Below are 115343 nucleotides of genomic sequence, written 5' to 3'. Positions count from 1 at the left end.
GATTATAGCACCCATGGCACTAACTGCTATTATTGCAAAATCGCAGGTAATAAAAATTTTAAATAGGTTTGGTTATAGAACAACATTGATGGCCAATACTTTTATAATAGGGAGCCTGATCTGCGCGATGGCTATACCTGCCATCAGTTCTTCTATCTATTATTACGTGCCGATTATTGTGATCATGGGTTTTTTTAACTCCATTCAATTTACGGCCATGAACACCATTTCAATTGCTGATCTGCGTGAGTATCATACCAGTAGTGGCAATTCTTTAATCTCCGTCAATCAGCAACTTGCAATTGGATTTGGCGTTGCTTTCGGATTGATTATCCTGAAGTTATTTCGTGGGGACGTAAAGCTCATACATGATGATATCCATAATGCATTTAGGTACACCTTTCTTGTAGTGGGTATTTTGACCATATTATCTGGTCTTGTATTTAGAAGGTTACATTTTAAGGATGGTGAGAATTTAAAATAATTGCAGTAAGATCATTTAGCCCGATTTTCTCTTTTAAGGTTAACTTTATAATATAGGTTAATTGGTGTTATTTAAGGAATTCTAAAAATTCAGAAAGAAACATTTCAGGGTTTTCTTCCACTACCCAATGTGCCGTATTGGGAATGCGGACAGCGGTAACATTTGTTGCTACCTCGTTCATCATTCCCTCCATTAGTGCGCCACTTGTACTTATTGCACCGCCAACTGCCAATACAGGTATCGAAAGTTTTCCATTTTTAGCCAAACATGTGCGGTTGTCTATAACATCCTGATCAAAGGCTCTGTATACTTCCAATCCTGCTCTGATGGCCCCTGGTGCGGCGTAGGCAGCGGTAAATATATTGATGTCGTTATCATTAATAGCGCCGGTATTATATATCCTGTAATTGAAAAAAGATTGTAGGTATTGCTTTTCACGCCCTGAGATTAGCATTTCCGGCAAATCGCGTACATTGTGAAACGCGAAGTGCCATACCCTGTGATCTGTTCGTATCGCATCAAAAGCCTTTGTGCCTGGCAAGGGCGCATCTATAACTACGAGGTGCGATGTATGTTCCCTGTATTCCTGTGCATAAGCGTAAGCAATCATCAATCCAATGTCGTGCCCCACCAGGATAGCTGGGCCTTCTATTTTAAGATGTTCTTTTAAAAGATAATGAATATCGCTGGCCATTGTCCGTTTATCATAACCAGAAGCAGGCCGCCATGAATCGCCTGCACCGCGATAGTCAACTGCTATTACCCTAAAGCCGGCTGCTGCCAATTTGGGGATAATGAAACGCCATTCCCACCAGGTTTGCGGAAAACCGTGGATGAGAACAATTACATTTTCGCCGTTTCCTGCTTCAACATAATGGATACGCAACGTATTATCAATCACTGCTATTCCGTGCCTTACTTCTAAATTATTCGAATCTTTTTCTGTCATTGCCGATTTATTTATTACAAAGGTCGCAGATCAATTGTCTAAATTTGCTTTACTTTCTAAGGAATAACTTCACTAAACTTTTGAATCGAAGGTTTTAAATTTTTAAATATGCAGGCAGACGAATTACACCATGCAATACTAAATGAATTGCAACTTGATGCAAGAATGAGCAATGCAGAAATTGGTAGGAGGGTTGGTCTTTCGGCTCCGGCAGTGGCAGAAAGAATAAAGCGGATGCAGGAAGAAGGAATAATAAAAGGATTTTTTACAAGCATTGATTTTTCAAAACTGAACTATTTCCAAAAAGTGCTGATTGCAGTAAAATTACCGCCTGTTCAGGTGAACGTTTTTTTAAAGGAAGCTGAAAAAATTGAAGGAATAACCAACATCGTTCATACCACTGGAGAATATTGTTTTTTTGTTAGTATGACCCTCAAATCTACAGAAGCGCTGAATACTGTGTTAGACTGGTTTGGGAAACTTGGGGCAACCACTACGTTTTCTGTTTTATCAACCCCGATTGAGTATAAATCAATTAATTTACCAACCAAAAAATAGGTTTGTAACATCATATTTCAATTTTTAGGAGTAGTCGACGCCTGATTATGGAGTAAAGACGCTTACCTTTCCAAACCTTTTTAGTCCTCAATAGCTACAGCTAAATATCCTGAACCCGTTGGAGGAGAGAGGAGATCTTGTGTTACAAAGCACCGCTGCTAGAAAGCTTAATATATAGTTAACATGGATGCCATATTTTTGCATAAATATTTTTGGTCAATCTAATTCTTCATGGTGAAGCATCAATTTCAAAACGATCCGTTACATAATAAGGATGTTTTCGATCAGATCTACAAGGAGTACCATAAGGCTGTATATGCCAATATTTTTAAGCTGATCAAGGATACGTCTATCGCCGAGGATATTCTTCAGGATGTATTTTTTTCACTGTGGGAAAATAAGACCAGGCTAGATCCTGAACAACCGGTATCGGCATGGTTGTTTGTAGTAAGTTACAACAGATCAATATCTTACCTTAGGAAGAAAATAAAACAAAATATCTGTTATGTAGATAGTTATGATCCTTTTCATACTGTTGCCGAAGAAATATTCCCCGATCAATACCTGATCGAGGCAGAGCTCAATATGCTTGAAGAAGCTATAAATGCACTTTCGCCCCAAAAACAAAAAGTATTCAGGCTCTGCAGATTTGAAGGGAAATCGCAAAAAGAAACTGCCCAGCTCCTTGGATTATCTACCGAATCGGTAAAAGACTACCTCAAACAATCCAAATACTTCATCAAGGATTATATTCTATCCAGAAATCCAACTGCTGGAATAATCAGTGTATCTGTCTTGATGATGTTGGTCAACCTATAGTTTTCTTAACGATAACTTAATGTTTTAATAACGTTATTGGTCACCCCCAATTTCCCCCCTTCAGCGTATTTACTAGCAGATGAACGAAATAAAGCAACTCATAGATAAACTATGGTCTAACGAGATCAGTTTAGAAGAGCAGCATAAACTCCTGGAATCTTTAAGAAAAGATTCAGCTGGGTTAAAATCTGACTTAAAAACTGACTATGACCAAGAGGTATCAGCGTGTGAGAAAGAAATTACGGAAAAGCGGTTCGAGCATATTTTAGCCCGGCTCCATGCCCGCATGGATGATCATGAGGTAAAGCCCGGTACAAAAATATTTTCGCTCTACCATTGGATAAAAATGGTTGCTGCTTTATTGATTGTTGCTTTAATTAGTGTGTTATATTTTAACCGTAATGATGCCCCACAGCAAAAAGAATTGGCCGATAACCATGTGCAGATAAAAAAAGAAATACTCAGGCAGCCATACAATTCTGGCAAAAGTGCCATAATTATAAATCTTTCTGATGGTTCGCAGGTTACCCTTCAGCCCCAAAGCTCATTGAGTTATTATGAACCCTTCGATAGCAAAAGTAGAAATATCAGTATGAAAGGTGAAGCTACTTTCAAAGTTGCTAAAGATAAGCACCACCCTTTCATTGTAAGTGCCAATGGTTTTACCACAACTGCACTAGGTACCGAATTTACCATTAACACCAATAAAAAGGATCGGCTTACGGTAAAGCTGATAGAAGGAAAGGTAGTGGTTAAAGCTGGGGCTGAAAGCAGGATGAAAATGAGCGATGTCTATTTAATTCCTGGAGAGCAGTTATCGATTAATACCAAACTGAAGGTGCATAGCCTAATTAATTTTAAAGATTTGAATAATGCAGTTAAGCCGAAACCTGCATTAAGCATAGCCACTGAGGATGCGCTTCTTTTTAATGAAACGCCTTTGAATGAGGTTTTTAGCAGCTTATCTAAACGCTATGAGATTGATTTTGTTTATGAGAGCGTTGAACAAGCCGAGCTACAGAAATTATACTTTACCGGTAGCGTTGGGGCTGCCGAAAAATTGAACACTATACTGCCTGTTATCTGTAACATGAACGGGTTAACTTTTAAACTTACCGCTAAAAGCATTACCATTAGCAAACAAAAATAATTTTAAACCTTGGTTTTAACCAAAATGAATGTCCCCGAAATGGGATAAAGGGACGCTATTGCTTAATTTTTAATCATATCATGCAAACAAACAAACTTAAAAAGACAATCAGAAAATTCAAATGTTTTGCGGCATTTGTGCTACTGACCATGATTACTCACGCTGTTTATGCGCAGCAGAATACTTCCGTAAAAGGAACCGTAGTTGATGAAAAAGGTGCTACGCTTCCCGGAGTATCTGTAATGATGGTAGATCAGACAACTAAAAAACAGGAAAGTACCGTTACCGACATAAAAGGAATATTTGTTTTTAACAATGTTAAAATTGGAAACAGGTACGATTTTTCTTTTAATTATGTCGGTTACGAAAAGAAGACCTCAGCAGCTTTTCTAATCAATCCGGGTACCAATAACTCTATCCTTATCCGTATGGAAACCAGTTCTTCAGGCCTGAACGATGTGGTGGTGGTAGGTTATGGCAGCCAGCGGAAAACCAAGATTACCGGCGCTATTTCGCAGGTAAAATCAGAAGAACTGAACAAATATGCTGGCAGCAACTTTGCCCAACAACTTGCCGGTAAAGCAGCTGGTGTTGTAATTAATGATGCTTCGGCACAGCCAGGCACCGATCCACAGATCGTAATACGCGGTATCGGTACGCTTACCGCGGGGGTGAGTCCTTTGGTGGTTGTAGATGGTTTTCCGCTTTCTGAAGGAAGCTCGCTCAATACAGTGAATCCCCAGGATATAGAAACCATTGATATCCTAAAAGATCCGGCATCAGCAGCTATTTATGGTTCTAGGGCCGCCAATGGGGTCATTTTGATTACCACTAAAAATGGCCGTTCAGATAAAAATATGGTTTCTTTCGACTTCTATACTGGTGCGCAGGTACGTGCAGATAAAGTTGATCTTGTAGATGGTTATCAGTTTGCTCAGCTGAATACCGAAGCACGTGACTGGGGATACGTATCCAGAAACCCAACAAACAGAAGTATTACCGATGATTATGCCACAAGGGTTGCTAAAGGGGCAAATAAAAGAGATTTAAGGTTAAACTATATTCAACCCTATTTAAATAACCAGCCAGGTTTAACCAATACCGACTGGTTGGATGAAATTTTCCGCACGGCCCCCATCAGCAGTTACAATGTTGCCGTTTCAGGAGGAAACGATAAATCTAAATACTATTTCTCAGGCAATTATTTTGATCAGGACGGGATTGTGGTAGAAACCGGACTGAAGCGTTACAGCATGTCGTTTAAGTTCGATTCCAGACTCTCTAAATCATTTGATGTGGGTCTGAGCATTAATCCAAGCTATAACCGTCAGAATTTTTTCCAGAATGATGCCAGCAGGAGCAGCGATGCCATTGGTGCTGCACTGATTATGTATCCTTTTTTTCCTGCTAGAAACAATGATGGTTCTTTAGCTATAAGCCAGCAGATTACAGCGAATACACCGGAAGACGGCGCCCTTGGTGAAAATCCTGTCGCCATAATGGAAAAAACGAAATACAATAGAAACCTCTTCCGTACCTTTGGTAACGCCTACCTTAATTTTAAACCAATTGCAGGGCTTACCTTTAAATCGCTTTTAGGTGGAGATTACAGCAATAATTTTATCGATTTCTTTACCCCGTCTGACGTGGGTGAATACCGTACTGCAGCTCCAAAACCTGCCCGGGCGAGTGAAACAAAGGGCACAGTGATCAACTACCTCTGGGAGAATACCCTCACTTTTGAGAAGGCCTTTGGAAAACACGATATCAATGTTATGGCCGGAACCACTTTCCAGAAAGAGTCTGGTAACAGTACAGTGGTTTCGGGTACTGGAATTCCTGATAATAATATAGATAATATTGCTGGAGCATCTTCATTTTCTGTGGTTCCGCAAAGGTACATCTGGACACAGCTTTCTTACCTGGCCAGATTACAGTATGCTTATGCAAACAAATACCTGTTTTCTGCTGCCATTAGAAGAGATGGTTCTTCAAGGTTTGGCCATGATGCCAAATGGGGTAATTTTCCATCGGTAACCGGCGGATGGATAGCGAGTAGGGAAGATTTTTTTCCAAAGGCGAACTGGATTGATTTATTAAAGTTTAGGGTTACTTACGGAAAGGCAGGAAATAATCAGATTGGGAACTACAGCTCTTATGCCCTTGCAAATCCAATAAATTATGTAAGTGGATCTACACTTCTGCCTGGCTTTGCTGCCGTTAACCCGGCAAACAGTACACTTTCCTGGGAAACCAAAACATCTTATAATTTTGGAATGGACTTAGGGCTTTTTAAGGTCTTGAATCTTTCTGCCAATTATTATTCGATGGTAACTTCAGATCTTTTATTGCAGGTTCCTGTACCCTCGCAATCAGGTTATGATAGTGCACTGCAAAATGTGGGCAGGGCCAGTAACAAAGGCCTGGAGCTCGAGCTCTCTGGTACAAATATTAAACTCGGTTCTTTAAGCTGGAATTTCGGTGCAAACATTGCCACCAATAGAAATAAGGTATTGGAGCTTGGGCCAGGGCAGAACCAGATTGTTACAGGTACCAATAGCGCATTCAGAACTAAAGTTGGTGGCCCCATTGCCGAGCTTTATGGTTATAATGTAACCGGCGTGTATAAAAAACAAAGTGAAATAGACAATAGCCCCCATGTTGCCGGAACCCTGCTTGGCGATTATATTGTGCAGGACGTAAATGGTGATGGAAAAATAACGCCCGACGACCGGATGGGCTTTGGTACTTACGCCCCAAAAATCACCTATGGTTTTAACAGTAGTTTGGCTTATAAAAGCTTTGAACTGAGTTTCTCCATCAACGGAATATGGGGAAGGAAAATTTATGATAATGGATTAGTTAATATGGAATCCGGAGAAGGTTTTTCGATGGCCGATACTTATTATTACGAGAATAGGTACCATCCTGTTAACAACCCAAATGGTTTTCTGGCACAACCTAACACCAACTACTCGGCCAACAGGTTGAATACCAATGCCTCGAGTGTTTTCTTCCAAAAGGCCGATTATATCCGTCTGCGTAATGTTCAGCTTACTTATAACCTGTCTTCAAAATTACTGTCTAAACTAAAAGTATCCAGGGCAAGTGTGTACGTAACTGGGAATAACCTGTTCACTGTGACCAATTTCCGCGGCTTCAATCCTGATGCTACCAGCGATAATGTACTTACCTCAGGCTATTCTTATTCCAACTATCCGGTGGCCAGATCTTTTGTAGCAGGTTTCAACTTAACCTTTTAATGTCACGTAAAATATTAATTAAATGAAACCATTATTAAGCTTGCGCTTAAAAACCATAATATACTGATGAAAAAAATAATCAATAAAACACTTATTACAGGAGGACTTTTCTGTCTTTTAGGGATAATTTCCTGTACAAAAGAACTCGATCAACAGCCCATTACAGCTAAATCGCTGGCTAATTTTCTCACTACAGAAACCGAAGTTGAAGAGTATGTAAATGCGGTTTACGGCACCTTACAATTAAATGGCTTATATGGCCTTTACCTACCTGCCATAGGTGAAATTCCTTCAGATAATACATTCGATGAGGTACCTGCAAACGATGGTGGGATGTACGGCCAACTCGATCAGTTTACCACCGTTGCCTCCAATGGTATGCTTTCAGATTTATGGAAGAATTCCTATCAGGGCATTCAGCGTGCCAATACCGTGCTGAACAGGATAGATGGTATTTCTTATGCCAGTGCAGCCATAAAGCAGGCCAGAAAAGGTGAAATGCATTTTGTTCGTGCCCTGCTTTACTTTAATATGGTCCGTGTGTTTGGCGATGTGCCCTTAGTGACCAACGAAACCACTAATCCTAACGCGTTTTTCGGGCAGGGGCGTACAAGTAAAAACCTGGTGTATGCGCAGATCATTTCAGATCTGACCAATGCCATACAAGAATTGCCTGCAAGTACTACTACGCCTGGAAAGGCTGTTAAAACAGCTGCTCAATCTTTAATGGGAAAAGTATACTTAACCCTGGGCAAATTTGCAGAAAGTAAAGCCGTACTTACTGATGTTGTTGCCTCCGCGAAACATACGTTATTGGCCGAACCTGCAGATATTTTTGCACTGAACAACAAAAACAACAATGAAATTATTTTTGCAGTGCAGTTTGCATCTGGTATAAATGGAAATAGCGAAGGCAGTTCAGCTTATCAGCAGTTCAGCCCATCGGGTACCATCAGTGGCGCAAAAGGCCATAACCTGCCAACCAAAAGTTTCTATCAATTGTACAGTGCTTCAGATAAACGCAAAACGGCTTATGTGGGTATAACCAGTGCCGGAACCCCTTTCTCTACCAAACTAAAAGCTGCTGCAACAACACCGGCAGATGGAGGCAGTAATTTTGTGGTATTGCGTTATGCGGATGTATTGTTGATGTTAGCTGAAGATGAAAATGAACTGGGAAATGCTGAGACGGCAAAAACTTACCTGAATTTGGTACGAAGGAGGGCTGGCCTGGCAGATGCCACACAGCAAGGTCAGGTGGACGTTAGGGATGCCATTACGCTGGAGAGAAGATTGGAGCTGATAGGGGAAGGCCATCGTTGGTTTGATCTGCTTAGAACAGGTACTGCCATTTCAGTAATGAATGCCTGGTTCGCTTCGCAAAACCTTACTACCAGAATAACAGACCGCGATCTGCTGCAACCCATTCCGCAAGACCAGATTGATACAGATCCAGCAATTAAACAAAATCCATAATTACCCATCAATTTTAAATAAAGAAATGAAAAGAGTTATTCTGCAGTTCTCCATAGCATTTATTGCTTTTAACAGCTTTGCGCAATTAGTACCAAAAGCTAACTTAAAAGAAGTATTTAATCCTAAAAGCCAAAAGGTATTGGTTACCGCCCATCGCGGCGATTGGCGTAATACGCCTGAAAATTCAATTCAGGCCCTTAAAAACTGTATTGCTATGGGTGTAGACATTATGGAGCTGGATCTGAAGAAAACAAAAGATGGACATCTGGTGATCATGCACGATCAAACCATTGAAAGGACCACAACAGGAAAAGGTAATGTGTCCGATTATACCCTGGCCGAGATAAAAACCTTTTTCTTACGTTCAGGTTCAGGACACCCGACTAAACACCGTGTACCCACCTTTATAGAGATACTGGCCATTGCTAAAGATAAGATTATTATTGATGTAGATAAGGGATATGATTATTATCCTCAGGTAATTAAGGAACTGCGTGAACAGGGAATGATTGGCCAGGCCATTGTGAATGTAAAGGGAAGTACGCCATTATCCCAGATAGAACAGGAGGTAGGTAGAATTGAGGAAGACATTACCATCATGCCAGTAGTGGATATGAAAAGAGCCGATGCTTCAGCAATTATTACAAGTTATAAACCTCATCAAAAAACCATTATCCAGGCTAACTTTAATACCGATACCTTATCGGTGTTAAAAAATATTGCCAGCCTGAGGACGAATTATGGCTTATGGATCAATAGTTTATGGCCTGAACAGAACGGTGGACACGATGATGACCTGGCGGTTGAAGAAAATAAAAAAGACGAAAGCTGGGGCTGGCTGATTAACCATAAGGCTAACCTGATCCAGACCGACCGGCCAAAAGAACTTATTGAATATTTAAAAGCAAAAAAACTTTATCATTAGTTTATCTGGTTTAATGGTTATTGCATTACCCTATTGTACAACAAGAGGCAGAATTTCTGTCTCTTGTTCATCTTTAGCGTTCGATAAGAAGTGCCGTCATATTGACTGGAATGTAGTGGAATGGAGAGATCCATCTCGCACAAAGAAGCCTAAAACGAGTTTAGGGTTTGAATTGAGAATACCATTTGTTTTTACCTATTGAGTGAAATTTGATTCGGAGAGACGCCGTATTTCTTTTTAAATATATATGAAAAATGGGAAAGGTCTTCAAAACCGACTTCGAGGTAAATCTCAGTCGGTTTTTTCTTTTTCTCGGCCAAATGATAGTAGGCCAATTCCAACCTTTTATCTGTTAGCCATTTTTGAGGAGTAGTATCAAACAGCTTTTTAAAATCCCTGTTGAATGTTGATAAACTTCGGCCAGTTAGGTAACCTAGTTTCTCTAAAGGCATATTGAACATAAAATTGCGCTGCATAAAATCGATCAGGTCGATCTTACCTGGGATATCAAAATTGGCCAGGACACCGTCTGTGTTGGGATCAATCAATCGCAGAATATTAATGGCCTCTTCAATTTTAAGGGTAGCCAGACTTTCTGGAAATTCATCCTCCATATCAAAATAAGGAATTAGTGAATTCAGGCAGCTTTCCAGTAGCGGATGGTTGTTAAAACGATAAATTTTCTGCTGCGGCTGTATATTCTTTTTATACTCGGTTTTTTCATAGAACTTTTTCAGTCGCTCGGTCGACAGATGCATCACCACAGTTTTATGCGGCAGGCCATTTTTAGGATAGTTAATAATCGTGGCCAGTTCGTTTCTTGGGATCAGGAAAATATCGCCCGTTTTAAAAATGAAAGTAGACTCTGCCTGAATGATTTTGGTTTCCCCTGAAATGAACCATACCAGCATATGGTCATCAAACATCAGTTCGGATTTAAACAGCTTATCTTCATAGCTGGAAAGTTTGATTTCCTTGGTGAGGTATTTGGATATATGTTCCATTGTGATAAAGTTATTGGTTTTTGTGCTATTTCCATCATATGCACTGGCCGCCATCGATCAGATACTCCGAACCGGTAATGAAGGAGGCTTCATCATTCGCAAGAAAGGCTATCAGTTTGGCCACTTCTTCTGCCTTCCCAAACCTGGCTAGGGGGATAGTGCCCATCATATGGTCTTCCATAGACTGGGTTAACTCAATCTTATTCATGATCTCGGTTGCTACCGGGTCTGGACTAACCGCATTTACCCTGATCTTACGGCCAGAAAGTTCTAACGCTGCAATTTTCATGACTGCATTTAAAGCTGCTTTACTTGCTGCATAAACAGAGGCTTGGGCAGGGGATATATGCGCAGAGGTGGAGGAAAGCAAGATTACAGATGCATTTTCGTTTAAAATTGGGATAAACTTGCTTAAGGTAAAATACGCGCCCTTGAAATTAACGTTCATTACCTCGTCGAAAATAGCTTCTGGCATGTGCTCAATCAGCGAAAATTTGGTGACACCTGCATTTACCACCAAGATATCGATCTTGCTGAATTTTCCGGCAACTGCCGTGGCCAGCGCTTCGATATCTGTTAAACTTGATTGATCTGCAATAAAGCCGGTTACACCAAGGTCTGATGCCGCCTTTTCTACTGCATCTTTTCTTCTTCCACTAATGATCACCTGTGCACCGTTTTCTTTTAACTGTTTGGCTGCGGCATAACCAATACCACTGTTGCCACCTGTAATTAGGGCAACTTTTCTTGTTAAGTTTTTCATGATTTGGTTAATTTAAATTCAATGCCCGTCATTTTTTCTGTTAATTCCCAGAGCCTTTTGGCGCTACTTTCATTCAACGAATAGTCCATTACACCACTTTGATGCGATTTAGCGCTGGTTTGAATGGAAGCATCGTCTGATAACAATTCAGCGATATCAGCATCTTCACAGTAAACACCGCCAATGTGATTAAGCAATGGGCTCGTAGCTACCCATACCGATGTTGCAGCGCCCTGCTGAATAGTTTTCAGGCTGGCCAATATTTCTGGGCGTATGTTTCCGTTTTCATCAAAAAAGCCCATCTGTTTAAATAATTCCATATCAGCATCTCTGGCCAGTTCTGTTCCGGCAATTGATCCTGGGTGTAGCGAGTAGGCCCTTACCTGATGTGCTTTTGCCCGGTTATCCAATTCCAGGGCGAACAGGTTGCTGGCTGTTTTTGACTGGCCATATCCAAGCAGTGTTTGATATTCCCTATGCTCAAAATTAGGGTCATCGAAATTAAAAGCTGACATATGATGCCCCAGTGAGGAAACATTAACTACGCGAGCGCCCTGAGCATTCTTAAGTGCTGGCCATAGTCTTGCTACCAGTTGAAACTGTCCAAAATAATTTGTCGATAGTTGAGATTCAAATCCGCGGCTATCCCGCTGCAAAGGCACCCACATGATTCCGGCATTGTTGATTAAAATGTGGAGTGGTCTGCCTGTTGCCAAGAATTTTTCAGCAAATGCATTAATGGTTTCAGGCTTTGCAAGATTCATTGCCTCAATTTCTACGTTTGCAATACCTTTAAGGTTTTTCTTTGCTTTATCAATATCTCTGGCTGGTACAATTACTGTTGCTCCTGCCGCCGCCAGTGTTTTTGTAGTTTCCAGACCAATACCGGTGTTGCCTCCGGTTACTATGGCAATTTTTCCTTTAAGATCAATGCCTTTGATGACTTCTGTTGCTGTAGATGTTGCGCTAAAACCCGAACCCAGTGGGTGTTGTAATGCGCCTTGATAATTGTTTGTTTCCATTATTAATTTAATTAAATGTATAGGACAAATTTAGGCGGTTATCCAAAGGCCGATTTTGTTTAGCTTGTCAATTTACTTTGTTTAGAGCGTCAGTTTTTGTTTAGCATGTCAGGTCTAGGATGATTGATGACCGAACTGCTTTCTGCTTCCAAGATTCGAAAAACTGTCTATTTCAATCAATTCACCTGCAAAGTGATTTTAATTACGCATAACAAAACGCTCGGATGACCCTTGGCAGGAGATTTGGTAAAACTCAGTGTTTCAGTTGTGTAGTGCATTGTGACGCTGTTTTTGGATAAGCTATAATAGCTCAATACGTTTGAAGGGCGGATAAAATAATAACCTTTTTTATGTACTTTATTCTAGCTAAAATTTAACTGCTTTCCTTTATCTTTGCCGCTAATTTAATATTCCCTTTTTGTGATTAATGTAAATAATATCTCCGTTTCATTCGGTGGAACTACCCTTTTTAGCGATGTAACCTTTTCGATAAACGAGAACGATAAAATCGCTCTTATGGGTAAAAATGGTGCAGGCAAGTCTACCATATTAAAAATAATTGCTGATGTAGCTAAACCTACTTCTGGTAGCGTAACAGGCCCGAAAGAAGCAGTGATTGCCTATTTGCCACAACATTTGCTCACTCAAGATCATGTTACTGTTTTTGAGGAAACCATGAAAGCTTTTGCAGAAGTAAACCAGATGCAAAAAGAGCTTGATGAGCTGAATGAGCAGCTTACTATCCGTACCGATTACGAAAGCGACGATTATATGAAGCTTATTGAGCGCGTATCGGAACTAAGCGAGAAATTTTATTCTATTGAAGAAACCAATTATGATGCTGAAGTAGAGAAAGTATTAAAAGGTTTGGGTTTCGAGCGCAAAGACTTTACCCGCCAGACGTCTGAGTTTTCGGGCGGGTGGCGTATGCGTATTGAGTTGGCCAAGATTTTATTAAAGAAACCGGATCTCATCTTGCTGGATGAGCCTACCAACCACATGGATATCGAAAGTATTCAATGGTTGGAAGATTTCCTGATCAATTCGGCAAAGGCCGTAATGGTCATTTCTCACGATCGTACATTTGTAGATAATATTACTAATCGTACCATCGAGGTAACCATGGGCAGGATATACGATTATAAAGCCAAGTATACCCATTATCTTCAACTGCGTGCCGAGCGCCGTATACACCAATTAAAGGCTTACGAAGAACAACAACGTTTTATTGCCGATAACCAGGAATTTATCGATCGCTTTAGAGGAACATATTCTAAAACTTTACAGGTGCAATCGCGCGTAAAAATGCTCGAGAAACTCGAAGTAATCGAAATTGATGAAGTGGATACATCTGCATTAAGATTAAAGTTTCCGCCATCACCGCGTTCGGGGCAGTATCCGGTAATGGTAGAGGAGCTTACCAAAACTTATGGCGATCATGTTGTTTTTGAAAAAGCATCTATGGTGATCGAACGGGGAGAAAAAGTGGCTTTCGTTGGTAAAAATGGCGAAGGTAAATCGACCATGATTAAAGCCATTATGGATGAGATTGATTTTGAAGGCAGTTTAAAGGTTGGACATAATGCTAAAATTGGCTATTTTGCACAAAACCAGGCTGCATTGCTTGATGAAAACCTAACGGTATTCGAAACCATTGATCAAATTCCATTAAGCGACGGCTCAATAAAAATCAAAGACCTTTTAGGTGCCTTCATGTTCAGTGGTGATGATACTACAAAAAAGGTAAAGGTACTTTCTGGTGGCGAGAAAACCCGTTTGGCCATGATCAAATTGTTGTTAGAGCCTGTAAATGTATTGATCCTGGATGAGCCAACCAACCATTTGGATATGAAAACCAAAGACATTATTAAAGATGCATTAAAAGATTTTGATGGTACTTTGATTTTGGTATCGCATGACAGGGATTTCTTAGATGGACTGGTACAAAAAGTATTTGAATTTGGTAATAAGCGTGTGCGTGAACACTTTGAAGATATAAAAGGATTCCTAGCCTATAAAAAAATGAATAGTCTGAAGGAAATTGAGCAAAGTTAAATAGCGTTTCTAATATTGAAATTTGAAAGCAGTTCTGAAAAGAGCTGCTTTTTGTTTTCAGGCAGAGGGGCTACAGCACCGTAAAAAGTAAAACCCATTAAAGTAATAATAAACCTTATGGAAAACCGAATTGATGAGATGCTAAAGAAATATAATTTGAGTAAAGAAAATAGTATTTTACCTCTTTTGGATGATATTGTGGATGAGAATGAGGTTAGGGGATATTGTATGAGGGTTTTACAGGCTTATCCTGATCTGAAAAAAGAAGACTGGCTGATCGGAATAGAAGGAGGAGACTACATTTACAGTTTTGATGGCCATTTTATTTATCTTACTGATGATATCTGGAGTTTTAATTTAGTGGCATCACAGTCAGTACTGGAATTGTTGGCGGGAAAAGTGAGGGTACTGAAACAATCAGGGCTTTGGAAAGGGTAGTATAAGGCTAAGGGAAAAGAATCGTTTTAAAACCTTTCCCCTTTTTTGTCATTTTTAAGCAAATGGCACATTTGGGGCCAATAATTTTCCAATTCATACTCTCAGTTAAGATATCCGAGCACTTTGTTCAGAAATAAGGTTACTGTTTAACATTAATCGAAGCTTTTAGTGGAATTTCTAAATTTTTTATGGCACCAATTGGTGCAACTTTAATTGATCTGTTCCCCTTGGATAGGTAGAAATAATAAATACTATTTGTGCCAATCAAATAAATGTCTTCAGATTCGCCATTCGAATAATTCAACTTACGGTCGTACGTGAGTTCGTTATTGCTAATGTGTTCTGATAATTTTTTCCCTTCTCCAAGTCCGATTCCCAAAAAGAGGGATAGCAGTCCAATGGCAAAAACAATAATGAAAAGTTTCGAAAAATGGCTTTCTACTTCCGCTTCACTAAGTGTTTCGGGGTTTTTTAGTCCAGAAAGATTTTGAGCCCACTTTTTATTCCTACGCTTTGCCAGGTAACTTGGGTAAGCAAAGGAGAGGAGAATAAAAATTGTTGTAGCAATCAATACCACCCGATTAGATGTTAGTGTAGCCACCGGACTAATCAATACATCCATAATAGTGGTATACTTTAAAATGTTTATACCAATCTGATAGTAAAAAATGCTTTCTTTTAATATTCCCATCACCACCAGGAACAGGTAACCATATGGCAATAGTTTTTGTAAGTTTTCTGAGAGTTTCATTTTTTAATGAGATTATTTAATCTAGCGCTAAACTATGTTTTGGCTGCAAAATAGGAAAAATAACCGTTCTCATTGGTTGTTTTGTGTGATAAACAAAATTATTGGTCTTGATGATTTACTTTAAAAACCGCTAATCATTTATTGAACTGAGGATGGAACAAGGGCGGCAATTTCTTCTGCTATGGTTTCTACCCGCTTAACGTCTGTCTGGGCAGCAACAAAACGATCAATAGTTAAATTTGTTGCTATGCCCATAACCAATGTATGGCGATTGGTATTCCCTTTGAGTTTTAATGTACTATTGTCGAGAATTTCGGTGTATAAGCCCTCACTACTGGTGTCGATGTCGGCAAAGGCATTTCCCTTAAGAATGATCTGGAGAAATTTGGTGCTGAGTTTAACTTCTGTTTTCACTACTGCATTTTGATCAGCCTCAATGCGATAGATATCATTTACATAAACAACAAGTTTACACTTTTCATTATTGAGGTTGGTAATACGTAATACCTCGCCCTGTTGAAAAACTTTCACATTTCCAATGTTATCATCTGCATAAGATATTCCGATGGTGGGTTGCTGCACCAACGTCACTTCTACATTACCTTTTATTACAATCTTTCTAAAGTTTTGAATCTTGTAAAGGATCGTTGTGTTTTTTTCTGTAGCCCTTAAGTTGTTTGGAAGCATAGCCGTTAAGGTTATTACGGCAGATAGGATGGTGATTAGTGTTTTAATTGAGGTTTTCATTGTGTTTTTAATTAAATGTTAAATTTGTTATGCTCATGGTGGTGTGTTTATGCGAATTAGTTTGCACCAATATGATTCAGTTTCGTGGTTAACCAAGCTGGTGCCAAAAAGCAAATGCCCCTTTAATCGCTTTCTAAGGGTTGTTTTTGCTTATTCATGTTCATGGTGTGTTCGTTTCCGAACAGTTGATGTGCGTCAGCGAACAGTTTTATGTGTAGCGAAACGGAATGAAAGGAGGTTTTACTGAAAATCCTTTATAAGCCTATCTGGAATTACTATTTTAGTTGTTAAGCACAGTATATATAGGATTATATTTATTGTTTTTATGAAATTTAGGGTATATTAAGTGAGTTGTTTTGAATAAAAATCACGATGTCGATAAAAATTAATCGCCAAACACAGCAGAAATTTCAACAATTGCTGGTTATTATTCTTTCCTGGATGATGACCGGAGTTGTAATTGCTGTTTTTGAGGATCTTGTACTGCATACCCGAAATTCTTTAGGGCCGGTACCGGGCTATACATTAATTTCCTCAATTGTACTAAACGCAGTTATTGGTCTTTTTGGGGCACTGTTAGGGGGGAGCTTGCTCGTATTCTTTGTAAATGTAAAATACAACGATAAGCCTTATGGTTATACACTTTTAATTGTGGCCGGATCTTTTTTAGGTGTTATTTTAATCGTAAACGAAATACTGAGTCTTTATGAACTAGGTGATTCGAAAAGATTTTTGAAAAACGGATTGGTATGGGCAATTGTAGTTTCCATTACACAGTTGCTGCTACAGATAAACAGTAAGTTTGGACAAGGGATTTTCTGGGACATTATTAGGGGAAAGTATAATACCCCTAAAGAAGAATCACGGATTTTTATGTTTCTCGATTTAAACTCATCAACCGCAATTGCCGAAAGTCTTGGTGATAAAAAATACCATGAATTGCTAAAAGATATATTTATAGATATTACCAATCCTATTTTAGAAAACAGAGGAGAAATATACCAATACGTAGGTGACGAAGTGGTAATTGCGTGGCGCTACGATGAAGGGTTAAGGAACAATAAATGCATCAATTGTTTTTTCGATATTAAAGCACATCTAATTTTTTTGAAGGATAAATACAGCGAAAAATATGGTTTACTACCTGCTTTTAAAGCAGGTATTCATTGTGGGAAAATTATAGCAGGCGAAGTTGGGATTATAAAACGGGATATTATCTATTCTGGTGATGTACTGAATACTGCTTCAAGAATCCAGAATATGTGTAAGGAGTTTAATCAAGAGATACTGGTATCAATAGCACTGATTGAAGAGCTTCAGTTAACAGATCATTATACCACTCAAATGTTAGGCGCAATTAAACTCCGCGGAAAGGAAAAAGAAATGCAACTGGTAGCAGTAAAGCCTGTTTAATATACTTATATTTTAAATGAAATTCCTCCAAAGTATATTGTTTTTGGTGACTACTTTAAACAAAGGAAAGGATTTTTACTGATGAATATAACCTTAATATTCTGTCTTATTTCTTGTACTGTTAATATTTTTTTTGATTAAAAATACCGGGATTATTTTTTTTTAAAGGGTACTCTTGTGCTATTAAAACGATTTATGTGTACTGTAGGCGAATATTATCTTTTTATGATAATATTTTGTAGTAAGAAGACAGGATAGTACAGGATGGGAATTTTATTCCACCTTTATATATTTAAGAAATAATTTACTAACCAGATAACTTTTTAACCAACTATTTAATTAACGAACGTTAATACGATTTTATGCAATAAAAATCTACTCACTCCTTTAAGTCAGTTTACGCATTTTTTAAATTTCTAATTGATTTAGATCCATAGCTTTTTATTGCCCAGTATTTTAATGGCCGTTCATCCAATGAAATTGCTATGAGTAAAATTTTACAAAAATTTTTAATCGTTAATTTGACGATTATATTCATTCTCAGCGCTTGCCGGAAAAAAGAATTTGATGAGTTCTATGGCCGTCCTGAAACATTAGCCGATCCCATTTATCAGCAACTTCAGGCCAGAGGGAACTTTACCAGATTTTTAGATTGTATCGATAAATCGGGCTATAAAGAAACCCTAAGCAAGGCAGGTTCCTGGACGGTTTTTGCACCAACAGATGCGGCTTTTACCACCTACATGTCTGAAAATAACTTAACCGAGATAAATGCTACGCTGGCTTCGGCAATCGTGCGCTATTCAATGACCTATGATGGGGAGAAAGTAGAACGTTTAAGCGATAATTTAACGGCAAAAGGTTTTGTTAAAAATGTTGGTTTTAGGCGACGCACCGTTTATTATGATTTTGTTTATGATGGCGTAGACAATGATGGTAAAGCGATAAAGGTAATTGCGGGTAACCGTAACGGAACTTATTTGCCAACTGATTTTAATAATAAAAACCTGCCCTTTTTCCTTACACCCTTCATCACTTTTGCAGGCATCGGTGCTTTGGATTATAATTATTTTTACCCAAATACCGAGTTTACCGGAAAAAATGTTGGTCCTGGAAAAATTATCGAGCAGGATATTGTAGCCGAAAACGGCGTAATCCATATTGTAGATAAGGTACTTACCCCACCTCAAAGCATCGATCAATATATCAGCACTAAAACACAGTACGGCGCCTTCAAATCCCTATTAGACAAATATGTAAGCTATAATTTAAATACTGATATTACCCATCGTTACCAGGTATTAACAGGTAAAAGTGATAACGTTTATGCGAAAAACTATAGCGCATTGCTTGGTTTTTCGCCCAACAACGAGAATTACCTAAAAGATGATGCCAACGATGCACAGATTGGGATGTACACCATTTTTGCACCAACTGATAATGCCGTTGAGGCTTATGCAAAGGTGCTGCTAAAATATTATGCAAAAGACAGGTTACAGCCCGGAAACTATAAGGCGCAGCTGAACGAACTGTTTTCTTTAAGGTCAGATATCATCAGGGATTTTATCAACTCCCATTTATATAGAACTACGGTATGGCCAAGCAAGTTTAATACGGTTAACAGCTTTTTGGGCGAAGCCACTAAACTTACGCCTGCCAATGTGGTGGATAAACAATTTTTAAGTAATGGATTGTTTTATGGTGTAAATGCTGCTCAAAATGCCAATGTATTTTCAACTGTTTATGGTAAGGTAAATTTAGATCCTACCTATTACATTATGAAACAGGCGCTTGATGTATTGGGCTATACCATTCCAATTAAAACGGCATCATTAAAATACATTGTTATTCCCATTCCCGATGCCACACTGGTAAGTTTAGGGTTTTCATACGACCCCTTTTATCCTTCAGCGCCTGTTAGGGGCGACCTTAATATTTTAAGGAGATTGTTGCAAACGCATATTATCCCACTGGGCGATCGTGCTGTGCCAAATTTTGCCACATCATCTGGTATCTTAGAAACTTCGGGTGGCGAATACATTAAGTACAATAACGGTTTTTTCTCTTCAGCAGGTACCGAAGATTTATCGGCAGTTGCCGATAAAAGCATTAAGATCGATTCTGTTACCACCGCTGTTAATGGTGCTGATGCCTATGCAGCCAAAGTACTCATGTATACGGTACTTCCGGTAAGCAAGCATATCGAGAAATATGGCACGCTAACCACCGATCCTTATTATTCTTTCTTTCAATATCTTAAAAATAATGTAACCCTTTATACAGCTGCTACGGGCGCTATTCAGGGGGTTACTGATGGAACTCCTTATACCGTGTTTATCCCTACAAATGCGGCAGTACAAGCTGCGGTAACTGCCGGACTATTACCAAAATTGGCCAATGGAACGCCTAATTATGTACCAACAGATCCTGTAGAGATTAGTAAGGTGTCGAAATTTATCCAATACCACATTATTAAGAATACAGTAGTTAGCGATGGGCAGAAGACAGGTTCTTTTGAGAGTTTACTTAAAAACGATTCGGGAGATGCAGTAAAGGTTACTGTATTTACCAATACCACAAACACACTCACGCTAAGAGATGTAACCAATACTTCTGTAAATGTTTTGCTGGGTACAACCGATAGAAGCAACGTGTTATCTAACAGAACGGTGATCCACCAAATCAATTCTTATTTAAAATATCAATTCTAAACCGAGATGACTAAAAGATATAATTATAGTTTTTTTATTTTACTATGCTGTTTGTTGGTATCGTCGTTAACCTACGCACAACAAATTAACTATGTAAAAGGTAAGGTTATTGATAAAAAAGATAAACAGCCTATTATTGGTGCATCTGTTGTAATTGTTGATAAAGATAAGAGGGTAATTAAAGGTGTTTCGACAGATATTGATGGAAATTACACTTTACCGGTAGCAGATAAGACCTATAGAATATCGGTCTCCTATATCGGTTACAGGTCTTCAGCCCCAATTAATATCGATAAGGCTATTATTAATTTTCAACTGGAACCTTCAGAAAACCAGATGGATGAGGTTCAGATTGTTTCGAGGGCAAAAACGAACAACGGAAGTGGAATGACGATTGATAAACGCGATCAGACCTCGGCAACGGTTACCATTGATGCTAAAGAACTCGAAGATCTCCAGTCGGCATCAATCGATCAGGCTCTGCAAGGCCGTATGGCAGGGGTTGATATTACCGCTAGTACTGGTGATCCTGGTGCGCCAATGCAGATCCGTATTCGCGGTACATCTTCTATCAATGGTGCTACCGATCCATTAATTGTATTGGATGGTATGCCTTACGATATTACCATTCCTTCTGATTTTAATTTTGCCACCTCTGATGAGAACAATTATGGTCAGTTATTAAATATTGCCCCTTCTGATATTAAAGAAATTAGTGTGCTTAAAGATGCTGCGGCGACAGCTGTTTGGGGATCGAGGGCAGCCAACGGGGTATTAATTATTACCACAAAAAGAGGTTCAATTGGTCCGCCGGCTATATCTTACAACTTCAAAGGTTCGTATTCTAAACAGCCAAGTCCCATCCCGATGTTGGATGGTAACCAGTATTCATCGCTCGTTTTAGAAGAATATTATAATGCAGGCCGCCAGTTTTCTACTTCAGAATTTGCAAAGCAATTCCAATATGATCCGAATGATCCTTATAATTATTATAACTACAGCAACAATACCGATTGGTTATCGGCCATTACCAGGGTAGGTTATCTGCAAGATCATAACCTGTCTATTTCCGGTGGTGGCGAAAAAGCCAGGTATCGTGCTTCGGTGAATTATTTTAACCAAACAGGTACTACCATTGGCACCGATTTAAACCGTGTTTCGGCAAGGGTTAACTTAGATTATATGGTGTCGAACAGAATCAGGTTCAGTTCTGATATTTCTTATACGCATATCGATCAGAATGGGCTTTTTACGCAGAATGTAAGGGATGTAGCCTATACTAAAATGCCTAACCAGAGTATTTATGAATACGATGAGTATGGAAATTTAACTTCAAACTTTTTCAGCCCCGCTGCAACAGCACAAGGTTCATTCTTCTATAATTTCGATAATAAAAGAGTAACCGGAACTTTTAACCCTTTGGCGATGGCATCGGCAGGTAGTAACCATCAATTGGGCGAGCGTATTACACCAAAATTTAGTTTACAATACGAAATTTTGCCAAGTGTGTTACGCCTGAACGGAAGTTTTATGGTAAATATTAATAATACTAAGGTAAAAACCTTCCTTCCTCAAATTGCAACGGGCCGTCCTTATACCGAATCGGTGGTTAATACGGCCTCAGATGCTGATGGCGATTCTTTTACCATGAACACCAGTATGACATTGGCCTATACACCGAAATTGAACGATAAACATGATATCATAGGTTTTTTACGCTTTGATAGTGAAGATAGCCGTCGCACAGGTCAATATCTGTTTTCAACAAATACGGCATCATCGTATTTATCCGACCCATCTGTTGATAGCCGGACCAATTATACAGGTTCTGCAACCTCGTCTTTAGGTCAAACCAGGTCGGTTGGTTTATTGGCTAACGTTCAATATAAATTTTTAGACCGTTATATTATTAATGGTAGTATCAGGGGTGATGGTAACTCCAGGTTCGGTGCTGCTAACCGTTATGGCATTTTTCCTTCGGTTTCTGGCCGTTGGCGCATATCTGGCGAACCTTTTATGAAAAAGGCAAATAAATATGTAGACGATTTTAGTTTAAGAGCCAGTTACGGTAAAAGTGGTAACGTTCCGCGTAATGATTATTCTTACTTCAATATTTATCAGAATTACGGTTTCAGCTACCTGGATAATGCTGGCGTGTACTCTACCAATATGGAATTAACCGATTTAAGATGGGAAACCGTTACCCAATCCAATCTTGGTATTACCTTAAACCTATTTAAAAACTTAAATATCGACTTCGATTTATACCGTAAACGTACTACCGATCTGTTTTATCCAGGTTTACAGGTAGCGAGTTATAATGGCTATGGCGGCGTTGATATGAATGTGGGTACTATGGATAACCAGGGTTGGGAAGTAAACCTGAATGCTACTGTTATCAAAAAGAAAAAAATAAGATTAGATCTCTCTTTCAATCTTGCACATAACGAAAATGTAATTCGTGAGGTTTCGCCTTTATACCCAAGAGAAAACAAGGCTAAGGTAACCAGCAACAACGTTTACAAAGTATTTGTACAGGAAAATAATCCTTTCGGCTCGTTTTACGGTTTCAAGTTTAAAGGTGTATATCCTGATAAAAACTCAACAGTTGCATTGGATGAGAATGGAAATCAGATCGTTGGGCCGAACGGCGATAAAATTTATATGCGTTTTGCTTATCCATCTATCGATTATGTTTTTCAACCAGGCGATGCCATGTATGAAGACATTAACCATGATGGGAACATCGATTATAAAGATATTGTATACCTGGGTAATGGTAATCCAAAATTAACCGGGGGATTTGGATCTAACCTCACCATCAACGGAAACCTTCGTTTAGGCTTTAACTTCACTTTCCGTACTGGTTATGATATTATTAATGGTACTAAAATTAACACCACCAATATGTACGGTTTTAATAACCAAAGTACAGCGGTATTGCGCCGATGGAAAAAAGAAGGAGATGTTACCGATATGCCCAGAGCCATGTACGGTGCGGGGTATAACTTTTTAGGTTCTGACCGCTACATTGAAGATGGTTCGTTTTTAAGATTGAGCTCTGTGGTGTTAAGGTACGATTTTGCCAAAACCTTTATGAAACGGTTAGGGATGAAATCGCTTACTACCAACCTTACCGTTCAGAATATTTTAACATTTACCAAATATACTGGTCAGGACCCTGAGGTGCCCATTAAGTTAAATGGGTCTAACACGGTGATAGATAATTCTACCACGCCGCCAATTAAGACAATCACTTTCGGTTTAACTGCTAATTTTTAATTCAAAACTGATGAAAAATATTTTATATAGCACTTGTTTATTGATGATGTTGGTGATGAGCAGCGCTTGCAACAAATGGCTCGATCTTCAACCTAGAGATGGGATTACCAGGCAGGAATTCTGGAAAACGAAAGAAGATGTTTTAGCCGCAGTTTCTGGTTGTTATACTTCTTTACTGGCTCCTCCTCCGGGTATTTCCGATAAATCTTTATTGGAATACATGTTTATGTATGGTGAGCTTAGGGCAGATATGATAGCAGCTGGCCCTAGTATTACAACAGAAGAAACAGATATTATCAATGTAAATATTACCCAGGATAATACAACGGCAAAATGGGCAGCATTTTACCGTACCATTAACTATTGTAATACAGTACTCGATTTTGCACCTGGCGTTAAAGCTACCGATCCTACTTTTACCGATGCGGCATTGAATGGTTACGTGGCAGAGGCACTTACATTAAGAAGCCTTATGTATTTTTACCTGTTGCGTACTTTTAGAGATGTTCCGTTAAAATTAACTGCCACCGTAAAAGATACCGATTTACAGGATCTGCCAAAAACTAAACAGGCCGATATTTTAAAACAGATTGTAGCCGACTTAAAAAAAGCAGAACAGGGAGCGGTTACCACTTATGGTAGCACCAGGTTTGATAAGGCTAGGGTAACTAAATTTACCGTAAATGCTTTGTTAGCTGATGTGTACCTGTGGATGGAAGATTATCCGAACTGTATTGCCGAGTGTAATAAAATAATCAGTTCGCAAAGGTTTGCCCTGGTTGGTGCAGGTTCTGGCTGGTACAATAATGTGTTTTTTAAAGGTTCATCCATAGAAACCATATTTGAATTTGACCAATCGATAGAAAACCCGTTTTATAATTTATTGGTAAATACCAGACGGCGTTTTATCGGCTCTCCGTTTTTAAGCACCGAAATCTTTATTCCTGATGATGTTGATCCGGATAATAATTATGATATCAGACCGGGCTCTTATTATAATTCGGCTTTTACCATTCAAAAATACGGCACAGAAAACCCTTCTTATGTAAAATGGCAGGCATACCGTTATTCCGATATCATGATGATGAAAGCCGAAGCTTTGGCCTTAACCGGTGGCGGTGCAGAAGCCTTGGCCTTGGTTGATGAATTGCGGTTAAGACGTAACGCTGTAAACGCTACAAAGGCAACGGTAGATCCTTCAGAAACTGAAGCTTTGTGCGATTATATTTTAGCGGAACGTGCCAGAGAATTTGCTTTTGAGGGCAAAAGATGGTTCGATCTTTTACGGCATGCCAAACGTAATAACTATAGCCGCATTGATATTTTGTTAGATCTTGCTGCCAAAACAGTATCACCTACACTTCAACAATCAGCCATTACAAAATTTAGAGATCCCAATAGCCATTACTTGCCGATTTATCAAAGTGAGTTGTTTACAGATCCTAATCTGGTACAAAATCCATTTTATACTAAATAGCATAAGTGATATGAAAATGAAATTAGACATCCGCAACATTACCTATTTGGTTATACTCAGTGCATTTACAATCTTCGCAATTAATGCCTGTAAAAGAGAAAGTTTAACATTAAATACCACCGATGATGTAAATATTACCGGATTTTTGGAGAAAAATCCCGATAAGTTTTCTTTGTTTACCCAAATCTTAGAAAGATCGGGTACAAAAGGTTATTTGGCTGCTTATGGTAAGTATACCATATTTACTCCAGATAATAATGCAGTTAACGATTGGTTGAAAAGTTTAAATAAAACAGCAGTCGACCAATTATCAGCTGCAGAACTGAAAGACGTTGTTCGTTTTCATGTTTTGCCTGATACCGTTGCTACGGGAAAATTTACCGATGGCAAGTTAACACAGATTACCCTTTATGGTCAGTATCTGCAAACAGGTGTTACCTTTAAAGATGGTGTAAGTAGTTTTATCATCAACAAACAAGCTCTCATTACCCAGTCGAATGTTAGGGTTGGGAATGGAATTATCCACGTTATCGATCATGTATTAATCCCTTCAACTAAAACGTTGGCTTCCACCATCGAAGGCAATAACAGGTATGGCATATTTACCCAGGCCTTAAAAGAAACCGGTTTTTACGACTCGTTAAACTATGTACAATCTGCAATTCCTGATACTACACGTCGTTTTCAGACGGTAATTCTCGAATCCGATTCGGCATTACAGGCTGCAGGTTTTAACAATTATGCTGCTCTAAAAGCTAAACTTTCAAAAACAGGCAATCCGAAAAACCATACCGATAGTTTGTGGATGTATGTAGCTTACCATATTTCAACCGGAGCAAGTTATACACCTGATATTGTTTCTTCGCCTTCATTGGCAACATTGGTGCCAAGCGAAATTATAACCACTAAATTAGTGGGAACGAAGATTTTATTAAATGATGATGAGTTTAATGGAGTGATAGAACCAGGTGTAGAAGTAAACAGGACTTTTAGCAATGTTACCACTTCAAATGGGGTATTACACGAATCTAAAGGTTTTTATAAAATTAAACCAAGGGTACCTACAGGTGTTTTCTTCGATATTGGCGATCAGCCGGAATTAAAATTATTGGCTGCCTGGCGGGTACCTGGGCAAAGCATTCCGCTTTTACAAAATGGAAAGTTAATTACTGCAGGCATCAGGCTCGATGCCTACAGATCAAACACCATTGGTCCTGTTTATGCCGTGTCGTCAACGCCAATCGGTGCATCTGACGGTAGGAGTTATGCCAATAGGGATGTCATTCAATTTAACCCAACTACCAGCAATACAGCACGTTCTATCTGGATGGAAATCAGAACACCTATGCTGGTAAAAGGTAAATACAAAGTTTGGATCTGTTATACCTATAATGGCTCCGGACCACTTACGCAAGTTGGGGTAGATGTAGGAACAACACAAGAACAATTATTGCCAAACTTAGTCGATTTCGCCCAAACATTGGTCAGTTCGGGTGTACCTACCGCCAATGCTGCTTTGGCCTCTGCAGATGGATTAATGTTAACCAACGGTTTTAAACGCTATATGGCTACAACTGCCGAAGTAAGTAACGGTGTAAATGGTTTACAGCCCATTTCACAGAATAATTTATGGTCGGTTATGGTTGGTAAATTGGCCGGTGTAGTAGATATTAAAACAACAGATAAACATTGGGTTAGGTTTACTACACTTCGTGGTAATGGAACCGGGGTTATGAATATGGATATGATTCACTTTATTCCTGTTGATGATGATCAGAACTATCCAAGATTTAGCCCTTCGGGCCTTATTTATAAACGTCCATAATCAATTGAGCCATAGAACTAATAATATAAATAATGACTAGAAAATATATAATATATGTTGCCCTGCTCAGTATCTGCACAGTTTTATATTCCTGTAAAGATAACCTGGAACTGCATAACGAGCTTACCAATGTAGATAACAGCTTAGATCTTGCGCAAAAGCTTGATGCTCAGGCCAACGTAAGCATTTTTAACGGTTATGTTAAAACAACCGGTTATGATAAGGTGCTTGCAGGTGCGCAAAATTATACGGTTTGGGCCCCAACCAATCAGGCTTTAGCCAATTTAGATGCTGCAATTGTTTCTGATCCCGCAAAATTGAAAGATTTTGTTGCCAACCACATTGCATTATCTACTTATCCCTTAAACAAAATAGGCGATACCACCAGGTTAAAATTGCTTAATAATAAGTTTGGTGTTTTTACCAGCACTAAATTTGAAGAAGGTAGTGTAACCGACGCTGGCCAGTTTGTGAAAAATGGGGTATTGTATACCGTAGATCAGGCAGTTCCAACCAAACAGAATATTTGGGATTATATGCTCTCCAGCACGGATGGCGCGTTGCAAAAGAACTACATTAATAATCTATCGATTACCGTTATCGATACTGCAAACGCCACTATTATTGGTTATAACAATTTAGGTAATCCCATTTTTGCACCTAACCCACCCATGGTATCCAGAAATACTTATTGGGTAAATGTAGCCGATCTGAGAGACGAAAGTCAGCAATACACTTATTTTATATTGCAAGATGCCGCTTTTACAGCAGAATCGTCAAAACTTTCAACCTATTACCCAAGTATAAACCCGAATTTAAATGCTTCCTTCTTTCTGGTTAAAGATTTAACCGTAAAAGGAGTTTATCCGGTTGAAAAGTTGCCAGATACCCTCATTTCTTTAAAAGGGGTGAAAGTACCGATCAATAAGGCCAATATTATCCGTTCTTACCGGGCCAGTAATGGGATGGTACATGTGGTAAATGCGTTACCTTTCCGTTTAAAAGATAAAGTACCAGAATTTAAAATTGAGGGCGAAAAACCACAATCCTTTAGTGCTGCACGAACAATTTTATACCGTACCAAACTTGATAATTTAGGAAAAACCTTTAACGATATTGAAGTTTACGACCATAAGTATGCTGAATTTGGTGTGTTCTATATCAAAGCCAATTTACCCGTGGTAAAATACAAAGTGTATGCAAGGGCCATTTCTGGTTTACCCGGCGATCCACAGGTGGCGGCATTTACGCAGCGTTACTTCTTTTTTAATCCTACTACAGCAAGTTATACTTTGTTTTATACCCATTTGGTAAATCCCTTAACCTATAACGAAGTCTACCTGGGCGAATATACACCAACAGACTTTGGCAATTTTCTGGTGAGGTTAACCGCTGCAAACAGTACGAGTGTAAATGTAAGCACACTCATATTGGATTATCTCCGCTTCGAACCAGTTTTACCTTAATTATGAATCTTGCTTTCAAAAAAAATACTATGTATAATTTTACAACGATAAAAAAAGTTTGGGGCACAATACTTTGCTTACTGGTGTTTGGCTTAGCGGCACAGGCACAGGAAGTAGATTCGATGAAAACCGAAACAGATACCACTACCATAAAAGTAAAAGCCCGTGCAGTTAAGGGCGAAAAGATAAAGGGAGTTGTGCTCGATGGGAATACCAATAAGCCTTTAGTGGGCATTAACATTACAGTTACAGGATTTAACGCCGCCATTACCGACGAAAAGGGAAGGTTTACTGTGGTGGTACCCGATTACAAGGCCAGCATTATTATTTCTGGTAATGGTTTCCAAACTAAGGTGCTGCCCGTTTATAAAGACAAAGAAATCAGAACCAAACTTTACCCCTTATCATTTACCTCGGTTTATAACGAGGTGGTTACTCCAACAGGTAATATTTCCCAGGCACGGGCAATACCTGCCATTAGTAATGTTGGTTTACAGGGCAACTGGGCAAACAACTCCGAAAGCGTAATGAGTTACATACAAGGCAGGGCTGCAGGGGTTAAAGTTACCAGGCGCTCCGGAACACCCGGAATAGGGGCTGATGTGCTTATCAGGGGATTTAACTCTTTGTATGCTACAAAACAACCTTTATATGTGGTTGATGGAATGATTTTCGATGCCAATAATTATGGTACTTCGCTCATTAAAGGTCATGTTAACAATCCACTTCAATTTATCGATGTTAGAGATATTGAAAATATCAGTATCATTAAAGATGCAGCTTCGGCAGCAACTTACGGCGTAAAAGCGGCAAACGGAGTGGTATTAATTACCACCAACCGTGCGCACGATCTGGCCACCAATATCGATTTTTCTGGTTATGCAGGTTTCAATTTTAAGCCTAAAAACTTACCGGTAATGTTGGCTTCAGATTACAGGTTATATCTTTCTGATATCTTAAAAAGTCAGGGATTAAGCAATAGCGCTATTGCTGCAAAACCTTATATGAACGATAATTCAACTAATCCCGATTATTTCAAATACCATAACGAAACCAATTGGCAGAAAGAGGTATTAAAAAGCAGTTTCGATCAGAACTATTTTTTAAAGGTTACCGGAGGTGATAACATTGCCAAATATGCACTTTCTGCTGCTTATGCCAGAGATAGGGGCGTAATTGATAGTACTGATAATTTAAAATACAGCACACGCTTTAACAGCGATTTAAATCTGACCAAAAAACTACAGGGAAGCACCAGTTTATCGTTTACCTACACCGAGCAGCGTTTAAAAGACCAAGGAGTTGCACCGGTAACCAATCCGCTGTTTTTAGCTTTGGTTAAATCGCCTTTTATGGCCAGGAATGAAATAAATTCGGCAGGGGCCGTTTCGCCAAATTTAGCCGATTATGATACCTTACAGGTGAGTAATCCAAGGGCTTTAATAGAGAAGGGGCAAAATTTGAAAAAGGCTTATCGGTTTTACGGTAACATCAACTTCGATTTTACTTTCAATAAAAACTTTAAACTATCTAACTTAAGCGGTGTAACTTACGATAAAACACAAGAAACACTTTTTATTCCGAGAAAAGGAGTAACCAATGATACGCTTTCTAATTATGTAGGCGATAGCCGTTTAGGTACGCAGGTAGGAAGATTTTTTAATGTGTTTAACGATCTGCGCTTAACTTACGATCAATCTTTTGGTTTATACAACAAACTGCATGCAATTGTAGGTACACGTTATTCGCAGAGCGAAAGCGAGCAGGACTATGCTTTGGGTTTTAACTCTGCAACAGATGAGTTGATCAGTATTGGGAACAGTAATGCGGCTTTTAGAACATTTGGTGGCGATATAGGGAAATGGCGTACCCTAAACAATTACCTGTCTGCCAATTATAGTTACGCCGATAAGTACCTCGCTAACTTCTCAATGGCTATTGATGGTTCTTCGCGCTTTGGTACAAAAGCCGGTCAGGGTTTCTTAAACTTTGATGATGGTTTAAGGATTAATGGAAGCCGTTATGCCGTTTTACCTGCAGTTGGTGCAGCCTGGATAATCTCTTCAGAGAAATTTATGCGGAATTTACACCGCGTTGACCTTCTGAAATTAAGAATGAGCTATGGTTTGGTTGGAAATGATGATGTAGGGAATTATACAGCAAGAAAATATTACACCTCTCAAAACGTACTCGGTATTAGGGGCATAGTAACAGGCAATTTTGCTAACCCTAATCTACAATGGGAAACCGTACGCAAGTTTAATACCGGTATTGATGGTTCCTTTTTTAACGAGCGTTTAAGCATCAGTTTAGATTACTGGAGAAACAGCACTAAAAATATGTTAAGCTATCAATTGCTGAGTGTAGTTACAGGTACAGCTTCTTTTATCAATAATAATGGTGGCATGCAGACAAATGGTTTAGATTTAGCCTTAAATGGCCGGATTCTAAACAAAAAATTAAAATGGGATGCAGGTTTAACCATTGGTACATCAACCAATAAAATTACCAGTTTACCTGATGGAAATTCGGTGATAACCAGTTATGCAGGTGGTGCCTATATCAGTCAGGTTGGTCAGTCGGCCAATCAGTTTTACGGTTATAAAACCAATGGTGTTTTTGCTACCAATGCAGAGGCCGTAGCCTCAGGATTATCTAGCCGCAACAGTTCTGGGGCACTGGTACCATTTACAGGAGGTGATGTTAGATTTATTGATAATAATGGCGATAAAATCATCGATGATGCCGACCGCACCGTTATTGGCAATCCCAATCCTAATTTATTTGGAAGCCTAAATAATACCTTCACTTACAAAAACTGGAGCTTAGATGCTTTAATCACTTTTGTTAGCGGTAACGACATTTATAATTATACCAGGGCACAGCTAGAATCTGGAAGTACTTATTACAACCAAACACCAAATATTAGTAATAGATGGAAAGGTGATGGACAAGTGACGTCGGTGCCAAAAGCTACTTATGGTGATCCGGTAGGCAATGCCCGTTTTTCTGACCGCTGGATAGAGGATGGTTCTTATTTACGTCTAAGAACCGTTAACGTAACCTATAATGTACCCTTAAAGCTTAAAGCCATTAAGTACGCAAAAATTTATGCTACGGCTAATAACCTGTTTACTGTAACCAATTATTTAGGCTATGATCCAGAATTTAGTAACTCTGGTAGTTTATTTAGCCAGGGGGTAGATACCACACTTGAGCCACAGTTCAGGTCGTTTCAACTGGGTGTTAGAGTTGGATTATAATTAAGAAAGATATACTCATGAAAATGAACATAAATAAAAAAATTGCTTCCCTTTTATTGTTGGGTATTTTATCGGCAGGTTCGTGGTCTTGCAAAAAGATGCTTGATGTACCAACCGAAGATAAGTTAGATAGTGTAAATGCTTTTAAAACTGTGTCTGATGCAGATGCAGCAGTGATTGGTATTTACGGTCAGTTTTTAGGACTGGAAAAACTGTATATCCTGCAGAATGAGCTGCGTGGCGATTTAATGGATGTAACCGCTAAATCAAGTACCGACCTGCAGGAACTTTCATCACATACTGAAACGAAAAACAACCAATACGTAGATCCAAGGCCATATTACCAGGTAATTGTGAATTGTAACGATGTACTCAAAAACTTTAAAATGATGGTCGATGACCGTCGGATGAGTGTTGATGATTACAACAAACGCTACTCAGATATTGCCACATTAAGGAGCTGGATTTATCTGCATTTAGGCATTCAATATGGCAGCATACCTTATATCACCGATGCGATAGAAACAGTAGATGATTTAAAAAACCTGGCCAATTACCCAAAAACACCATTTGACCAGCTCTTGGATAAATTAATTGCTTTTAACGAGAGTCTGCCATATAAGGAGGCTTATGCATACCCAACAGGAACATCCCTGCTGGTTACCATTGATGCTAATAGTACCCAAAAATTGTTTGCTTCTAAAGCCTTTCTGTTAGGCGATCTTTATTTGTGGAAAGGAAATTACATTAAAGCGGCAGAAAATTATGCCAAGCTGATGAATGCCGAAAACAATAACGCGAATGATAACTTTAGGTTTAATTTTTACAAGATCAATAACTCCGGAGATCCAGCCTATGCGAATTTAGCTATCTTATTTAGCAGAAGCGGGCAAGATCCTACCAGTTTAATCAATAGTTTAGATGCTGGCTGGAGGGCTATTTTTGGCTTGCCAACAACATCAAGTGCATGGAGTTCGGAATGGTTTTGGGCTATGCCTTACAATACTGCATTTAAGCCTGTAAATCCAATGATTGATTTATGTTCGCCGTTAAAAAGTTATCAGATTAAACCCTCGCAGGCCGTAAAAGATCTCTGGAACAGCCAGATTACTTACGGAGGCGTTCCATTCGATCCAAGAAGCAAATTATCATTCAATACTTCTGCAATGGGCGATGAAATTACCAAACTAACCGATAATGGCGGTAAATGGGGGATTTATAGAGCACCTTTATTACACCTCCGTTTTTCTGAAGCAGCTAATAGAGATGGACAGACCAAATTAGGTTGGGCGTTACTAAACACAGGTATCAGAAATACTTATTATGTAGGCACGTTTACGGCTGGCGTACAGGCACCTGTTTCGATAGCGGAATTAAATACCATGATTACGCCTTATCCGCAAACTTCACCTTACTATTTTGATGCGAGAAAAAATAACGACGTTTCGGGTACCTGGTACCGTAACTGCGGCATTAGAGGTAGGGCTGTAGTAAATGCGATCGATGTGAGTTACCAGACAGACATGATTGGTTTAGAAGGTAAATTAATTGATGAAGCTGCATTAGAACTCGCTTTTGAAGGTAACCGTTGGCCAGATTTGGTACGTATTGCCCGCAGGCAGAACAATCCTGCCTTTTTAGCCGATCGCATTTATCAAAAACTGTTAAAAGCAGGCAATCCTAATGCAAGCCTTGCCCGACAAAAATTAATGGATCCAGCCAATTGGTATTTGCCATTTGACTGGAAATAGAAAGTTGTAGTCGTCATTGCGAGAAGGCTTTTTCAGCCAACGAAGCAATCTTACAACGATCGCTACTAGCGTGCGCTTTAAGATTGCTTCGTTTCCCGCAATAACGACCTTTCTATAGTAGTCTGTCGAAAGACTAAATTAAAGTCTTGGTAGAGCGTTTAGACAAGCTCAATGTGACAATTCGAATGATACAGCCTCGTTATACTTAAACAGCTTCGAGGTCTAAAATCTGCACCTTATATGCTGCGGGAAGAATCAAGTTTCTTAGCGGTTTGTTCAACTTGAACTTTCTGCTTATTTTATATAAAGTAAGTATTGGTTTAATTGGTTTTCCTTCCCCTAGTTTAAGCAATTCATTCACTTTTAGTGGAACAATGAGTGCTTGTATTTTTCGCATTAATGAATATCTCAGAGCACCCAGGTGTTTTTTATACTGATCAAAAAGATCATGGGAAAAACAGCTATAAATTAAATTTTCCTGTAGCTGTTGCTCATGCATCACTCGCCAGGCCACAAAATTAATTGGAAGTCCATTTATTCCCATGCGATACCCAACTTGATAGAAAGTGGTAAATATTTCCTCTTTTTCTGTTAAAGTGAGTTTTCTTTCCAGCACTTCGAAAGCACGGATAGAATAGTCAATCAGCATAAATAATACATCTCTATAGGCCCAGTCTGGAATTTTAGTACTTCTGCCAGCTTCAACATGCTGATGGATCATCATAATCTGGTCTATCGCTGCATTGGCTTCAGTTAAAGTAGAAAATACGATTTTTTGTGCATAGGCAACAGTAGAAAACAATCTTCCCAGTGGATCTTTAGGTAATTTACCAGTAAAATACAACCAATCAACAGCTTTATTCAGGCTAAATTCTGCTGCGGCGCCAGCAAAAATAAAAAGAATAACGTCTGTATTACCCCATATTTTCCTTACAATGGAATGTTTATCTACAAAGTCCATAATGCTCTTCTAATATTTCAATTTTTTTAATGTTAATGCGGCATAGTATCAGTGGGATAATTCCGATAATACCAAAAGAACAGTCTATCATTTGCCAAAATACCGGAATATGGCGGATGTTTCCGGCAATTAGGGCCAATGGAATAATCGAGATACAACAGATGATGCCAAATTCGATTACCCATTTGTTTTTGACAGGATCTTTTAATGGGCCGATAAAAAGTACGGCCAACATGATATGTGCAAAAGCCAGCCAATCGGTACCATAACTTAAAAATGGATAATGTAGATTGGTGATTTTAAGTGCCTGGTAAATCGCTCCAATCCAGATTTGAAGACTACTTGGTAAAATTGTACCGTATTTAACCAGATAAGACATCTCTGTTTCTAATGGGAAAGCAGTTAATCCGCTTATGGCCAGCCCTATAATGATCGTATAGACATATATTTTGGAACGTACTCTTAATTTTAGTTCTTCGGTGCCCATGTATCTGTTAATTAGGGAGTGTAATTGAAGTTTTTTTTTGTTTTATAAAGTGCTTTGTGTTTCAAAGTAAAAGCTAAAAATTGAATATTCCAAAAAAAGTTAAGATTTTCGGCCTGATGAGTTTTTGATCTCCTGCTATTGAAATTGGAAAATAGAAGATTTGCTGAGCTTAAAGATTGTGCTGTAAGGAGTCTATTTACCTCGAGTTTACATTAGTTAATATATAATTACAAAAAGCAAAAGCGCTAGCATCGCGCTTGCGCTCTTGTTATCATTAACTAAACTAAATTAACACACTGCTTCTAGCAATTGTTTCATTCGTTAAACAAATATCTGTCACGTTGACAATTAAAACGAAGGTAGCTGGTAAATACGGAAAATGTCCTGTTGGATAAGGTTTTGCAGAATTTAATTTTGTTTGTAGTTTTAATTATACTTATTATCGAAATTTTGTTCTTTTTTTTGTGCTCCGATTTAAGGTTTAATCGAGAGTATTTATATATTTGGATATTCATTATAAACTAAGCCTACAAAAGAATAAATAGACTAACCACTATAATGGAATTATACACCCCTGACCAAACAGATAGAGAGATTTTAACACTATTACAAAAAGATGCAAGGCTAACCTATAAGGAACTGGCAGCTATATTGCATTTGTCAAAATCGCCCATTCAGGAACGTGTAAAACGCTTAGAACGCTTAGGCTTCATTTCTTCGGTAGTGGCATTAATTGATCCCAATAAATTCGAGAACTGTATGATCTGCTATTTACAAGTTCAGCTTACCAACCATTCTGTTGATACCTTCAGGTTATTTCAACAGGAGGTAAGCAAACTCGATGAAGTACTGGAATGTTACCATACTACAGGAGGCTTTGATTTTATGCTAAAGGTTGTTGCCAGGAATATGATCGCTTATAACGATTTTCTAACTAATAAATTCGGCCGTTTGGATAATATAGGTACCCTTAACAGCTCGCTTGTAATTACGCAGGCCAAACGCGAAACTGCTTTACCTGTATAATAAAATCATTTTAATTTAATTCTTAAGATGAGTTGTTTTGGCTTTTATGCTAGAAGGGCATTTATTTGCAATTTATCAACCTCAAGAAATCTTCGGCTACGTTAGGGGTGAAGACCGCCGTACTTCACTTAATAACTATATTAATGATTCCCCGTCAGATATTTGTTACGGATAAAATCATCCCGAATATTTATTTTAGTTTGGATATTAGGCAGTTATTTATCGTGTAAGTGATTTATCCACCAATATTTTTAGAATTGAAATCAAATTAATACCAACCATAATTAATCAACTATGTCGAATCGAAACAACGCAGCCGATACTACTGGAGCCTTAACAGATGCTGGGATAAGCCCAGACAAGAAAACATTTTTACAATCGCTCACCGAAGATTGGTGGGCAGTTATATTGGGAACAATTATTATTGCTTCCGTACTTTATTTAACCAGCAACGGCACTGTAATCAGTTTACCTGCATTTAAATGGGCAAACGGTGAAGATCTTTTGGGTAAGGTATTATCAGTAGCTAACTTATTGTTGATTGTTGAAATGGGCGCGGTTTTTCTGGTCTTAGCTTCAATAGCCATAGGCTTATCAGGAGGCAATGTTGCAAGGTTTGCTGGCGGTTTTGCAGTCATTTATTTTTTTGCTATCGTTTCCTTTATTATAGGGGGTAATAAAAGTGTATCTTATTTTGGATTGGAATATGTGGTATTTGCATTAATTATCGGTATCCTATTAGGTAATCTAATTAAGTTGCCATATTGGCTAAAAGAAGCGGTGCGGTCTGAGTTTTATATTAAAACAGGTTTAGTCATATTGGGTACAACCATTTTGTCGGCCGATTTGATCAAAGCTGGTTTACCTGGTATAATACAGGCGGTTATTGTCGTTACCGTAGTTTGGTTTTTTTCGATGTGGTTAAGCCGCAAGTTAAAAGTTGATGATGAGTTTGGTGTGATATTAGCCTCAGCAGTATCTATTTGCGGTGTTTCTGCGGCTATTGTAGCCGCTGGAGCTATTAATGGTGATAAACGTAAATTATCTTACGTAACCACTTTAGTATTGATCATGGCTATCCCGATGATGATTATTTTGCCTTGGGCAGTGAAGTATTTTCATATACCAGAGGTGATAGGTGGGGCCTGGTTAGGTGGTACTTTAGATACAACGGCAACAGTAACTGCTGCAGGCGATTTGGTTGGGCCAATTGCCGTTAAGGCAGGTGTTATTGCCAAGTTTTCGCAAAATGTTTTTATTGGTGTTGCTGCTTTTTTTATCGCAATATGGTGGGCCTATAAAAAACCTAAAGATGAGAATGGTGTACCCTTCAAAGCAGCGCGACCGGGATTGAAAATTGTATGGGAGCGATTCCCGAAATTTGTATTGGGTTTTGTTGCGGCATCTTTAGTGTTTTCTTTTCTGTTATCTCCCACTACTGCAAAAAGTGTTGGGCCAACGTTAAATAGCTTACGTACAGTGTGGTTCGCGATCGCATTTATTTCGATTGGTATGGAAGCTAAATTTTCATCGCTGGTAAAACTTCAGGGAGGGAAACCTGCATTTACATTTGTTACTGCACAAATATTCAACATATTTTGGACACTCTTTTGGTCGTATATTTTATTTGGCGGGTATCTATTCCCAGTGCCTGATTTTAAATAGACGATGGACTTTTTCCTGCAAAAAAAAGCGACAGAGATGTCGCTTTTTTTATTCTTTTCGTTTCATTATTTTGCCAAAGCAATAGCCTGCGGTGCATTTGTATCCGGATTACTTATTTCTGTTGTTAGTGCAGCAAATCTATCTAGGTTTAATTTTGGTGTTCTGCCCATTACCAAGGTATGTTTTTCAGTTGCTCCACTCAATTTTAAATCAGCATTGTTTTCAATTACGGTATATAAACTTTTTGTATCAGAATTGATTTCGGCAACGGCATTTCCTTTTAAAAATACCTGAAGATATTTAACATCCAATTTGCCTTGTGTTTTTACCACAGCTTGGTCAGATGCCTTAACCCTATAGATATTATTAACATAAAGGGTAATTTTGGCTACTTCTTTGTCTTCTGAGCTAATTTTTAATGCATACCCATCTTGCATTACTTTTACTTTGCCCGTATTGTCATTGTTGTAGCTAATGCCTTCTTTCTCTCTTTGAATTAAGGTAACTTCTACATTTCCACTTACGATAACCTGGTTAACGTTTTTAGGCGCAGAAACTTTAGTTGGTTGTTTCTCGCCGGCCATTGCGCCTGTAGAGAAAATTGAAGTGCTTAAAACGATAGCTGCTAGAAGCGATTTTGCGAAGGTTTTGATTGAGTTTTTCATAATGCTGTTGTTTATATTTTTGATTAATATTTTGTGATTGTTTTGTATATAAGACGCCTACACTCTAAAAACGTTGCAGTAGAAAAGTCGCTATTATACCAACACAGCTAAATTGTCGACGAACTGGATTTAAAAACTGCCCAATGGTCTAAGTTATTTTGGTGCTCTATTGATATGAGCTTTTGTTTTTTTAGTTTTCCTCCCAACTGCTTATGCTGTTAAAACAAAATTTAATGGTCAGATTATATTATCTTTAAATAAAAATTCTCAAATGCTTATCAGTAAGTTATCTGGTTCGTTAGGAGAATCCTGAGATCTAATTTTTTTAACCAAATCATTTTAATAATAATATGAGAAGTATGAAATCTAGCTATACAGCTTTTTTTATTTGCCTGGTTTATATCAGTTTTTGTGGCTTTATTTCTAATAAACAAGAATATCCGCGTTTAGGTATTGTATCTGGTTTAACACAAGACAGTTTAGCGTATGCTGCAGGTTTTAAAATAATAGGCGAATCGGTTCCGAAGATACTTTCACCTACATTAACAGATGATCAGTTTAATGCCAATTTGAAAAAGATTAAAGCAGCAAAATGTAAAGTGTTAAGCTGTAATCTTTTTTATCCGGCGAGCATAAAAATAGCTGGACCTGAGGTAGATGAGGCGAAGGTTTTAACTTATACCGAAACTGTTCTTTCAAGAGCTGAGCAAGCAGGGGTTAAGTTTATTGTGTTGGGCAGCTCGGGTGCAAGGAGCATTCCTGCAGATTATGATATCGTTAAGGCAAAAACTGATTTTGTTAGTTTATGCAAAAAACTGGCACAAATTGCCGGGAAATATAAGGTTACAATTTTGTTAGAAAACCTCGAAACCACCGAAACAAACTTCATCACTTCACTAAAGTCGGCAGCAGAGATCGTAAGGAAGGTTAATCATCAAAATTTCAGACTTAATGCCGATATATTTCATATGATGCGTGAAGGAGAATCTCCAAGTGAAATTATTGAAGCCGGTACATTGATTGGATTTTCGGAGATTGCCGAAAAACAAAACAGGTCATTACCGGGCGTTATGGGCGATGATTTTAAACCTTATTTAAAAGCTTTGCATAAAATAAATTATAGGGGCTTCATCTTTATAGAGGGAAGCATCAAAAATGCGGCTACCGAAATACCATTGGCTTTCAAATATCTTTCTGCTCAGATTGCAGAAGTGTATTCAGAAAAGAAAGTGGATTGATTCAATTCCCCATCTCTCTTGAAAAAAAACGTTATTTAGCTAATAATACCAATGATTGGATGTTTGATTTTTCTGTAGCTTTATCCACATTTGGTAAACGCATTTTTGCAACATTGGTCTCAACAGTTAAAGATGGGTTTTCATTTTTAGCCAATGCAGCTATATCTCTCACCGTACTCGATAACATTTTAAGCGTAAGCATAAATTGACGGTCGATATTCCTGATTTTTTGAAAATCAACGTTTGGACTAACGTGTTCTATATTTGAACGCTCACTTTGGTTGTATTGGATGCTATCTAAAAGAAGCAGTTTATCTGTAATTTGGTTCAATACTTTATCCGAAAGGTTTAAGCCCTGAATGCCTATTACCCTGTTATTTTTTACATAATAATCTAAGCCATTAAAACTAATGAGGGTTAAGTTATTTCTATTGATGATATACTCTGGCTTCGGAAGGTTATTTTTTAAATGGGTTTTATTAAATGCACTGCGCTGAGCCGCTAGTCGCTCAATCATATCGTTTCCGTTCAGTTTGTCTATATACTCGAAAATATCAGCTTGTTTTGTTTGCTTATTTTGAGCAAAAACACAAACAGATAAGCAAGAAAATGAGGTGATTAAAAGAAATACTGTGGCGATTGATTTGGCACTTTTCATGTAACAAAGATACAAGTGTGTTTGCTAAAATTGAATTTTTTGTAGGTTTAATATTACTGATTTTCTGTATTTTTGAAATTTACTTGATGATAAAAATCAATTTTTTCTTTAACAGTTATTTAATATTTAAAAAATATACAAAATCTTGTTGTTTGATAGTTTGAAATTTTACAGAGCCAAACTTGTAATTAAGCTTTTAATCTTGAGTTTTTGTGTTCTGGAAATAGTTCAATACTTTTGGCTTCGCGATATCTGGTATCGCCCCATTATTGATGATCGAGCTCGACTTTTTCTTTAATCTGCCTAATAGCGATATCATGCATTTTCAGCTTATCCAGCTTTCGAGAGAGGAGCCATGGATGGTGTTCTACTGTGATCAGGTACTGGCAGGGATAATAAAAGAAAGGGAGGAATGGAAGCAATTATCAGGTGAGATTTTACCTGAAGGGCTATTATAAAATATAGGCCTGTTTATTGATCGGCAGCAGTATCAAAAATTGCCGGATGAACTTAAATCGAGGTGGCCCAAGCTTATAGAAGAAGTTATTGTGAATTCAGATTCTGAATATATGGTAATCTGCAAAACCTTCGTGAATTTTAGATCATTTGAAAAAATGTTTGAAAAATTTGTACCAGCCATGATAAAAGATGAGTGGCCAATCAATTTTAAAGTTTATAGTCATGATTTTGAAGAGGATTTTATAAAGCGACTTAGCCGTAAGGATGAAAAATCCAGTTATCAACCTATTCAGAAATGGTAATCTTTATCCGAATTAAAGATTTTACCCCATGTTAAATATCAGGTATTTAACGCAATCTTAATATTGGGTTTATGTGGTATATATACTTTTGCGGTGTAAATATTTGGTTAGTATTATACAAGTTTAGTTAGTTGATAAGGAAAGGCCATCAATGGATATTGTGGCCTTTTTGATTTTAATACTTCACTATCTGAACCGCTCACGAGTACTAAACGTGATATTGCCATTAAAGCTTTGTTATGCTCTTAAAAAACTTAATTACAACCGGGTTTGCTTCCTGCGGATAAACATGCCCCCCGGGGTGTTTGTATAATACTACTGGTGTTTTTATATCTGAAGGATAAAATGTGGTGTAAGTTGCATAAGGTTCTCCGGGTTTACTACATCCATTAATTTTTAAAATCTTATTGCACATTGCTCTTTGCCATTCTGGTTTTACCAATGGATCTTGTTCGCCCATAATATGCATCGCGGGCTTAGGTTTAAGCATATTAACTATTTGGCCTCCTACAGCCGCTGATGGTGCAACAGCAGCAAATACATCACCTCGTGTTGCCCAAAGTAAATACGTAAAGCCGCCGCCATTGGAGTGGCCGGTTGCGTAAATACGCTCATTATCTATGCGGTAATCTTGTTGGAGTGTTTTTAGCATGGCATCGAAAAAATGGAGATCACGATTATTCATATCGCCCGGTGCTTTCTGCCAGCCCGGTAGCTGGCCAAGCGGGTCTGTTAATTGCCCAGGGGTATTCAATCCCTGTGGGCATATTATAATGGCCTCTGGCCAGAGTTTTTCAAAGCCCCTGCTTCTAAACATATTTCCCATGGTACCGCCATGTCCGTGAAAAACAAAAACGATTGGTGTGGCTTTTACTTTTGCGCTGTTTGGGATGTAAACCATTGCTTCACGAGGTGTGCCGTCCACATTCCATTGCATTATTTTTACATCCTGATACGTTGAATTGGGCGACGTATAGGAGAGGAGTAGAAATATCACAGATAAACTCCCTAGTAAACCTATTTTGCTACAGAATCTTTTCAATTTATTGAACATATCATTCACTAGGACAAATGATTGTGCATTAGGTTTAAATCAGTGTTAGTTTTATGGTTATTGAGTTTTAATGGGCTATTGAGGCGTTAATTCTATAGTGCTAACAACGTGTATTTTTGTTGCGGCAAGTCCTTTTGCTGTAAGCTCAATTTCAAATGAAATTTTATCATTGAGCCTAATTTCTTCCTGAAGATCCATTAAAAAGAATTGAATTTTCTGCTCATTTTCATCTTTAATAACACCATGTACACCATTTTGATCTACATAACATATTGTACCCTTTCTCATTTCTAATCTGTTTAGTAAAGATTTATACTTAATTCATAAATGAATTATCTAAATGCTAGAACGTCAATTAGATGGTTTAATATAGTAGTAATTTTGTTACATTAAATTAAAGAAAGTGATAATGTTTTTCCTGGATGTGAAAATGCCTTAAAGGAAATTTTTTCTCAGAAAAATTTAAATGTTAAACAGCGATAGTTTGTTCAGTTTTTTTATCCTCAGATTCTATTGTTAGCGCATTTAAAGAAATACTTATGTTTAAAGTATAGAAGCCCTCTTCGTCAATTCCTGCAGTTATTTCGGCATTTTGATGGTAAGCATATTTTAGTCGGTTACTTATATTGTCCATTCCTGAGCCAAAGCCTACTTTACTTTTTACTAATCTGGGTAAATTACGGCTTTCGATACGCAGTTTGCCATCAAAGGTGTAAACATCTATAGTGGCCTTGTTTTCTATGTCATTAAGGTTTCCATGCTTAAACATGTTTTCCAGAATAGTAAGCAAAACAAGTGGAATTAATTTAATTTCACCAAGATCAGGACCGCTGGCAAGCTCAATATAAATTGCACCTTGGGTAATGCGGTGCAAACCAATCAGGTTTTCGCATTGTGCAATTTCTTCACTTAAATATACATAGCCTTCATTGTGCTGGGTATTGGCGGCAAAACGCATCATATCAGAAAGATAAAGCATTACTTTTGCATCTTCCGGAGAGTAGGTGCTTAGTTTTTGGTGTACAAACTCAAAGGTATTAAAAAGCAGATGAGGGTTAATCTGCGCTTTCATAAAAGCATTCTTAGACATGGCAAGCTCCTTATCCATTTTTTCCTGATCAATAAGCATTTGAAAACGCTGCTTTTCGATACGGGATTTTTCTGCTTTTTCTCTAATGAACCGCTTTAAGAAATAATAACCTGTAGAAAAAAGAAGGAAAAACGAGCCTCTATAAAGGACCCGTGATATTCTAATTCTGAGACTTGGCATTTCCCCGGGTAAAATATTGGTATAAGTATTTAGTAGAATATCAACGCCAGTAACCACAGCTAAATAAATCAAGATTGTCGAGATAACAACCAAAGGAACTTTCCATATCGCTCTGTTAGGAAATACTGTTGCTTTTTCAATTAGTAAAGCATAAGTATAAAATAAAGTAATGTTAATAGTATAATGGATAGCATAGTTGCCGAATGTGCCTAACAGGCCAAGGAAGTAGATAACCATCACAGTCTCCCAAACGATAAATGCTGTCCAGGCAATGATGTGTATCCTATAAGTGTACAACCAGTTTTGCAACATGCCGTTGCCCCATTTCGACCTATTCATAAAGACTTATTTACTATTTGTGTAACACTTAAAGTTATAGGGTGCTATCGGTGCTAGTTTTCGAGAAAAAACAATTATGAAAACTCAAAAATTAGCTAAAAAAACACTTTTTGTATTTAAAAAAAAATATAGTGCAAAGTTAGATAAAGCAACCACCACTTCTGAACCAACCACTACAACATTTACTACAGTTTCAGGTATAATTTCAAATTATTGAATGTTTTTATCAGTAGCCGTTATTTTTTGCGGCTACTGATGATTAACCTTTCTGAAATAAAATTTTTAAACTCATTGTAATAAATATCTCCAACGGTAAAGCTAATGTGGTTGTTCATGGTAATCCTGTTGCCATCCACATACAAAATCTTATCAATAGCAACAATATAACCACGGTGCAACTGTATAAAACCTTTTTTAATACTAAGCTGTTCCCGGACATCTTTTAAACTTAAGTAGGCAATAATTACTTTTCCTACAGTATGTATTTTAATGTAATTGTGAAAACTTTCAAAAGCGATAATATCCTCATATTTAACCATTACCGCACGGTGTTCCTCTTCTTTGTTTTTAACTAAAAAATAATCTTCGTTGGCACCACCTGTCATTTCTAGCCCGAAAAGCCGGGTAATAGTAGTCGCAAATTTGGCATAACTATATGGCTTAAGCAAATAAGCATCTCCTGCGGCTTCAAAAGCATCAAAAGCGTACTCCTGGTGAGAAGTAGTGAAAATAAGCTTTCTGGTTCTGGAGCGGATGGCCTTAGCCAATTCCAAACCGGAAATCTGAGGCATTTCCACGTCCATAAAAATTACATCAACCGTTTCTGAGCCAGCTAGCTCCCTTAAAGCGGTAATAGGATCGGTATACTGCTGCACAAGTCGCATGTTTGGAGTATCCTCAATATATTTTTGTAGCCCCGCTAAGGAACTGAACTGGTCGTCTATGGCTATGCACTTAATCATCTTCAAAAAATCTGTTTCTCTTATAACGAAATTACGCCTTTTCGTACCGAAAAGGGTACTATCTGTACGGATTAATTTTAAGTCTTTTCCTTATTTACTAATTTAACGCAAAAATGTGTCAATTAAGTTTACAAGATGCTGGCAATAGCTACAATCCATAAAATATTCTAGAATACCTATAAAAAAATGTACCTCGCCTTTAATGGACTTGTTAATCGAATTATAAGCTTTAATTAAGATAAGATCACAGGCCAGTCCATTATGTTACAAGAATATACATACTCCTACATCTCTGTAATCGGAACTATCTAATTTAGCGCTTTTATTTTTGTATGGCTACCTTGCGCTCTCCATATCGATTATGTTGGCTAAACGTCATATATATTCATTTAAACAAGACTTAGTGTTATTAAGGATATTTTTGCGGTATAGATTTTATCCTTTATAATTTATGGCTGATCACTTTTTGAAAGATGTACTTTATTCCGTTCTCGATCTTGCAACTGTTTTAGACGGCTTTACTGCTGCAGATAGTTTTAAAACAAGCCTTGATTTAGCTAAACAGTCTGAAACTTTAGGTTATACACGGTATTGGTTTGCCGAACACCATAATATGGCAAGTGTTGCCAGTTCGGCTACGGCCGTGCTTATTGGTTACATTGCTGGCGGTACCAATAGTATTCGTGTAGGTTCTGGAGGTATTATGCTGCCCAACCATGCACCATTAATTGTGGCCGAACAATTTGGTACTTTGGCTTCGCTTTACCCTAATCGTATTGATTTGGGCTTGGGCAGGGCGCCAGGAACCGATCAGGTTACAGCAATGGCTATCCGTGGAGAAAACTTTAATGCTGTTCATAGTTTTCCCAGGGATATTGAGAAATTACAACAGTTTTTCTCTGCCAGTAATAACCGGGCAAGTGTAAGGGCCTTTCCAGGAGAGGGCTTGGATATCCCGATCTGGATTTTAGGTTCGAGTACCGACAGCGCACGCTTGGCAGCAGAAAAAGGACTTCCTTATGCTTTTGCAAGTCATTTTGCACCGACCTACTTCGAACAGGCAATTTCCATTTATAGAAATAACTTTAAACCATCTGAATTTTTACAGGAACCCTATGTAATGGCCTGTGTAAATGTGGTTGCTGCCGATACTGATGCAGAAGCAGAACGTTTATCAAGCTCGGTAAAACGTATATTTTTAGGTGCTATAACGGGTAAAAGGGGGCTACTGAAGCCGGCCGTTGACAATATGGATGCTTATTGGGATCAACTGGAAAAAGAAGCTGTAGAACAAATGCTGTACTATTCTTTTATTGGCAGTGCAGAAACCATTAAAGAAAATTTAGAAGCTTTTGTTGCCAAACACGGTGTAAATGAGATAATGAGTACCTCGCATATTTACGATCATCAGGCAAAATTGTATTCGAATAAAATTTTTGCAGGGCTGTTTAGGTAAAAGATAACGCATCATTTCGAATAGAATTTCCTTATCGGCATCGTCATTTCTCGACTACCTTGCTTTTCAGTCGAGGTGACGAAAGTTCACCCTGCCTTTTATAGTAACGATTTAAAAATAAACTTTAGTTTTAAATCCTTTGATTAACCAAAGGAGATGATGCTCTTTCATAAAAGATATTACTGATGGGCGTAGCGATTGATTCCATTTTCCATCGTCTATCCTTTTCTTTCTTTTTCTCTTTAAGATTTATTAATACTAAGGGAATATTGGACTACTAGCTTTGCTGCGAAAAAAAAAGCAGCATCCCTTGAGCGAAACTTTACTTTCATCTTTACAATGTGGAAGCCATCGGGCCATGGAAGAAATCTACCGGATTTATTGGGAAGATATATTTGATGCTGCGCTAAAAAAAACGGGTGATGAAGCACTTGCACAAGATATTACCCAGGAGATTTTTATTTCACTTTGGGAAAATCATAAAACGATTAACCTGTCTGGGAGCCTCGGTGCTTATCTACACGGAGCTGTAAAATATAAAGTGATTAATTACTTCAGATCGGGCAGTATTAAAGAACAGCACCAAACTGCGCTCACAGCCCTAATGGATGAGCAGCATACTTCCGCCGCCGACGATAAACTAATTTTAAAAGAGTTCCATCTAGAGGTAGATGCAGCCATTGCACTTTTACCAGAAAAAATGCAATTGGTATTCTCAATGAGCCGAAAACAGGAAAAATCCATCAAAGAAATCGCTGCTGAACTTGATGTTTCTGTACAGACGGTAAAAAACCAGATCTCTGCAGCGCTAAAACTTCTTAAAAAAAGCCTCTCCTATATACTGATAATTGCTGTATTGATCGGCTTAACATAAAGTTAATCTATAGATAACATTTTTGGTTAGTACCGATCTTCTTTTCGACTGACATGTATTTAAATGACAGAAGAACAGGCAAAAGAACTGCTACAGAAATATCTCGATCAGCAGGCAAGTCCGCAAGAGCAAAAAACAGTTGAAGAGTGGTATGCCACACTTCATGCAAAAGATACGGTATTACCGACCGATAGGAAGGCAGCGATAGGGGAGCAAATGTTTGTTCACCTTCAGTTCGCTATGCAACAGAAGCCAAAATTTGGCAAGGTATTCAAACTCCAATCTTTTATCAGAATTGCTGCCGCCGTACTCATCATCATTACACTAGGAATAAGTATTTGGAAACTCAATCTCAATACTAAAGCGAAGCTTGAAAATCTGGTCACTGTCGTTACCGGAAGTACACAACACAAGCGGATTACTTTATCAGATGGTTCGATGGTTTTGTTAGGTCCGTCTGCCAAACTCTGTTACCCTAAAGCATTTGCCTCAAACAATCGCCAGATTGCATTGAAAGAAGGTGAAGCTTTTTTTGAGATTACCCATCAGGAAAAAAGACCATTTACGGTACACACCACATCTGGAGTCGACATTCGGGTATTGGGTACTTCTTTTAAGGTTAAGTCGTACCGGGCGAGTAAACACATCGAAGTTGCCGTAGTTACCGGAAAAGTTGCCGTAAGCAACAGAAAAGGAAATCTGGCCACATTGATTAAAGATGAATATTTAACCTATGATAAAAGTGCCGGCCAGGCTGCTATTGGCAAAACTAAAGCTACCGCCTATGTCGAACTTGCTTTTGACGGTGCAAGTCTCGATCAGGTTGTCCATAAACTGGAATATATTTACAGTATTAAAATTTTGCTGAACGATAGCACCTTAGGTAGACTTAAAACTACTGCTTCTTTCAGTAGCAAACAATCGGCTGAAGAGATTTTGGATATTATTTGCAGTCTGCATCACCTTAAGTTCAATGCATCAAAAAATCATAAAACATTTAATATATACAGATGAGATAGGGATATGATATAGAAATTATCTACGGTACCGATCAGATCGGTTGCCGCAATCTTTCTTCCTGGCAACAAAAGCCAGTATAATTAAAGCTTTACAAAAATAAAATCAAACAAATTAAGCAATGAAAACAACCTCCGCTAAGAGGACACAAGCTCTACATAAGATCATGAAATACTCATGTTTAACATTCACAATCCTTTGCATTTTTTGCAGCTCTATCCTTGCTTCGTCAGGAATGGCGCAAAAATTAGAGAAAACCACGGTTAACATTACCATTAATAAAGGCCGTAAAATGACCGAGATCATCAAAGAAATCGAATCACGTACCGGGCTTAGTTTTGTGTACAACCCAGATCAGTTACAACAAAAAAACATGTTTGTAAGCGGCGATTTCACTACAGAGCCGGTAAGATCGCTTTTAGACAGGCTGGGCTTACAGGTATTGGAAAAAGGCGAATACGTGATTTTAAATAACGCCGTGATCAACAAGCCAGACCGGATCATCACCGGGGTAGTAAGAGATACTACAGGTTTGGCGCTCCCAGGTGTTTCGGTAAAGGTATTGGGCACGCAAAGTGGCACCATTACCGACGGAAATGGTACTTATCGCATTGAAGTTGGTGCCGATGCCGTGCTTTCATTCTCCATGATCGGTTACCGTACCAAAGAGGCGAAAATTGGCGATAGCCAAGTAATCAACATGGTTTTGAGTGAAGAACGTTCTACGCTTGCTGATGTAGTGGTGGTGGGTTATGGAACCCAGAAAAAAGAAACACTTACCGGTGCAATCAGTATTGCATCATTGGATAAACTTTCTTCCAGGTCGCTCAATAGTGTGGGCGAAGTTTTGGCAGGAAAAACACCTGGTGTAATTGTAACCAACGAAGGTGGCGATCCGACTTCTACACCACGCATCAACATCAGGGGGTCGGGTGGTCTTAATGGCGAAAGTGTACTTTACGTAATAGACGGTTCTATCTTTTTGGGTGTACCTCAGCTTAACCCTAACGATATCGAATCTATTTCTGTGTTAAAAGATGGATCTGCAGCTATTTATGGTGCGAGAGCATCGGGTGGAGTAGTATTAATTACCACGAAGAAAGGCAAAAACGGTAAAATGCAAATCAGTTTTGATGCCAAATTAGGGCAACAGAGCGCCTGGAGAAAACTACAGCCATTAAATGCTCAACAACGTGCACAGGTTGCGGCAACTGCAGCTAAAAATGGTGGTAACGCTGTATTACCTGCTTTTGACCCATCTAAATATCCTGACGGACAGATTACCCGTACCAATTGGATGGACGAAGTGTTTAGAGACGGTTTATTACAGGATTACAACGCCGCTATTAATGGGGGTTCTGAAAAGTCGAACTATTATTTAAGTTTCAATTACCGCAATGCCGAAGGGATTGTATTAAATACCAATACCAAGCGTTACAACTTCCGCATCAACATAGAACATGAGGTAAGCAATTGGCTAAAAGTTGGCGAAAACTTTTCGTACAGCAGCACAAATGGAAATGGTGCCAACACCAGCAGCGATTATACCGGTGCTTTACTTTCTGCAATTTACTATCCTACCAACGGAACACCTTACAACCCTGACGGAAGTTTTGCCGGTTTGCCAGGTGGACAATTCGCCGGTGATTATGGCGATATTGTTAACCCAGTGGCAGAATTGATGCGTATAGACATTAATAACCCTTCAAACATTATGGTCATAAATCCATATGTAACCTTAAAACTTGCTAAAGGCTTAACCTTTAAATCTAATTTAAGCATTACAAAAAGAGATACACAGTTTAAGGGGTTCACGCCAAAAAGGCCTGAAGTTGGGAAACCGGTATTAAGCAATAGCTTGCAGCAAAACAGTTTCCAAACAAACGATTTTCTCGCTGAACAGATATTAAGCTACAAACAATCGTTTGGTAACCATAACTTAGATATTACTGGAGGTTATACTTTCCAGAAAACAAAGAATTACAGCTTATATACATCTGGTGCCGGATTTGATGATGAATCTCCACAATATAGATATCTTACTAATGCCACAATTGTACAGCCATCAACCAGTTATTTCAATGCAAATGCCTTATCATCTTTGCTTTTTAGAGCCAATTATAACTACAAAGAGAAATACCTGCTGTCGTTAATTGGACGCAGAGATGGCACATCGATATTGATGCAAGACAACAGGACAAGGAATTATGCTTCTGCTTCTGCAGGGTGGCTGTTAACCAAAGAAGATTTTCTTAAAGATATTACCTGGTTAAATGAATTGAAATTGCGAGGAAGTTATGGTGTTTTAGGTAACCTGGCCAGTTTGAGACAAGAAGACGTAAACCCACTCTTAGTAGCAACGCAAAGTTATTTTGGTCAAACACCAACTTTACAAACAGGTTATGCTTCAACAGTATTACCTAATCCAAATATCAGATGGGCAAAAAGTAAGCAAACAAACATAGGTTTGGATGTAACAGTATTGGGTAGATTAAGCTTAAATGCAGATTATTTCATTAAAGATATCAATGATATGATCTTAACCCGTCCACTTCCTGGTACGGCAGGTTTAAATTCGCAAACAATTAATGCCGGTAAAGTTAGAGACAAGGGTGTGGAGTTGGGTTTAACTTATAGCAGTAATAAAAACGCAGAATTTACCTATTCGGTTAACGCAACGCTTACAAAAGTAAACAACATGGTACTAAGCTTGGGCGAAGGATTGGAAAATATGCCATTATCAACCAATTTCCGTAACGAACTTGCTCCGTTAGTAAATAGGGTTGGCCAACCTTTGTACAGTTACTATGTATTAAAAACAGACGGGATTTTTCAGAGTCAGGCAGAAGCCGACAACTATAAAAATGCTAAGGGAACCAAGATTCAGCCGAACGCAAAAGCAGGTGATTTTAAATTTGTAGATATCAATGGTGATGGATCAATTGATAGCAAAGACCGTTATTTTGCGGGCAGTGCTTATCCTGATTTCTCATATGGATTAAGCTTTAATGCAAGTTATAAAAATTTCGACTTTAATATTTTTGCACAGGGTGTACAGGGCAATAAATTATTCAATGCCGTAAAACGTACTACTTACAGTGCAAGTGGTCCTTCTTATAATAAACTGGTAGGCATTCTTGATGCCTGGTCGCCAGAGAATCCAGGTGGCAAAGTGCCGATTATTTCGACCAGTGATGCCAACGGAAATTTTGCAGCATCTGATTTTTATGTAGAAAACGGTTCTTACCTGCGTATCCGTAATGTAACCCTAGGTTATAGCTTGCCAAATAAATTAACCAATAAGTTAAAAACAGGTGCAGTAAGGATTTATGCTTCTGCTAATAATTTATTTACCATCACTAAATATTCAGGCTTTGATCCGGAAATCGGAATGGATAACTATGGATTGGATGTTGGTCGTTATCCACAAGCCAGAAGCTTTATCCTGGGTTTAAATATAAATCTGTAATCACAAAATAACAATGAAAACAAATTTAAAATATATCGCAATTTCTGCACTTGCTGTTCTTTCTTCATGTACTAAAGAACTCAATATCACTCCTGAAGGTGCTCCATCGGCTCAAAATTTCTGGAAAACAAAAGAAGATGCCATCAAGGCTGAAGCAGGAATGTATGAAAACTATAATGCTGAAGACTTTTATGGGCGTGGGATGTTCTGGTTTATCAATGCCAGTGATGATATGGTTACCGGCCGTAACAAGCCAGAGGCCGATAACATTAAAAACTTTAACCGTACGTATGTAGGCGGTGGTTATACCGAGTCGCAGTGGAGTATGCGTTATGCTATTATCAAACGTGCCAACGATATCGTTAATAATGTGCCTAAAATTGCTATGGATGAAAGTTTAAAAAAGCAGATTATTGGTGATGCTTATTTCAATGCAGGTTTAGTTTATTTTCAGCTGGCTGCAAATTATGGTAACGATAAAGCTGGCGTGCCGATTGTAACACCCGATGCCAATCCTGCCATTGCCGTTCCACGCGCTAAAAACGTAAACGAAAATTACGACTACATTATTTCGCTTCTGTTAAAGGCTGCAGATAATCTTCCGTTCTTTTCGGCAATGAAGCCTACTGATTATGGTAAAGCACATAAAACTGCTGCATGGGCCTATCTCTCAAAAGTTTATCTTTATAAAAAAGATTATGCAAATGCTGCAAAATATGCTGATATGGTCATCACTTCAGGTCAGCACGATTTAATTAGTACTGGTTTTGCAGATGTTTTTAAGGCTTCAAATAACTGGTCTAAAGAGTATATCTGGTCGGTAGTTTGTACGCCAAACGGTGGCGGAACAGGCTGGGGCAGCAAACTCCCAGGCGTAATGTTAACCAACAAAGCATGGGGGATTTACAATGGATGGGGTTATTACTTGCCAACTAAAGAACTTTACGATTCTTATGAAGCTGGCGATCAACGCCGTGAAGCTACCATTTTGAAACCTGGCGATAAATTTATGTTCTTTGGTGCTGAGCGTAGTTTTACTAAAGATGGAGGAGCAACTTCAAATTACCAGTTTAAAAAATATATGGAGCCTTTTTCTTATGCTAACCCAATTCCGACACACGTTAATCCTAATGGCGATAATGGAACAACAGATCTAAATGTACCCTTAATGCGTTACGCGGAAGTATTGCTGATCAAGGCAGAAGCTGCAATTAATCTTAGCGGCGCAGGGGCAGGTGATACCGAGCTGAACAAAATCAGACTACGTGCAGGTTTAGGTGCTAAAACAGGAATGACTATCGATGACCTTAAGCGCGAGCGCCGCAACGAGCTTGCTGGAGAATGGGCTGATCGTCACCGAGATTTAGTGAGATGGGGTGATGCACAGGCCGCTTATGCAAAACCTTTACACGATTTTGATGGCACTGTAATCTGGCCTGCCAGAGCCTTCAATCCACAGGTACACAACGTATGGGCGGTACCACAAAGAGAAATCGATAACAGTGGGGGGGTAATTAAACAGAACGAAGGATGGTAAAATCGAATAAACTGATCCTGTTTTTATTATTGGGTCTAGGCGTACATTCAGTTTCTGCTCAGCAGAAACTGAATGCCGGTAATGGGCACAGCCATAATGATTATAAGCAGCAGATCCCTTTATTGGAGGCTTACTATGCTGGTATGGGATCAATCGAGGCAGATGTGTTTTACCGTAACGGAGAATTGTTTGTTGCCCACGAAAGCAACGAAATTACCCCGGGCAAAACATTGAAAAAACTATATATTGATCCACTGGTGGCATTTTTTAAAGATCATGCCAACCATCCCTATCCCGATCCGAAACAAAAACTTCAACTGGTAATTGATATAAAGGAGGATTATGAACACGTAATCCCGAAATTACTGGCCGATTTAAAAGGTAATGAAGCTGTTTTCGATCAACAGATCAATCCTTCAGCCATTAAAATTGTAATGAGTGGGGCTGTTCCACCTGCCGAAAAGTTTAAGGATTATCCATCACTCATCAGTTTTGATGGGCGTCCAGCAAATCAGTACACAAGTGATCAGTTAAAGCACATTGCAATGATTAGCGATGATATTTCTCATTATTCGGTATGGAACGGAAAAGGTACCCCAACGCCAACCGATTTAGAAAAAATGAAAGCAGTGATTGCCAAAGTACACGCATTAGGTAAACCCTTTCGTTTTTGGGCAACCAAAGATAGTCCGAACAGTTGGAAAGAATTGGAACATATGGGGGTTGATTGGATCGGAACTGACCATCCGGTGGTGTTAAAAGATTTTTATCAGAACCGGGCTAAGCTAGAGTACAGCAATCCGATAGGATATAAGCCCTATCAGCCAACTTACAAAAGCGATGGATTAAAAACCAAAGCCAAAAATGTTATTCTTCTAATCGGAGATGGAATGGGACTCGCACAGATTCAGGCAGGGTTGAGTGCTAATTTTGGTCAATCCAACATCATCACGATAAAACATCTGGGGCTTTCACGTACAGAAGCTTCGAATTCAGATTTTACCGATTCTGCAGCAGGTGCAACAGCTATGGCTACAGGGCATAAAACCAATAATCGCTATATCAGCATCGATTCTACGGGCAAAGTGCTTCAATCTATTCCCGATATTTTGGCTCCTTATGGGCTTACAAGTGGAATCATCAGTAGTGGCGATATTACCGACGCCACACCTGCAGCATTTTATGCTCATCAGCTTGAACGATCTATGACGAAGGAAATTGCAGCCGATTTCCAGAACAGCCATGTTGATATTCTGGTTGGCTCGAAACGCAAAAGTTTTACCGAAAACCCGGATCAAAAACTGATGGATAAAATCTTGGCTAAAGGTTATGTATTACAGAAAAACCTAAAAAGTTTTGTTGCCTCAAATGCGGATAAACAAGTGGTACTTTTAGACGATTCTGCCACGCGAAAAATATTGGATGGCCGTGGAGAAATGCTGAAGACTTCGTTTTTAAAAACGGTTGAGTTGCTCTCAAAAAATAAAAATGGATTTTTCATCATGGCAGAAGGGGCACAGATTGATCATGGCGGACATGCAAACGATTTGCCTTTTGCGGTAACCGAACAACAAGATTTCGATCGTCTGGTAGGTGAAGCCTTAAAGTTTGCCGATCAGGATGGCGAAACTTTGGTAATCGTAACTGCCGATCATGAAATCGGAGGACTGTCGCTACTGGATGCCTCTTATAGAAAAGGAACCATTCGTGGCAATTTCAGTACAGACGATCATACTAATATCATGGTGCCTGTATTTGCCTACGGCCCTGGTTCGGAAGCTTTTATGGGGGTATATCCTAACCATCAGATTTTTTATAAAATCATCGAAGCTTATCGTTTAACGAAAACTCAATAAAAATAAGATAAGCGATACACTAATTAGCAGGAAACACTAGGCAATTGGTTTCCTGCTAATTTAATAAGATAGCCACAGGTGATATATTACTGTTTTATAACGAAACAAGGTATAAGATAATTTGCTGTCTCATTAGTACGCCCATTACTACCGTACTTTTACCCTTTTTGTGCCTGCCTATAGGAATTAAGGTTAACATTGTTAAGCTTTGTACAGCCTATCTTAATTTGCCTATGTATTACAGCTGCGCAATTGTTGATGATGAACAGCACGCGATTGATGTACTTCATGATTATATTGAAGACATCCGTTTTTTAAAACTGTTTAGTACCTTTAATAATCCCATTGATGCATTAGAAACAATTAGTGGTGGCGATAGAATCGATTTTCTTTTTTTAGATATAGATATGGATGGAATGAAGGGAACTGAATTGTCTCAGCATCTTCGCGCCAAAGCCAGGTTTGTGATCTACGCATCCTCTCACCTTGAAAATGAGGTGAGAGAAATAGATTCCCACTTTGAATGTTATCTTGGCAAACCGATCTCAATGAAACGTTTTACCGGCACTATTCATAAACTGATGCAACTTAATAATCTGCCGATAAATAATTGAAAATAGCTTATGATCGAACTTACGTACACTTTTGAACAGGAATTTTTAGAAGATATATCCTACCAGTTAATGAGGGCCAGTATGGAAGACCCATGGTTGGTGCTGTCTGGGTGTAAAGTGATGGGGATTATTGATGAAGTTGAAGGCAGCTGGACCCAGATAGTAGGTGGAGATATTCCTCCAATGGCAATTGAAGGGATGGGGGATTTGATTAATACGCAGCAGTTTAGCTGGTTACCAAATTTGATTAAAAAACAATGGCCTAAATATGTGCTTGATGTGGTAGTGGAAGATGTAGGCTGTTACGAAATAATTTGCCATAAAGAGGCTTGTCTTAAACGTTTCCAACAGCGCTTTACACTAGGCATTCATGCGCTGGCTCAAAGAGAATCTGCTCTTGTTTTTAAAGTACGGTGTTTCCGGAAATCATCTGGTTACGAGGTGGTTAAAGCGCCGGTAATTGATCGGTACGTTTAGTATTCATTCTGCTTTTTTCAAGGTAAACACAGATTCTGGCGAAATCATAACCAGCCATGTCTCCAAAGTTTGCATTAATTCTTGTTGTTTTAAGCACTAATGCCAATGTAATATTTAAATTTGGCCCGACAAAATCTCTTCTTCAACATGACCTTTGTAGAAAAATTGCAGGCCCTGCGCCAGTTAATGGCTGCTCAAAAAATAGATGCTTATATTATTACTGCTGCAGATCCGCACATCAGTGAGTATTTACCTGCACATTATAAAGCCATTCCTTTTGCTTGCGGGTTTACAGGATCTGCGGGCACGCTAGTCATTACTCAGGGTTTTGCGGGGCTGTGGACTGATTCGCGGTATTTTACGCAAGCAGAAACACAATTAAGTGGTTCTGGTTACGAATTGGTAAAGTTGAAGGTGCCGCATACACCCGAATATATCGATTGGTTGCTCCAGGTTTTGCCAAAGGGCGCAAAAGTAGGTTTTAACCACCAGCTAATTACTGTAGGTTTAGCCCTCGAGATGAAGAACAGTTTAACGCAGCGAGAAATAGCGATAATTGATGTTGATTTTATCAGCACTATCTGGCTGGATAGGGTAGGGCTACCTAAAGAAAATGCCTTTTTAATTGGCGAAGAAGCTGCGGGACTTACCATTTCGGCTAAAATAAAAGAGGTAAGAGCTGCTTTAAAAATAAACGGGGCAGATTATCATTTCATTTCATCGCTTGATGATATTGCCTGGCTATTTAATCTAAGGGGAAAAGATGTAGATTATAATCCTGTAGTTTTAAGTTTTGCTTTAATCACACCTGTAGAAGTAAAACTCTTTATTGATGCACAAAAGTTAACGCAAACTGATATTGAAACTTTAAATCAGCAAGGTGTAACTTTATATCCCTATGCAGAAGTGGCCGAAGCACTAAAAAAATTACCAAAAGCGACACAGATTTTTATCGATCCAAAACGTACCTGTTTCGGCTTGTATGAATGTTTGCCAAGTGGTTCCAAAATAATTTCAGGCATTAATCCAAGTACACATTTAAAGAGCTTAAAGAATAGTGCCGAAATTAGTCATATCCGCCGGGCAATGTTAAACGATGGAATAGCTTTAACCAGGTTTTTTAAGTGGATGGAAGATCGTTTTGGGAAAGAAAAGATTACAGAATGGTCTGCAGCAGAGAAATTAGCTGCGTTTAGGGCAGAACAAACATCTTTCGTAGGGTTGAGTTTTAATACCATAGCTGGTTATAATGCAAATGGTGCATTACCACATTATAGCGTAACGGCAGAAAGCAATCTGGAAATTTTAGGTGATGGTTTATTTCTTGTCGATTCCGGAGGTCAGTATTTGTATGGTACAACCGATATTACCAGGGTAATGCCTATTGGTAATTGCTCATCAACCCAGGCGGATGATTATACCTTGGTGTTAAAAGGCCTGATTGAAGGTTCTAAACTAATCTTTCCGGAAGGTACCAAAGGTTATCAAATCGATTCTATCTGTAGAAAACCACTGTGGGAAAAGGCTATAAATTTTGGCCATGGAACTGGGCATGGTATTGGTTTTTTCCTGAATGTACATGAAGGACCTCAGAATATTAGTCCTGCTAATGTAGATGTTGTCTTTAAACCAGGAATGATAACTTCCATAGAGCCTGGAATTTATCGGCCAGGAAAACATGGCGTGCGTATCGAAAACCTGGTTTTATGTGTACCTAAGGGAAATAGTGAATTTGGCGATTTTCTCACTTTTGAAACCTTAACTTTATGTTTTATCGATACCACTATCATCAATAAAACACTTTTAGCAGTAGATCAAATCGCCTGGTTAAATCAATACAATCAGCGAGTGTTCGATCAACTTCAGCCACATCTTTCAACAGAAGAAGCCACTTGGTTAAAAGAGAAATGTAGGCCTGTTTAATAATTGTGATTTTAAACCACCTGGAGTCACCATTGTAAAGCAAGCCAAAGCGCAGCAAGTTAAATAGACTGGTATTCCGTATAATCATTGTAAGTCTGAGCCTGTCGAAGACCCTTATGCTATTTAATATAAACACTAAAATGATTTTATACTCCTTATATGGTTAATAATTTAATATAGGAAAGCAATTCCCGTATTTCAATTAATGTCAGTAGCGCTTTCTGCTATAGCCCTCATTTCATTCTAGGCTGCCGCTGCAATCGCGTTTAAGTACGCCAATCGTGCTAATAGGTCGGTTTTCCCCTCATGCGTTATTAATCTGCGTGTTCTGTGTAATCTGCGGGAAATTAAATAGACTGGTATTCCGTATAATCATTGTAAGTCTGAGCCTGTCGAAGACCCTTATGCTATTAATATAAACACTAAAATGATCTTATCCCCCCCTATATGGTTAATAATTAATGGTAGAATTAGGCCCCGAACTTCCCATAAATACACCAATTCTTTACGGATTTTGCGCTATTTTTAACTTAGGTACCCGCTTTACTTTTTAAATTTTATTTTTGATTTTAACTACATTCCTAAATCCCATTTGTCATCATGATTGTTAAATCACAAAAGAGGCGTGCTTTATCTATAATAACTTTTAAAGCAATATTTTGCTGTATTTTATCTTTTCTAAATATTGAGGTAATTCAAGCCCAATCGCCATGGATTGCTTTGGGTAAAAAGCCATCCACTTTGGGCTTGGAAAATGGCTTTTCAACCTACAATGCTGGGGCATTTAATCTAAAGCTTGTTAAGTCGTCGCAAACAGTGGCAGGTCTTCAGCCTAAAATGGTTAAGGATTTCGATTTTGTACCTAGCGATAGTTTAAAAGTACGTAGTTCTGATGGTTTATACCATTTGGGCGATATCAATTTAAGGTTGCGCTACGTTGGCGAAGAAGCCTGGAAAAGCTATAGCACTGCAGCAAAACGAAACCCGGTGAAAAATATTCCGATAAATAAAAATGTACTTGCCGCCGCCGATCTTGCTGCAACACTTCCAGCTGATATTCCATTGGAGGTTAAACGGATCTGGGAAATGTTGAACGGGAAGCTAGTTTTGCGCTTCGAACTGAAAAACAAGACCGATAAGAATGTAGAAATTGGTGCGCTGGGTATACCGATGATTTTTGATAATATTCTGGAAGGCCGCACATTAGAGCAAACCCATGCCAAAAATGTATTTTATGATCCGTACATCGGAAAAGACGCTGGTTATTTGCAGGTTACGCGCTTAAGTGGGCACGCACCTTCTTTGCTCGTTGCTCCATTGGGGCATACACCATTTGAGGCTTACAACCCGCTTAATGACGACCGGACACCAAGAGGGATTGCTTTTGAAGGCTTTTACGAATGGATGGTATACAGTAAAGCTTATGCCGAAAACGAATGGAAAAATGCTGAGCAATGGAATACGCCAACTTCGACCTTTTTAAAGCCTGGTGAAAGCCGGAGTTATGCTTTCCAGTTTATCCTCTCGGGAGCAGCAAAAGATATTGAAAGCAAACTGATTGAAAATAAAAGACCAGTAGCGATATCCGTTCCGGGTTATGTACTGCCTAAAGATGTGGAAGGGAAATTGTTTGTGAACTACCCTAAAAAGATTAAAAACATTCAGGTTCAACCCGAAAATGCCCTGATAATAAATGCATCAGGTTTAACAAAAGATGGTTGGAAAAGTTATTCAGTAAAAGGAAATACATGGGGAAGAGCAAGGTTGTCAATTACTTATGAAGATGGTTTGGAGCAAAGTATAAATTATAAAGTAATTGAAGCCGAAAGTGATGTGATTGCGAGTTATGGCAATTTTTTAACAACCAAACAATGGTTTAACCAGGCCGATCCTATTTTTAAAAGAAATCCTTCCGTTATTACCTACGACAATGAAAAACAACAGCAGGTAACACAGGATAACCGGGCCTGGATTTCGGGTTTAAGCGATGAAGGCGGTGCAGGCTCATGGTTGGGGGCAATAATGAAGCAGTTGGTGCAGCCAAAAAAAGAAGAAGTTGATAAATTAAAACAATTTGTGGATAGCGTAATGTTTAGTAGGATACAGCTTAAAAACGGCCCTCAGAAATATGGTGTAAAAAAGAGCTTGTTTTATTATGCACCAGACTCACTTCCTAAAGATACGTACGCCACAAATATCAATTTTAAAACGTGGTCTGCATGGCCGAAAAAAGAAGCTGATAACCTGGGCAGGTCTTATAACTATCCGCACGTTGCAGCAGCCCATTGGGTAATGTACCGATTGGCCCGTAATTATAGCGGCCTTGTAGAGGAGCAGAGCTGGAAACAACACCTTATCGATGCGGCTGAGACAGGAATGGCGATGGTTAATATTGCGCCTTATTACGCACAGTTCGGCCAGATGGAAGGTACAGTTTTCTATCTCATCTTAAACGACCTTAAAAATGAGGGGTTAACAGCAGAAGCAACCAGGTTAGAAAATGAGATGAAAAAGCGGGCCAACCACTGGCGTTCTTTACAATATCCCTTTGGTAGTGAAATGCCTTGGGACTCTACAGGTCAAGAAGAAGTTTATGTATGGTCGAGCTATTTTGACTACCAGGATAAAGCAAATGTAACGCTCGATGCCATATTGGCCTATATGCCTGTGGTGCCGCATTGGGCTTATAATGGTAATGCCCGTCGGTACTGGGATTTTCTTTATGGCGGTAAACTTTCGCGTATAGAGCGGATGATCCATCATTACGGTTCAGCACTTAATGCCATTCCTGTTTTAATGGATTACCGTAAAAATCCCAATGATTTTTATCTTTTGCGTGCCGGGTACGGTGGGTTATTGGGTGCGATCTCCAATATCACGCAAGAAGGTTTTGCACCTGCAGCATTTCATGCTTATCCATCAACCTTGAAAAATGATGGTATTTCCGGCGATTACGGATCTGGTTTTTTTGGCTATGCAGTTAATACTTCATCTTACATTTTACAGCATCCTGAGTTTGGTTGGTTAGCTTTTGGCGGAAATGTGAATAAAACAGGCAGTATCATCAATGTTAAATTAACAACAGCCGCAAAATCGTCAGTTTACGTTGCGCCTGCGGGGCTTTGGATTAGCCTTGATGCCGGAACCATTGATGAAGTAAATTACAATACCGTAAATGGAGAAATTCGCTTAAAACTGAGCAAAGCAAATGAATATTCGCCTAATGCCATGTTGAGGTTGTCGCAGCCAGCAAAGCTTAATGGAATTGGTGTATATGCTATAAAAGGCAATGCGATGGAGAAGAGGGGAGGATATGAATTTCCACTTGCTAAAGAGAACACTACAGAAGTCGTTCTTCAAAGATAATATCAAATCATCCCTGTCTGGGCCCCGTGAAATAAAAATTACGGGGCTTTTTTGTGGTAAATTATTTTGATATTCAGTAGTATATGAACTTTATTTAGATATATTATTAAATTGTATTATTATAATTATTAGTAATTAAGTTGTTTAAGATTTTTATTGTTGTTTTTGACTATATCAATAAAAAAAATATATGGTCAAAATGAGTTTAATCATAGCTGTATTTTCACTTTAAATCAAATACTTTAATTTTTTGATTAATAAATTATTATGCTTTATTAAAGTAATATTGTCCATTTAATTTAAGGTAGGTTCTTCGCTGCGCTCATAATTACAGATTTCTTTGAAAATATCGTCGCTGCTTCATGGGCTAAAAAGGCTTTCTCGCAACAACGATATTTTGCAGATTGTCATCTTTCTAAAAAGTTTTTCCAACCGAGTTCTTTTGCAACTAGGAAGAACGGGAATGGCGATTTTATTCCCCTAACGGGTAACTGTTATTGCCACATTATAAATGTCGATTTCAATAGTCCGTGTTATAAACGCGGACTATTGAAATCGCCGTGTTTTCGTGGCTAAAAATTACTAGTACTATTTACAAACTTTCTTTAATTATCCTTACCCCATAAATAGGGCCAGCGCTGTTTTTTGCTTTAGGGAATAATTTTACGGTTACCTTATTTTTGCCTTTGGTTAATTCAACAGGGATTTTATAGGAAATATCGTAAAAGCGACTTTCTTTATATTTGTTCAGATCTTCGGTGGCAATGTTTACACCATCAACCAGCACATCGAAATTCCGGCCACGGTTATCCATGCCCCAGTAAGAAGCAATGATTGTATTCTGCAAAGCAGGATCTACTTTCACCTCAAATTGTAAGAAACCATTTTCACCCGCAACACGCCACTTACTGCCATGGTCTTCGCCCATATATTCTTTGGCTGCGGTAAAGTTATGATCACGCTCTGGCTGCATTTCGCCAAACCTGAATACATCAGTCGTTTTATCTTCCAATTCTTTTCTTTTGCGCTTTTGCTCATCGTATATTTTTTGTTGTACTGTCCATTTTTCTGGTGTAAATACATCCCAGTAAACACTGTAGTATTGGTTTTTGGTTTGGTAAAACGGAACCAATGTAACATCTTGAGGTTGAGCAATATTATTGGTTTTGAACTGAAGGTCTTGTTTATTCACTACACTTAACCAATCTTTCGGGTCGTTGTTGGCACTTACAAATACCGGAACGCCTTTAACAGGGTCGGGTTCTGTTGTGCCCAAAATACCAGCCAATAGCACCGGACCATAAAAAACAGCCCTACGGTCTGCATTATCTGGCATGGCTTCCGTGTACAGTTTCTCTGGAGTTACATAAGTTATTTTGTCATTATTTTTCCAGCTGCGGGTAATCACATAATAACCGGTTTCATCTGGCACGATTTTTTGCAACTGCCCATTCACCGCAATGGTGGTTTCGACAGACCATTTTGGTTTTCTTACCCGGATAGAGAATTTTGAAGGTTTGGCTAAGTTAACAGTTAAACTCGTTTGGTCTCCTTCTGGTAGAGCCGTTTGTTGGGTAATTTTTATTCCTTTTTCTTTCCAATCTAAAACCGAAGGAATAAAAAGATTCACGTATAAACTCCCATCACTTCCTCTCGAATAAATGCTTTCATTATATTTAACGTGATTTTCCATACCGGTTCCTACACAGCAGGTAAAGGTGTTAAATTTATCGCTGTATTCTTTTTTTCCGCCCATGCGTAGCGGTACAAAATAACAGGTCATACCATCGTCGTGGTTCTGCGAAGCCAGTATATGATTGTATAGTGCCTTTTCATAATAATCAAACAGTTCGGCCGATGGGTTTTCTGCAAACAGGTGCCCGGTAAGTTTGAGCATATTGTAGGTATTACAGGTTTCGGTGGTGTTTTCAGTCAGTTTATCATTCAGTTTATCCGGCTCGCTCAGGTATTCGTAGTTACTGTTTCCACCAGTTACATAAGAGTGGTGATAAACAATGGTTTTCCAAAAGAAATCGGCAATGGTTTTATCCCTTTGGTCGCCTGTAATTTCGTGGCGCCTGGCACTGGCAATAATTTTAGGGATCTGTGTATTAGAATGTTTTCCCGGAAGAATATCTGTTTGTTGCGCCAATGGATCAAGTATACGTTTATCGTAGAATTTGTAAGATAAATCGAGGTATTTCTTTTCTCCGGTAATAGAATATAGGTTAACCAGTGTCTCGGCCATGCCGCCGTATTCGCAAAACAGCATTTTTTGTAAAAGTTCTTCATTTAAACCGCCAATGGTGGTGCCCGTCCAATCGGCCAATGCCACGCAGGCACCCAATGCTTTTTTATTGTTGGTGTATAGATAGGCATCTAGCAAACCTGCCATAATTTTATGTACAGTGTACCATGGTGCCCAGCCGCCGTTCAGGTCGAATCCGCCGGTTTTAACATGGCCTTTTGCCAGTTCGCCCCAAATTTTATCTTCATTGGTGAAAGCACCTAAATAGCCGCTTTTTCTGGCTTTCTGGCACTCAGCCAGTTCATCTACAATATAATTTGCTTTTTTTAGAAAAGCAGGGTTTCTGCCCGATGCATATTGCATAGATATTGCCGAAAGGTAATGCCCCAGCGAATGCCCGGCCAAACCATCTCCTTCCCATCCGCCATAAATTTTAGCCTTTGGTGTTAAGCCTGCGTTCTTTCTAAAGCCTGAAAGTAAACGGTCAGCATCGATAACAGATAGATAAGCTTCATCGGCTTTCATAGCTTTCTTGAAGGTACTTTCCAGGAGGCTTACCTGCGAGAGATCGAAAGCATAGGCTTTAATGGGGGTGGTATTTTTAACCTTTATGCGGCTATCGTTAAAATGAGGAACGTAGTTTTGGGCATTAGCACTAAGCGCAAAAAAGAGCGCACAGCTGAGCAAGCTTTTACCAAGGTAATAATTCATAATTGTTAGGTTGTTTTTTTGATGTTTTAACCGTTTAAAATTATGCAATTGCCAAGAAGATAAAGGCCCCATAATTTGCCGTTATTGTGCAGATTTTACCTTTCTTTTTCGTTAAGATGAAATTTATTGTGATTTTTATGCCATATCCATAGCTTATAATTTGCAGATACTCCTCATATTTTAGCCATTGCGCTTAATTGTTATTGAATGAAATAAGCTTTTGGGATATTTGCCTAACAAAAAAAATATGTTTGAAAAGAAAGTATACCTCCAAAGAAGAGCAGCATTAAAATCAAAGATAAATTCTGGAATATTACTCTTTTTGGGTAATGAAGAGAGCCCGATGAATTATAAGGACAATGCCTACCATTTTAGGCAGGATAGTACCTTTTTATATTATTTCGGGATTAGTGAGCCATCATTGGGCGCTATTGTAGACCTGGATGAAGATCAGGTAATTCTTTTCGGTGACGAAATGGGGATTGATGACATCGTATGGATGGGCAGGCAGAAAACCCTAGAAGAAAAAAGTTTGGATGCTGGCTTGACCAGAGTGCTGCCCTTAGCGCAGCTGGATACTTATCTTAAGCAATACCAGGACAAAAAGCGCCAGGTTCATTTCTTACCCCCTTACCGCTCAGAGAATAAAATTAAATTGGCCAATTGGCTTAATTTGCCTATCCATCTGCTTAAAGAAAAAGCATCGCTAAGCTTTATTAAAGCCGTTGTGGCACAACGATCAATTAAAGCTGTCGAAGAAATTGAAGAGTTGGATCGTGCAGCAGCAATATCGGCCGATATTCATTTAATGGTAATGCAACAGGCAAAACCTGGAATGTACGAACGCGAACTTGCGGCTAAAATTCAGGGCGCTGCATTGGCTTCTGGCGGTAACCTGGCCTATCCGGTTATTTTGACCGTTCGTGGCGAAATTTTGCATAACCATTACCATGGTAATCAGCTTCAGAACGGGCAGCTGGTTTTAAACGACTCTGGTGTAGAAACCACTTTAGGCTATGCTGGCGATCTTACGCGTACTTTTCCTGTAGGCAAGAAATTTAGTGCCGAGCAAAAAGATGTTTATGATATTGTATTAAACGCTTATACCCATGCTAAAAACCTGTTGGCACCGGGTGTAAGGTATTTAGATGTGCATTTGGCTTCGTGTAAAATGTTGGCACAGGGTTTAAAAGATATTGGCCTGATGAAAGGTAATATAGACGATGCCGTGCAGGCCGGTGCACATGCCATGTTCTTTCAATGTGGAACAGGGCACATGATGGGGCTGGATGTACACGATATGGAAGATCTAGGTGAGCAGTACGTAGGTTATACTGATGAATTGACTAAAAACACCACCCAGTTCGGGTTAAAATCGTTAAGGTTGGGCAAAGCACTAGAGGCAGGTTATGTATTAACCGTTGAGCCGGGTGTTTATATTATCCCTGAACTAATAGACCGTTGGAAAGCGGCGAACCAGTTTGCCGAATATATTAACTACGATAAATTGGAGCAGTTCAGAAACTTTAGCGGTATTAGGGTGGAAGACGATTTCTTGGTTACCGAAAATGGAAACCGGATGTTAGGAAAGCATTTAGCCTTAACTACGGATGAAATTGAATCGATTAGAAGCGATGCTTATTAGTAATTTATCAGAAAGGTTTTACTGTTTTTGGTTTTGGAGCGCAGGGTTTTTCGCTTTTTTTAAAGGATAGTCCTGCCACTCGCTTTATTCCGATGCTAATTCAGTGCCGATTTATCGGTAAAGGATCGGAATGATCGCTGCTGTCGTGGCTAAAAACTCTGGCCTCAAGCGCGGAACAGGAAGCTGGGTGTTTAGCACAAACTGATGTTAAATAAACCTGATAGAACGGATGCTCCCGATTTTTCATCGGAGCAGGAGGGATAGCAGGACTACCATAACCGATGAAAAGCTGAAACTGCTTTTCAAATGAATATTTTGCTAAATAACCAAATAGTAAAGAGCCATTAAAGTGAACATAGATCTTTTAAAATAACAAATGTTTTTTGTTTTGGAGCGCAGGGTTTTTCGATTTTTTTAAAGGATAGTCCTGCCATCCGCTTTATTCCGATGCTAATTCAGTGCCGATTTATCGGTAAAGGATCAGAATGCCCGCTGCTGTCAGGGCTAGATACCTCGGCAGAAGCACAGAACCCCGGTTAAATAAACCTGATAGAACGGATGCTCCCGATTCTTCATCGGAGCAGGAGGGATAGCAGGACTGCGATAACCGATGAAAAACTGGAACTGCTTTTCAAATGAATAATACGCTATTGTAACATGATAACCAGCAAAAAGATATGAAAAAAATAACCTCCTTAACCCTGCTTTTCTTAACGTTTAGTACCCTGCTTTTTGCACAGTCACCAAAAAAGGTTTACACTTTGGCCGATACCTTAAGGGGAAGCTTAAATGCCGAAAGGACCTGGTGGGATGTACAACGTTACGAACTTTCGGTTAAGCCCGATTATAATGATAAGAGTATTACAGGCTCAAATAAAATCGTATACAAAGTAATGCAGCATAATAATGGTAATACCCGGATGCAGATCGATTTGCAGGAGCCGTTAATTATTGATAGCGTTTTATATAACGGAGGTAACAAATTAAAATTTGAACATGTTGGCAGTGTTTGGTATGTGCATGTCCCGGCGCAAAAATTATCTGCACTGAATAACGTCCATATTTTTTACCACGGAAAGGTACATCAGGCCAAGAGGGCACCTTGGGATGGCGGTTTTATCTTTACTACCGATTCGCTTTCACGTCCGTGGATGACGGTGGCCTGCCAGGGCTTGGGCGCTTCAGTCTGGTATCCAAATAAAGATCATCAAAGCGACGAACCTGATTTGGGGGCTTCCTTAACGATGACAGTTCCTGATACATTGGTAGCGGTGGGTAATGGGCGCCTGGTATTTAAAAAGGATAATCATGATGGCACAACAACCTACCAGTACAATGTTAAAAATCCCATCAGTAATTATTGTATTATCCCTTACATTGGCAAGTACGTTAATTTTAAGGAGAAATATGCGGGCGAAAAAGGTGCATTAGACGTTAATTATTGGGTGCTTGATTACAATTATGCTAAAGCTAAAACCTATATGCCCGATCAGGTGCATAAAATGATGAAAAGTATGGAGTATTGGTTTGGCCCGTATCCTTTTTATGAAGATGGATACCAATTGATAGATGCTTCGCACACTGGCATGGAGCATCAATCGGCAGTGTCTTATGGCAATGGTTATAAGTTTGGCTATAGAGGTAGAGACATGTCTGGCGATGGTTGGGGCTTAAAGTGGGATTTTATTATTATTCACGAAAGCGGGCACGAATGGTTTGGCAATAATATTACCACTAACGATCTGGCCGATATGTGGGTGCACGAAGGATTTACCAATTATAGCGAAACACTTTTTGTAGATTATATTTTTGGCAATAAAGCCGGTAATGAATACAATTTTGGAATTAGAAAAGGCATCAAAAATGATAGCCCTATTATTCCGCCTTATGGTGTAAATGCGCAGGGCAGTGGCGATATGTATCCAAAAGGCGGAAACATGCTCCATGCTATCAGGCATAGTTTAAATAACGACGAACTTTTTAGAGCGATATTGCGCGGGCTTAACCAAACCTTTTACCATAAAACGGTAAGCACGGGTCAGATCGAAAACTATATTTCTAAAAAAGCAGGATACAATTTTTCAAAGGTTTTTGATCAATATTTGCGTACGGTGCAGGTTCCAACATTTGAATACTACCTGAAAGATGGCAAGGCCTTTTATCGTTACAGCAATTGTGTTAAAGGTTTCAATCTGCCTTTAACCCTAAAAAAAGTAGGTATTAAAACGCTTAAGGTTATTCCTTCCCAAAACTGGCAGCAGATTGTGTTGGGCAAAGGGCAGAATGCTCTTTTTACAAAATCGGGTATCGAATTTATGTACTACCTACAGGTGAAAAATACAAAATAATAGTGAAATAGACAGCGCAAGAGGAGGTTATTTATCCTGTAGATTCTATTAAGGTGTTCTTTTTCGGAAGGATACCTTTTTTTGTTATATCTCATTTCCTTTACAATGCTCCCTGGCTTTTCTTAATCAATTATGTCTGATTCAAATGGCGTATTTATGGCCAATATCGGTTAAAATCCAATAATATTACTGCTTAGCAATCATCTAACTTTGAATATCGTTTATATGACGTTATCGCCGATAATTAGATTAAATGATGCTTGCCAATTACACCCGGTTTTGGATTAAAGGCCAGGATTAATTTTTTGAACATATTTATTAAAACATAACATTACAATGAGTATTAAATGGACTGGGGTTTTCCCTGCTGTAACTACAAAATTTACGGCAAATGATGAGTTAGATTTTCCGGCTTTCGATTTAAATATCGAAGCGCAATTAGAAGCAGGTGCTGAAGGGATAATTTTAGGTGGGTCACTTGGCGAAGCCAGTGTACTAAGCGATGAAGAAAAGTTTGGTCTGTTATCGCACACTTTAACCGTGGTAAATGGCCGCGTACCGGTTTTATTGAACATTGCAGAGTCGACTACAAAAAAAGCAATCGAAGTAGCTAAAAAAGCCGAATCGCTTGGTGCACAAGGTTTAATGTTGTTGCCACCAATGCGTTATAACGCTGCTCCAGACGAAACTTTGGCTTTTTTTGGTGCCATTGCAGAAAGTACCAACCTGCCAATTATGATTTATAACAATCCTGTTGATTATAAAATCGAAGTAACCTTGGATATGTTTGAGGTGTTAACCAAATACGATAATATCCAGGCCATTAAAGAATCAACCAGGGATGTATCAAATGTGACCCGATTGATTAACCGTTTTGGCGATCGTTTCAAAATCTTTACTGGAGTAGATCCATTAGCGATGGAAAGTATTGTGATGGGTGCGCATGGATGGGTTGCAGGTTTGGTTGATGCTTTCCCGAGAGAAACAGTGGCTATTTTCAGGCTGATTAAAGAAAACCGCATTGCTGAGGCGCTAACCATTTACCGTTGGTTTTTACCAGTACTTGAGTTGGATATTCATGCAAAATTGGTACAATATATTAAATTGGCAGAGGTAGCAACCGGATTAGGAACCGAAGCTGTTCGTGCACCGCGTTTACCAATAAGTGGCGCAGAAAGAGAAAAAGTATTGAAAATTATTAACGATGCATTAGCTGTTCGTCCGGAATTACCTGCAGGTAGCTGGGGGAAATAGTTTAAAAATCAAATATGAACGGAAAAAATATTGTAGCCAGCACCTATATAGAAGTTAATGAAAGAAGCCTTAAAGCTGTTAATCCCGCAACGGGATTAACGCTTGATGGCGAATTTTTTAAAGCGAACGATAATCTTGTTAATGATGCCTTAACATCGGCAACATCGGCTTTCCAAAGCTATAGAAGCCTAAACAAAGATCTTAAAGCTGCTTTTTTAAATGCCATTGCCGATGAAATCACCAATATTGGCGAAGAGCTGGTAAACAGGGCCACAGCAGAAAGCGGTTTACCTTTAGGTCGCTTACAGGGCGAACTCGGCAGAACAACAGGGCAGTTAAGGTTATTTGCCAATCTGGTTGCCGAAGGCTCCTGGGTTGATGCAATTATCGATACTGCACTACCTGAAAGACAGCCTTTACCACGGCCTGATATTAGACGGATGCTGATCCCAATCGGGCCGGTAGTCGTTTTCGGTGCAAGTAACTTTCCACTTGCTTTTTCTGTTGCAGGTGGCGATACAGCTTCGGCACTAGCTTCTGGTTGCCCGGTGGTAGTTAAAGCACATCCCGCGCATTACGGAACCAGTGCTTTGGTAGGTGGTGCCATTATCAAAGCTGCCGAGAAAACGGGAATGCCTAAAGGTGTTTTCTCTTTGTTGTATGATGATGGTTATACAATCGGTGCTGGCTTGGTTCAGCATCCATTAACCAAAGCAGTAACGTTTACAGGTTCGTTTAAAGGCGGGATGGCCTTAATTAATCTTGCACAACAGCGTGAGCAACCTATCCCGGTGTTTGCCGAAATGGGAAGTATTAATCCGGTAATCTTTCTTCCAAAGGCGATAGAAAATCAGTCAGAAGAACTGGCTAAAAAATATGCTGCATCAATTACTTTGGGCGCCGGTCAGTTTTGTACCAACCCGGGTTTATTGTTGGCGGTTCACTCACCAGCACTAGAAAATTTTAAAGCCGTTTTAAATGAAGCAATTGCAGCCGTTCCTTCAGCAACCATGCTAACCGAAGGTATTGCAGGTAATTATGGTAAACTTTCTACGGAAATTATAAATGAAGAAGGAGTTGAGATAATAGCTATATCTGATTTGAATAATAATGAATTAAAAAATCAATCTAAAGCCAAAATTGCTCAGGTAAGTGTAGCTGACTTTATCAGGAACCCAAAACTCCGCGAAGAAATTTTTGGGCCATATTCATTGTTAGTGGTAGCTAACGATATCGCTGAACTTGAAAAAGCAATTGATGTACTGGAAGGACAACTTACCGTAACCTTAATGGCCGAAAAACAGGAACTTCAGCACTACCAGACTTTGGTAAATAAGTTGACTGATAAAACCGGAAGGATTATTTTGAACGGTGTGCCTACGGGCGTAGAGGTTTGTGCTGCTATGCAACATGGCGGGCCATTTCCTGCTACTAACGATAGCCGTTTTACTTCTGTTGGTTCTACTGCAATCAATCGTTTTGTAAGACCGCTGGCTTATCAGGATTGGGAGCAGGAATTGTTGCCAGATGAATTGAAAGATGGAAATCCTCTGGGCATTTTCAGAACGGTAAATCAAAAATTAACGAAATCTCATGAGTAAAACTTTTTTTTGTGTAGATGCACATACTTGCGGAAATCCGGTTAGGTTAGTTGCGGGCGGCGGCCCTCAGCTTATTGGCTCGAATATGAGCGAAAAACGTCAGCATTTTTTGAAAGAATTCGATTGGATTAGAACAGGTTTAATGTTCGAGCCACGCGGGCATGATATGATGTCGGGCAGTATTCTTTATCCGCCTCATGATCCCGCTAATGATGTAGCTGTGCTTTTTATCGAAACCAGTGGCTGTCTTCCCATGTGTGGCCATGGCACTATAGGTACTATTACCATTGCTATAGAAGAAGGATTGATTCAGCCCAAAATACCAGGTGTAATCAGAATGGAGGCCCCGGCCGGATTGGTTTTAATTGAATATAAACAGGAAGGTAAAAAGGTTAAATCGGTTAAGTTGAAAAACGTAGCTTCTTATCTGGCCGCCGAAAATTTAGAAGTAGAATGCCCGGATTTAGGCTTACTTACTTTTGATGTAGCTTATGGTGGTAACTTTTATGCTATTATAGATCCGCAGGAAAATTTTCCTGGGCTGGAAAACTATACCGCTGCACAACTGATTACCTGGAGCCAGACCATTAGAAAACGCATTAACGAACAATACACTTTTGTGCACCCGTTAGACCCAACGATAAATGGTTGTAGCCATGTATTGTGGACCGGTAAAACAATCGACCCCACATCAACCGCCAGGAATGCAGTTTTTTATGGCGATAAGGCTATTGATCGGTCGCCATGTGGAACAGGTACCTCAGCACGTTTGGCACAGTGGTTTGCTAAAGGAAAACTAAAACAGGGAGAAGATTTTATCCACGAAAGTTTTATTGGCAGCAAGTTTATTGGAAGAGTAGAAGAAGTTGTAGATCTGAATGGAATTAATGCCATTATACCAAGTGTAGAAGGTTGGGCAAAAATTTATGGCTATAATACCATTAAAATAGATGCCGAAGATGATCCGTATGCATATGGATTTCAAGTGATTTAGTGAGTTTTTAAAAGAATATCAGCAGTATAAATTAAAAGAATGTCGAAAGTATTAATTATAGGCGGTGGAATAGTAGGTTTAACTTCAGCATATTATTTGCAGAAAAAAGGCTACGAAGTAACAGTTTTGGATAAAGGAGATATTACCGACAACTGTTCATTTGGCAATGCAGGGATGATTGTACCAAGCCATTTTGTACCCTTAGCGGCACCGGGTATGATAAAGCAAGGTATCCGTTGGATGTTTGATAGCAAAAGCCCTTTTTATGTTCGTCCGTCTTTAAATGGAAGCCTCATTAATTGGGGTTTGAAATTTATGAAACATGCCACTGCAAAACATGTAAATCAATCGGCAGCGCCATTACGCGATTTATCGTTATTAAGCAAAAAACTATATGAAAGCCTGGCAAAAGAGCCTGATTTCGAATTCGAATTAACCAATAATGGTATTCTGGCATTTTATAAAACAGAAAAAGCGGGAGAAGAAGAAGCACATTTAGCTACAAGGGCAATTGAGTTAGGCTTAGACATGGCTGTGTTAACTGCCGACGAATGCCGTGCGTTACAGCCAGATTTAAAGTTAGATGTTTTAGGAGCGGTACATTATCGTTGCGATGCACACCTTTATCCAACAAAATTGATGAATGCTTTGCTTAAGTATTTACTAAACAATGGGGTAAGGATAGAACGTGGCAAAGCGGTTGATAAAATTGAGGTGGCTGGTAATCGTATTACTAAGGTTTTTACGGGTAGTACTGCCTGGGAAGCCGACCAATATGTTCTGGCAACTGGTTCGTGGTCGCCTGCGGTGGCTAAAATGGCCGATGTTAAAATATCTTTAATGCCAGGTAAGGGTTATTCTTTTATGGAACCAGAACCTCAGCAGCGTTTAACTATTCCGGCATTGTTATGTGAAGCCAGGGTGGCTATAACACCAATGAATGGACAGATTAGATACGGCGGTACAATGGAGTTGGATAAAATTAATACCCGGATTAATATGCAAAGGGTTAAAGGGATCGTAGAATCGGTTCCAGCGTATTTTCCAGATTTAAAACCTGCACTTCCTTCAGAAAAAGATATCTGGTATGGTTTCCGTCCTTCATCACCAGATGGTTTGCCATACATTGGCAGAAGCAAAAAAAGAGAAAATCTAATCATCGCTACCGGCCATGGTATGATGGGTTTAAGTTTAGGCCCGGCAACAGGTTTGTTGGTTAGCCAGATTGTTTCGGGCATGACTACTGATCTAAAAATAGAGCCATTTGCAGTAGTTCGATAATACACGCTGTTAGTCGGGATTTGTAATCCCGTCTTCAATGTTTTCGATTCTTTATTAGTGGATTAAAAATCCATAATATATTGGCCCGTATTATAAATCCAGCCAACATATCGGACTATTTAACCTAAAAACCTTTCATGTTTGACTCGGTAATAATTCGGATTAATCGATTTAGATGTTGCTATACAGTAGTTTAACTAAATGTATAGTGGTTTAGGAACTGCCGAATCCCTGCTAAAATCCGTCATATATTATCAAATTATAGCAGAATTTTAACCTTATTTAAGTTTTATTGGTTTGTTTGAGTTAATATTTATACATTCAATTCATAATCAGCAACCAAACCAAACTAACTTAACCATGAAAGTATTACCATTTACCATGCTTGTTCCTGATGATAAAAGTGTGATATCGGAACATATTGAATCGCCTTATTTTTACCAATATCTGCACCGCCACGATGAATGGCAGATTACTTACATTGAAAAAGGAGAGGGGACATTAATTGCAGGGAATGATATGCATGCTTTCCGATCGGGCGATATTTTTGTAATCGGGGCAAAACTTCCGCATTTATTTAAAAGCAACCCCGAATATTTTGCTGCCGATAGTAACAAAACCATCAAAGCCTGTTCTATTTATTTTAATCCGAACGGTATTTTAGCTGCTTTGTTTAATCTTCCTGAAATGAAGATGGCCAGTGCTTTTTTAGCTAAAAACAAACATGGTTTTAAAATTCCGGCTGCTTTTACTAAAAACATGGTAACCAAAATTTTCAATGTTCACCAGGCATCGGGAGTTGATGTGTTATTTAACTTTCTGAAATTGGTTAACAGCCTTCAGGATTTAAATGAGCATGTAGAATCGTTATGTTCGGATATGTATTCTTCTAACGTAACCGAAAACGAAGGTATGCGTTTAAGTAAGATTATTAACTTCATTACCGAAAACTACAACAATCAAATTTCGTTAGAAGATGTAGCCAATGCTGCGTTTATGACTCCACAGGCTTTCTGCAGGTATTTTAAGAAACATACCGGACATACTTTTGTATCATTTTTAAATGAAGTGAGAATTAACGATGCCTGTAAAAGCCTTATATCAGGAGAAAAAGCCGATTGTATTTCAGGGGTAGCCTATAAAGCTGGTTTCAATAGTATTACCAACTTTAATAGGGTATTTAAAAGTATTATCGGTCAATCGCCAAGGGCATATATCGATACTTATAATAGTGTAAGCAGGGTGAGCTATATAGGCGCTTAAGCCAGAAACATTTTTTTTATATTAAATTAAGTTAACCATTTTTTCAAATGGAGGCAAATGTTATTTGCCTGTTTTAACCAATTCCGAATGCAAAACAAATTAAACTTTTTTGCCATTTTGCTAATGGTAAGCCTGTTATCGGGCACTTTTGTATTGGCTCAAACACCAAATGAGAGCCTGTATGAACAGACCAGCGAAATGGGTACGCTGATTGTAGGTTACCAAAGGGATGTTGATGCCATTAACGATTTTTACTATCCTTATTCCGCTGGGGGTACTTATTCTTATCCGATGACTACTTTTAAAAGTCCGGAGCAAAGAAAACGACTGCAGGATATTAATAACGATTACTTAAGCAAGTTAAAATCTGCCAAATTTGAAGGTTTTAGTATTTATGGTAAGGTAGATTATATCCTCCTTAAAAAGCAGATAGAATCTTCGATGTGGCTCTTAGCTAAAGAAGAAACAGATTATAATGCCCTATCGAAGTATTTTACTTTTGCCGATGCGATTTATACCCTCGAAAAATTAAGAAGAAGGGGTACCTATAAAGAAGGGGCTTTATTAGCTGCTCAGATAGATGAAATTGCAAAGCAGGTTGATATCCTAAATCTGAATTTTAAGAAAGGAATATTAAAACCCGACCAGCTTAAAATGGCCACGGCCATAACCTTAAGTTTAAAACACCGTTTAAAGGGCTTTTACCAATTCTATATGGATTATGAGCCTGGTTTTACCTGGTGGGTACCTAAACCTTACGAAAGGTTAGATCTCGCCTTAACTAATTATGCTAAACTTTTTAACGATAAAGAAGATACCGTTCTTTCTATAAAATCAAATAAATCAGAAATTAAGGGAAATCCCATTGGGAGGGAAGAGCTGATCAGGCAGTTAAATGCGGAGCTTATTCCATACACACCAGAAGAACTGATTAAGCTTGCTGAAAAAGAATTTAAGTTTTGCGATGAAGAACTTTTAAAAGCATCAGCAGCAATGGGTTTCGGAAATGACTGGAAAAAGGCTCAGGAAAAAATCAAGAATAGTTATGTACCCCTGGGTAAACAGCCAGAATTGATTGTAAAACTGCAGGATGATGCCTTAAGTTTTATAAAAGCCAACGATCTGATCAGCATTCCGGCATTGGCAGAAGAAACCTGGGGTATGGTCATGATGTCGGCAGAACGCCAATTGGTAAATCCATTTTTTACCGGTGGCCGTGAAATCAGTATTTCCTACCCAACAAATTCCATGGAGGAAGATGATAAGTTAATGAGTATGCGGGGTAATAACCCATATTTTTCAAGGGGAACGGTGCAGCACGAACTCTTACCAGGCCATCATTATCAGTATTTTATCAATAACCGTTATAAAAGCTATCGCGATCCTTTTAAAACACCCTTCAGTGTAGAAGGCTGGCCATTATATTGGGAGCTTTTACTCTACGATAAAGGTTTTGCGAAAACTCCCGAAGAAAAAATGGGAATGCTTTTCTGGCGGATGCACCGTTGCGCCAGGATTCTTTTTTCGTTGAACTTTCACCTGGGTAAATGGACGCCTCAGCAGTGTGTCGATTTCTTGGTCGATCGTGTAGGCCACGAACGTGCCAATGCCGAGGGCGAAGTACGTAGATCTTTTAAAGGCGATTATAGCCCTTTATACCAGGTAGCTTACCTTACTGGTGGTCTACAGCTTTTTGCACTGAAAAAAGAACTGGTTGATAGTGGTAAAATGAGCTTTAAAGCTTTTCACGATGCCGTAATTAAAGAAAACTTAATTCCTGTAGAAATGATCAGGGCTACTTTAACCAACCAGCCCTTAACCCGCGATTTCACAACCTCCTGGCATTTTTACGATAAGCTTAAATAAATAAACCAACCAAACCATTTGAACCACCAAGCAAACAACACATGATTGAAAAAGAAACCACACAATTTAAACCCTCACTTAAACTGATGGATGCAACAATGCTTGTGGCCGGAAGTATGATCGGCTCGGGTATTTTTATTGTAAGTGCCGATATTACCCGGAATGTAGGCAGCGCTGGCTGGCTGTTAGTGGTTTGGCTCATTACAGGCTTCATGACGCTAACTGCTGCATTGAGCTATGGCGAATTAAGTGCCATGTTTCCAAAGGCGGGCGGACAGTATATTTATTTAAAGGAAGCATACAACCCGCTAATTAGTTTTTTATATGGCTGGAGTTTTTTTACGGTAATCCAAACCGCAACTATTGCCGCAGTAGGTGTCGCATTTGCCAAGTTTACCGCGTACCTTGTGCCTGCACTAAGTGAAGATTTAGTTGCTATCGATTTAGGTTTTTTTACCATCTCACCAGCACAGCTATTGGCCATTGGGGTAATTATATTGCTCACCTATATTAACAATAGGGGAGTGAATGGCGGTAAAGTAATCCAAACTACCTTTACGGTGGCTAAATTGTTAAGTTTATTTGGCCTGATTGCTTTCGGGCTTTTCTTTTTAAATAAAGGTATCTGGAAAACCAATTGGGGAAATATGTGGGCTTTGGGACCACTTTCTGCCGATGGCAATATTGGTTCTTATACCACTTTTGCTGCCTTCGGAGCTATTGCTGCCGCGATGGTGGGCTCGATATTTAGTAGCGACTCCTGGCACAACGTTACCTTTATTGCCGGCGAAATTAAAAACCCTGCTCGCAATATTGGTTTGAGTTTAGCCTTAGGAACCATTATCGTAACAGTACTCTATATCCTTACCAATGTAATGTATACCGGTGTACTTTCATTACATGATATCGCCTATGCTGATAAAGACCGGGTAGCGGTTTCTGCTGCCAACCATATTTTTGGTACAGCGGGCACTGTCATTATTGCATTAATGATTATGGTTTCAACTTTCGGTTGTAATAACGGCTTAATTATGGCTGGTGCCAGGGTGTATTACTCAATGGCTAAGAACGGGCTTTTCTTTAAAAAAGTGGGTACACTCAACAAAAATGCAGTTCCTGGGGTTGGATTGTGGATACAGTGTATTTTTGCGTGTTTATGGTGTATTAGTGGGAAATATGGGGATTTGCTGGATATGATCTCTTTTGTAGTGGTGATGTTTTACATGCTCACCATTTTCGGAATTTTTATCCTCCGTAAAAAACGACCTGATGCTGAAAGACCTTATAAAGCCTTTGGTTATCCGGTATTACCTATTATTTACATGGTAATGGGGCTGGCTTTCTGTATCCTCCTGATTATATTTAAACCTAAATTTACATGGCCTGGATTGATCATCACTTTAATTGGTATTCCGGTTTATTACCTGATTAAAGGAAGTATTGCCCGGCATGATCTGAAGATAAAAGATGCAGCCGATGCGAACGGTTAAAATATTGATGTTATTCATCAAAATCTAAAGGAAGTCTGCAAAGCTGTAGCACTATATTTACCACAAAAAATCTGTAATGAGCATTTACGTAACCGCTAAAAAATCAGTAGCCTTCATCTTATTAAGTTTTGTTTCCGCTCAATTGCTGGCACAGCAAGCCAGATTGCAGCCATATGCACCGAGTGCTGCTGAAGTAGCAGATGCTTATCAACTATCTATGAAAATGGATACCGCATTGCGTAATATTCCAACCAATAATGATATTATTCCTTTCTGGAAAAAAGATGGCACTGCATTTTGGTACAAAAAGAATCTTCCAGGTAGAACATGGAAATATTATTATGTAGATGCTGCATCAGGTAAACGTAAAGCTGTATTTGACAATAATAAACTGGCCGAAAATATAGCAAAGATAACGGGTAAAAAACAGGATCCATTAAAACTTCAGTTTGCTGAATTGTATTTCGCTGATCAGGGTAATACGGCAAAACTAAAAATACAAGAGAACTGGTATCAGTTAAACCTGAACGATTATAGTTTAACCAATACAAACGATACCAGTATTTATCGCTACAATGCCAAGAGGCCTTTACAGCAACGGAGATCGCGCTGGCAAGGAAACCGCGAATCAAGAAAATCCCCAGATGGTAAAAGTGAAATCTTAATTCGGGGTGGCAACCTGTTTGTAATTGATTTAGCAACAAAGGCAGAAATCCAATTGAGCACCGATGGCAATACCGAAAAACCTTATGGTGAATTTGCATGGTCTCCTGATGGAAAAAATATTATTGCCTATAAAATCGATCCGAAAGAAATTAAAAAAGTACATTATGTATTAAGTTCTGTTCCTGGTACTACACGCGGCGAGTTAAAATCGAGAGAATATATGCAGCCTGGTGATGACTTTACTGCTTATCAGCCCTATGTTTTTAATATTGCGACAAAAACTGCCATTAAAGTAGATGCAGATCCGATTGATTTCTTTGGCGCACCAGAACTGCATTGGCGTGGCAATAACAGCAGGTATTATACTTATGAGAAAGTAGACCGCGGCCATCAGCGTTTCAGGGTGATTGAAGTGGATGTTTTAACAGGGAAAACTAAAAATATTATTGATGAGAAAACCAAAACCTTCATTTACGAAAATCGCATTTATACCAGGTACTTACCCAAAACAAACGAAATACTATGGACGAGCGAGCAAGATGGCTGGCGACATCTTTATCTGGTGAATGCTTTAACCGGAAAACAGCAGTTAATTACAAAAGGAAATTATGTAGTTCGGGATATTGATAGTGTAGATATCGTAAAACGCCAGGTTTGGTTCAGGGCAAATGGAATGCACGCTGATGAAGATCCTTACTTTATCCATTATTACAGGATTGGGTTTGATGGAAAAGGGCTGGTAAACCTCACACCAGAAAAAGGCAACCATAACCTCAGCTTTTCTCCTGACCGTAAATATTATATAGATACCTATTCGCAGGTAAATGTAGCACCTGTTAGCGAATTAAGGCTAACTGCAAGCACTAAAAAAGTAAGCGAGATAGAACATGGAAAAACAGATGCTTATCTGGCTACAGGTGTTAAACTGCCCGAAGTGTTTGTTGCCAAAGGAAGAGATGGCATAACCGATATTTGGGGTATTGTTTGCTTCCCTTCAAAAATGGATGTGAACAAAACTTATCCTGTTATCGAAAATATTTATGCAGGTCCTCATGATAGTTTTGTGCCTAAAAGTTTCTTACCAGCCAGTGAAATGCAGAGTATTGCCGAATTAGGCTTTATTGTGGTACAGATTGATGGAATGGGAACGGCCAACCGATCTAAAGCTTTTCATGATGTATGTTGGAAAAATATAGCCGATGCCGGATTTCCTGACAGGATATTATGGATGAAGGCCATGGCGGTTAAATATCCAAATGCTGATATTTCTAAAGTAGGTATTTATGGCACTTCGGCAGGTGGGCAAAGCTCAACAGGTGCACTGTTATTTCACCCCGAGTTTTATAAGGCCGCGGTTTCTGCCTGTGGTTGCCACGATAACCGCATCGATAAACAATGGTGGAACGAGCAATGGATGGACTATCCGGTAGGGCCGCATTATGGAGAACAATCTAACATTACAAATGCTGATAAATTGCAGGGCAATCTATTTTTAATTGTTGGCGAAGCAGATGAAAATGTACCGCCAGAATCGACCTATCGACTTGCCGATGCATTGATCAAAGCAAATAAAGATTTCGATATTTTAAGCATTCCAGGTATGGGACACAGTGATGGAGGTATTTATGGACGTAGGCGTAAACGCGATTTCTTTGTGAAACACTTGCTCAACGCTGAGCCACCAAATCCCAATATTCTTGTTACGAAATAAAAGCTGATTTCTTTTTGTATAGATTTACCGTTATTAATTGATCAGCGTAAAATAAGATGTTAAAAAGAATAAGCTACCCATTTATATTATTAGTTTTGATATGCAGCGTGCTACAGGTTAATGCTGCACAAACCGAAATTTATCAGCTTAAAATATACCACTTAAAAACCGATGCTCAAGAAAAAACGGTAGATGATTATTTGCAGAAGGCATATTTACCTGCGTTGCACCGCAATGGAATTGAAAAAGTAGGGGTGTTTAAACCAATTGTAACTGATCAGGCTTTAGTTACAGAAAAACTGATTTATGTATTTATCCCGTTAAAATCATTTAATGGGATTTTGGAACTGGATAAAAAGCTAGCAAAAGACAAACAATATGCAGCTGATGGTAAAATCTATCTGGATGCAGTTTATACAGATGTTCCTTTTGAACGATTAGAAACCATTTTGTTAAAAGCTTTTGAAGATGCACCTCATTTTATGCTGCCTAATCTAAAATCGCCGATGAGAGAACGGGTGTACGAATTAAGAAGCTACGAAGCGCCCACAGAGAAATATTTTCAGAATAAAGTTCAAATGTTTAATAAAGGCGACGAAATCGGTTTATTTAAAAGGTTAAATTTTAATGCCGTATTTTATGGGGAAGTAATCGCCGGTAGTCACATGCCTAACCTGATGTATTTAACTACTTTCGAGAATAAAATAGATAGAGATGCACACTGGAAAGCATTCTCTGCAGATGATTATTGGAAGAAATTATCGGCAATGCCAGAATATCAGCACAATGTTTCTAAAAACGATACTAAATTTGTTTACCCGACAGACTATTCTGATTTTTAAGAAAGGTAAAAGCTGAAAGACCAAAGCTCAAAGCAAAAAAGCTAGATTCAATTCCGTGTAAATCTGTGCTTCCGCGGCAGAAAACTAACTTGAAAGATTCTGAAATAAATTCAGAATGACTACTTTTTAACTCATCCATAAAAACGTATGCTCTTAATTTCTCAATGGTAGAAAGGTAAAGCAGATGTCGTTAGACTCACAAAAGCATTTCTTTGTTTTTATGCTCGGCCAGGATCAACTCATTTACCATGTCTTCAAACTTTTTAAAATCGAAGGGTTTGAATAAAAAATAGTTGTCTTTATCAAAGGCATCTATGGCCTTATTATCATAGGCACTTATAAATACAACAAATTTTACGCTGTTTCGAAGCATTCTGGCTAAATCAATTCCTGATATTTCCATTTGGACATTTAAAAAAAGAAAATCAATTTTTCCGTAAGTCCAAAAGGCTGCCATGGCATCTATTGTATCTGTAAAACTTCCTTTAAGTTGGAGCTTGTCTATTTTGGAAATAAAGTGCTCAAGTGTTTTTATACTCATTTGGCTGTCATCTATAATTACACAGCTATAAGTTTGCAATGTTGGGGAATTCATTTAATCGGCAATTTTACAAACACTTACAAAATGCTTGCCATTCGATTCTTTTTTAAATTTATTATATAGAATACTTCCCCTAGCATCTAAATAATCAATGTTTTATGGTCAAATAGTGTTAAAATAAACGATTTTATGCTTTGTATTTTTTTTGATAGTATAAGATAATCTTGATTCTTTCCTTGCAATAAATAAACCTATGGAAGTTTTCCGTAGCTCCTTTATAAGCGGATTATTGTTTTAATAGCGTACCCTATAGCGCATAACAGTTAATCTGATAAGTCGCTTATATTTGTAAGGAGATATTTATTACCTATAAATTATTTCGCTAACCAAATAATGTTTCTAGCCATGATTGTACCGATACTTATTAATAAAATGCGCAGGATTTTAATGTTGCTTCTATTCGTTTTTTTGTCTTTTAAAGCTGCTGCAACTGCAACCAATCCGTTTAATCTTTTAGTTGCCCCAGGTACCTTATCAGAAAATACTGTAGCCCTATTGTGGGATAAACAATATGGTACACCATATAATATTTATCAAGTTTTTTTAAATGGTAAAGCACAAGGTGCTACGAGAAAAACCAATTATACAATAGAAAATTTAATGCCAGATACCTGGTATATGGTAAGTGTAAATATTAAAGGAAATAAGACTAGTGCTTTGAATTCCATCCGTTTTAAAACAAAGGCAAAAGGAAAAGTATACAATATTTTAGATTTCGGCGCAAAGGGAGATGGCATTGCCAGTAATACGAAGGCAATTCAAGCGGCAATAGATGCCTGTAGTGCAGGTGGTACGGTTTATATCCCCAAAGGAACTTTCATTTCAGGTGCCCTATATCTGAAAAGTAATATGACGCTCCGAATAGAAGAAGGTGGTGTGTTAAAAGGATCAACAGTTGTAGAAGATTATTTGCCAATGATCCTAAACCGTTTTGAAGGCTGGGAGCTTAAAACATACGCCAGTTTACTCAATGCAGGTACCCTTAACCGCAATGGAACTTATAATGTAAAAGATTTAAGAATTACAGGTAAAGGCACCATTAGTGGCGGAGGGAAAAAACTTGGCGATGCGATGATCAAAGCCAGTGGAATAAGAAGTAGGGGACGTTTAATCTGTTTAATGAACTGTCAGAACGTAAGTTTGTCTGATTTAACAATTACTGAACCTCCATGCTGGACCATTCATTATATTTATAGTAATAACATAACCTGTCAAAATTTAAACATCATAACCGTAAACATCCGCAATGGAGATGGCATAGATCCTGATTCTTCTACTGACGCGTATATTTTTAACTGTACTTTCGATACAGGTGATGATTGCATTGCCATTAAATCGGGTAAAAATCCGGAAGGTTTTTTTGTAGCCAAACCAACCAAAAATGTACGGATAACAGATTGCGATTTTAAACGCGGTCATGGTATTTCGATCGGCAGCGAAATGTCTGGTGGGGTAATCAATGTTTTGGTGCAGGATTGTAAAGCTGGGAAACTATTGCATGGCATGCAGATAAAAGGAACAAAAGATAGGGGAGGTTATGTAAAAAATGTAACGGTAACAGATTGTCAACTTTTACAGGTTACCATCTTTTCGGCAGTTAACTACAATAACGATGGCGAAGCCGCACCACAGATACCAACGTTTGAAAATTTCGTGTTCAAAAATATCGATATGTCTATGGCTTCAAATGCAGGCGCAGCTATTGATATCAACGGCTTTAAAGATCCTGCTCACCGCTTAAGAAATGTGATTTTTACGAACATTACACTGCCAGAACAGTCGAAAATTATTGTAAATGATGCCGAGAAGATAAAATTTACCGAAGTGAAATCAGCCACTGGCAATAAACCTCTGTTCATGGTAAACAATAGTTCGGAAGTGATTTATTAGTTCATTGGTTCAATGGGCATTAGTTTATTAACTATGGATCATTAAACATCCTTTACTGCTTAATGAAGAGGATATCATTTTTAGATACTGAAACAAGTTCAGGAGGACGATCGCGGAGCCTATTCCATGAAATCGATCTTTCTACGACCTTAATATCTTTAATTTCTTAATGATAGAAAACATCACTCCATCTCCGGTAAAAAATTAGATAGGCAAACGATTGCGCGGTTTTTGTCTGCAAAAACGTACTGGTTACTTTAATGTGTTTATTAACTTTATCCCACAGCAACTAAACTATTTAACTAGTTCAACATATAAACACATAACCAAATCAAACTTTTAATGACCCCGCATTATTTTTTCAAAAACTTTAAAATAGCCAGTTTCAAAAATCAACCTAAAAGTGTTGTTTTGGCATTTGCATTTTTTGTAATTGCCGCTCCATTTTTTGTTTCAGCCCAATCAGCAGTTCAGAAAGCCGATCAGATAGCACAAAAAATTACCAAAGTGCTTAGCGCAACAAAGATTAATACTACTACAGTAGAATTATTGCTTTCTGATAATCAACGTTTAACCTTAGATTTTTATGGCGATCATATTTTCCGCCTTTTCGAAGATCCTGCGGGAGGTTTTATACGCGATCCGGAAGCTAAACCAGAAGCCAAAATTTTAGTGGAAAATCCACGTAGACCCGTTTCAAAATTAGATATTAAAGATGAGGGTAATCAATTATTCATATCTACGGGTAAAATTACCGTTCTTATTGATAAAAATACTTCACTGATCAAAATTATCAACCTTGCTACACAGGCGGTGGTTGTAGAAGAATTAGCGCCAATTCAATTCGAAAAAGGAAAAGTAACCCTTAGTTTAAAAGAAAATCCACAGGAATATTTTTATGGTGGTGGGGTACAGAATGGCCGTTTCTCGCACAAGGGAAAAAATATTTCCATCGAAAACCAAAACTCTTGGACAGATGGGGGGGTAGCCTCGCCTGCACCTTTTTATTGGTCTACCAATGGTTATGCTGTAATGTGGTATACCTTCAGCAAAGGAAAATACAATTTTGGTGCTAAAGAAAGAGGACTGGTAAAGCTGACACACGAAACTGATTACCTGGATGCCTTTTTTATGGTTAATGATGGGGCAGCACCTTTATTGAACGATTTTTACCAATTAACCGGAAATCCGATTTTATTGCCAAAATTTGGTTTCTATCAAGGGCATTTAAATGCTTACAACCGCGATTTTTGGAAAGAAGACGAAAAAGGAACCTTGTTTGAAGATGGTAAACGTTACAAAGAAAGTCAGAAAGATAATGGCGGTATAAAAGAATCGCTTAACGGTGAAAAAAACAATTATCAATTTTCAGCGCGAGCCGTGATTGATCGTTACAAAAAGCACGATATGCCTTTGGGCTGGGTACTTCCAAATGATGGTTATGGTGCAGGTTATGGCCAAACCGAAACATTAGATGGCAACATTCAAAACCTAAAGAGTTTTGGCGATTACGCCCGTAAAAACGGGGTAGAAATTGGTTTGTGGACACAGTCTGATCTTCATCCTAAACCAGAAGTAAGCCCCTTATTACAACGCGATATTATTAAGGAAGCCCGAGATGCAGGTGTTCGGGTATTAAAAACCGATGTAGCATGGGTTGGTGCAGGTTATTCGTTTGGGTTAAATGGCGTTGCCGATGTAGCACAGATTATGCCTTATTATGGCAATAATAGTCGTCCGTTCATCATCTCATTAGATGGCTGGGCTGGTACACAGCGTTATGCCGGTGTTTGGTCAGGTGATCAAACTGGGGGCGTTTGGGAATATATCCGTTTCCACATTCCTACTTATTTAGGTTCTGGTTTATCAGGTCAACCCAATATTACTTCCGATATGGATGGTATTTTTGGCGGTAAAAATCCAACCGTTAATACACGCGATTTCCAATGGAAAACCTTTACGCCAATGGAGTTAAATATGGACGGTTGGGGAGCTAACGAAAAATATCCGCATGCACTGGGCGAACCTATAGCTTCGATTAACCGCAATTATTTAAAACTGAAATCGGAGTTGATTCCATATACTTATAGTATAGCCAGAGAAGCGGTTACCGGATTGCCCATTATCAGGGCGATGTTTTTAGCATATCCAAATGCTTATACCAAAGGTACTTCAACACAATATCAATATCTGTACGGACCTTCTTTCTTAGTAGCCCCGATTTATCAGGCAACCAAATCAGACGAAAAAGGTAACGATATCCGCAATGGTATTTATTTACCAGAGGGAACATGGATTGATTATTTCACCGGAGAAAAATATACTGGAAACAGCATTCTCAATAGTTTCGACTCACCGTTGTGGAAATTGCCTGTTTTTGTGAAAAATGGTGCGATTATCCCAATGACGAATCCAAATAACAATGTTGCTGAAATCAATAAAGCAAACCGTATTTATGAATGGTATCCTTTTGGAAAAACCTCATTTACTGAATACGATGATGATGGCACAACAGAGGCTTATAAATTAGGAAAAGGCACTTCTACTTTAATCGAATCAGAACTGGATCAAAAAAATAATGCCATTATTACCATTCAACCTGCAAAGGGTGATTTTGATGGCTTTGTGAAAGAAAAAACAACTGAATTTGTGATCAACCTTACCGAAAAACCAAAAAGGTTAACCGCAAAAGTTGGGAGCAATAAAGTGAAATTAACAGAAGTAAACTCAAAAGACGAGTTTTTAAAACAGTCTGATGTTTATTTCTACGATGCCATACCAAATTTAAACCGTTTTGCTACAAAAGGAAGCGAGTTTGAAAAAGTAGCAATGATTAAAAACCCTCAATTGCTGGTTAAACTTCAATCTACCGATATTACCCTCAATCCAATAACACTTAGTGTAGACGGATTTAAATTCGAGCCTGTAGATAAGCAACGTTTATCTACAGGGAAACTGTCGGCGCCAGTTAACGCTCTGGTGAGTGATAAAAACAGAGAAGCCTATACGCTTACTCCAAGCTGGAGCAAAGTGAGCAATGCAGATTTTTATGAGATAGATTTTAACGATATGCATTATACCACCATCCGCGATACAGCTTTATTATTTGATGGCTTATTGGCCGAAACAGCTTACACATTTAAATTGCGTGCTGTAAACAAAGATGGTTTCTCAGATTGGACCGAAATTAAAGCAACAACCAAATCTAATCCGCTTGAATTTGCTATTCAGGGTATAACAGCCGAAACTACTGCCGAAAATCAGGGTGGGTCTGGTATTTCCGATCTATTCGATTTTGATGAAGGCAATATGTGGCATACCAAATGGGGTGCCAAAGCAATTCCGTTTGATATGGTTATAGACCTTAAAACCATTAACCAGCTTGATAAATTCCATTACCTGCCGCGCAATGGAAGGGGAAATGGCAACTTGCTTAAAGGAACTGTATTTTACAGCAACAATAAAGAAAGCTGGACTACAGCAGGCACTTTCGAGTGGGCAAACAATGGTGATGTTAAAATATTCAATTTCAATGGCCACCCAAGTGCCCGTTACATCAAAATTGCTGTAGCCGATGGTGTAGGAGGTTTTGGATCAGGCAGAGAGCTATATGTATTTAAGGTACCTGGAACCGAAAGTTATCTTCCGGGCGATATCAATAATGACCGTTTAATTGATAAGAACGATTTAACCTCATACATCAATTATACCGGTTTAAGAAAAGGTGACGCCGATTTTGAAGGTTATATCAGCAATGGTGATATCAACAAAAATGACCTGATTGATGCTTACGATGTTTCAGTTGTAGCTACACAGCTTGAAGGAGGTGTAAGTGATGCTAAAATTGATAAAATTGCGGGTAAACTAGAAATTAGTACCGCTAAACAAACTTACAACAAAGACGAAATTGTAGAAATTAAAGTAAAGGGAATAAACCTGAAAGCAGTAAATGCTTTAAGTTTTGCACTGCCATACCAGGCACAGGATTATGATTTTATAAGCGTTCAGCCGCTAAACACGAAACAGATGGATAATTTGACCAACGATCGCCTGCACACCAATGGCGCCAAGGTGCTGTATCCAACCTTTGTAAACATAGGTAACAAAGATACTTTAAACGAAACCACGGATCTGTTTATCCTGAAGTTTAAAGCAAAACGTAAAGTACAATTTGGACTTAAGATTAGTGAAGGCCTGTTGGTAGATAAAAATCTTAATTCAGTTAAATTTTAAACAAGTTAATATGAATAACGCGAATGCGGGGCTGATTTTATCAGTCCCGCATTTTTTGTTTCTGATGTACATCTTTTTCGAATAGAGCGCATCGTGGATAGATATGTTTGGATAAAACAATAATTTAACAAATTGTATATTTACACCCGCTAAACTAATTTTTTATTCGGCTATTCCCATCGGTTTGCCCCCTTATTATGCGATTTATTAAAGCATTTGGTTTTATTGTGCAATTCTGGCTGTTCTTTAACAGTGTTAGTGCGCAGGTAGTAGGTAAAACCGCTATTCCAGAACATTATGTGCTTAAAACATATGGCATTAACGATGGCCTCCCGTCTAAAAATACAACCGTTGCTTTAAAAGATAAAAGAGGTTTTGTATGGATAGGTACAGAAAATGGGCTCTGTAAGTTTGATGGTTATTCCTTTAAAGTTTATGTAAATATTGCTGGTGATAGTACCTCTTTAACCAATAATTACATCAATGCGATGGTAGAAGATAGTAATGGGGGTTTTTGGGTGGGTACCATGAATGGTTTAAACAGGTTCGATCCGGTTACTGAAAAATTTGAACGTTTTTACCATAAAGAAAACGACAGAACTTCGCTAAGCAATAATAAAGTATGGTCTGTACTGATTGATAAAACGAATAAGTTGTGGGTAGGTACCGATGATGGATTTAACCTATTTAACAAAAACTCAAAAACTTTTAAGGTTTATCAGCCCGATGCAAAAAATCCGTATGCCATTAAAGGAAAATCGGTTAATGCTATTGCAGAAGATGCATCTGGTAATTTATGGTTGGGTAATTGGAGTAAGGGGCTGAATAAATTTGATCAAAAAACAAAGCGTTTTACCAATTACGTACAAAAGGAAATAGCCAATCAAAAAAATCCAAACGACATCTGGACCCTATGCATTGATCATGATGGCATGATATGGATTGGATGCTATTGGAAAGGCGATCTGTTCCGCTTTGATCCGAAAAATGAAATGTTTACTACCTACGCAAGCGGAAAGACAGGTAACGCTTCAATATTTAATGTTTTAAGCTTAGGTGCCGAAAAACTATTGGTAGGAGGCAGCGCTGGAATATTCTGGGTAAATACAAAACTAAATAAATGGGAAAAAATAGATGAGCTCGAATTTTTTGCCAACGGAGGTCTATATCGCGATAAAACCGGGATGATATGGCTGTGTGGTAAAAATGGCCTCAGCAAAATTGATTTTAACCAATATAAATTTAATTTTATTTCACTTCCTCTGGGGCAGGCAGAAATCAAATCGATGATTAGTGATGGTGACAATTTCTGGCTAGGAACCAACAAGGGCCTTTATAGATATAATACGAATAATCGCTCTATTACCAGGCTTTCGCACTCCAATAACTCAAACAGTTTATCCAGCAACGATATTATTAACTTATCTGCTGATTTAAAGGGCCGCTTATGGGTAATGAGCGAGAATGGATTTGACTGGTATAACGAAAAGGAGAATAAGTTTGTACATCACCACCACCATTCGGCGTTGGGTAGTTTTTTTAACGAAGATGTTTTTAGAGATTTGATAGAGGTAAATGATGGCGAATATTATTTAGCTACAGATGCCGGCTTAAAAATCTATAATGATAAAACCAAGGCTTATACGCATTACTATAATGATCCTAAAAATTTGGGCTCACTAAGTAATAACCATTTATACTGCCTTTTGAAAGATGCGCAGGGCAATATCTGGATAGGAACATACGGTAGCGGCTTAAGCCGTTTTAATCCTAAAACCAAAAAGTTCAGCAATTACATGATCAATAATTCTAGAGCAGGTGGCATTAGCAATAACATTGTAATTAGCCTTTATCTGGATTCGCACCAAAATGTTTGGATCTGCACCCGAGATGGATTGAATAAATACATAGCTAAAACAAACACTTTCGAAATATATTCAAAACAAAATGGTTTTGCGAGCAATGTTTTTACAGATCTGGTGGAAGATAATAGTGGCAAGCTATGGGTAACTACCGAGCAAGGTATTTCACTTTTCGATCCTGTAACCAAAACCGTTAGAAATTACGATGAAAAGGATGGTGTTTATGCCAATGCTGCCATCTGTAAAAATGAAAAAGGAGAAATTTATCTGGCAGGCAATAAAGGTATAGTTTACTTTAATCCACAACAACTTAAATACAATAAAGAAGCGCCTGCAGTTTATTTTTCTGATTTTTCGGTTTTTAATAAACTAATCCTCCCCGGTAAAGATTCTCCTTTAAAATTGCCTATTTATATGACGAAAAGTATCACGCTGCCTTATGATCAGAGTGTGCTTTCTTTTGGTTTTGTTGCCCTGAACTATACACTTTCAGAAAAAAACCAGTATGCTTATTTCCTCGAAGGTTTCGATAAAAAATGGAATTATAGCGGTAGCGAACATAAAGTTACCTATACCAACTTAAACCCTGGTAAATACACCTTAAGGGTAAGGGCATCAAACAACGATGGCGTTTGGAATATGAAAGGAAATGCGCTGCAGATCATCATTACACCGCCTTGGTACCGCACCTGGTGGGCTTTTTGTTTTTATGGTTTGGCTTTCTTTGGCGTTGTGTATGCCTATCTTAAATATCGTGAGCATCAATCTAACCTAAAATTTCAGATTAAACTGGCCCAGGTAGAAAGCGAAAAAGAAAAGGAGCTTAGCGAGAAGAAACTATCGTTTTTTACCAACGTATCGCACGAGTTCCGTACGCCACTTACCTTAATTATCAATCCGGTTAAAGAGCTTTTATATAAGAATGATAATAATGTTGATACTACTGATTTAAATATTGTATACAGGAATGCCAAGCGTCTTTTAAGTTTGGTAGATCAGTTGTTGTTGTTCAGAAAAGCAGATACTTATGGCGAAAAGTTAAAAGTGGCACCAATAAATCTGGTGAGTTTGTGCAAAGAGGTATTTCTTTGCTTTATACACCAGGCCCGTTCAAAAAATGTAACACTCGAATTTAGCTGTACCGATGAGGTGATTGCTTTTTATGCTGATCGGGAAAAAATTGAAATCGTATTTTTTAATCTGCTTTCAAATGCCATAAAATTTACACCAGAGGGTGGCAGTGTTAAGATGTTTGTAGATAACAGTAAGGAGCATGTAATCATTAGTATTGAAGATTCTGGCTGTGGTATCACCGATATGGCAGGAGAAAAATTGTACGAGAAATTTTATCAGGACCCTGGTAACAAATCAGCTAAGGGCGGTTTTGGAATTGGGTTATACCTCGCTAAAAATTTTATCGAAATGCATGGCGGAACCATCAACTATACCAGTATAGAAAATAAGGGTACCACCTTTAATATTGCCTTATTAAGAGGTGTAAGCCATTTTAAAGATGCCATCATATTACAGGAAGAATTAATCGATACCGACTCTTCATTATTTAAAGAATTGATAGAAGATGAGATAAGCGCTAATAAAATTGTAGAGGCAGCTGAAGGGCAAATAGTAGATAACCAGCTAGCCATCGAATTAAAAAGCATGCTTATTATTGATGATAATATCGAAATAAGAGAATACCTTAAACAGGTTTTTAGAATGGATTATCACCTTTACGAAGCCAGCAACGGCGAAAAAGGCTACGAAATGACGAAAGAGTTACTTCCCGATATTGTGATCTGCGACGTGATGATGGACGGTATAACAGGTATAGAGCTATGCAGTAAAATAAAAGAAGATGTTTCCATCTCTCATATCCCGATTATTTTGCTTACTGCCATTTCTGCTCCAGAGGTTAAGCTTAAAGGAATAGAAGGTGGTGCCGACGATTATATTAGTAAACCTTTTGATAAGGATTTTTTAAAGGCAAGGGTAGCCAGTATACTAAAAAGTAAAAATGCCCTGCAAAGGTACTTTTATAATGAAATTACACTCAACTCAAACAACACTAAAATCTCTGCAGAATACAAAGAGTTTTTAGATAACTGTATCCGTATTGTAGAAGAACACCTTACCGATCCTGATTTTAATATCGATACCCTGTCGACCGCCTTGGGTATGTCGAGATCTAATTTATACCGAAAAATAAAATCCATTTCTGGCCAGTCTGCCAATGGATTTATCCGTTTCATCAGGTTAAGGAAAGCGGCCGAAATTTTTATCAATACAGATAAAACCATTCAAGAAACTTCTTATATGGTAGCCATTACCGATCCTAAATATTTTAGAGAGCAGTTTTATAAACTATTTAACATGAATCCATCGCAGTATATTAAAAAATTCAGGAAGCCCTTTTCTAATCATATCCAATTAAATTCAACGGGCAAAAAAGATAAATCATAACCGTATTTATTTGCGCGTTTTTCTTTAATGTGCCTTAAAACCTTATTTAGACTCTAATTAGGTCTGTTTACCCCTCTAATTTGGATTGTTTGTACCCTTTTAATATTGTTTGTTGACGCTAATTTAGACCCCTACAAAGCAGTTCTATAACTATAAAATCTAACAGCAAACTATTGCTATTTCAGATATAGATCTGACCTGCTAACCAAATATTAATGTGCAAACCAAAATGAGAAAAAAAAATCTGAAGGAATTTTCGCCTTTAAAATTCTTTAAAATTAAAGCATTTGCTTTTCTATTTATCCTATCCATTAGTTTACCGGTAACCGCTTCTTCATTTTCCGCATTAACGGGGAAAATGAAACTGGCGCGCGAGATTGTGGTAACAGGTACAGTAACAAACGAAACCGGAGCTACATTTCCGGGGGTAGCGGTTAAGATTAAGGGAACCGAAAAAGCAGTTCAAACCGATGCAAAAGGTAAATTTAGTATCAGTGTTGCAGCCACAACAGACGTACTTGTTTTTTCTTACGTAGGCTACACCATCCAGGAGCAGACGGTAGGAGATAGAACAACCATTAATGTTCAGCTTGGTGCCGATACCAAAACACTAAACGAACTGGTAGTGGTTGGTTACGGAACACAGAAGAAAGCAACACTTACTGGGTCAATATCGCAGGTAAAAGGGGCCGACCTGGTAAAGAGTCCGCAACCGAACTTATCCAATTCGTTGGCTGGCCGGTTTTCTGGGGTAGTTATTAACAATAGGAGCGGCGAGCCTGGTTATGATGGTTCGAACATTACCATCAGGGGTTTGGCTACTACCGGGAGCAATAATGTATTAATCGTTGTAGATGGAATTCCAGGGCAGATCGGCGGATTAGAGCGTTTAGATCCCAACGATATTGAAAGTGTTTCAGTATTAAAAGATGCTTCTGCAGCTATTTACGGTAACAGGGCAGCCAACGGGGTAATTTTAGTGACAACAAAAAAAGGAAAAACGGGTAAACCAACTATCAATTATAGTTTTAACCAAGGTTTTAGCTCGCCAACAAGATTACCAAAAATGGCCGATGCCGCAACCTATGCACAGATTATGAACGAAATTAGTTTCGATTCCAATCCTGCAGGTGGTCTTAACCAGTCTTATACGGCAGATCAGATCGAAAAATTTCGTAATGGTTCCGATCCGCTGTTATACCCTAACACCGATTGGCTAGATCAAACGTTACAAAAAACAGCCCTGCAAAGCCAGCACAGCCTTTCTGTTAATGGTGGTAGCCAAGATATAAAGTATTACCTATCGTTAGGGACTGTTGCTCAGGATGGCTTGTACAAAAATGGAACAACTAAATACAATCAGTATAATTTCCGCACAAATGTAGATGCTAATGTTTCCAAATATCTTAAAGTTGGCTTATCAGTATCTGGCAGACAAGAAAATCGTTTGTTCCCTCAGGTAGCGGCTGGCGATATTTTTAGGTCTATTTACAGAGCAAAACCAATTGTATCTGCTTATTATCCAAATGGTTTGCCTACAACCGGCATAGAAAACGCAAACCCTGCGGTGCAGGTTACCGATATAGGTGGAACCAGTAAATCGCCAACTCAGGTTTTAAATGCTATTTTAAGGGCTACTTTTATTATTCCTGGAGTAGAAGGTCTTTCTGTTGATGGTTTCTTTTCGGCCGATAAATCTAATGTATTTACCAAAAGCTTTAATAAACCATACCTACTGTACCAGTACGATCCAACATCTAAAACCTATAATAGTGTGATTACGGGTGGTAACAATCAAAAAGCTACATTAACCGAAAAACACCAAAACGAATCGTTACTTACTTCAAATATCAAACTAAATTATGCACGCCGTTTTAATTTACATGATATAAACGCTTTTGTAGGGTATGAACAAAGTGAAAATCATTTAGAATATTTCGATGCACAACGCTTTAATTTCCTGTCAACCAATTTGCCCGAACTTTCACAAGGTGGTGCTGCCGCTACCGATTATCTAAACTCGGGATATAGCTCTAATTATAACCGTAAAAGTATAATTAGCCGTTTGGCTTATAGTTATGATGATAAATATCTATTTGAAGGCCAATTGCGTATCGATGGATCATCTATATTTCCGGAGGGCAAGCGATTTGGATATTTCCCTTCTGCCTCTGTTGGATGGGTAATGTCAAAAGAAAAATGGTTCAGTGATCATGTTAAATTTGTTGATAACCTAAAAATCAGGGCCTCATACGGTGCATTAGGTAACGATAATGTAAAAGGATTCCAGTATTTTGATAATTATGTACTGGTTGGGAACGGGTTTGTAGCCCAAAGTCCCGGCGCCACATCATCAACCATACAGCCCGGTGTAAACTTGGTAAAGCTTGCAAACCCGAACATTACCTGGGAGGTAGCAAAGAAACTCGATATTGGTATTAATGCAACTTTGTTTAAGGACTTTAGTCTTGAGGCCATTTATTTCCAGCAAAAAAGATCTGATATTTTAACCATACGTAATGCATCAGTGCCAGGCTCGTCGGGGATTGTAAATCCTTTTGATGATAAGAGTGCGAACTATACGCCGTTAGTGCCTTCAGAAAATATTGGTAAGGTTAATAGTACTGGTTTCGAAGCCACTTTAGGGTATAACCACAACGGCGAAAACTTTAGATGGAATGCATCTGGTAACTTCACTTACGCCAAAAGCAAGGTAATATTTATTGACGAAGCCAGTGGAACACCGGATTATCAACGCAAAACAGGTAGACCATTAAATGTTGATTTACTTTACAATGCCATTGGTATATTTAGAACACAACAGGAGTTAGATGCTTATCCACATGTAAGTGGCGCTAAAGTTGGCGATCTTAAATACCTTGATTACAATAATGATGGCAAAATAACTGCCGATGACCAAACCAGAACGCCATATAGCAATATCCCTCAAATTACTTATGGGTTTACACTTGGCGCTTCTTACAAAAACTTCGATTTATCAATCTTATTGGCTGGACAGGCTCAGGTAAGCCAGTATGTACTACCAGAATCGGGCAGTATAGGTAACTTTTATAGCAGTTGGGCCGATAACAGATTTAGTGCAACAAACCCGAACGGAACATACCCGAGGGTAACCGACCGGGCTTCCAATGCCATTAGCGGTGGGCAGTTTAATAATACTTTTTGGTTAAATGATGCCTCATTTTTAAGGCTTAAAAATGTAGAACTTGCATATAACATCAAAACCAGTTTCTTAGAGCGGATCAATGTTTCGGGGCTAAGGATTTATGCCAGTGCCTTTAACTTATTTACGATTTCTAAGGTTAAAGATTACGATCCTGAAGGAACCAGTGATAGAGGGCAATTTTACCCGCAACAACGCATTATTAACCTGGGCGCCAATATTAAATTTTAAACGTCATGAAAATCAAATCAATATATAAAATATCATTCTTATCCCTATTTCTGGTTGCGATAGGCATTACAGGCTGTAAAAAAGACATTTTAAACGTAGAACCAACCGATATTCTTTCACCTGCTACCATAGAAACCGATACAACGGCATTAGAGGCTTATGTAACCAACCGGTATCTTGGTACACGTTTACAGGATAAAGAAGCTGATGGATCTGTCCCAGGTTTTGGCAGAGGTTTTGAATATAGCATGTGGAGTTCTTTTACCGACGAATCTATTTATAACAATGACGATGCGACCTGGTTGATCCAAAGAGGGCAGCTGGCTCCAGAAAACCTGGGCAGCGCCGGTGTATATTGGGGCAGGAGTTATCGGGGGATCAGAGAGTGTAATTACGCACTAGGTGTGCTGTCTAAGATTGCTATGAGCGAGCCACATAAAAAGAAGTTAATTGCAGAACTTAAATTTATAAGGGCCTTCCGTTATCAGGATTTAATCAGAAACTATGGTGGCATCGTTTTGATGGGAGATAAGATAACCGAACTTTCAGATAATCTGCAGGATCCGGCCTTGTTTCAACGTGCCTCGATTAAAGAATCTATAGATTATGTGGCAGCACAGCTAGACCAGGCTGCGGCAGACTTACCTTTAGATAATAGTAACAACTGGCTAATTGGTAGGGCAACCAAAGGCGCTGCACTGGCACTTAAATCGCGCTTACTGTTATATGCGGCAAGTCCATTGTATAATGCAGGTACCTGGCAGGCAGCTGTTACAGCTGCACAGGCAGTTATTTCTTTAAATAAGTATGGAATATATACCGGTGGGTATGCAAACTTGTTTTTAACTGACCAAAGCAATGAAGTTATTTTTGCAAGATTGTTTACCAAAAATGCCAACCATACCCATTTAGAAATTGCAAACGGACCGAACGGTTATGGCGGTTGGGGCGGAAATTTGCCAATGCAGAACCTGGTAGACGATTACGAAATGGCCAACGGAAAACCGATTACCGATCCTACTTCTGGTTACGATAGTAATGAACCTTACAAAGGACGTGATCCACGTTTTGCAGCAACCATTTTATACAATGGAGCAGCATATCGTGAGCGTAATGTAGAAACCTTTATTCCTGGTGGAAGAGACAGTAAAGATGGAAATGATAACTGGAATACAAGCAAAACCGGATATTACCTTAAAAAATATATGAATGATGCCTACCCATTGCAAAACCCTTGGGGCAATGCAGGTTTTCAGCCATGGATATATTTTAGATATGCAGAAATTTTGCTTAACTATGCCGAAGCTGCCAACGAAGCTTACGGACCTGACGCGGTTCCTGCCGGATCGACAATGTCTGCCAGACAAGCCGTAAATATGGTAAGGGCAAGGCCTAGTGTTAATATGCCTGATTTGGCTGTTGGACTTACACAAGCGCAAATGCGCGATGCGGTGCGCTATGAGCGTAGGGTAGAGCTTGCTTTCGAAGAACATCGCTTTTATGATGTAAGAAGATGGAAAATAGCCGATGTAACCGAAAATAAACCTGCAGGCGGAATAATTATTACCAAAACAGGTACAGGCTTTACCTATGCACCTAAAGTTGCTTTAGATGGACGTAAGTTTGAAACCAAACACTATTGGTTACCTATACCTAGGGCCGAAATTTTAGCTTCAGGCGGTAAATTACAGCAGAACCCTGGTTATTAATAAATAGAATTTAAATATAACATGTTAAAGTCGTATCAACATCTTAACCGTTTTTTTATTTGCCTTGCTGTGTTTTTCTATGGCGAAACAGCCCTTGCACAAGAGGCTGTTGTAAAGATAGAGATCGATCCTGCAATCACATTCCAAACTATAGAAGGCTTTGGCGCTTCTGATGCATGGACTTGTCAATTTGCCGGATTATGGCCGGCAGAGAAAAAGGAGAAGATGGCCGATTTGCTTTTTAGTACCCAAAGTACAAAAACGGGTCAACCTTTGGGTATTGGGCTTAACATGTGGCGTTTCAGTATTGGTGGTGGCAGCGCCGCTCAAGGTAAGGCAAGCGATATTGGCGACGAATGGCGTCGTCAATACGCTTTTCTGCAACCAGATGGTAGTTACAATTGGAGTGCAATGCCCGGACAAACCTGGTTTTTAAAAGCCGCTAAAACCCGTGGCGTAAAACAGTTTATCGGCTTTGTAAACAGTCCGCATGTGCTTTTTACCAAAAACGGGAAAGCCTATTCTACAGATGGTAACTGCAACCTGAATTTTGATAAACTGCCCCAATTTGCAGACTACCTTGTTACTACCATAAAAGGAATAAAAAAAACAACCGGAATAGAACTAAATTATCTCAGCCCTGCAAATGAGCCGCAGTGGAAATGGAATGAACACAACCAGGAAGGCTGCCCATATAACAATACCGAACTGGCTCAACTTTATAAAGGTGTGAATGAGGCTTTGGTTAAAAAACAGCTAAAAACCAAAATACAGATAGGAGAGGCTGGCCAACTCGACTATTTATATGATAATGGAAATGCCGCAAAGGGAAATCAGGTATATCAGTTCTTTAATGCTTCATCTCCGAATTATATTGGTAACCTTTCTAATATAGATCAATCTATTTCTGGTCATAGCTATTTTACAACAAGTCCTGAACAAAAATTTATTAATACCCGTAAAAAAATAGCTGAAGCAGTAGCCCAGATACAAGGTTTAAGGTATTGGATGTCTGAATATTGTGTGCTTGGAGATGAGGTGCTTAAGGGCGAAAAACGTGATTTGGGAATGGTAACAGCCCTTTTTATTGCAAAGTTGATCCACCACGATCTCGTTTTATCAAATGCTACATCATGGCAGTGGTGGTTAGCCGTATCGGCGGCGATTATAAAGATGGCTTGGTTTATATCGATAAAAATAAAACAGATGGGCAGGTGTATGATAGTAAATTGTTATGGGCTTTAGGCAATTATAGCCGTTTTATTGGTGCTGGTAGTAAACGACTTCAGGTTAAAACAATTGAAGAAAAAGTACCACAGGTGTATGTATCATCTTACTTGCAAAATAAAAAGTTCGTAACGGTAGCCGTTAATCCTACAGAAAACGATCTTGATCTGGATATTGATGTAAAAGGGAATAAGCAAAGTTTTGTACAAACCTATGTTACTTCAGACCAATACAGTTTATCGCCCTATAAACAATATCAGGATACGAAACGTGTTCGTGTTCCTGCCAAATCTATAACCACCATACTTAGTAATTAATTTTCTTAGCCTGGAATTATAAAGCGCCTTATTTTTTTATACCAATCATTTTGTTTTATGCTGAAAAGCATTTTGCAAATCGATATGGCAAAACTATGCTTTCGATTTTTTAAATACTTAATACATCTTAAATGAAATCTACCCTTAAACACGTAATGATTAAAGTAATTTTAATTACTTGTTTTGCCAGCTTTGGTGCGTTTGCACAGGTTAAGCATACTTTTAAACTCGCAGACTCCGTTTTTCTGCTTGATAATAAACCCTTTCAGATCATTTCAGGAGAAATGCATTACCCCCGCATACCAAGAGAAGCCTGGCGCGATAGAATGAAAATGGCTAAAGCCATGGGCTTAAATACCATTGGTACCTATGTGTTTTGGAATGTGCACGAGCCACAGAAAGATCAATTCGATTTTTCTGGTAATAATGATATTGCCGAATTTGTACGTATTGCAAAAGAAGAAGGCTTATGGGTATTGCTCCGTCCTAGTCCGTACGTATGTGCCGAATGGGAATTCGGTGGTTATCCATTTTGGTTACAGAACATTAAAGGTTTACAGGTAAGGAGTAAAGAAGCACAATATTTAAAGGAATATAAAGAATACATTACAGAGATTGGTAAACGTTTAGCGCCATTGCAGATTAACCACGGTGGTAACATCTTAATGGTACAGGTAGAAAACGAATATGGTTCTTATGGAAACGACAAAGAATACCTGAAAATTAATGAACAGCTGTTTAAAGATGCCGGTTTTGATGGCGTACTTTCTACCTGCGATCCGGTTCCGGCATTAGAGGGAGGGCATTTAGCGGGTTTGCTTCCTGGCGTTAATGGTATTGATAATCCAACTCAGATCAGAACGCTGATCAATAAATATAACAATGGTACCGGACCGTACTTTGTACCAGAATGGTATCCGGCCTGGTTCGATTGGTGGGGTACGAAACACCACCAGGTAGATCCAAAAACGTATGCCAATAAACTAGATACCGCACTAAAAGGAGGAATTTCTATTAACATGTATATGTTTCATGGCGGTACAACAAGAGGTTTTATGAATGGGGCAAACTATAACGATTCTACAGCTTACGAACCACAGATTAGTAGTTACGATTATGATGCGCCATTAGATGAAGCAGGTAATGCCACAGAAAAATTTATGCTTTTTCGCGAAGTGATCAAAAAGAATTTGCCCACAAACCAGATACTTCCCGAAGTACCGGCTGCTAAACCTGCAGCGGCATTGCCTGCCATTACCTTTACCAAATCGACTGATATCTTTAACCTGGCTGGGAAGCCAAAATTAAGTGAAAAACCATTAACCTTCGAAGCCCTTAACCAACCCTATGGTTTTATGCGCTACAGCAGTACCATAAAAGGTGGACGTAAAGGTGTGATTAAAATAAACGAGTTGCGCGATTACGGATTGGTATATATCAATAAAAAACTTGCAGGTGTTTTAGATAGACGGCTTTATCAGGATAGCTTAATAGTAAACCTTCCTGCTGGCAATGTACAATTGGATATTTTGGTAGAAAACATGGGCAGGATCAATTTTGGCCCTTACCTGCTTAAAAATAATAAAGGGATTACTAAAAATGTAACTTTTAATGGTAAGGAGATTAAGTCGTGGAAAATGTACCCCTTGCCATTTGATAAAATAGACACCCAAAAAATACAGCCTAAGGTAAGTAGCCAATCGGCAGCAGTGCTAAAATCGGCTTCCTTTAATTTAACAAAAGTTGCCGATACCTATTTAGACATGCGCCAGTGGGGGAAAGGACTGGTTTGGGTTAACGGGCATAATTTAGGTAAATACTGGGGTATTGGGCCACAACAAACCATTTACTTGCCGGCAGAATGGCTTAAAAAGGGAAAGAATGAAATTGTAGTTTTTGAATTGTTAAAGCCTGAGCAGAATACATTAACCAGTTTGGATAAGGCCATTTTAAATGAGTTGAAAAATAAATAATATTTCGATTTTCTTCTGGTCAATGCACCAGCAATATCAATTACAGGGCTTAAAAAAAATCAATGGTAACAATGGCCGTTATGTGAAGTATATCCATAATGGCCATTACTGTTTTTAGCTCTAAAGCTAACCACTTGTTCGAGCAGTAAAAAACTAAGGACCTGTTCTACCGGATAATTTTTATTTAGAAACTATTATAAAATAGATTTAGTAGATATTATTTTAAATGGGCGCGCTAACGTTTGTTGCATGATCACATTTGTAATAGTGAGAGATAATATCGTAATGACCACAAAAAGGCTATTTTAACTTTTTCGCAACCAAGCAGACGAAAAGAAAGAAAAAAAAGTGTTTTTTTATGGCACTTAACCATATGAATTATAAATGTTTAACTGTTTTTTATTTCGTTAATGTTAAGTTTTTATTAAATAGATTGCCTTTATTCTTTGCAAGAATGAATTTAATTCCTAACTTCGCAGCCTCGAAAGGGAGAAAATGATTCCGTAGCTCAGCTGGTAGAGCATTACACTTTTAATGTAGTGGTCCTGGGTTCGAATCCCAGCGGGATCACAGAAAACAGTATCAAAACTACGTAAAAGCTTGCAAATCAAACGATTGCAAGCTTTTTTGTTAGGTGGAAAATCCCAAAATATTCAAAAAATCACATAAAAAAAGTGAGTGATTCAGTGAGTAAATTTTGGGAGTTGATTTACTCACTGAAAACAATGTAAGCACCTGATTTACATTGTGTTCATTCATTGAACGACTTGACACTTTTAGACTGCAAGGCTACTTTTGTTAACCTTAAATCAGTTGATTATGAAAACTAATTTCAGTCTGCTCTTCTACCTGAAGAAACCAAAAAACTATCTTAACGGTGCTGTGCCCGTTTACCTAAGGGTTACCGTTAACGGAAAACCTGTAGAAATGTCTACCGGAAAAAAGTGTACACCAACGCTTTGGAACGGTAAAGCAGGCCACATGGAAGGTACTAAAGCAGAGGTAAAAATGTTCAATGCTTATCTTGACAAGATGAAAGCCGACGTATCCGCTGCCCATACCCTGCTGTGTTTAGAAAATGCAGAAATAACAGCGGAAAGGATTAAGTGTAAATACTTCGGTAAATCAGATCATGCGCATACTTTATTAGAAGCCATTAAAATCCATAATAACAACATGGAAGCCTTAGTAGGCAAAGACTACGCGCAAGGAACACTTAAAAGATTCGAAGTACTTGAAAGGCACGTATTGGAATTCCTTTCTTTTCAATACAGCAAAAACGACATCAATATTAAAAGCATAGACCATCAGTTTATAAGCGCTTTCGATTTTTACCTGCGCACCGAAAAAGCGAATACCAATAACACCGCTATCAAACACCTTAAAAATTTAGGCAAGATTGTGCGCATTTGCATGGCCAACAAATGGATCAGTTCAGACCCATTCTTTGGTTATAAACTTAAATCTAAAGAGGTGCAAAGAAATTACCTTACAGCAGCGGAACTTAAATTGATAGTAGAAAAAGACTTTACCACACCAAGACTTTCACAGGTTCGGGACTTTTTTCTTTTTAGTTGCTACACTGGACTATCTTATGCGGATGTACAAAAACTCAAACCATCAGACATTAATACTGGCGGAGATGGAGAGCAATGGATTATTACGTACAGGCAAAAAACAAACACAAGGGCTGCTATTCCTTTGCTGCCTGTGGCAAAAGAAATCCTGGACAGGTACAAGGATCATCCGGTGTGCCTTAATCAGAATAAAGCCTTGCCCGTTTCGAGCAATCAGAAAATGAACGAGTATCTGGTAGAAATTGCTGCCCTTGCAGGTGTAGCTAAAACATTAGGCAACCGGATTGCTAAGCGAACTTTTGCTACAACTGTAACACTGATGAACGGTGTACCGATTGAAAGTGTATCTAAAATGCTTGGACATACCAACATCCGCACCACCCAGCTTTATGCTAAAATATTGGATGAAAAAGTAGGTAATGACATGGCACCACTAAGAGAAATGTTTGCTGTTGTATAGATAAATTGTTATGCACACTCAAAACTTAAGTTGGGTGTGCATTTCTTGGTTCTTAGCAACCCAAAGCGAGGGAAAAGCTTGGGGGCCTGCACAATCGAGACTGAACTGGCAGGAAACCGACGGCCACCACTCCGTAAAGGCTAAGAGCGAGAACAGCGGGCGGATATTGAGCGTAGGGGTTTCGCAGGCCGCACCGAGCGTGGGGACACTGCTCAATAAGCAAATATATGCCGAAGATTACCAGCTCTTTAAATTCAGGTTGTCTATTTCCTTAAAGTGCTTGTCTTTGGTGTGTAATTTTAGGTCAAATTGCTTTGATACTGCGGCTATCCACATGTCATTCTCCGGTATTGGTTTACCTTTTTGCAACAAGGCAGTTTTGATTAAGGCATAGTGATTTGCTGTTTCATCATCAGCAATAAGAACATTACACCTTTCTAGAAAAGAGTTGATCTGTTTAATGTGCTTTTTTGGATTGGCTGATCTGTAAGCACCCAGATATAATTCTCCTAATACAGCAAAAGGAATGTTTATTTCCTCCTCTAAGGTTTCAAGAAACTCTGTAATTGTAGAATTGCCTTTAAATAACTCAATAACGATATTGGTATCTAATAGATTACTTCCAGTCATCTGGGTGGATTGTTTCACAAGATTCTGCAATTATGCGTTCCATTTCTTCCGCCTCGTCCTTAGACCAGATTCCAGAAAAATCTTTTAAGCTTGGTGTTTTCTTAACTGTTTTATTGTTGGTACTTTTTAATAGTTTCTCCAAAGCAGATAAAGTAGCTTCACTCTTTACTTTGAGCATTTCTTCTATCAAATGTAATTTACGTGTTTCTATGTGCATGGATGTGATATTGAGTGTTAACACAAAAATAAAGAATTATTTCTACAATAACCATACCCCTAAATCCTAATGGATATGAGCAAGTACTAGTTAAGTACATGATTTCAAGTTTTTATTTTTTCGTGATCTCTATTTATCAATAAACCTATATGCTATCCTTAACCGATCAATAAATTCTTTAAAATCACCGTCATAGTGTTTCTTTAGTACTAAGAGCTGAAATTGGCTTTGCTGAAAATAACTGATCAGTTGGCTGTCACTAACAGAGTTCAACAGCACATATTTTCTCGGGCTGTAGCTCAGCATAGCAAAGAAAGCGGTATTGAAGTAATATTGTAGCGGATGTATTCTTCCTTGAAGCATTAATCGAAGTTCTAGTTTATAATAATCGCCCATATCTTTCCATAGAAAACAGATTTCTGGTGTTTCATTATTAAAGGCGCATGGCGTCATATACGATCTTCTTGGCTTGCCCTTTACATTACGCATTCCATATGTATAACTGTAGTGTGTGTACAACCTTCCTGAAAGTAAGGGGAGCGCCTTTTGCCAGAGCTCAAAAAGCTGATTGAAATTATTTTGGTTCTGTTCCCGTTTTTCAGCAAGCTTATGAGCGTCTTCTTTATATCCCGGATTAGCAACCAAGGCTATTTTCTTCATGTCGATGCAAATCTCAAGGAGGTTTTGTTGTTCGTCCGAAAGATCGATTTCAGAAAGTTGCATTTCATTAAGCACGTATGTCGTAAAGCTTCTTACCTCGGTTTTAGCCTTGTTCAAAATCCCTATATAAGGAATTAGAAAGGGATAATGATTTGTTCGGAACCTTTCATTGTTGTTATCTGCCAAACAGAAACCCAACACCGTGTGTGTTTCTCTAGGTGGCTGTTCTTGTATTGAATGAACTGCTTTCCGTAGCTCCGCTCTCTTTGCAGATACTGTGGGGAGTTGTTTTCCAGGTTTATATAGGCCTTTGTACCTCACCTTTGACGACACGTGTAAATTATCCTTCGATTTATGGATCATCAGGTATTTAGATCCCCCTGTTTCCTGATCAAAGAATCCTGGCCAATAATAGTCCTCGAAATTATATTCAGCGTAATAGTACATCAGTTGGGTAAGCGAAAAATAAGCGTATCGACTCAAATAGTTTTCATGGGTATCAACGCTACAACTCACCAATAGTTCGGAGGTGGTTACCTTAAGGTAAACCATTTCTTCGGGCTCTTTGTCCAGAATTACACCTATTATAAGCAGCTCATTGCTGAAAGATATTTTCCTGATTTTAATTGGAAAATAACCCCTTTTTGGTTTTCTGATCTCGGAATATTGGTTCAGTGTATTTTCTGTAAGTATTCTTGTATTTGGGGTAAAGGGCAAATGAAAGAAGTTCATTGGTTGAATATTTTTATCCAGCATGATCCACCTCACTTTCTTTTTTTAATTGTGTGTAGGATTCTGCCACTATTGCAAGAGATTTTATCTTTTCACCGCACATAATCTCAGTAAGCTTTAAAAAGGTGGAAACACGGATGAATATTTGTTCCGCATCGGCTTGTTCAACCTTAAAATCATCTTTGTAACGTGCAGCGGAATAACTTTTTACCATAATATCAAAGAGCCGTTTATCATCTTCCCTGCCCGATAAGAAGAGGCTTGATGGTGCCTGAGAAAAGCTATCGCACAACCGAAGCTGTCTATTTAGGTTGTGTATATCAGAACGGTATGCCAGATGAACCCTTATCAAGGCAATACAGCATTGCTCTACAACCTGATGCGCCATGAATGCACTTAGATTGTAATGTTGGTTCGTCAGGCATTCTTTTGCACTTGCCACAAAACCTGTTGCCAACGGAAAGCGGTGATTGTAATGTTTTTGGGCTTTTATTGCTCCCTGGGTGGGTATAAAATTTATGATGTGAGTGCGCTGCAACATACCATCCCGACTATAAAGAATCAGGCCCTCGTTATAAATGGTAATGAAAAACCTGTTATTAGCCTTTATTGCATCTGCGATGGCTTCTTTCCCATGAGCCAATATGGTGATCTTGCCGAAAGGATAATGATTATTGGCAAAGTCCTGCACCTCGTGTTCAATTCTGGTAACGCTTTCGGTCACCATCAACAAAAAATAATGATAGTTTTCTGTACGGTGGTCTTCTATAAAACACCCGACATTGACTTTAAAATCGATGTTTTTACCAAAGCTATAGATTTGCTCGGGCTTGAATTTTTGAACCAGCTCCTTGATAAAGCCGGAAAAGTTTTCTTTCTGGAACTGACCAGATTGCGAGAATTGTGTTTCCATAATCGTGACATTTTTGATTTCTGAGATCAAAAATGCGGTACGGCAATTCCGTAACCTACCAATAAAACTGGTATCTTACCACAATACATTGGTTCATTACTATCTTAGGAATTTATTATATTTGCTTTATGGAAACGCCTACAAAATCTAACAAAGTGCATATCGGCAGAAAGATCAGCCGTATCAGGGAAATACGCGGTATAAAACAAGATTTTCTTGCTATTGAACTTGGCGTAAGCCAGCAAACCATTTCTAAAATCGAACAGAGTGAGGAAGTTGAAGATGTAATGTTGGAAAAAATTGCAGGTGTGCTAGGTGTGAGTGCTGATGCAATAAAGAATTTCAGTGAAGAGGTTCTAATATTCCATATCCAAAATATGCATGATAATGCATCTGCATATCAGTACAATTATCAATGCCACTACAATCCACTTGATAAAGTTGTCGAGCTTTATGAGCGACTACTTGCCAGCGAACGTGAAAAAATAGAAATTCTAAAGGGAAAATAGATTCATATTATTCATGTAAACATATTTAGGTAAATCAGTGGTCAACTAACGGTGGGGATGAAATTTTATAACAATTTAAAATAAGTGCATTAAATATATCTTTCTTTGTTTTCATTGCAATGCATCTCAACAACTTCCACCCACTTTTCGTACCAGTACCACATGTTTTCAACTTGAACTCCAAATCCTTTTCCTTCGCCTTTAGCATTAAGGGATTGCCAGAGTTGTGTATGTTGGTACATTTTAAATTTAGTAAAGCCTTTCGCTTGCATTGATTTACATATTTGCGTTGGAAGATGTTTTTTCAATTCACGATCTTTTATCACAACATATTCTTTATTAATGTGCTGTGCAGCAGGTGAATCAGCTTTCAGAAATTCAATAACCTTATCAGCTTGACCTTTCTTATTAACGATCTTTGGTACATAAAGAACCCTGTAAGCAAAGCGACTGTCATTAAATTCCTGTTCAGTTAAATCATCGTCAAATGCATTAATATAAGCTGATATATTTTGAGGGAGATCCGTAAATTGCCTAAGCTGCGCCGCATGCTCATCTTTGATCGAAGAAAACTGTAGCGAAAATGAAAGATGCTTATCAATACCATACTTTGTATCAAATAACGATTTAATAGCATCATTATAATTCAGGCAACAAGCCTGAAATCTTGCACTTAGGTATTCATCTATTTTATTAGTCATCTGATGTTCAATTTCATGTCTTAAACCAATTAAGAATCGCAGATTTGCCGCCACTATCGATTCTACAGGTGATTCATCGCAATTTAGACATCTTTCCAGCTCATAAAATTTATACGCTTTACGCTTAGTTCTATCGTACCGTTTCCTACCATTCTTAGCTGTATGATACCTATATTCTATACCCTTATCTCTAAAATAAGCGTGCAAAAGATATGTCCAGGAAATGGTTGACAGAACAATATATGTTTCTGATTTAAAGTGAATATTCGGATTATTAAAAATTTGTACAGCACTAAGCATTGCTTCTCGAGATTTAGTTAGAAGCTCCTCTTTTATCGACCAAGTTTTTCTCTTACCCATGATTTAATGTCTCCTTGGTGCTGATCTAGTGTGAGGTCTGACGTAAGTACCGTCTTTGCGAGTGTATCCTTTTACATGAACCGTTCCACCCGAAGAAGTGGAAGATTTTTTGCTACTGATACCACCTCCATATGTTGAATTTGAAACTTGATTGTAAGAATACCCCGCATCATCATTAAAAGTAAGTGCCGTAAGTTGCTTTTTGTTAAGCTTTGCCAACTTACGCCAGCTTGTTAAGTATGCGCTATATCCATTAATCTGACCATATTTTGTTTTTGCTCGCTTACCTTTTCCCCAATAAATAAAAGGCCTATTAGCTGGAATAATGCCTGTATAATTATTTTCGTTGGGCTGCGAATAAACAGGTGTTTCCTCACCAGAACTAACTAAATAGTAATTGGTGGTGCAGCTGGATAAAATAAAAGTGCATGTCAGAATTACGAATGTGAATCGACTTATTAAGCCGAAAAATGTTTTATTAGTTTTAACCATGATTAGTTATTAAATATCTACTAATGTAGATATGATAATAGCCGTATCAAAACGGGAAACCGTAAAGCCTTTATTTTATATCAAATTATAAACTATGTCCATGTGAAATATCCCTACTTGCTTTTTTTCTTCTGCGTTTTTCTGCCTCCTCTACCGGATTTGTCTGAGGTGAATCATAAACTGGTTCCATCAAAATGCTGAATAAATCAGCACCAAATTCACCTATAGAACTTACCATTTGGCCAACATTTTCAAATAAGCCGTCTGCTACTCCGATAGTGAGTTCTTTGAGCGGTTGAGATAAATTAATATTTTGGTGTTGAATGCCATCCAAAATTCTCATCTGCATTTTTTGTTCCGCTGTTCCATTTTTCATCGTATTAGTATAGGCAAGGGTATCTTTTAACCCTCTGTCAAACCCAAAAAACGCATCAAAAAGACTTTCACCAGACTGTTTGAAAGCTGTTCGGTTAAATTCGCCAAGTTTGGCGGAATGCACTTTGTTATTTCCCTTGGAGGTATTCTGCGGGCTAAGCTTAATTCTATTTGTAATATCCTTACGGCTGACAATGATTTGAATATGATCCTGTCTTCCATCTTTGCGCTCGCCCTTTTGCCTTGTTCCATCCTTTACTTCCTTATCTGTGTGTTTGTAATAACGATAGTTTTCGTGCTTGCCATACCAGAGCAAATCTTTATGGCTGTTAACGCCTGTCCTCTTAAAGTTTTTGGCGTATTCGTCCATTACCCTCACAGCAAATTCCTTTAGCTTTTCCTTTGTACCTTCTTTGCCGTACTTCTCGTAAAGGTGCGCCAGTTCCTTTTGGCTGGGGCTGATATTGATCAGAAAGAATTTACTGTCACTGCGTCCAAGTTTTGCAATGTTGCTGTCTATCTTCATCCTGACTTCCTGCCTGCGGATTTCGTTACCAGTACTGTTAAACCAATTTTCCTGCGCAAGGCCTTTGCCTTTTTCAATCTGCATCTGGTTCTCTTTTTCAAGGTAATTGACCAGCGTACCGCTGCTGCCCTTATTGTCTCCGGTTTCTGATGTGGTGATGTTGATGAACATAAGCTATAGATTTTCCAGTGATTGCCTTACATGGGCTTGCAGTTCCTCTTTTTTAACGTTGGCCGTAGTCCAGCCTAGCGATTCTCTTTGGGTGATGTAATATTCGAGTATCTTGCTAAATCGTAATTTTAGCAACGCTTTGTCTTCCAGATGGGTCTGTGTTCTGGCAATACCACGTTGCAGTGCAGTCATACCCTCTGCAAGCTTTTTCGTATTTTCAAGATCCTGCACCATATACTTGCCAACTTCCTTTAAATACAGCGTATGTTGCTTTGCAATGGTAACCAGCGTACCCGAATCGCTGAAGATGGGCAACAGGAAATCTTTTTCCTGCGTCTTAAAAAAGCCAATAATCCGGTTGTTTCCGTTGACCAGCTCTTTTTTAAGCAGTTCGTCATTCAGGTCTAGGGGGTCTTTCTTGCTCCGATAGAAATAGTCTACCATTTGTATGACGGTCGTCTTTTTTGTTCTGCCCAGCTTTAGGGCGATCTTTTCCAGTTTGATATCGGTGGCTACAGGGTAGCGCACCGATTTTGTATTGATATCCTCCATACCCTGAATGTTTAAGGATGGTTTGGTATTTCGATAATAAACCTTATTTGTGTACCTCTTTGCGGGTGCCATGAGGGACTATATTCTATATAGCCAAATTCTACAAGGTCTTTGATGTTCTTATGGTAGGTGGCGATAGATCTGATGCGGGAGAACCGCATCAGCTTTGGCCTGCTGACCTGAAAAGGCTTTTCCGGTGCATCGCTGTCACTGTAGTAGAACAATGCCATCAGCAGGCTGATGTGTGTGGCATAAAATCGGCTTTCCATTGCCACCCGTTCAAAATACCCGCTCATGGCGTGTTGTTGTATATTCAGATAGTTCTTCATGTTATTCTCCTTTCAGCATTTTTTCTATTTGTACCCTGCTGTAGTACATTGTACCCCCAATTTTGCGGTATGGCAATGTCCCGTTGATGCGGAGGTTCTGTAAAGTGCCTGCTGATATGTTCAGCATTTTGCGCACCTGTGCGCTCCTTAACCATTCTCCGTTTTGCTGGTTTTCCGTCCCTTGTCCGATAATGCCTTTCATTTCCTGCAACAATTCTGTTTTGAACTGGCGAAGGTCTTCCATTGTGATGATGTCCATTTTCATAAATTGCGCTCCTCTCTTATGTTTTAATTTGCTGATTAGCTGGCTAATCATATATCTATTTAGTTGGCTAACTGCTTATCTGCTTAGTTAGCTAATTGGTATACCTGAAAGTATACCGTTTATGGTTCCTAAAAGGCTTGCAAAGCCCAAAGTAGCCCCGGAGGCTACTTAAACCCCCTGTAGCGATAGCGTAAGGGCAAGCAAGTAGGGCTCTGCCCAACTTCCGCTTGCTCAGCCCCGAAAAGGGGGCTGACTGCCTGAACCGCCTTTCTACCTCCAATCACAGCACCCCTAAAAGTGTCACAACCTTTGGGCTGCTCCGAATTGGCTGTTGTGCCAGTGATTTTTGTTACACATAAACCGTTATTAAGTGTATATATAGCTATCTTGCTATATGGATACATATCTGCTTGGCTATAGGAATATATAGTTACGTGGGTGGTGGGCCACCGTTCGTTGTGCAATAGATTTCTTCGGTGATTTTGTTTCTTCCCGATCTTACCCATTCCGATAGTTCCACCGTGGAGAAATAAAGTCTTTTGCCACGCTTGTTAACAGGGATTTCCTTCCGGCTCACTTTGGTGTAAAGGGTGGGTACAGACAGGCTGAGAAATTCGGCAGCCTGCCTGATGGTCAATAAATCGTCTCGGGGGCGTTGGGGATTTTGCGACCTGTTTTCCAGCAACAGGTCTTTAATACAATCTACCTTTTCGTGCAGTGTACTAATGGCCTGCGGTAGTTCTTCAAATGTGTACTTCATAAGCGGTATCTTTTGTTTTGATACCGCAATTTTAGTGGCTTGTTTTGTAGGGTTACAACACGTTAAACCGCATCCTTACCATTTCCCTACTAATATTTATTGTTTTTTTTGTTTCGGACTGTTGGAACCAGAAAAGGAACTTTGTCTTTCATCCTTACCTCTAAAATCGGTGATTTGCAAACCTTAGCATCAGAAGATATTATCGCACTGAGCCAGCCCTCCGAATATTCGTTTACTTTATCTCCATTGCTATATAAGAAGTGTTTTAGAATCCATTTTTCAAGTTCCGCTTTATTGCATCCTACAATGAGGTTAGCTTCACAAAGCTGCTTAAAAGCATCGGCAAGCTTATTACTGTTTCCGTTGAAGATCATCTGGCTTGCAGGTTGTTCGTCCGCTTTTATAAGGGCGTCAAGCTGGCTGAAATGTTCTTCTGAAAAATAAGTCCTTATCAGTTGCAAAAAATCATCTATATACTGATGATTGAATTTTGGCCGCCCTGCATCGGGATTATATGGAATTTTTTCGGGCTGCTCAGGCGTGACATTCTCAGTTTGTTGTGAGCTTTTCTGCTTGGCCACCCATTCCTCGAACGTTTCACGGGGATTTAGAATTTCATCTACTTCGCTGATCAGCTCACTTAGGAACTTATCCCTGATCTTTAAAGTATCATGCAGACTTTCCACAAACTCATCACCGATATAAATATCCTTGTAGTCTGACTGTAGGTTGTTAACGATGAACAAGTAATCGAGTTGAATCGAAAATATTAAGTTTGAGGGATATTCCGCTCTAAGCTCACCGTAATGTTGGTGAAAATTTGTCCATATTAATTTGAACCTTTCCTTTAATTTTTTGATCTGTTCAAATTCTCTTTTTAAACTGGTGTCATTAAGTGAGAGCAGGTCAATTAAAGCCATGTCTTTTAATACCCTGATTTCACTTTTATAAGTGAACGAATCATAGTAATGTGTTTCGTGTGCGAGGCTATAGGCTCGCTTCTGTTCGTCCTCTTTTATCGGATTTTTCAATTCCCCTTTAGTAATGATACGCAGGTCAAAAGTTTGTATACGAGTTAAAAAGCTGGAAAGATTCTGCATATGATTGAATTTCTAAATTGACAATTAACCGAACTTATTTTAAATAAATAATTCTTAGTAATTGAGATTTAACTTAAAAAATATTTAGTTTGTATGCTTATGTTTCGGTGTTGTACCACTTATGACAAAATTATAAATCGTGTATTCAGCAACATTTATAGGTTTAAAACTTACATTACACAATCTGTATTATCAACTTTAAAACTGAAAAATGCTTTTTTGATAAAAAAATAATAATGTATTCCCGAAAAATCAAATAAATAAGTTTTAGAACAAAATTTATTTATTTTCTTATAATTAATTATCAAATTGTAAAAAAACACATAGTTTAATTCTATATTTGGTTATTTAAATCAATTTTAACATCTCATTCTTATGAAACAAAAAAAAGTGGTGCGGCTCCACTTCATCAAAGGCCTAATTTTAAATACATTAAAGGTATTTATTCTATTACTTATTTGCTTTGTAATATCTCGGTGCGCGAAAGATAGATTGGTTAGTAATGTTACAGGATTAAAACCTCTTTCAGCAAGTTCTCCCGATTTAGCAAATCGGCTTTTGGCGATGAAAAACTCTTACGATGAGCTGAAACTCCATCAAAAACTTCAACCTAATCTAAGTGACAAGCTTACATGGACGCCAGATTGGGATAATCCAACGATTCAGGTTGTGAATGATACTGTTTCATATGTTTTTTTTCGCTTGATTGCGCAAGTGGAGCAAGGTGGCAAATCGTTTGTTGCAACGGAAATGGGCGCTGCGTCCTATTTGATGGTAAAAAATGAACAAGATTTTTATAAAGCATTCTATTTTCGCCCTAACTTAGGTGTCAATAATGTAGCTTCCTTAAAGAAGTTAGACATTCGTAATTTTAGCGGCAATTTATTGCTTACAAATTTGAAAGATGGAAAAAACTTTTTACTGGATTATTTGAATGGCAAGGTGAGTGAGGCGTATGAAAAGAAAAAAGTCTTATCAATTAATAAATTAGCTTTAAACAGACCACCTACTACGTCATATTGGGAAAGCCAATGCAGATATGAAATGAGGGAGTGCACCTATGTTTCTAGTGGGACAGTTTCATGCGGAGGGACTTACGGATTCGAAATTGTTTACAGTGAAAATTGTAATTTTCCTTCGCCGGTTTGTGGCGTTGATTTCTGGCTTAGTGACTATGCCGATAGAGAAGTTTGTGTAGATGTTTGGTTTCCTGATCCTCCTACTGATCCTGGAAACGGAGGGACGCCAGGTGATACAGGCGGAACAACTGAACCATCTATTGAAGTGAAGCAAGACTCTCTAGCCAAGCATTATCCATGTATGGCCAAAGAAGTCTTAAATAAGTTGGCTGGTAATGATGCATTTGCAAAGTTAGTTCAGCCATTTCAGAAAATCATATTGCCAAATGGCACTACCCTTGCGATGCAAGGATTGCCAAATTTAAAATATGACTTTTCAACCCAAGATTATGGGGTTGGAACCTCAAATTATAGTTTGGGTACAACAGGAGATTATGCGGGAACGAGTTCGACTATTAGGTTTAATACTGAGGCTATGGCCAATGCTTCACAGCTTTTATTGCAGGCAACAGCAATCCATGAAACTGGTCATGCGTATGCTAATTATTATATCAAGGCTGGTCAGTATGGCGTCCCTGTGGATACAACTAGATATTCGACATGGGCGATTAATATTGTCAATTTTGAAAGTGTTGCCAAGAGTTCGGCCCAAGGAGGTGGAAATTTCAACGACCATTCTATATTTTTAGAGGAATATTTTGAGAATTTCTGGGGGATATTGAAAGCTGTCAATGGTACCGCATATACTGATAAAGAATACCAAATGGCTGCATTATTTGGCTTGAATAATCCTGGCCCAGCCCCACAGTCTCCGATTGTAAATGGATTAAATGTATACGAAATTTACAAGGGTATGCTAACCGCGTCCTTTAACAGAATCAAAACAAAGTACGGAATTACGGATGCTGAATTAAATACTTTTAATTTAGCCAATCTAAAAAATGTTCCTGCTAATAAAAAGCTGCCTACCACTTGTCCTTAATACCATGAAAAAGAAATTATTTTTAATCGCCATCTTATCAACTATAATCTTTGAGGCATTTTCCCAAAGCACAAATAGGAAAATTTATTTCTTAGCAGATACAATAAATATATCTCCGCCTAATCGATTTTTAAAAATTGAAACGATAAGTTTTTTCGAACATCATTTTACATTCTTTTGCAAGTGTATGCCTCCATATAAGAGCTACACGACATTTTCATACATTGATAAAAAAGGAGACAAGAAGGCAGAAATTGTATCTAAAAAGCCAGATTATCCTTATATAAGCTTCAAAGAATTAATGGATATTTCATCAGAACAAAATAGTTATGATCTATATATTACAGAAGTATTACCAGGCAACAAATATAGAACTAATAAAGTGCACTTTGTTCCTTATAGAACGCCAATCGATGATGGTGTAGTTGTTAATAAAGAGAACAAATAAGCTATAAAAACATAATACAATAAAGAGGAGTTATCTAATTGATAGACTCCTTTTTATTGTATGCTAATGGTAATTTATCTTATATTTTATACATCAGTTGCGAGATGTTTGGAAAACAATTTAGTTTATGATATTGGATGAATTAATTATTGTCAATATGAAAGTATATTCCTAAATTTAGGAATAGCAATTGCAGCTAAAACGTATTAAAAAAATAGTGAGTAATTCACTGAGTAAAATCACAAAACAGCCTCAAATACTATTTAAACGTTGATTTTTGCACTAGGTGCAAATCCCAGCGGGATCACAAGAAACAATATCAAAGAGAACTAAAACCCTGCAAATCAAATGATTGCAGGGTTTTTGCTTTTACGGGATATGCCAAAATATGCACGAAATCGCATATAAAATGTGCGTCATTCGGTGCGTCGTTCTTTATAATATCAAACTCCCCTAATTCGTATTAAGACATTGATATTCAACTATATTAATAGATGAACATCTTGTGTGAATGGAACTGCAAAGCTATTTTTGTTGGATCAAGCGGAAAAGTTGGGGGGAATAAAATAATTTGTTTCTTTGTGGTATTACAACAATTATAACTTCCCTTGAATCAAGCCGAACAAACCCT

The 115343-nt window shown here is 38.5% G+C and carries 84 protein-coding genes and 1 tRNA gene (1 of these 85 running past the window's edge); 57 read left to right on the top strand and 28 right to left on the bottom strand.

Annotated features, from left to right (window positions below):
- Positions 1-484: the 3' end of an MFS transporter gene (locus tag HDC90_RS14075; protein ID WP_184467377.1), read on the top strand. It extends 917 nt beyond the left edge of the window; 484 of the gene's 1401 nt are visible here — the last part of the coding sequence; the start codon falls outside the window, past its left edge; it ends in the stop codon at positions 482-484.
- A gap of 67 nt (positions 485-551) precedes the next feature.
- On the opposite strand, the gene HDC90_RS14070 is transcribed toward HDC90_RS14075, so the two are convergent.
- The gene (locus HDC90_RS14070) at positions 552-1433 is read right to left on the bottom strand and encodes an alpha/beta fold hydrolase (protein ID WP_184467375.1); all 882 of its coding nucleotides are present in this window, start codon (positions 1431-1433) and stop codon (positions 552-554) included.
- 108 nt (positions 1434-1541) lie between these two features.
- On the opposite strand from HDC90_RS14070, the gene HDC90_RS14065 reads away from it, so the two are divergent.
- The 6 genes from HDC90_RS14065 to HDC90_RS14040 all read left to right on the top strand — a co-directional run bounded on the left by HDC90_RS14065 (position 1542) and on the right by HDC90_RS14040 (position 9624).
- The gene (locus HDC90_RS14065; protein WP_184467373.1) at positions 1542-1991 is read left to right on the top strand and encodes an Lrp/AsnC family transcriptional regulator; all 450 of its coding nucleotides are present in this window, start codon (positions 1542-1544) and stop codon (positions 1989-1991) included.
- 231 nt (positions 1992-2222) lie between these two features.
- Complete coding sequence (locus HDC90_RS14060) at positions 2223-2810, top strand: sigma-70 family RNA polymerase sigma factor (RefSeq protein WP_184467371.1); 588 nt, start codon at positions 2223-2225, stop codon at positions 2808-2810.
- 79 nt (positions 2811-2889) lie between these two features.
- Positions 2890-3960, top strand: a complete 1071-nt coding sequence (locus tag HDC90_RS14055; protein ID WP_184467370.1) for a FecR family protein — start codon at positions 2890-2892, stop codon at positions 3958-3960.
- Positions 3961-4040: 80 nt separating this feature from the next.
- Positions 4041-7223: a TonB-dependent receptor gene (locus HDC90_RS14050; RefSeq protein WP_184467368.1), complete on the top strand. Its 3183-nt coding sequence runs from the start codon at positions 4041-4043 to the stop codon at positions 7221-7223.
- Between the two features lie 66 nt (positions 7224-7289).
- Entirely contained in the window at positions 7290-8699 is a 1410-nt protein-coding gene (locus tag HDC90_RS14045) for a RagB/SusD family nutrient uptake outer membrane protein (RefSeq protein ID WP_184467366.1), read from the top strand.
- A 25-nt stretch (positions 8700-8724) separates the two neighbouring features.
- Positions 8725-9624: a glycerophosphodiester phosphodiesterase family protein gene (locus tag HDC90_RS14040; protein ID WP_184467364.1), complete on the top strand. Its 900-nt coding sequence runs from the start codon at positions 8725-8727 to the stop codon at positions 9622-9624.
- Between the two features lie 191 nt (positions 9625-9815).
- Here the strand turns inward: HDC90_RS14040 and HDC90_RS14035 are convergent, their stop codons facing one another.
- From HDC90_RS14035 to HDC90_RS14025, 3 genes are read right to left on the bottom strand one after another with little or no spacing between them, the layout of a single operon-like run.
- The gene (locus HDC90_RS14035; RefSeq protein ID WP_184467362.1) at positions 9816-10628 is read right to left on the bottom strand and encodes an AraC family transcriptional regulator; all 813 of its coding nucleotides are present in this window, start codon (positions 10626-10628) and stop codon (positions 9816-9818) included.
- 34 nt (positions 10629-10662) lie between these two features.
- On the bottom strand, positions 10663-11391 hold the full coding sequence (locus HDC90_RS14030) for an SDR family oxidoreductase (RefSeq protein ID WP_184467360.1): 729 nt from the start codon (positions 11389-11391) through the stop codon (positions 10663-10665).
- Entirely contained in the window at positions 11388-12413 is a 1026-nt protein-coding gene (locus tag HDC90_RS14025; protein ID WP_184467358.1) for an SDR family NAD(P)-dependent oxidoreductase, read from the bottom strand. The genes HDC90_RS14030 and HDC90_RS14025 overlap by 4 nt, the downstream gene beginning before the upstream one ends.
- Before the next feature lie 420 nt (positions 12414-12833).
- Here HDC90_RS14025 and abc-f point away from each other — a divergent pair, with 420 nt between their 5' ends.
- Together abc-f and HDC90_RS14015 are read left to right on the top strand one after the other, a co-directional pair.
- Positions 12834-14468 carry a ribosomal protection-like ABC-F family protein gene (gene abc-f / locus HDC90_RS14020; protein WP_184467356.1) on the top strand — a complete coding sequence of 545 codons (1635 nt, stop codon included), beginning with the start codon at positions 12834-12836 and terminating at the stop codon, positions 14466-14468.
- Between the two features lie 117 nt (positions 14469-14585).
- Positions 14586-14906 carry a hypothetical protein gene (locus tag HDC90_RS14015; RefSeq protein ID WP_184467354.1) on the top strand — a complete coding sequence of 107 codons (321 nt, stop codon included), beginning with the start codon at positions 14586-14588 and terminating at the stop codon, positions 14904-14906.
- Positions 14907-15045: 139 nt separating this feature from the next.
- On the opposite strand, the gene HDC90_RS14010 is transcribed toward HDC90_RS14015, so the two are convergent.
- A complete protein-coding gene (locus HDC90_RS14010; RefSeq protein WP_184467352.1) occupies positions 15046-15657 on the bottom strand; it encodes a hypothetical protein in 612 nt (203 codons plus the stop codon).
- Positions 15658-15795: 138 nt separating this feature from the next.
- A complete protein-coding gene (locus tag HDC90_RS14005; protein ID WP_184467350.1) occupies positions 15796-16404 on the bottom strand; it encodes a GIN domain-containing protein in 609 nt (202 codons plus the stop codon).
- A gap of 372 nt (positions 16405-16776) precedes the next feature.
- On the opposite strand from HDC90_RS14005, the gene HDC90_RS14000 reads away from it, so the two are divergent.
- The 8 genes from HDC90_RS14000 to HDC90_RS13965 all read left to right on the top strand — a co-directional run bounded on the left by HDC90_RS14000 (position 16777) and on the right by HDC90_RS13965 (position 33592).
- Positions 16777-17817, top strand: a complete 1041-nt coding sequence (locus HDC90_RS14000; RefSeq protein ID WP_221451854.1) for an adenylate/guanylate cyclase domain-containing protein — start codon at positions 16777-16779, stop codon at positions 17815-17817.
- 521 nt (positions 17818-18338) lie between these two features.
- Complete coding sequence (locus HDC90_RS13995; RefSeq protein ID WP_184467348.1) at positions 18339-20528, top strand: fasciclin domain-containing protein; 2190 nt, start codon at positions 18339-18341, stop codon at positions 20526-20528.
- A 6-nt stretch (positions 20529-20534) separates the two neighbouring features.
- Entirely contained in the window at positions 20535-23810 is a 3276-nt protein-coding gene (locus HDC90_RS13990) for a SusC/RagA family TonB-linked outer membrane protein (protein ID WP_184467346.1), read from the top strand.
- A gap of 10 nt (positions 23811-23820) precedes the next feature.
- The gene (locus tag HDC90_RS13985; RefSeq protein ID WP_184467344.1) at positions 23821-25287 is read left to right on the top strand and encodes a RagB/SusD family nutrient uptake outer membrane protein; all 1467 of its coding nucleotides are present in this window, start codon (positions 23821-23823) and stop codon (positions 25285-25287) included.
- A gap of 10 nt (positions 25288-25297) precedes the next feature.
- Positions 25298-27112 (top strand): fasciclin domain-containing protein, encoded by a 1815-nt coding sequence (locus HDC90_RS13980; RefSeq protein WP_184467342.1) that lies wholly within the window; start codon positions 25298-25300, stop codon positions 27110-27112.
- Positions 27113-27144: 32 nt separating this feature from the next.
- Positions 27145-28578 (top strand): fasciclin domain-containing protein, encoded by a 1434-nt coding sequence (locus HDC90_RS13975; RefSeq protein WP_184467340.1) that lies wholly within the window; start codon positions 27145-27147, stop codon positions 28576-28578.
- Positions 28579-28607: 29 nt separating this feature from the next.
- Positions 28608-31841, top strand: coding sequence for a SusC/RagA family TonB-linked outer membrane protein (locus HDC90_RS13970; protein WP_184467338.1), 3234 nt, complete (start codon positions 28608-28610; stop codon positions 31839-31841).
- 23 nt (positions 31842-31864) lie between these two features.
- Positions 31865-33592, top strand: coding sequence for a RagB/SusD family protein (locus HDC90_RS13965; protein ID WP_184467336.1), 1728 nt, complete (start codon positions 31865-31867; stop codon positions 33590-33592).
- 205 nt (positions 33593-33797) lie between these two features.
- On the opposite strand, the gene HDC90_RS13960 is transcribed toward HDC90_RS13965, so the two are convergent.
- A complete protein-coding gene (locus HDC90_RS13960) occupies positions 33798-34553 on the bottom strand; it encodes an oxygenase MpaB family protein (protein ID WP_184467334.1) in 756 nt (251 codons plus the stop codon).
- Positions 34537-35040: a hypothetical protein gene (locus HDC90_RS13955; protein WP_184467332.1), complete on the bottom strand. Its 504-nt coding sequence runs from the start codon at positions 35038-35040 to the stop codon at positions 34537-34539. The genes HDC90_RS13960 and HDC90_RS13955 overlap by 17 nt, the downstream gene beginning before the upstream one ends.
- Before the next feature lie 558 nt (positions 35041-35598).
- On the opposite strand from HDC90_RS13955, the gene HDC90_RS13950 reads away from it, so the two are divergent.
- Positions 35599-36066 (top strand): Lrp/AsnC family transcriptional regulator, encoded by a 468-nt coding sequence (locus tag HDC90_RS13950; RefSeq protein ID WP_184467329.1) that lies wholly within the window; start codon positions 35599-35601, stop codon positions 36064-36066.
- Between the two features lie 294 nt (positions 36067-36360).
- Positions 36361-37731: a YeiH family protein gene (locus HDC90_RS13945; protein WP_184467328.1), complete on the top strand. Its 1371-nt coding sequence runs from the start codon at positions 36361-36363 to the stop codon at positions 37729-37731.
- A gap of 65 nt (positions 37732-37796) precedes the next feature.
- Here the strand turns inward: HDC90_RS13945 and HDC90_RS13940 are convergent, their stop codons facing one another.
- Positions 37797-38396, bottom strand: coding sequence for a GIN domain-containing protein (locus HDC90_RS13940; RefSeq protein WP_184467326.1), 600 nt, complete (start codon positions 38394-38396; stop codon positions 37797-37799).
- Positions 38397-38755: 359 nt separating this feature from the next.
- Here HDC90_RS13940 and HDC90_RS13935 point away from each other — a divergent pair, with 359 nt between their 5' ends.
- Positions 38756-39634, top strand: a complete 879-nt coding sequence (locus tag HDC90_RS13935) for a sugar phosphate isomerase/epimerase (RefSeq protein WP_184467324.1) — start codon at positions 38756-38758, stop codon at positions 39632-39634.
- 31 nt (positions 39635-39665) lie between these two features.
- Here the strand turns inward: HDC90_RS13935 and HDC90_RS13930 are convergent, their stop codons facing one another.
- Positions 39666-40292 carry a hypothetical protein gene (locus HDC90_RS13930; protein WP_184467323.1) on the bottom strand — a complete coding sequence of 209 codons (627 nt, stop codon included), beginning with the start codon at positions 40290-40292 and terminating at the stop codon, positions 39666-39668.
- 317 nt (positions 40293-40609) lie between these two features.
- Between HDC90_RS13930 and HDC90_RS13925 the strand changes: the two genes are divergently transcribed.
- On the top strand, positions 40610-40750 hold the full coding sequence (locus HDC90_RS13925; RefSeq protein ID WP_184467321.1) for a hypothetical protein: 141 nt from the start codon (positions 40610-40612) through the stop codon (positions 40748-40750).
- Positions 40751-40882: 132 nt separating this feature from the next.
- Positions 40883-41053 (top strand): hypothetical protein, encoded by a 171-nt coding sequence (locus HDC90_RS13920; RefSeq protein ID WP_184467319.1) that lies wholly within the window; start codon positions 40883-40885, stop codon positions 41051-41053.
- A 226-nt stretch (positions 41054-41279) separates the two neighbouring features.
- On the opposite strand, the gene HDC90_RS13915 is transcribed toward HDC90_RS13920, so the two are convergent.
- The 3 genes from HDC90_RS13915 to HDC90_RS13905 form a co-directional block, all read right to left on the bottom strand.
- A complete protein-coding gene (locus HDC90_RS13915) occupies positions 41280-41990 on the bottom strand; it encodes a PHB depolymerase family esterase (protein ID WP_255497655.1) in 711 nt (236 codons plus the stop codon).
- Positions 41991-42182: 192 nt separating this feature from the next.
- Positions 42183-42395: a hypothetical protein gene (locus tag HDC90_RS13910; RefSeq protein WP_184467315.1), complete on the bottom strand. Its 213-nt coding sequence runs from the start codon at positions 42393-42395 to the stop codon at positions 42183-42185.
- A gap of 181 nt (positions 42396-42576) precedes the next feature.
- On the bottom strand, positions 42577-43716 hold the full coding sequence (locus HDC90_RS13905) for a sensor histidine kinase (protein ID WP_184467313.1): 1140 nt from the start codon (positions 43714-43716) through the stop codon (positions 42577-42579).
- Positions 43717-43792: 76 nt separating this feature from the next.
- On the opposite strand from HDC90_RS13905, the gene HDC90_RS13900 reads away from it, so the two are divergent.
- On the top strand, positions 43793-43933 hold the full coding sequence (locus HDC90_RS13900) for a hypothetical protein (protein ID WP_184467311.1): 141 nt from the start codon (positions 43793-43795) through the stop codon (positions 43931-43933).
- 19 nt (positions 43934-43952) lie between these two features.
- Here the strand turns inward: HDC90_RS13900 and HDC90_RS13895 are convergent, their stop codons facing one another.
- On the bottom strand, positions 43953-44678 hold the full coding sequence (locus tag HDC90_RS13895; protein WP_184467309.1) for a LytTR family DNA-binding domain-containing protein: 726 nt from the start codon (positions 44676-44678) through the stop codon (positions 43953-43955).
- Positions 44679-45129: 451 nt separating this feature from the next.
- Here HDC90_RS13895 and HDC90_RS13890 point away from each other — a divergent pair, with 451 nt between their 5' ends.
- The 10 genes from HDC90_RS13890 (at position 45130) to HDC90_RS13845 (ending at position 61267) form a co-directional block, all read left to right on the top strand.
- Positions 45130-46134, top strand: coding sequence for an LLM class flavin-dependent oxidoreductase (locus HDC90_RS13890; protein WP_184467307.1), 1005 nt, complete (start codon positions 45130-45132; stop codon positions 46132-46134).
- Positions 46135-46492: 358 nt separating this feature from the next.
- Positions 46493-47008, top strand: coding sequence for an RNA polymerase sigma-70 factor (locus HDC90_RS13885; RefSeq protein WP_184467305.1), 516 nt, complete (start codon positions 46493-46495; stop codon positions 47006-47008).
- 63 nt (positions 47009-47071) lie between these two features.
- Positions 47072-48022, top strand: coding sequence for a FecR family protein (locus HDC90_RS13880; RefSeq protein WP_184467303.1), 951 nt, complete (start codon positions 47072-47074; stop codon positions 48020-48022).
- A gap of 238 nt (positions 48023-48260) precedes the next feature.
- Positions 48261-51494 carry a TonB-dependent receptor gene (locus tag HDC90_RS13875; RefSeq protein WP_255497652.1) on the top strand — a complete coding sequence of 1078 codons (3234 nt, stop codon included), beginning with the start codon at positions 48261-48263 and terminating at the stop codon, positions 51492-51494.
- A gap of 13 nt (positions 51495-51507) precedes the next feature.
- Complete coding sequence (locus HDC90_RS13870) at positions 51508-53031, top strand: RagB/SusD family nutrient uptake outer membrane protein (protein ID WP_184467301.1); 1524 nt, start codon at positions 51508-51510, stop codon at positions 53029-53031.
- On the top strand, positions 53025-54887 hold the full coding sequence (locus HDC90_RS13865) for an alkaline phosphatase (RefSeq protein ID WP_255497651.1): 1863 nt from the start codon (positions 53025-53027) through the stop codon (positions 54885-54887). The genes HDC90_RS13870 and HDC90_RS13865 overlap by 7 nt, the downstream gene beginning before the upstream one ends.
- 233 nt (positions 54888-55120) lie before the next feature.
- Positions 55121-55501: a LytTR family DNA-binding domain-containing protein gene (locus HDC90_RS13860; protein WP_184467299.1), complete on the top strand. Its 381-nt coding sequence runs from the start codon at positions 55121-55123 to the stop codon at positions 55499-55501.
- Positions 55502-55510: 9 nt separating this feature from the next.
- Positions 55511-55978 (top strand): hypothetical protein, encoded by a 468-nt coding sequence (locus HDC90_RS13855; RefSeq protein ID WP_184467297.1) that lies wholly within the window; start codon positions 55511-55513, stop codon positions 55976-55978.
- Between the two features lie 147 nt (positions 55979-56125).
- On the top strand, positions 56126-57901 hold the full coding sequence (locus HDC90_RS13850) for an aminopeptidase P family protein (protein ID WP_184467295.1): 1776 nt from the start codon (positions 56126-56128) through the stop codon (positions 57899-57901).
- A 600-nt stretch (positions 57902-58501) separates the two neighbouring features.
- Entirely contained in the window at positions 58502-61267 is a 2766-nt protein-coding gene (locus tag HDC90_RS13845) for a DUF5695 domain-containing protein (protein WP_221451852.1), read from the top strand.
- Between the two features lie 592 nt (positions 61268-61859).
- On the opposite strand, the gene HDC90_RS13840 is transcribed toward HDC90_RS13845, so the two are convergent.
- A complete protein-coding gene (locus HDC90_RS13840; RefSeq protein ID WP_184467293.1) occupies positions 61860-64226 on the bottom strand; it encodes a glycoside hydrolase family 127 protein in 2367 nt (788 codons plus the stop codon).
- A 247-nt stretch (positions 64227-64473) separates the two neighbouring features.
- Here HDC90_RS13840 and HDC90_RS13835 point away from each other — a divergent pair, with 247 nt between their 5' ends.
- From HDC90_RS13835 to HDC90_RS13785, 11 genes are all read left to right on the top strand, one after another.
- Positions 64474-65871 carry an aminopeptidase P family protein gene (locus HDC90_RS13835; RefSeq protein WP_184467291.1) on the top strand — a complete coding sequence of 466 codons (1398 nt, stop codon included), beginning with the start codon at positions 64474-64476 and terminating at the stop codon, positions 65869-65871.
- 677 nt (positions 65872-66548) lie between these two features.
- A complete protein-coding gene (locus HDC90_RS13830) occupies positions 66549-68219 on the top strand; it encodes a M1 family metallopeptidase (protein ID WP_184467289.1) in 1671 nt (556 codons plus the stop codon).
- 336 nt (positions 68220-68555) lie between these two features.
- Positions 68556-69473 (top strand): dihydrodipicolinate synthase family protein, encoded by a 918-nt coding sequence (locus HDC90_RS13825; protein WP_184467287.1) that lies wholly within the window; start codon positions 68556-68558, stop codon positions 69471-69473.
- Between the two features lie 14 nt (positions 69474-69487).
- Complete coding sequence (locus tag HDC90_RS13820) at positions 69488-71074, top strand: aldehyde dehydrogenase (NADP(+)) (RefSeq protein ID WP_184467286.1); 1587 nt, start codon at positions 69488-69490, stop codon at positions 71072-71074.
- Positions 71067-72068 (top strand): 4-hydroxyproline epimerase, encoded by a 1002-nt coding sequence (locus HDC90_RS13815; RefSeq protein WP_184467284.1) that lies wholly within the window; start codon positions 71067-71069, stop codon positions 72066-72068. Before HDC90_RS13820 ends, HDC90_RS13815 begins: the two co-directional genes overlap by 8 nt.
- A gap of 39 nt (positions 72069-72107) precedes the next feature.
- Complete coding sequence (locus tag HDC90_RS13810; RefSeq protein WP_184467282.1) at positions 72108-73349, top strand: FAD-binding oxidoreductase; 1242 nt, start codon at positions 72108-72110, stop codon at positions 73347-73349.
- A gap of 360 nt (positions 73350-73709) precedes the next feature.
- Positions 73710-74612: an AraC family transcriptional regulator gene (locus HDC90_RS13805; RefSeq protein ID WP_184467280.1), complete on the top strand. Its 903-nt coding sequence runs from the start codon at positions 73710-73712 to the stop codon at positions 74610-74612.
- A gap of 87 nt (positions 74613-74699) precedes the next feature.
- Positions 74700-76478 carry a DUF885 family protein gene (locus tag HDC90_RS13800; protein ID WP_184467278.1) on the top strand — a complete coding sequence of 593 codons (1779 nt, stop codon included), beginning with the start codon at positions 74700-74702 and terminating at the stop codon, positions 76476-76478.
- Positions 76479-76519: 41 nt separating this feature from the next.
- Complete coding sequence (locus HDC90_RS13795) at positions 76520-77968, top strand: APC family permease (RefSeq protein WP_184467276.1); 1449 nt, start codon at positions 76520-76522, stop codon at positions 77966-77968.
- 76 nt (positions 77969-78044) lie between these two features.
- A complete protein-coding gene (locus HDC90_RS13790; RefSeq protein WP_184467274.1) occupies positions 78045-80345 on the top strand; it encodes a S9 family peptidase in 2301 nt (766 codons plus the stop codon).
- Positions 80346-80401: 56 nt separating this feature from the next.
- Positions 80402-81187 (top strand): NIPSNAP family protein, encoded by a 786-nt coding sequence (locus tag HDC90_RS13785; RefSeq protein ID WP_184467272.1) that lies wholly within the window; start codon positions 80402-80404, stop codon positions 81185-81187.
- 196 nt (positions 81188-81383) lie between these two features.
- Here the strand turns inward: HDC90_RS13785 and HDC90_RS13780 are convergent, their stop codons facing one another.
- Positions 81384-81782, bottom strand: coding sequence for a LytTR family DNA-binding domain-containing protein (locus HDC90_RS13780; RefSeq protein WP_184467270.1), 399 nt, complete (start codon positions 81780-81782; stop codon positions 81384-81386).
- Between the two features lie 393 nt (positions 81783-82175).
- On the opposite strand from HDC90_RS13780, the gene HDC90_RS13775 reads away from it, so the two are divergent.
- From HDC90_RS13775 to HDC90_RS13730, 10 genes are all read left to right on the top strand, one after another.
- Entirely contained in the window at positions 82176-83678 is a 1503-nt protein-coding gene (locus tag HDC90_RS13775) for a glycoside hydrolase family 28 protein (protein WP_184467268.1), read from the top strand.
- Positions 83679-84089: 411 nt separating this feature from the next.
- Entirely contained in the window at positions 84090-87911 is a 3822-nt protein-coding gene (locus tag HDC90_RS13770) for a TIM-barrel domain-containing protein (RefSeq protein ID WP_221451850.1), read from the top strand.
- A 197-nt stretch (positions 87912-88108) separates the two neighbouring features.
- Positions 88109-92233, top strand: a complete 4125-nt coding sequence (locus HDC90_RS13765) for a two-component regulator propeller domain-containing protein (RefSeq protein WP_184467264.1) — start codon at positions 88109-88111, stop codon at positions 92231-92233.
- 229 nt (positions 92234-92462) lie between these two features.
- Positions 92463-95648 (top strand): TonB-dependent receptor, encoded by a 3186-nt coding sequence (locus HDC90_RS13760; RefSeq protein ID WP_221451849.1) that lies wholly within the window; start codon positions 92463-92465, stop codon positions 95646-95648.
- A 5-nt stretch (positions 95649-95653) separates the two neighbouring features.
- On the top strand, positions 95654-97357 hold the full coding sequence (locus HDC90_RS13755; RefSeq protein WP_184467262.1) for a RagB/SusD family nutrient uptake outer membrane protein: 1704 nt from the start codon (positions 95654-95656) through the stop codon (positions 97355-97357).
- A 21-nt stretch (positions 97358-97378) separates the two neighbouring features.
- A complete protein-coding gene (locus HDC90_RS13750) occupies positions 97379-98602 on the top strand; it encodes a glycoside hydrolase (RefSeq protein WP_184467260.1) in 1224 nt (407 codons plus the stop codon).
- On the top strand, positions 98572-98901 hold the full coding sequence (locus HDC90_RS13745; RefSeq protein ID WP_184467258.1) for a glycoside hydrolase family 30 beta sandwich domain-containing protein: 330 nt from the start codon (positions 98572-98574) through the stop codon (positions 98899-98901). Before HDC90_RS13750 ends, HDC90_RS13745 begins: the two co-directional genes overlap by 31 nt.
- A 131-nt stretch (positions 98902-99032) precedes the next feature.
- Positions 99033-100874 (top strand): beta-galactosidase family protein, encoded by a 1842-nt coding sequence (locus tag HDC90_RS13740; RefSeq protein WP_255497649.1) that lies wholly within the window; start codon positions 99033-99035, stop codon positions 100872-100874.
- A gap of 497 nt (positions 100875-101371) precedes the next feature.
- A tRNA-Lys gene (locus HDC90_RS13735) sits at positions 101372-101444 on the top strand.
- A gap of 249 nt (positions 101445-101693) precedes the next feature.
- Positions 101694-102911 (top strand): site-specific integrase, encoded by a 1218-nt coding sequence (locus HDC90_RS13730; RefSeq protein WP_184467256.1) that lies wholly within the window; start codon positions 101694-101696, stop codon positions 102909-102911.
- Between the two features lie 237 nt (positions 102912-103148).
- Here HDC90_RS13730 and HDC90_RS13725 read toward each other — a convergent pair whose 3' ends face one another.
- From HDC90_RS13725 to HDC90_RS13710, 4 genes are all read right to left on the bottom strand, one after another.
- Positions 103149-103541 carry a type II toxin-antitoxin system VapC family toxin gene (locus HDC90_RS13725; protein ID WP_184467255.1) on the bottom strand — a complete coding sequence of 131 codons (393 nt, stop codon included), beginning with the start codon at positions 103539-103541 and terminating at the stop codon, positions 103149-103151.
- On the bottom strand, positions 103528-103758 hold the full coding sequence (locus tag HDC90_RS13720) for a hypothetical protein (RefSeq protein ID WP_184467253.1): 231 nt from the start codon (positions 103756-103758) through the stop codon (positions 103528-103530). The genes HDC90_RS13725 and HDC90_RS13720 overlap by 14 nt, the downstream gene beginning before the upstream one ends.
- Positions 103759-103887: 129 nt before the next feature.
- On the bottom strand, positions 103888-105150 hold the full coding sequence (locus HDC90_RS13715) for a hypothetical protein (RefSeq protein WP_184467251.1): 1263 nt from the start codon (positions 105148-105150) through the stop codon (positions 103888-103890).
- A gap of 13 nt (positions 105151-105163) precedes the next feature.
- A complete protein-coding gene (locus tag HDC90_RS13710; protein ID WP_184467249.1) occupies positions 105164-106063 on the bottom strand; it encodes a HEPN domain-containing protein in 900 nt (299 codons plus the stop codon).
- Between the two features lie 128 nt (positions 106064-106191).
- Between HDC90_RS13710 and HDC90_RS13705 the strand changes: the two genes are divergently transcribed.
- On the top strand, positions 106192-106572 hold the full coding sequence (locus tag HDC90_RS13705) for a helix-turn-helix domain-containing protein (protein WP_131533528.1): 381 nt from the start codon (positions 106192-106194) through the stop codon (positions 106570-106572).
- Positions 106573-106661: 89 nt separating this feature from the next.
- On the opposite strand, the gene HDC90_RS13700 is transcribed toward HDC90_RS13705, so the two are convergent.
- The 8 genes from HDC90_RS13700 to HDC90_RS13665 form a co-directional block, all read right to left on the bottom strand.
- Complete coding sequence (locus HDC90_RS13700) at positions 106662-107633, bottom strand: DUF3644 domain-containing protein (RefSeq protein WP_184467247.1); 972 nt, start codon at positions 107631-107633, stop codon at positions 106662-106664.
- Positions 107634-107636: 3 nt separating this feature from the next.
- Positions 107637-108125, bottom strand: a complete 489-nt coding sequence (locus HDC90_RS13695) for a hypothetical protein (protein WP_184467245.1) — start codon at positions 108123-108125, stop codon at positions 107637-107639.
- Positions 108126-108210: 85 nt separating this feature from the next.
- Positions 108211-109197 carry a DUF5712 family protein gene (locus HDC90_RS13690; protein ID WP_184467243.1) on the bottom strand — a complete coding sequence of 329 codons (987 nt, stop codon included), beginning with the start codon at positions 109195-109197 and terminating at the stop codon, positions 108211-108213.
- Positions 109198-109200: 3 nt separating this feature from the next.
- Positions 109201-109821 carry a BfmA/BtgA family mobilization protein gene (locus tag HDC90_RS13685; protein WP_255497647.1) on the bottom strand — a complete coding sequence of 207 codons (621 nt, stop codon included), beginning with the start codon at positions 109819-109821 and terminating at the stop codon, positions 109201-109203.
- The gene (locus HDC90_RS13680) at positions 109761-110078 is read right to left on the bottom strand and encodes a hypothetical protein (RefSeq protein WP_184467241.1); all 318 of its coding nucleotides are present in this window, start codon (positions 110076-110078) and stop codon (positions 109761-109763) included. Before HDC90_RS13680 ends, HDC90_RS13685 begins: the two co-directional genes overlap by 61 nt.
- A gap of 1 nt (position 110079) precedes the next feature.
- A complete protein-coding gene (locus HDC90_RS13675) occupies positions 110080-110394 on the bottom strand; it encodes a helix-turn-helix domain-containing protein (RefSeq protein WP_370576636.1) in 315 nt (104 codons plus the stop codon).
- A gap of 379 nt (positions 110395-110773) precedes the next feature.
- Positions 110774-111103, bottom strand: coding sequence for a helix-turn-helix domain-containing protein (locus HDC90_RS13670; RefSeq protein ID WP_184467239.1), 330 nt, complete (start codon positions 111101-111103; stop codon positions 110774-110776).
- Between the two features lie 89 nt (positions 111104-111192).
- Positions 111193-112023, bottom strand: a complete 831-nt coding sequence (locus HDC90_RS13665; RefSeq protein WP_184467237.1) for a hypothetical protein — start codon at positions 112021-112023, stop codon at positions 111193-111195.
- Positions 112024-112578: 555 nt separating this feature from the next.
- Between HDC90_RS13665 and HDC90_RS13660 the strand changes: the two genes are divergently transcribed.
- Positions 112579-114264: a hypothetical protein gene (locus tag HDC90_RS13660; RefSeq protein WP_184467235.1), complete on the top strand. Its 1686-nt coding sequence runs from the start codon at positions 112579-112581 to the stop codon at positions 114262-114264.
- Positions 114265-114268: 4 nt separating this feature from the next.
- Positions 114269-114712, top strand: a complete 444-nt coding sequence (locus HDC90_RS13655) for a hypothetical protein (protein WP_184467233.1) — start codon at positions 114269-114271, stop codon at positions 114710-114712.
- Positions 114713-115343: the final 631 nt, after the last annotated feature.

This window comes from Pedobacter sp. AK013, assembly GCF_014205835.1.
In the GTDB taxonomy this organism is placed as follows: Bacteria; Bacteroidota; Bacteroidia; order Sphingobacteriales; family Sphingobacteriaceae; genus Pedobacter.
This window is presented reverse-complemented; position numbering and strand designations above follow the sequence as displayed.

Bases quoted from the DNA above. Each gene is read 5' to 3' on its own strand.
- HDC90_RS14070 (WP_184467375.1), bottom strand. From the start codon at position 1,433: ATGACAGAAAAAGATTCGAATAATTTAGAAGTAAGGCACGGAATAGCA.
- HDC90_RS14065 (WP_184467373.1), top strand. From the start codon at position 1,542: ATGCAGGCAGACGAATTACACCATGCAATACTAAATGAATTGCAACTT.
- HDC90_RS14060 (WP_184467371.1), top strand. From the start codon at position 2,223: ATGGTGAAGCATCAATTTCAAAACGATCCGTTACATAATAAGGATGTT.
- HDC90_RS14055 (WP_184467370.1), top strand. From the start codon at position 2,890: ATGAACGAAATAAAGCAACTCATAGATAAACTATGGTCTAACGAGATC.
- HDC90_RS14050 (WP_184467368.1), top strand. From the start codon at position 4,041: ATGCAAACAAACAAACTTAAAAAGACAATCAGAAAATTCAAATGTTTT.
- HDC90_RS14045 (WP_184467366.1), top strand. From the start codon at position 7,290: ATGAAAAAAATAATCAATAAAACACTTATTACAGGAGGACTTTTCTGT.
- HDC90_RS14040 (WP_184467364.1), top strand. From the start codon at position 8,725: ATGAAAAGAGTTATTCTGCAGTTCTCCATAGCATTTATTGCTTTTAAC.
- HDC90_RS14035 (WP_184467362.1), bottom strand. From the start codon at position 10,628: ATGGAACATATATCCAAATACCTCACCAAGGAAATCAAACTTTCCAGC.
- HDC90_RS14030 (WP_184467360.1), bottom strand. From the start codon at position 11,391: ATGAAAAACTTAACAAGAAAAGTTGCCCTAATTACAGGTGGCAACAGT.
- HDC90_RS14025 (WP_184467358.1), bottom strand. From the start codon at position 12,413: ATGGAAACAAACAATTATCAAGGCGCATTACAACACCCACTGGGTTCG.
- HDC90_RS14015 (WP_184467354.1), top strand. From the start codon at position 14,586: ATGGAAAACCGAATTGATGAGATGCTAAAGAAATATAATTTGAGTAAA.
- HDC90_RS14010 (WP_184467352.1), bottom strand. From the start codon at position 15,657: ATGAAACTCTCAGAAAACTTACAAAAACTATTGCCATATGGTTACCTG.
- HDC90_RS14005 (WP_184467350.1), bottom strand. From the start codon at position 16,404: ATGAAAACCTCAATTAAAACACTAATCACCATCCTATCTGCCGTAATA.
- HDC90_RS14000 (WP_221451854.1), top strand. From the start codon at position 16,777: ATGTCGATAAAAATTAATCGCCAAACACAGCAGAAATTTCAACAATTG.
- HDC90_RS13990 (WP_184467346.1), top strand. From the start codon at position 20,535: ATGACTAAAAGATATAATTATAGTTTTTTTATTTTACTATGCTGTTTG.
- HDC90_RS13985 (WP_184467344.1), top strand. From the start codon at position 23,821: ATGAAAAATATTTTATATAGCACTTGTTTATTGATGATGTTGGTGATG.
- HDC90_RS13980 (WP_184467342.1), top strand. From the start codon at position 25,298: ATGAAAATGAAATTAGACATCCGCAACATTACCTATTTGGTTATACTC.
- HDC90_RS13975 (WP_184467340.1), top strand. From the start codon at position 27,145: ATGACTAGAAAATATATAATATATGTTGCCCTGCTCAGTATCTGCACA.
- HDC90_RS13970 (WP_184467338.1), top strand. From the start codon at position 28,608: ATGTATAATTTTACAACGATAAAAAAAGTTTGGGGCACAATACTTTGC.
- HDC90_RS13965 (WP_184467336.1), top strand. From the start codon at position 31,865: ATGAACATAAATAAAAAAATTGCTTCCCTTTTATTGTTGGGTATTTTA.
- HDC90_RS13960 (WP_184467334.1), bottom strand. From the start codon at position 34,553: ATGGACTTTGTAGATAAACATTCCATTGTAAGGAAAATATGGGGTAAT.
- HDC90_RS13955 (WP_184467332.1), bottom strand. From the start codon at position 35,040: ATGGGCACCGAAGAACTAAAATTAAGAGTACGTTCCAAAATATATGTC.
- HDC90_RS13950 (WP_184467329.1), top strand. From the start codon at position 35,599: ATGGAATTATACACCCCTGACCAAACAGATAGAGAGATTTTAACACTA.
- HDC90_RS13945 (WP_184467328.1), top strand. From the start codon at position 36,361: ATGTCGAATCGAAACAACGCAGCCGATACTACTGGAGCCTTAACAGAT.
- HDC90_RS13940 (WP_184467326.1), bottom strand. From the start codon at position 38,396: ATGAAAAACTCAATCAAAACCTTCGCAAAATCGCTTCTAGCAGCTATC.
- HDC90_RS13935 (WP_184467324.1), top strand. From the start codon at position 38,756: ATGAAATCTAGCTATACAGCTTTTTTTATTTGCCTGGTTTATATCAGT.
- HDC90_RS13930 (WP_184467323.1), bottom strand. From the start codon at position 40,292: ATGAAAAGTGCCAAATCAATCGCCACAGTATTTCTTTTAATCACCTCA.
- HDC90_RS13925 (WP_184467321.1), top strand. From the start codon at position 40,610: ATGCATTTTCAGCTTATCCAGCTTTCGAGAGAGGAGCCATGGATGGTG.
- HDC90_RS13915 (WP_255497655.1), bottom strand. From the start codon at position 41,990: ATGCAATGGAATGTGGACGGCACACCTCGTGAAGCAATGGTTTACATC.
- HDC90_RS13910 (WP_184467315.1), bottom strand. From the start codon at position 42,395: ATGAGAAAGGGTACAATATGTTATGTAGATCAAAATGGTGTACATGGT.
- HDC90_RS13905 (WP_184467313.1), bottom strand. From the start codon at position 43,716: ATGAATAGGTCGAAATGGGGCAACGGCATGTTGCAAAACTGGTTGTAC.
- HDC90_RS13900 (WP_184467311.1), top strand. From the start codon at position 43,793: ATGAAAACTCAAAAATTAGCTAAAAAAACACTTTTTGTATTTAAAAAA.
- HDC90_RS13895 (WP_184467309.1), bottom strand. From the start codon at position 44,678: ATGATTAAGTGCATAGCCATAGACGACCAGTTCAGTTCCTTAGCGGGG.
- HDC90_RS13890 (WP_184467307.1), top strand. From the start codon at position 45,130: ATGGCTGATCACTTTTTGAAAGATGTACTTTATTCCGTTCTCGATCTT.
- HDC90_RS13885 (WP_184467305.1), top strand. From the start codon at position 46,493: ATGGAAGAAATCTACCGGATTTATTGGGAAGATATATTTGATGCTGCG.
- HDC90_RS13880 (WP_184467303.1), top strand. From the start codon at position 47,072: ATGACAGAAGAACAGGCAAAAGAACTGCTACAGAAATATCTCGATCAG.
- HDC90_RS13875 (WP_255497652.1), top strand. From the start codon at position 48,261: ATGGCGCAAAAATTAGAGAAAACCACGGTTAACATTACCATTAATAAA.
- HDC90_RS13870 (WP_184467301.1), top strand. From the start codon at position 51,508: ATGAAAACAAATTTAAAATATATCGCAATTTCTGCACTTGCTGTTCTT.
- HDC90_RS13865 (WP_255497651.1), top strand. From the start codon at position 53,025: ATGGTAAAATCGAATAAACTGATCCTGTTTTTATTATTGGGTCTAGGC.
- HDC90_RS13860 (WP_184467299.1), top strand. From the start codon at position 55,121: ATGTATTACAGCTGCGCAATTGTTGATGATGAACAGCACGCGATTGAT.
- HDC90_RS13855 (WP_184467297.1), top strand. From the start codon at position 55,511: ATGATCGAACTTACGTACACTTTTGAACAGGAATTTTTAGAAGATATA.
- HDC90_RS13850 (WP_184467295.1), top strand. From the start codon at position 56,126: ATGACCTTTGTAGAAAAATTGCAGGCCCTGCGCCAGTTAATGGCTGCT.
- HDC90_RS13845 (WP_221451852.1), top strand. From the start codon at position 58,502: ATGATTGTTAAATCACAAAAGAGGCGTGCTTTATCTATAATAACTTTT.
- HDC90_RS13840 (WP_184467293.1), bottom strand. From the start codon at position 64,226: ATGAATTATTACCTTGGTAAAAGCTTGCTCAGCTGTGCGCTCTTTTTT.
- HDC90_RS13835 (WP_184467291.1), top strand. From the start codon at position 64,474: ATGTTTGAAAAGAAAGTATACCTCCAAAGAAGAGCAGCATTAAAATCA.
- HDC90_RS13830 (WP_184467289.1), top strand. From the start codon at position 66,549: ATGAAAAAAATAACCTCCTTAACCCTGCTTTTCTTAACGTTTAGTACC.
- HDC90_RS13825 (WP_184467287.1), top strand. From the start codon at position 68,556: ATGAGTATTAAATGGACTGGGGTTTTCCCTGCTGTAACTACAAAATTT.
- HDC90_RS13820 (WP_184467286.1), top strand. From the start codon at position 69,488: ATGAACGGAAAAAATATTGTAGCCAGCACCTATATAGAAGTTAATGAA.
- HDC90_RS13815 (WP_184467284.1), top strand. From the start codon at position 71,067: ATGAGTAAAACTTTTTTTTGTGTAGATGCACATACTTGCGGAAATCCG.
- HDC90_RS13810 (WP_184467282.1), top strand. From the start codon at position 72,108: ATGTCGAAAGTATTAATTATAGGCGGTGGAATAGTAGGTTTAACTTCA.
- HDC90_RS13805 (WP_184467280.1), top strand. From the start codon at position 73,710: ATGAAAGTATTACCATTTACCATGCTTGTTCCTGATGATAAAAGTGTG.
- HDC90_RS13800 (WP_184467278.1), top strand. From the start codon at position 74,700: ATGCAAAACAAATTAAACTTTTTTGCCATTTTGCTAATGGTAAGCCTG.
- HDC90_RS13795 (WP_184467276.1), top strand. From the start codon at position 76,520: ATGATTGAAAAAGAAACCACACAATTTAAACCCTCACTTAAACTGATG.
- HDC90_RS13790 (WP_184467274.1), top strand. From the start codon at position 78,045: ATGAGCATTTACGTAACCGCTAAAAAATCAGTAGCCTTCATCTTATTA.
- HDC90_RS13785 (WP_184467272.1), top strand. From the start codon at position 80,402: ATGTTAAAAAGAATAAGCTACCCATTTATATTATTAGTTTTGATATGC.
- HDC90_RS13780 (WP_184467270.1), bottom strand. From the start codon at position 81,782: ATGAATTCCCCAACATTGCAAACTTATAGCTGTGTAATTATAGATGAC.
- HDC90_RS13775 (WP_184467268.1), top strand. From the start codon at position 82,176: ATGTTGCTTCTATTCGTTTTTTTGTCTTTTAAAGCTGCTGCAACTGCA.
- HDC90_RS13765 (WP_184467264.1), top strand. From the start codon at position 88,109: ATGCGATTTATTAAAGCATTTGGTTTTATTGTGCAATTCTGGCTGTTC.
- HDC90_RS13760 (WP_221451849.1), top strand. From the start codon at position 92,463: ATGAGAAAAAAAAATCTGAAGGAATTTTCGCCTTTAAAATTCTTTAAA.
- HDC90_RS13755 (WP_184467262.1), top strand. From the start codon at position 95,654: ATGAAAATCAAATCAATATATAAAATATCATTCTTATCCCTATTTCTG.
- HDC90_RS13750 (WP_184467260.1), top strand. From the start codon at position 97,379: ATGTTAAAGTCGTATCAACATCTTAACCGTTTTTTTATTTGCCTTGCT.
- HDC90_RS13740 (WP_255497649.1), top strand. From the start codon at position 99,033: ATGAAATCTACCCTTAAACACGTAATGATTAAAGTAATTTTAATTACT.
- HDC90_RS13730 (WP_184467256.1), top strand. From the start codon at position 101,694: ATGAAAACTAATTTCAGTCTGCTCTTCTACCTGAAGAAACCAAAAAAC.
- HDC90_RS13725 (WP_184467255.1), bottom strand. From the start codon at position 103,541: ATGACTGGAAGTAATCTATTAGATACCAATATCGTTATTGAGTTATTT.
- HDC90_RS13720 (WP_184467253.1), bottom strand. From the start codon at position 103,758: ATGCACATAGAAACACGTAAATTACATTTGATAGAAGAAATGCTCAAA.
- HDC90_RS13715 (WP_184467251.1), bottom strand. From the start codon at position 105,150: ATGAACTTCTTTCATTTGCCCTTTACCCCAAATACAAGAATACTTACA.
- HDC90_RS13710 (WP_184467249.1), bottom strand. From the start codon at position 106,063: ATGGAAACACAATTCTCGCAATCTGGTCAGTTCCAGAAAGAAAACTTT.
- HDC90_RS13705 (WP_131533528.1), top strand. From the start codon at position 106,192: ATGGAAACGCCTACAAAATCTAACAAAGTGCATATCGGCAGAAAGATC.
- HDC90_RS13700 (WP_184467247.1), bottom strand. From the start codon at position 107,633: ATGGGTAAGAGAAAAACTTGGTCGATAAAAGAGGAGCTTCTAACTAAA.
- HDC90_RS13695 (WP_184467245.1), bottom strand. From the start codon at position 108,125: ATGGTTAAAACTAATAAAACATTTTTCGGCTTAATAAGTCGATTCACA.
- HDC90_RS13690 (WP_184467243.1), bottom strand. From the start codon at position 109,197: ATGTTCATCAACATCACCACATCAGAAACCGGAGACAATAAGGGCAGC.
- HDC90_RS13685 (WP_255497647.1), bottom strand. From the start codon at position 109,821: ATGGCACCCGCAAAGAGGTACACAAATAAGGTTTATTATCGAAATACC.
- HDC90_RS13680 (WP_184467241.1), bottom strand. From the start codon at position 110,078: ATGAAGAACTATCTGAATATACAACAACACGCCATGAGCGGGTATTTT.
- HDC90_RS13675 (WP_370576636.1), bottom strand. From the start codon at position 110,394: ATGATTAGCCAGCTAATCAGCAAATTAAAACATAAGAGAGGAGCGCAA.
- HDC90_RS13670 (WP_184467239.1), bottom strand. From the start codon at position 111,103: ATGAAGTACACATTTGAAGAACTACCGCAGGCCATTAGTACACTGCAC.
- HDC90_RS13665 (WP_184467237.1), bottom strand. From the start codon at position 112,023: ATGGCTTTAATTGACCTGCTCTCACTTAATGACACCAGTTTAAAAAGA.
- HDC90_RS13660 (WP_184467235.1), top strand. From the start codon at position 112,579: ATGAAACAAAAAAAAGTGGTGCGGCTCCACTTCATCAAAGGCCTAATT.
- HDC90_RS13655 (WP_184467233.1), top strand. From the start codon at position 114,269: ATGAAAAAGAAATTATTTTTAATCGCCATCTTATCAACTATAATCTTT.